A 115,343-nucleotide genomic window follows, 5' to 3' on the forward strand; every position below is an offset into this window, starting at 1 on the left:
CCGCTATTTTCATCTGTGTTCTATGTGTTTTTACTTCATTTCCACAAATTTATAGACCAATCAATTCGTGGTGCACCACCAGCGCAATACCAATGCCAATCGCCAATACCGCAATGGAAAAGTAGCGCATGCGTTGGCGTGTTGGTGCTGGCAACACAATACCAAAGCTTGGAAATAGCGGGCAGACACGCGCCACGCTATCGCCGCTAATGCGTTTTTTCAGCATATTGAGCTGTAGCAGCGACCCATCACGAATACCGCCAAAGAGACAAGTTCGCGTCGACACATACTCTTTATCTTGGTAGTGATAGGAAAATTTAGTGGAAAGGCTATAGATCACTTCCTGTTCATTGCCTCGCACTGCCGCGACATCGCAATACAATACATTTGCCTTAATTTTTGGCCAAAAGACGCTACTTAAATCAAACAACAAGTAGCCCAAAGCGATAACGCCGACAACGATGCAAAGCACAACGGTTGCTTCAATCATCTTCATCTCCTTGTAATACAGCTGCGATTCATTCAATCGCGTAGCAAGACGCATCATTGCAACTTGCCTGATTCGGTGTGCTCAATGTATCCCAGTCATTTTTTCCAACGTCAGCGGCAAGTAAGGGTTTTGGTGCCTTTTTGCAAAATCTTAGACCCAGTTATTTGCCCACGGCTGGTTGAACAACCATCGATAAATCTTATAGATAGGCTTGTTTATACGTGAATTGGCTGAAAAACCCATCAAACCTGCGCGAGTTCTCGATGGGTTTTGCGAATGCTATGCAATGGCGCACATAGCTTGCAGGCTTCTCAGAGTCAGTTCCCGATTTGTTGCGCAATCGGTTACGCCTTTCGCTATCATTTGCATGAGTTCAAAAAAAGCAAACAAAACAATCAAATTCAAACACTTACACTTTACGTATCAAGCAGTTAGGCGTATTTTAAAGTGATACCGATTGCATTTCGTAAGAAAACCAACGAGATGCGACAGCAGGAAGTTGAACCGATTCGCCTTAAACCATTCAAAGGACATGCTGGTGACAAACCACAGCCCACACTCATTGATGACGAACCTTGCCAAATCGTGCTGGCAATGGATGCTCCTTCTCCTATGTTTTGCCACATCGAGCCAAGTTTTGGCCGGTGAACCAAGCTATATGGGAACCACGCTTTATCAAAACCAAACGGTTTTAAATGTGTATTTATCCGAACCGGAAAGCACAAGAAGCGTCAACGATCAATTTAGTGTCTATCAAAACGACAAGCCGATCAGCGGGCGCTGGGAAGCGGTCGATGACACCAATCTGAACTTCGTCTTTACCAATGTATCGCTCGACCAAAAATATGAGCTGTATTATCTCAAAGACGATAAAGACAATGAGCAAAAACAAACCGTTGCCGTGGGTAAAGAAGAGCCAAGTGTGCGCACGCTCGGTATGGGGCCTTGGGCGCCCATCAGTGGCGATAATGCCATTGGCATTGAAACCATGAATGCCGATGCTGTGGTGGTGGAATATCTTGAAGTTCAGCAGCCTGCCGCACTACTTAGTCGTATGTATGCTGGCAGCAATGCCGATATGTGGGATCTGCGCTCAAACAAACGCTATTTCAAAAGTGTATATACCCAGCGTTATGCCGTGGGCGGTGAAGTCAATCAATATGCCCGTCATCGCTTGGCGATCCCAGAGCAGCTAAAAAATGGCTGGTATCTTGCGGTGATCACCGTGGCCGGCCAGTTTGGTGGTGGTCAAAGCCAAGCCATCGCCCATGTACTGCGCAGCGATTTAGCCATTCATCTGCGCTCTGGTATGGCGACATCTGAGCAACACGGCTGGGTTTATTCGCATCAAACCAAGGCGATGATCAAAGGCGGCACACTGTCGGTTTGGGATCGCAAAGGGAAACGCTTTGATAGCCCAATCAATGATGACGGCTTCTTTGAGTTCAACAACGACTTAAAATATGACGAAATCGTGATGGTGACGGATAAATCCGGTAACCAGACACTACTTGCCATGCGCGAAGTGCCGCTTGATCTCAGCGATCAAAAAGTGCACGGCCGTATCTACCGCGACTTAGAAGCTTTTGCGTTTTCAAACCGCAATTTGCTGATGCCTGGCGATAACCTGCCACTGCACGCCCTACTACGCGATGCTGATGGTAAGCGCGCCAAAGATCAGCGCTTAACGCTTGAAGTAAAAGGCCCGACGGGTGATAAGTATCTGACCACCACCCTCACGCCAGACAGTAATGGTCTGTACTATCACAACATTCAATTTAACCGCGATGCCAAATTGGGCCAGTGGACCGCATCGCTTTATGCCGATATTAATCATGCGCCTCTAACAACCTACAACTTCCAGATTCAAGAATTTGAACCTGAGCGTATGGATATGACATTGACGCCAACTGCGATGCAACTGGAGCAAATGCAAACGCAGAAAGTGGCATTGTCAGGTCGTTATCTGTTTGGCGCGCCAGCCAACGGCAACACAGTCAAATCATCTGTGGGCTTTAATGAAAACCTCATGCCATTTCAAAAACATCCACAGCTTGGCGAAAACAGCCAAGGTGGATTGAACTGGTATGTGGGCCATCAAAGTTCATTGGAAGAGCGCTACCAACGTCTTGATGACATCACCTTAGACAAAGAAGGACAAGGTAGCCTCAGCATTCGCTATGCGGGGAAAAAAGCGCATACCAGCGTGATTAATGCCAGCCTTGATACCAGCCTTTTAGAAGCCGGCGGCGCCAGCATCAACCGCAGTATCACTTACCAGCTATGGCCGCACGCGACCATGCCAGCGATTCAGCCGCAGCAAAAGAGCGTGTCTGAAGGCAGCATGCCAGCTTTTGCGCTTGCCAATATCAATCCAGAGGGTCAGTTTGTTGCCGGTAAAGTGCGCGTCACCTTCCTTGAAGATATTTCCGGCTACTACTGGACCTACAGTGATGAAAGTGGCTGGGAAGTGTTCCGCCAAGAAGGCTATCGTCCACTCGATGTGAAAACCATGTCGCTTGGTGCCAATGCAGACACCCTCTATCACGCGCCAGTACAATGGGGTGATTATCTGCTGCGAGTCGAAGATCTCGACAGCGGCGCAGTGACTGAGTATCGCTTCTATGCTGGTTGGCATGCTTCGGATTCTCAAATCCCGCTCAAACCACTGAATCTTGATCTCAAACTTGAAAAACCAAGTTATCAAGGCGCGCAAAAGACCAATGTGGAAATCAACGTTCCCTTTGATGGCCTACTTTTGGTCACCATCGAAGCGGATCGCGTATTGATGCAAAAGCAGATGCCAGTGAAAGCAGGCAAAAATACCATTCCGCTTTCAGTCAAAGATTGGCAGCGCCACGATCTCTATGTCACGGCAATGCTATTGGGGCAATCAAGCACCGCGCAGCCGCGCCGCGCCTTTGGCATCACGCCGCTGATTCTTGACCGTCAAGATCGCAAGCTGGATGTCACCATCAATGCACCGGCGCGCGCCAAACCAAACCGCGCTTTACCACTAACCATTGACGTGGCTGGCCTTGATCGCAACGAAAAAGCTTGGGTGGTCCTCTCTATGGTGGATCGCGGTATTCAAAATATGAGCCGCTATCAAATCCCGAACCCATACAGCTTCCTCTTTAATCAGCGCCAATATGGATTTGATCTACGCGATTACTATGGCCGCCAATATGAGGCCACACCAGATCCATTTGCGCAGCCACGCAGCGGTGGTGATGCCATGCTCGCGAGCATGCGCAATGAACGCGATCGCGCTGAGCGAAAAACCATTGTACTCATGGCCGCGCCAGTTGAAGTCAAAAATGGCAAAGCCGTTGTTGAGATGCAACTACCCGATTTTAATGGCGAAGCAGAAGTGGTTGCCATGGTCTGGAGCGATAAGAAAGTCGGTGTGGCTGATCTCTCATTGCCGATTGCAGACACAGTGGTTGCTGAGCTGCAAATTCCAAAATTGGTGGTTCCAGGCGATCAAAGCCATGTCACCATTAATTTGCACAACACCTTAGACCAAGCCTTGCCAGTCAAAGTCATGCTCAATGCCGATGGCAGCTTGCACTTTGGTGAGAACAAACGTGAACAAAGCTTTGAGTTGACCTTAGATGCCAAGGGTAGCTGGTCTTCCACTGTGCCGCTCAGTGCCAACTTTAGCGATAGTACGGCAACGCTTTCCCTAAGCGTGGATAACTTAGAAAAAGTCGATGACACGCTCTCGCAAGTGGATATTCGTCGCAGCTGGTCACTGCCAGTGCGCCCACTGAGCATCAATACGGTCTATCGCCAATCGCAAACCATTGATCCGCAGCAAAGCTATACACCAAAGCTCAACACGCCAGTTCTTGCAGGCACCAAACAGCAACTGGTGCTTTCAGCTGCGCCCTATATTGATGGTCAGCAAGCATTGAGTTCACTGCTACGTTATCCATATGGCTGCGCTGAACAAACGACCAGCCGCGCATTCCCGTGGCTGCTCACGGCGAATTCAGCTGAAGTGAAGCAATCGGTACTACTCACCGACCTTGCAAAGCAACAAACAGACTATCTCAAGGGTAAATCGACCCAAAACCAGCAAGATTTAATTCGTCAGTCAGTCAACCGCCTGAAGGATTTCCAGCTTGGCAATGGTGGTTTTTCACTGTGGGAGAATGATTCTGAGTCACCTTGGCTCACAGCTTATATCACAGATTTTCTGATCCAAGCGGATGCACAGTATCCAAATATGGTGTCAGAAGAGATGCTCAAACGTGCGAAAAATCGCTTGCTTCGCTATACCCAAGGTGAAGGTCGATTTGAGAACAAAAATGAGCGCCTGACCACGCAAATCTACGCCGCCTACCTGCTAAAAAGTAGTGCTGCAGAGCTCAACCGTATTCGTAAAGGCCAAAACTTGATGCCAAACAAACTGGCGCAGGCACAGATGGCGGCAGCCTATTACTATGCGGGTGATAGCAGTAGTGGCGATCTATTGGTCAGCATGCTGGGTTACAGTAAGCGTAATTATCAGCAAGGTTACTACTATGACTACGGTTCAGATTTGCGCGATCTTGCTGGCGCCATCGATATTCTGGCAAATTTGCAACAGTCCGGCACGGCTACGGATATGAGCCAATATATCAACGATCTTATGGTCAAGCTCAATCGCGAGCGCAATCAACGCAACTGGCTTAGCACCCAAGAAAACCGAGTGATTGTACAAGCGGCTATCGCTAGTGAGCGCCTGCGCCAGCAACCTATCAGCTTTGAAATCAATGGCAAAACCGTTGAGAGCAAAGGGCTTTATATCACCGACTTTGACCAAAACACGCAAGTTAAAGCCAAGGACAAATCTGTCTTTGCCAGCGCCATGGTCTCTGGCTATCCGGTCGAGATCCGCAACGAGTCTACGGTGAAGTACGCTAAAGCGGCGCGTGACATCTACTATCTCGATGGGCGCAAATGGAACGGTGAATCTGTGGCCATTGGCGAACGCTTGGTTGTTGTGGTGCAACTCGATCTAAAGGAGACCCTGCGCGATCCTATGATTATCGATCGCATTCCAGCAGGCTTTATTGCCCTAAACCCTGCGCTGCAACAAGGTGTGCGTCTAGACACCATTCGCCATGGCGATGAATTGATTGCCAAAGATAGTTGGACGGGCGCATATCAAGCTTATATGGATGATCGCTATGTGGTCTCTGGCGAATCGCTTCGCTACAAAACCAAGGTGAGCTATATGATTCAGGCGCAAGTGCCTGGCACATTCCAGTTCTCCCCTATTTTTGTCGAAGCCATGTACGATCCAGATCTTCGCATCAGTGTGCCATCACGTGTGCCAAGCATTGAAGTGCGACAAGACAGCGTGAAATCCAACTGATTTCAAGCCATCATTCGATTGCCTCAGCAATAAAAAAACCGCCTTCGGGCGGTTTTTCTTTGGCATCTATGGCATCATAGATAAATATTAGTAACACAATGAATTAACGAGGTTTTCTTTTGAAAATCAGACGAAATAAACAGCAATCCCATCACCCAAAAGTGCGATTGCCATGGCCGATTCAGTGGCTAGGCATGCTTGTCGATCTATGCTGGGGTGCTTTTGGCTTGCTGATCTGCTGCTTTTTTATCGCTGATTTTCTGTTTCCACACCCCAACTTGGTGAACGGCCAGTTTGTTCCACTTGAACGCTATTCCACACTGGTTCGCAGTCATGATGGTGTACCTTTACGCCATTTTGCAGACAGTAAAGGCGTGTTTCGCTATGCCATTACCGCCGAGCAGGTTTCGCCCTTTTATCTCAAAGCGCTTTTTGCCTATGAAGATCGCTATTTTTATCAGCATCCTGGCATCAACCCGCTCTCCGTTGGCCGTGCACTCGGACAGTGGCTCACGCATGGCAAAGTGATCTCTGGCGGCTCAACAATCAGCATGCAGGTGGCGCGTATTTTAACCCCCCACGAGCGCACCATTTTGGGCAAAGCAACGCAAATGTTTCGCACCATTCAGCTTGAGCGGGCACTGAGTAAAGATGAGATCTTAAGTTTATATCTCACCTACGCGCCCATGGGCGGTAATATTGAGGGGGTTGAAGCCGCGAGTCGACGTTACTTTAATAAACCTGCATTGGCACTCAATGATGCCGAAGCAAGTCTGCTGGCCGTCCTACCACAGCGCCCCACCAGCTATCGTCCTGATCGTTTTTACCAGCGCGCCATTGAAGCGCGTAATAAAGTTATTGAAAGATTGCAAAGCCAAGGGGAGATCAGCGCTGAGAACGCACAAAGCCTGCTCCATGAAAAACTCAGCTTAAATCGTGGCGAGTCGCCCTTTTTAGCGCCCTTGCTCGCACGTGATTTACATGTGATTTACCCTGATCGCGCGCTGATTGACACCACCATAGATAGTGCCATTCAGCTCCGTGTCGAAGCGCTGGTGAAGAACCAAGCGAACCTTTGGGAGCCCCGCGCCTCAGCAGCCGTACTGGTCGTACATAATCCAAGCCATGAGATTCGTGGCTGGGTGGGCAGTGCCGATCTATTTAATGCCCAGCGCTTTGGTTATATCGACATGACCCAAGCCCTGCGTTCTCCCGGCTCGACCCTCAAGCCCTTTATCTATGCCATCGCCATTGATAAGGCCTTGATTCACAGTGCGAGTCTCCTTAGTGACAGCCACCAAAAATTTGACCAATACGCACCGGCCAACTTTGATAGTCATTTTTATGGCAATGTCACCGCGATGACTGCGCTGCAAGCATCATTAAATATTCCCGTGGTTGTCGTACTTCAAGCCCTTGGCGCAGAGCAATTTGAACATCTGATCCGCGCCACGGGGGCTTTGCTGGTGCACAAAGAAACCAATCTCTCCATCGCGCTCGGCGGTACGGGGACCAATTTACACTCGCTGGTTCAGCTCTATAGCGCTTTTGCTAACAAGGGCGTGGTTTATCCACTCAAAGTACAACCCGACACACTAGCGCAAACACATCGCGGGGTTCCCCTTTTTAGTGAAGGTGCCAGTTGGATTGTTTGGGATGCGCTCAATCATGTCCGCCGCCCAACAGGCATTAATACCACCCGCCCTATTGGCTGGAAAACAGGTACTAGCTATGGCTATCGCGATGCATGGGCCATTGGCGTCAGTGGTGATTGGACCGTAGGCGTCTGGGTCGGACGGCCCGATGGCGCGCCGCATCAAAATGCCTATGGTATTACCTACGCCGCGCCACTGATGTTTCGCATTTTTGATGCCCTGCCAAAGGATCAGCATCCGATTCATCGCCCAGATACCGTGGTTGATAAGCTCATATGCTGGCCACAGGGACGTGCCGTTGCGCAGACCAAGCCTGACGCCTGTGAGCAAAAATTTGAAGCCAAAACACTCAATGGCTGGACGCCGCCAACCTTGCCTAGTCAGCTGGCACGTTTTCAGCCCAACCAACCAACAGCAGATGATATTCAGCGCCAGCAGCGCATCGATTTAAAGATCACCAGTTTAAAAGCTGGCAGTCACCTATTTCGACAACCCGGGATTTTAGTCCCACTGAAATCCAGCTGCCTTAATCCTTGTCCGCGCAAACTCAATTGGTATCTTGATGGCCAACTACTATCTCAACCACGACTGGATTTAGATAAGATTCGCAACAATTCGGCTGTGGTTTCCGTCAGTGATGAATTTGGCAATAGTGACAGCGTCACTATTTATCTACACTAAAACGGCGTCAAAGGATACGCGAGCGCTAATATATCAGCTATATCAGCGCAGTCACGGCTGATACGATACAGCTCTTGCACCCATAAAAATGCCGCACCAACGATAGCGTTAAGTGCGGCATTTTTGTGGGTAATTGATGGCAACATATTCAGAGCTAACAATCCGTCACAAGACGTCAATACATTGCATAGTCGCGTTTAGTTTTAAACTTATGACGCCCAAAATTGCTGATAAAAGAAATGACCGATGGCTGATGCGGCAGACAAACTACATAGCACTAATGACAACCAGCGCATTTGCTGCTTATCGATTCGATGGATCACTTTATTGGCAATCAAATAACCGATGATCGCCGCAGGAATAAGCGGCAGCGCCAGCCCCACATGATAAAGAGTCATATGACCAATCATCGTCAGTGCAATCAAGGTCATAAAACCACTGACAATAAAAAACGCTGCCATATTGGCACGAATATGGTTCGCAGCTTGGTGCTGCAATAAAAGCGCCATTGGTGGCCCACCAATACTCGAGCTGGTACCCATAAAACCTGAAAGAAAACCCACAATCAGCAAGCGTGTGGGCGTGGGCTCAAGCCGATGTGGCAACAAACTGACAATCACCGCAATTAAAACCACCAAACCTAACCAAAGCGACAACCAATGCGCACTCACCACCAATAAAAGCGCGGCACCAGCGGCCGTACCCGGAATACGTCCAAGCAGCGCCAATCCAACGCCATGAAAGGAGATACTGGTACGATAACGATAGGCATTTAAAAGCGCGATCACCAAACCGACCAAAGCAATGGGGCCTGGAATATAGGCCGGCAATATAAGAAAAAGGGCGGGTGCAATCACAATGGCGAAACCAAAACCTATGGTGGTTTGAACAAATGCGCCTGCAGCAACCATCAAGAAGGCAAAGACCATTGCCATGATTGTGTTGATTCCATAAAACACTGAGAAGCAAATATGCTACGCGATTTTTTACTGAACTGCACATTTTGTTGATTGGATCGCACAGTTGTTTTTAACCTGCATGATTTTCATGGCACACTAAGTCACTTGTTGTCTCGCTAGGTTCTCAGAACATTTTATTTCAATGACTTAGCGCATTCAGTAGGTTGACACTTGATGCGCCCTACTGACCAATATTGAGGTTGCTATGACACACGCTTCTAAAATTGCCAACGTATTAACTATTGCCGGCTCCGACAGTGGTGGCGGCGCAGGAATTCAAGCGGATATTAAAGCGATTAGTGCCACGGGAAGTTATGCATGCTCGGTAATAACTGCCCTCACGGCGCAAAATACCCAAGGCGTGCAGGCGATATTTACCCCGCCAGCGGAATTTGTTGCCGCTCAGCTCGATGCGGTTTTCTCTGATATTCATATCGACGCCGTTAAAATTGGCATGCTCAGTGATGCCGCAGTCATCGAAGTTGTGGCACAAAAACTGCGTGAGTATCAACCCAAGATTGTGGTACTCGACCCTGTGATGGTCGCCACCAGCGGCGATCTGCTACTACAAACCTCCGCCATTGATGCACTCAAAAAAGAATTGCTACCACTGGCGACCGTGATCACCCCCAACCTACCTGAAGCTGCAACCTTGCTCGGCTGCGCGGTACCCCAAAATATCGCTGAAATGGAAGCGATGGTTGAAGCGCTTCGCGCACTGAATACTCATGCGGTGCTTTTAAAAGGGGGTCATCTACAAGAGGATGAAAGTCTCGATCTGCTCATTGAGGGCGATCATACACAGGCCTATTCACAAAAACGCATTGCCACCAAAAACACCCATGGTACAGGCTGCACACTATCGGCAGCCTTAGCGAGTTTTCTCGCCCAAGGCGATCGCTTAGATAGCGCCGTCGATAATGCCAAAGCCTATATCAGCAAAGCCATTGAACATGCAGACATGCTCAAGGTCGGGCATGGTCATGGCCCTGTGCACCATTTTTTCGAGCAAGACGCCTAGCATCAAAGCATCGACAATCATTGCGCGCCCAATGATTGTCGATGATTTACTTTTTCGCGCGCACGAAATTGATGGTCATCAAACCATCAATTGCGTCATCTGCAGTGTCACATTCAGCCATTAAAATATGGACCAATCGCTGTATGAAAACACCATCGAAAAGGAAACATGCATGGATAGCATGATCAAAACCTCGCATCACCAACTGACATTACGTGCATTGGAGCGCAGCGATCTGCGCTTTATTCACCAAATGAACAACAACCGCAGTGTGATGGCCTATTGGTTTGAAGAACCCTATGAGTCCTTTGATGAGTTAGAAGAGCTTTATCAAAAACATATTCACGATAATGCTGAGCGCCGCTTTGTCGCAGAAGACAATCATACAGTGATTGGACTGGTGGAATTAATTGAGATTGATTACATCCACCGCAACGCTGAATTTCAAATTATTATTTCGCCAGCCTATCAAGGCAAAGGTTATGCCCGCGCCTTAATTCGAAAAGCCTTGGATTACTCTTTTTCCATTCTCAACTTACACAAGGTTTATTTAACAGTGGCGGTCAATAACGATAAGGCGATTCACCTTTATCAAAGCTGCGGTTTTATCGAAGAGGGCCATTTAGTCGAGCAATTTTTTACCAATGGTCGTTATTTAGATGCCAAGCGCATGTATATTTTGCAGCATGACTATCTCACCTCGAACGATCAAGCCAAGGACTAAACTTAAAAAAAACGCCAAGACTTGCGCTTGGCGTTTTTGATTCGCTGACACCAAGTGCAGTCAACCACTGGCTGCAGCTGACATCAGTTGTCGACAGTTTGCAAAATCGGTTAACAGGCACTGCTTAGCCACAAGCGCTTCTTTTTGGCTTTTTTTGAGCTGCTTGATGCGATATTCAAGCTGCATCGCCAATCGCTTATCACCAATGGGTTGATGCCAAGCGAGCATCAATGGCCCCTGTCCCTTTAATGCTTTTGCGCCAATTTTACCCTGTTGATGCTCAGCAAAACGGCGCGCCACATTCGTGGTCACGCCGCAATAGAGACGCTGTCTCACATCTCGAATTAAATACACAGACCAAATTGCATCACTCACATTGACGTCACTCACATCAACTTTCTCGTCAGCAACGCTTGCGTGGAGTAAGGTCTGCGCGACTAAACTCATTGCGTAGCCAATAGCTGAGCGAGCTGCGCTTTAACTTGCGCAAGCTCGGCTTCAAGCATCTCAACGCGCGCCTCTAAGTCAGATGATACAAGGTCACCAGCAGCAACAGGTAACGCGCCGCCCTCTTCATCTGCAATACACTGCTGATAGCGACTTTCGCGTTTTCCCGCTTCACGGGCTAATTTCACGACGTAAGGCGAAGGCTCATGGGCAATCAGCGATTCCAAACTTTGCTCCACAGCCTGCACATCCGCAAATTGGCACAAGCGATTGCTACGGGTACGCAGCTCACCCGGCGTTTGTGGCCCGCGCAAAAAGAGAAGACACATGATCGCGCGCTGCTGCTCACTAAACTGACGGGCACCAAATTCGGTATTACAAAAGCGATGCTTATATTTTGCAACGCGGCTACCAAAACCTAAATCTTCAGTCACCTCACGTTTATCAATCAAGCTGACCAAAGCATCTTGCACATCAGCTTCAGAGACCGACATCACAGGCTCACGGTTACTTTTTTGATTACAGGCATTGGTGAGGGCATTCAGGGTTAGTGGATATTGATCTGGGGTGGTGATTTCTTTTTCTAAAAGGCAGCCAATCACACGGGCTTCAAGGGGAGTCAAACGATCACTCATCATCATATCTCGATTTATGGTTTGGCTTGAGACTAGCAGGGGATTTTCATCGAGACAACGAGGTCGATCACAGCGCTTAGCTCCGTGCGGTCAATTTAATCAATTAAGATGGTAATTTTTCGATACAGTTGGGAAATGGTTGCGATCCAACGCTCAGGTTTGCGAATCGGATTCAATTTTTCAATCTTAATGCTGTCTATTTCCCCTGATTTTCGTTCATGATCACTTGACTCAAAGTTGCGAACATTATGAAATTTAGCGCTACGGTTTTCGCACTGTTTTTGCACACCAAATTTGGTGTATTGATTTGATGGCTGAGGTTTTTTAACCATGTTAGGAAAAAAGAATAAACAAGCTGCCACGGGAGGCGTTTCATTAATCTCCAAAGGTTGCCAAATTACCGGTGATTTGGAATTGCAATGCGATCTACAGGTTGATGGTTACATTGAAGGCACCATCAAAACTGAGCGCACTATCATGATCAGCCCATCAGGCCGCATCAATGGCAATATCCAAGCCAGCCATGTCATCGTAAACGGTTTGGTAGAAGGCACTTGTACAGCCAATAATGTCGATATTCTTGAAAACGGCAAACTCAAAGGTGTGGTCTATAGCCAAGCGCTCACCATCACCAAAGGCGGGATGCTGGTCGGTGAAAACCGTGAAAATCGCCCAGAAGGCGTCACCCCGCTACCGAAAAAACCATCACTTGAAGTCGCTGATACTAAAAATACGACTGAGAAAAAGACGGCAACGGCAAACTAAAGGCGTCAGGGGCACCTTTAAATCCTGCCAGAAGCGCTTGTATTGCGTCTTAGTTGCATTTATCAAGATAAAAAGCCGCAAATTGCGGCTTTTTTCATCTAAACTGGCCATACCAGTGAGTGGCTAGACCATTTACTCGATTATTTTCTATTACAATGCGCTCAGTTAATTTGAGCCTTTGAAAATCATATGTTTTTAGATAGTTATTTCACCGACCATGGCGATGCCGTGAGCATCAGCAAACAACAAGCCAGTGACTTTGCTAAATTTGTGGCCCATGACTTCAACCCTATTCATGATCCAGATGCCAAACGTTTTTGTGTCCCTGGCGATCTGCTTTTTGCCATCATCACAAGCAAAATTGGCCTGCGCAAATCCATGAACATCGCCTTTTCAGGCATGGTGACTGAAGAAAAACCACTGCGCTTTGCGCGTTCTGAAGCAGAGCACCTCGTGGTCACAGATGATGCTGAAAAAACGTATCTAAAACTAAGTTATGACGCTGAAAAGAATTGCGATCTTTCCGTAATTGAACCTTTGGTCACCAGCTATGTACAGTTCTCAGGCAAAAACTTTCCACACATTCTTGTGCCATTGATGGAAAAACAAGGTGTGATGCTCAATGTGCAGCGCCCATTGGTGATGTATGAAAGCATGGCACTGAGCCTTGATACTCTAGAACTGAACGCCCCTGTGGTTACCTTAGCTGACAGTAAAATTGAAGTGAACGGCAAACGCGGTAGTTCCACCCTTTATTTTGATATTGTCGATCAGGGCAAAGTGGTTGGTAGCGGTAAAAAGCATATGTTGCTCAGCGGCTTGATCCCATACGAACAACAAGGCATTGATGATTTAGTTGCAGCCTATGAGCTTCGCAAGCAACAGCTAGGATTAAAAACCGCCTAACCCAAAACTTGGTCAATAGTTTTATGGTTAATAAAAACCATTAATCCTGAAAAAAAATGACCTAAGAACCATTAAAAAACGCGCCTTAAGGCGCGTTTTTTAATGGTTCTTTTTGCTCATTTATTTCACTGGCAAATCCAGCTCAAGCAACTCGTTATTATCAAAATTCAACCGAATTTTGACCATGTCGCCTGGATTGAGCGCTTGGTTAGAGCCCATCAGTGCAATCACCAAAGTTTCGGGTGCCAAAGTGACACTACTATTGGCTTTAATCAGTAAGCCTTTATTGAGCAGACGCTTGCGCTTTTTACCATTGCGCTCAATAAATTGATAAATGTTTGATTTCGTTGCAACCGGTGAGTTCACCATCACCAAGGTAATATCGCTACTACCTTGATTGTGAATCACCATATAGGCTGCACCATTGCTTTGATCTGCTGATTTTTGTGCCACGTAACCATCAGTGACGGTGACCGCAGCCATGGAAAATGGAGAAAAGAGGAGAACCAACAGCCAGCATAAACGTTTTATGAGAGGATTCATCGCTACATCCTTGCGTATGTCGAAGAGCTAAACGAAGACTATGCATGGCGAATCATCGCATCACGCATAATCACCGATCACACAACAACTTATATTCATTGTTGGCATCAAGATAAAAGAGCGCCTGCATTAAGGCAACTCAGATTCAAGGAGCTTAGTGCTCGCTCACAGATTCCATTGATTTTACGGTACGTTACAGCCATGAAAATTCGCAGTTTTGTACATTTGCTGAGATTGTACTTGCCAAAATGAGCTTTTGTGCTTAGTTCAGTCTCAAAGGCTACACTCGATTGAGATCACTTTTTCCCGAAATTCAAAACGCATTTGCATAAATAACCCGCGCCCCTTTCTCCCCCTTTGTCTCGATTTTGATATACTCGCTCGCATTGCCTTCTTCGGTGGAGTCTTTCATTGCACCAACCGCTTACCCTAACCATTGCCCATTGCAATGACACCCATTCCCATTTTGACCAGCAAATTCTGCCGATCACCCTTAAAAACGAAACGGATGCACCGCACTTTTATTGTGCCAGTGGCGGTTTTGCGCGGCTCAAAAGTGGCTTTGCTAGCCATCGTGCGCGCGCAGAACAACGCGGTCAGGCCTTTGTCGGCATTCACGCTGGCGACTGCTTTCAAGGCACGCTCTATTTTGCACGCTTCAAAGGCGCAGCCAACGCTGCGCTGTTAAGCCAGCTTGATCTCGACATGATGACCCTTGGTAATCACGAGTTAGATTTGGGCAATGCGCCCGTGGCCGATTTTCTCGATCACATTAATTTTCCCATGCTCGCGGGGAATATGTGGACGCCGCCACAAGCCAATGCACTCAGTGAAAAAGCCAATTGGCTTGGCTATAACCTTGCGCAAAAACGTGCCAATTACTTGGTGAAAACCTTTCAAGGTGAGCCGGTGGCTTTTATCGGTTTGGTGCTTGAACAGATGCCGCTTATCGCCAACCCAGATGCCAGCAGCCAGTTTTTCTCAGAAATCGACACACTGCGCGCCACCATCGACCACTGCCATGCAAACAATATCAATAAAATTATTGTGATCAGTCACCTTGGTTTTGAGCGCGACTGCCAAATTGCCGCTGAAGTTCCGGGCATTGCTGCCATCATCGGTGGCCATAGCCACACTGTACTTGGCGATTTTCGCCATTTGGGATATGGCAATCATGGCGATTATCCAACGCGGATTGGCAATTGTGCGGTCGTGCAAGCCGGTTGTAACAGCCTATTTTTAGGTGCGCTGAACCTAGAGCTTGATAGCGACGGAACCCTACTAGATGCCAGCGGCCATACAGAACTTCTCATCGGCTCATCGCTTTATCATGATCAAGCCGGTGAGCAACCTGTCGGAGCGCAGCAAACTGCGCATTGGCATCAAGCGCTCAAGGGGCAATTGGGCCTTGGCTATTACAAGCAAGATACAGAAATGAACGCTGCCATTGCCGTTTTTCGCGCGCAAATTGAGGATAGTGAACAAGCGCCTATTACCTTAGTTCGTCGTCATTTGCGCCATACGCGCATTCCCGATGAGAAAGGAGGTAGCCAAGTGGCGCCTTGGGTTTGCGAAGCCATGCTTTGGCAGGCGCAGCAGCACCTGCCTGAGGTGCAGTTTGCCATTCATAATGCCGGCGGCGTGCGCGCCGACCTTAACCAAGGATCACTCAGCGCTGCCACTATCTCTGGCTCAGTGCTCCCCTTTGCAATTCCACTCACTGTTTACTGGGTCAAAGGCAAATCAGTTCAACAAGCGCTGGAAGGTGCCATCAATAATGCGCTCAATTTAGGTATCGAAGGGACGGGTACCGGCAGTTTCCCCTATACCGCCAAGCTAAAATATCACTTTGATGGCAAAGCGCCGCAGGGCGAGCGCATTACTCAGCTGGCCTATTTTGATGGTGCGCAGTGGCTGCCTATTGATATGGATGCGCATTACTGCGCAGTGTCTTCTGGCTATACCGCAGCAGGCAAAGAGGGATACGACGCCCTCACCCAGCAACTACAACCGGCGATCGCACTCGATGAAACGCTGGCTGAAGCGTTTGAGCACTATCTGGGGCAATTTGAAACCTTGGGCAAGCACCCAGAGCAGCTAATTGAATGCGTTCATCTTCATCCACATCAATAGCTCTGCCAGCGACGCACCCGCATAAAGCGGGCAAGCAAGGGCTAGATAAACAAAAAGAGCGCCTTGGCGCTCTTTTTCTCATTCTGAAATTCTTCAAGAATCGCTTTATTTCAAAGCAATCCTATCGACACAAACTTAGCGTTTGTTTCTTAAATAGCGCTTACGACGCTCGGCTTTACGCTCTGCTTTTTCCTGTGCTTTACGCTCCGTATCGATGGCGACCGCTTCAATTTCATCGGCAATCATCTCTGGCTTTTCAAGGGTAATCAAACCCAAGGTGCCATCACGCAACTCATTGAGCAAGATTTCAGAAGCTTTGTGCAAATTAATTCGCCCGCCCGCTTGCAAGCAGCCTCGGCTACGACCGATGGCTTCCATCAGCTCAATCTCAGTCTCTGGCAGCGGCTGTTCAAGCTTATAACGCGCTTCAAGCAGTGATGCATAATTGGCTGCCAAATATTCTACGGTGTAAAAAGCCACTTCATCATAATCCATGGCGGTATCTTTTACCGCGCCTGTGGCAGCAAGACGAAAACCACTGTGCGGGTTTTCAACTTTTGGCCATAGGATCCCTGGGGTATCTGAAAGCACAATCCCGTTCTGCAGGTTAATTCGCTGCTGCTGACGAGTCACCGCGGGCTGATTGCCTGTTTTTGCTACCACGCGACCTGCCAGTGCATTGATCAATGTCGATTTACCCACATTGGGAATGCCCATGATCATGGTGCGAATATTCTTGCCCATATCTTCACGATGCGGCGCAAGCTTGCGGCAAAGGTCCATCACCTTTTTCACTTCGGTTAATTCAGCCGTAGTGATCGCAATCGCCTTCACACCCTCTTCAAGCTCAAGGTGTTCAATCCAGCGCTGGGTCATTTCAGGATCAGCCAAGTCACGTTTGTTAAGCACCTTGATACAAGGTTTATCTTTACGAAGCTGACCAATCAATGGATTGTTACTGCTATAGGGAATACGCGCATCAAGCACTTCAATAATCACATCGATCTTGGGGATCACCTCCTCAATCTCTTTGCGTGCTTTGTGCATATGGCCTGGGAACCATTGAATTGAATTATTAATCATCTGAAATTGAAACCTTCATCACTATCACGGGTGCCATCTATGGACCGTCACTTCACAGCGAGCGTTCACAAGACAACACGCGTGTTTCCCTACTGAGGGGAAGTTTAGGCTGAAAAACACCGAATTATCGCAAAGCATGATATCGCCTGCATTTTGCCGCGAATCTTACCATTGAATGAAATGGATCGCGAAACTCAATCCATCATAAGCTGGCACCGCTTTTTCATAACTTTAGCTTGATTGACGTTAACTGACATTACAGCCGTTACAGTCAATCATCCCTTCATGTCTCAACAGGCAAAACGATGAAAAAAGCATCTTGGATGATCGCGCTGCTGATCCTGCTCTGTAGCGTTTTTTGGCTTCACGCCGACTGGCAAATCCTCAAGCAAACACATTGGCATCCAATTCGCAGTGGCCTGCTACAACTGACTGGCATTCTCTCCATCACCCTTTTCTCGCTCACCATGATTCTAGCCATGCGATTTCGTTGGGTGGATGCCATCACCACAGGGTTGGATAAATCCTATCGCCTGCACAAATGGAGTGCCATCTTCGCACTGGTGTTTGCGCTAGTGCATTGGCTTTTGGCCTTGGTTCCGAAAATGCTCGTTCAGCGCGGTTTGCTTGAACGTCCCATCAAATCAATGGCAAGCCAGCCCGCTGAAAATATTGATAGCATCATGCAATGGCTACATCAGATGCGTCCCATGGCTGAACAAATGGGTGATATTGGCATCAAATTAATGATCCTATTGATGATTGCCGCACTGCTCAAACGCCTGCCCTATCACTGGTTTCAGTGGAGCCACAAATTGATGGCCCTGCTCTATTTGGCGTTTGTTGTTCACACCGTGATTTTACTGAAACCCAGCTATTGGGATCAGCCGATTACTTGGCTCACGCTTTTATTCGTGATAGTTGGCAGCCTATGCGCTGTGGCCAGTTTACTTGGTAAAGTGGGCAACGCGCAGCGTTATCAAGGACGCATTCGTCACATATCACATCGACATGGGGTCACGGCGCTCACCGTCCATCTGCCTCGCTGGCCCGGTCATCAAAGCGGGCAGTTTGCATTTATTCGATTGGCAGGTGAGAAGGCGCATCCTTTTACCATTACATCAAGCGCAGCGCCAAGCACGACTGGGGCACTTAATGCGCATCAATTACGTTTTTCCATTAAAGCCTTGGGCGATTTTACAGGGTCGCTGCCTACCATGATCCAATCTCATGATTTAGTTGAAAATGATCAGGTCGAGATAGAAGGCCCCTATGGGCAATTTGACTTCGATACACATACAAACAGCCAAAGCGAACAGATCTGGATCGCGGGCGGGATTGGCATTGCAGGCTTTCTTGCCAAGCTTGAGGAGCGCGCAAAACTAAACAGCGTGCAACCACAGGTGACGCTCTATTTTTGCACTCAAGATGCATCACGCACACAAATCAACCAACTTGCACATCAAGCACGCATTGCCAATGTTGATTTTCATCTGATTGATAACCGCAAACAGCCGCTGCTCACCATCAGCACGCTTGAAGATAATCATCCGCAGTTTGCGCAAGCCAGCATTTGGTTTTGCGGCCCTGCAAACTTTGCAAAAGCGCTAGCCCAACAGTTGAAAGCCAAGCAATTTGCCATGCAACGCTTTCATCGCGAATATTTTGAGTTTCGCTAATCCGTAGCCTCGCCTCGCCCTTTCATTGAATAAAAAGCACCGCCTTTTGGGCGGTGCATTTTAACGTCATGCTTTGCAATCCATACGCTTTAACGGCGCTTTAATTTACGTGCAATCAGCTCAACGCAAGGCGTTGCTTGCGTACTCAAGGCATTGAGCGCCATGGTCAAGGCGGCGTCCACAATCAGTTCAAATTGCTGCGCCAGCGATTGCACTTTAACCGGTAGAAAATCGAGCAAGCGGTTATCACCAAAGGTTGCCAACTGCACGCGATGAAAATACTCAGGATAAGGTGCAAGCGCATCCAATACCCCTTCAAATAGCGGATAAGCGGTGCAGATAAGCGCATCAGGAAAACAAGACTCATCTGCCATTGCCTTAATTTCTGGTGCACTTGTCAATGATGTACTGCTTGGCGATTCACTGATTAAGGATGTGCTGATAGCGGATGCATTGGCTAACAAGGCTTGCGCTAATCGCTCGCCCTCTTCGCGGGAAAAGCTATCACCATAATAGATCTGCATTTCGATGGATGTGTCTTGCAGCGCCGCGCGGATCCCCTGCTCGCGATCTTTGGATACACTTAAATCCTTTGCCGCACCAATCACTGCCATACGCGCGCATGATTGCAACGATAGCGCGCGGGTTAAGCGCTTCGCGCCTTCAAAGTCTTCACTGATCACCGAGCAAAATTGCTCGTCGTCCATCATTCGGTCCAAGGCGATAACCGGAATCCCCTTCGCCTGAATCGCAGGGTAAAAACTATCGTGATGCGGCAAGCAGCTAGCGACAAAAAGCGCATCAATGCGTCGCGTGACCAAATTATCCGCCACTTGTTTTTCAGTTTCTGGCTCATCATCACTACAGGAAATAATCAGCTGATAACCGGCGCGGCGTGCATCGCGCTCTAACAATTTGGCCAATTTGGCATAACTGCTGTTTTCTAGATCGGGAATAATCAAACCAAAGCTTTGGCTTGAACCTGCGCGCAATGAAGAGGCGGCATGATTGGGACGATAGTTATGTGCGGCCACCACCGCCATCACCTTCGCCTGCGTTTTAACACTGATACGGTACTGCTCAGCCTTGCCATTAATGACATAGCTTGCCGTGGTTTTTGATACGCCAGCGAGGCGCGCGATCTCATCGAGCTTCATGCAATCTCTTCCAAAGTGTGCGCTTGATCATATTTATCAAGAAACGATCAGTCGGTTTGATTGAAATTTTTGCTGAATTGATTCAGCCTGTCAACTGAAAGGATTCAGCAGCATTTCAGCGCCGATTGAATCGGCCAAAATCTCGTCAGCTCGATCAACTTTCGATCATTCGAGAATGCTGCTGAAATTTTTTAAGTGATTGCTGAATCGTTCCAGCAACGCATTGAGCAAAACGCACCATAATAAAGATGTCGTTCTGACCGCAGAGCGCCCCAACCTTCTGAGGACGAAACCATGTTGTCACTCACCGCACAAGACATTCAGTTGCAACAAGTCGCTGAAGATAAACAAAGTGCCATTGATGCACTCGCGGCTCGTTTAACTGAGCGCGGCTTTGTCGAGTCTGGCTATGTTGCCGGTATGCAAGCACGCGAGCTGCAAAACTCAACGTATCTTGGCAATGGCATCGCCATTCCACACGGCACCACGGATACCCGTGATTTAGTCAAAACCACAGGTGTCACCATCGCCCATTATCCGCAAGGCGTCGATTGGGGCGATGGAAACCGCGCCTATCTTGCCATTGGCATTGCCGCAAAATCTGACGAGCATCTTGGCATTCTCAAGCAATTGACCCATGTGCTTTCAGCTGAAGGGATTGATGAGCAGCTAAAAAAAGCGACGACGGCTGATGAGCTCATCGCTATTTTAAATGGCGACAGCCAAGCCACTCTGATTTTTGATGCTGAGATGATCGTCACCGATTTCCCAGCAGCCGATCTCACGCAAATGAGCGCAGTTAATGCGGGCTTCATGAAAAATCGCAGCGCCATTGATGCGCAAGGCGTCGCTGCACTCATCGCCGCACAATCGCACCATCTTGGCCATGGTGTTTGGTTACAAGCCAGCAAAGAAGCCAAACAAACGGCAATTGCGCTGGTGCACACAGCGCATACCAGCGTCTATCAAAACAATCCAGTTAGTCTGTTAATCAGCATTGCCGCAAAGGACAGCGCGCATTTAGCTGTACTCAACCGCTTAATTGAGCTCACCGAAAATCAGCAGCTCGGCATACTGGTCAATAGCGACGCAAATGCTATTTTCACGGCGCTGACCGAAGAGATGAAATCAGGCCTTAGCCAAGTGTTCACCATTCACAACCACCATGGTTTGCATGCACGCCCAGGCGCTGTGCTGGTGGCAACGGCGAAAAAATACCAATCCGATATTTGGGTCAGTAATTTAGATGGCGATGGCAAAGCGGTAAAAGCAAAAAGCTTGATGAAAGTGATTGCCCTTGGGGTCAAACATGGCCATCGCCTTGAATTCACTGCAGATGGTCCAGATGCTGCTGAAGCACTGGCGGGCATTGAAGCGGCCATTGACGCTGGTCTAGGTGAGGGTTAAGCGATGTCCAATCACTGCAAAGTCGTGACCATTACCCTCAATCCTGCACTTGATCTCACCGGTCAATTAGCCACCTTTCATTTAGGTGCGGTTAACAAGGTACAAACGGCCAATCTTCGCCCCGCTGGAAAAGGGGTGAATGTGGCCATGGTGCTTGCGGAGCTTGGCGCGAAAGTCACAGCGACTGGCTTGGTTGGTGATGAAAACCATCCGGCATTTCAGCAGCTTTTTGCTGATTACGGCATTGAAGATGCATTTGTCACCATCACTGGTGCCTGTCGCATTAATGTCAAAGTGGCTGAACAAAGTGGCCGCGTCAGCGATATTAACTTTCCTGGCGTCAGCGTCTCTGCAGCAGATATTGCTGCCTTTGAAGCCAAACTCTTTGCACTGGCGAAAACGCATCAAGTATTCGTGATGGCGGGCAGCTTACCGCCGGGTCTATCTACCGAGGTGATGGCTGGCTGGATCACCCGTTTACAAGCGCAAGGTAAACAGGTCATCTTCGACAGCAGCAATGAGGCGCTCAAAGCTGGCCTTGACGCCCATCCATTCTTGGTCAAACCCAATGAAATTGAGCTCGGTGAGTTTTTACATCAAACCTTAGATAACCCAGCACAGGTGCAGCAAGCGGCGCAAATGCTCAATAACCAAGGGATTGAAAATGCCGTGGTATCCATGGGCGCTGATGGTGTGATTTGGCAATCACGTGAAGCATGCCTTTATGCCAAACCGCCGAAAATGAATGTGGTTAGCACTGTCGGTGCTGGCGATACCTTGGTTGCAGGACTGACTTGGGGTCACCTACAACAATGGCCTCAGGCACAAACACTCAAATTTGCCACCACCCTTTCAGCCTTGGCGGTAAGCCAAGTGGGCGTAGGGATTGGCAGCGAAGAACAACGCGACGCGATTTTTAACCAAGTCAGCGTCCAATGCATTGAATAATTGAGGATAACGATAATGAAAATTGCAATTGTAACCGCCTGTCCAAGCGGTGTTGCCAGCAGCATCCTCGCCGCAGGTTTGCTTGAAAAAGCAGCTGCCAAATTAAATTTTAGCGCTGCCATTGAATGCCACTCCACAGTGAAAGCGGTGGAAACCCTTTCCGCTGAAACCATTGCCAATGTCGATTGCATCGTCATTGCTGCAAACACGCCCGTTTCACTGGCTCGCTTTGCAGGAAAAAAAGTGTACCAAGGGAGCATCAATGAGGTATTGACTGACGCGCAAGGCTTTTTGACCAAAGCGAGCGAACAAGCATCGCTGCTTGATGCGGATGCGATAAGCGAAGAAGCCCAAAGCAATGCACCAATCGCAAACCAAGGCGCAGTACAAAAATCCATTGTCGCAATCACCGCATGTCCAACAGGTGTAGCGCATACCTTTATGGCTGCCGAAGCCCTTGAGGAAACCGCCAAAGCCAATAGCTATCAGATTAAAGTAGAAACGCGCGGCTCAGTGGGCGCCAAAAACCAGCTGACTGCAGAAGAAATTGCGGCAGCGGATGTGGTCATTATTGCCGCCGATATCGAAGTGGATCTTTCCCGCTTTGATGGCAAGGCGCTCTTTAAAACCAGCACCAGTCTGGCGCTGAAAAAAACCGAGCAAACGCTGCAAGACGCCTTTGCCAAGGCCACCGTGTATCAGCACAGTGGTCCAGCGCAAGCCAATGACAGCAAACAGGAAAAAGCGGGCGTCTACAAACACCTAATGACAGGTGTATCTCACATGCTGCCTTTGGTGGTAGCAGGCGGTCTATGTATCGCGCTCTCCTTTGTCTTTGGCATTAATGCCGCTGACGTAAAAGGCTCACTTGCAGCTGCGCTCATGGGCATTGGTAAATCTGCCTTTACCTTAATGATTCCAGTCCTTGCAGGTTATATTGCTTATTCCATCGCAGACCGTCCCGGGCTTGCACCAGGCTTGATCGGTGGTTTTCTTGCCGCGACCATTGGCGCAGGTTTCTTTGGTGGTATCGCCGCCGGTTTTATTGCAGGTTACAGCGCCAAACTGCTTGCAGATAAGATCAAACTGCCGCAAACCATGGAATCGCTCAAACCAATTTTGATCATTCCATTTATCGCCAGCCTCTTTACTGGCCTTGTGATGATCTACATCGTTGGCGAGCCAGTGGCTCAGCTCATGCATTGGTTGACAGAAGCGCTGAAAAATATGGGCGATGGCAACGCCATTTTGCTTGGCCTTATTTTGGGCGCGATGATGTGTTTCGACTTGGGTGGTCCGGTGAACAAAGCCGCTTACGCCTTTAGTGTGGGGCTGTTGGAAACCCAAACCTACACGCCGATGGCAGCAACCATGGCGGCAGGTATGGTGCCAGCACTGGGTATGGGCTTGGCCACATTCCTTGCCAAAAGTAAATTCACCGCACCAGAGCGTGAAGCGGGTAAAGCGTCCTTTGCGCTGGGTCTGTGCTTTATTTCTGAAGGTGCCATTCCCTTTGCCGCGCGTGACCCAATGCGTGTGATCCCTGCATGTATCGCAGGCGGCGCATTAACCGGCGCACTCTCCATGCTCTTTGGTGCGCAGCTACTTGCACCGCATGGTGGCCTATTTGTACTGCTGATCCCAAATGCCATCAGTCCAGTGCTGCCATACCTCTTTGCCATTACCGCGGGTACCTTGGTCACGGGTGTCCTGTACGCCATGCTCAAAAAAGTAGAGCCAACAAAAGCTTAAACGTCTCTACTCAGTCAATCGACACAGTAAAAAATGATTAAAATTAAAGCGCCTTTACAGGCGCTTTTTTTATTTTTGCGTAAATTTGCATAAACCCTTTGTCTTTTGTCGCAAATCGCAGTACATAGTCTTTGAACATAAGGTCTGTAGTGCTGTGAAATTTATCTCTTCTCTTTTCAATTTGCTGATTCTCGTTGCAAGTGCTTGGCTCACCGCTGGGCATGCGGCGCAGTATTCGCTCAACCAGCTTTTGGTTGAGACGGCCAGCCAGCCTGCAGGATTCCCCTATCTTGATGAATCGTCTCGCTCAGCGCAGACAAATGCATCAGCCAATGAAACGCCCCCATCCATCGAGTTTGAGCCACAGCCACTTGAACTTTGGTCCGTGGATGCCGCCGCTATCTTTTTGCTGCTCTGCCTTGGCGCGTTTCGGCATTTGGTCAGGGGGGAAGGTCAGCAACCAACCCATTTAAGCCTTCGTAATTTCCAGTTCCGTTTTATCCATAGTCGCAGGTGATTTAAGCCCTCGGTTTGATTGTTTTTTACCCCCGCTTGCTATGGAGTTTTCATGTTTACACAATTTCACGATGTGTTGGCCGCGATTTGGCACCAAGATTTTCACACACTACAAACATCCGGCTACGCTGTGATGATTTATACCTTAATCGCTACCTTGATCACCCTTGAAAGCGGCTTTTTACCCGCAGCACCGCTCCCTTGCGATAGCGTGGTTATTCTCAGTGGCACCTTGGCTGCTGAAGGCATTTTAAGCCCTTATATCACTTTTCCGCTGCTAATGGCGGCCGCCTCCATTGGTAGCATTCTTGCCTTTATGCAAGGCCGCTGGCTCAACAAATTACCCTTGGTGCAACGCTGGCTAAGCAAGGTGCCTGAGAAAAATATTCAAATGGTCGATACGCTGCTTGGCAAACATGGCTTGGTGGCGCTATTTTGCGCACGCTTTGCCCCTGGCGTTCGCTCTGTGTTGCCAATGATGATGGGCATTCGCAATCCGCATGCACAAAAATTCCATCGTTTTTCAGCGCTCAGCGCCGTTCTATGGGTCACATTGCTAGCAGGCAGTGGCTTTATGTTGCCATCGCTACCAGAGCGCGTCAGCCACTGGGTAACCATGGCATTGATGGCGGCACCACTTATCACCTTAAGTGTGGTGATCCTGTCTGCGCTGGCATGGCGTTTACGCCGTTTGTTCCAAAGCAAAACGCGCCCGGTTTAACACCTGCCATCGATTTATCAATTTCCATTTATCAAGACTCAAAAAGCGCTAACCACAGCGCTTTTTTCTTTTCCCAAACCACTTTTTGATGAAAAAAGATTGTCTTTTTTCACTATTCACAGTACATAGTTCTCAGTTCAAATACCGAGTGTGACCGTGAAGCATTTCATTTCGCAAAAACTGCTAATGACCATTGCGCTACTAGCGATGTGTTTTGCTATTCACCTATGGTTGCTTCAACAGCAAACGCAGCATCATGCTCAGATGTTAATCGCGCAGCCACAAGGCTATTCAGCGCAACAACCTGCGCTGGTTGCACGTTTAAGTCCGCTGCGAACTGAACCCTCAGAAATTCACGCTCAACCGAACCTCTTTTCGCTGTCGTGGTCGCTACTTTGGCAAAGTTTGCTACTGTTAGGCATCTGCGCCTTTGCACGACAATTACCTATTCAGCCACTTTCGCTACGCTCCCACGTCACTTGGTTTTACCAGTGGCAAAAGCAACGCCGAAAAAGTTGGCTTCACCTGCAATATCGCTTTGCGCATAGCCGTTAAAGCCCTCTCTATCCGCCGCCTTTTTTATTTCATTTTCTCGTTTGTACGATGGAGAACGCATGTTCGAACAAATTCAAGATGTCTTGATCGCCATTTGGCACCAAGACTTTGACGCCCTTGGCCCAAATAGTGCCCTTTTGATCTACCTACTCGTTGCGGTATTGATCCATCTCGAAAGCGGTTTTCTTCCTGCCGCGCCTCTGCCATGCGACAGCGTGGTTGTACTGACTGGCACCCTATCGGCTGTGGGTATTCTCAATCCTTGGATTGCATTCCCCATGCTTGTGTTTGCCGCAGCGACAGGCAGCTGGCTGGCTTTCTTACAAGGTCGATGGCTGAACAAGCTACCCCTCGTTCAGCGATGGCTGCATAAGGTACCTGAACGTAATATCAAGATGGTGGACTCACTTCTTTGTCGTCATGGCTTGGTGGCGCTCTTTTGTGCGCGTTTTGCGCCGGGCGTTCGCTCTGTATTGCCAATGATGATGGGCATTCGTGTCCAGCATGCACCACGTTTTCACCACTTCTCATGGCTCAGCGCGACCCTATGGGTCTTTTTGCTCGCAGGCGTTGGCTTTATGCTGCCATCACTGCCTGAGAACATTAGCCGTTTTGTCACCATGGCGCTCATGGCGGCACCTGTCATTACGCTGTGCACCTTTATTTTGACTGCGGTGATCTGGCGTTTAAGAAAACTATGGCGACCAGCACAACCGACCAAGCCAGTTTGATCACCTAAAACGCAGAAATATTGAATGGAAAAGCGCCCTTATGGCGCTTTTTTTATGCTGATTTGAATCAAAGCATAGCTTTTGATGAATAGCGCTTCATTCATTAGAATATCTAATCTATTTAGAGTGATTTTCTCACTTTTCAGTCTCATCGAAATACCTATAATGCGCTCCAACAAAACACGACCCCAAGCCTGTCAGTGAAGGCCAAGGTTGTTATCATTGACTGTAATTTTGAGGGAATCACCATGACAAACATCATCAGCAAAATCGTTGCAATCTACACTCCAGCATTCGCAACCATGAGCAACAACATCAATAAATAAAGCTCACGCACCTTCGCTTGCTGCGTCATAAAGAAAAGGCTTTGCATTTCGCAAAGCCTTTTTTGTTTTTGTAATAGCATCCACAGTTTCATGCTTGTGTCATTTAGCATCAGTACCCACCACCTGAAACAGTGAAGTTCAACCGTATTTTTTACTAGTTCATATGGCGGTTTCTCTCTACAATCCGCTTCTTTTTTAAAGCAGATGAGTGGTCGCTTGAAACTTGGAAAACGCCTTGGCCAGATTGAGCAATGGGTTCAATCGCATGTGGATCATATTTGGGATTGTTGCTGCGATCATGGCCACCTTGGTGCAGCCATTCTTAAACGCTATCCGCAGAGTAGCGTTCATTTTGTTGATATCGTGCCTTCGCTGATGAGCCAAGTTGAAAGTAAACTCAAGCGTTTCCATCCAAACGGCCGCTGGCAAACCCATTGCTTGGATGTGGCGCAGCTTCCGCTTAATCAATATGCTGGGCGACATTTGGTGATTATTGCTGGGGTTGGTGGCGATCTGATGGCGCATTTCGTCAGCACCATTGTTCAAGAAAATCCACATCTCACCCTTGATTTCTTACTCTGCCCTGTACACCATCAGTACGCGCTCAGGCAGCAATTAATCGCGCTTGAGCTCAACTTACTGGATGAAGTCTTGGTGGAAGAGAATCAACGATTCTATGAGATCTTGCACCTCACCACGGCGCGCCATCAAGGGCAGGCGCTTAGCATCACGGGTGAACGTTTGTGGCACGCAGACAACGCCGAAGCAATGCAACGAGCAAAGCGCTATTTACAAAAAACGCTGGCGCATTATCAGCGAATTGCCAAGGGTAATCAGCCTGACGCGCTGCAAATGCTGGCGGCTTATCAAGCGATTCAAATTTAAAATATTCACCCTGAAACAATTTATCTTTAGCGCATTCAGTTGTCGTGCTTTTGCCTTCATCAATAAAAAGCAAACTTGCGTTCGACATTCCCCCATAATAAAAAAGCGCTCAACGAGCGCTTTTTGAATCAATGCGATATATCGTGATGCGCTGCCATGCAGCTGGCACTCCAAGCAAAACTTTCATGCAGCGGCATCGGACGTGCAAAGTAATAGCCTTGGCAAATATCAATCCCGCAACTGGCCACAAAGGCTTTTTCTTGCTCTGTTTCAATCCCTTCTGCCACCATGGCGCAGCCTGTGACTTCACTGATTTTTGCCAGCCACTGATAGAGATTTTGACCGCGCGCTTGGTCAACATTTAAAAGCAGCGAGCGATCCAACTTCACTTTATCAAAGCTAAATTTCAGCAGATGTGAAAATGAAGCATAGCCGGCACCAAAATCATCAATAGCTACTTTCACACCCAGCGCTTGCAGCGCTTCAATATTGGCTGAAATTTGCTGCTGATCTTTTAAAATCGCCTCTTCGGTGATCTCGATTTCAAGCGCCGTCGCAGGGATCCGATAGTGACCTAATCGCTCAGCGATATAGGGCACTATCTCTGCTGATGAAATCGTCTCAGCCGAGATATTTACGCCAATGCGACACCCCTGGACCAGTGGCATTTTTTGCATATCTGCCAATACCAAATCCAGCACCAGTTGGTCCAGCTGGTACATGGCGCCAAGCTCCATAAAATCCTGAATAAAGGTCGATGGCTTGATATTCCCCTGCTCATCGCGATATCGCACTAAAGATTCAAAGGCCAAATGACTGGCATCATTAAGATGCACCTGCGGCTGATAGTACATTACAAACTCGCCGCGACTGAGCATGCGACTGACGCGACGACTCACGTCATGCTTGCTGATATAACGCCCCATGGCCTGATTCACATCGCCAATAAAAGATTTAAGCGTGCTACGCTCGACTTCATGCTTGCGAAAAATTGCGCGGCTGTTAATTCGGCTTGCGCAGGCAAAATGACGGTAAAAAGGCCGATAGATTAAAATCCCCACGCCCACGACCACAAACTGCAGACACACCCCAGCCCAGCTATTTTGCGTTGCCAGATATCCGCTCATAAAGGGCGGGGTCATCCAATCGACAATGGTACCCGCAGGCGGTACCCACCCCATACTCATGGTGAAATAAACCAGTACAAAACTGACCAAGGGCACCAAAATAAAGGGCACAATCAGCGTTGGGTTGAAAATAACAGGCAAACCAAAAAGCAGTAACTCATTGATATTAAACATCACCAATGGAATAGCCGAAAGCGCCAAGATGGTATGGCGGCGATCACGCGAAAAGAACAGCACACAGAGCAGCAAACTCAGCGCATTACCAGAGCCACCAATGGACATAAAGGCATCATAAAAACCCTGGCTTAAAATATTCAGCGGGGCATCCCCTGCTAGCCATGCCGCAAGGTTGTGCTGGGTATCCAAATAAAGTTGCTGCTTTTCACCAAATAGAAAATTGTGCCCATTAATGCCAATGGCGCCCAGCAATCCCAAAACAAACTGATAGGCCATGCCCCCAGCAAAGGTCAGTGGATTCAGCGAGATTTTTTGGTGCAGCGCATCACCTTCTGCCATCACAAAGCCGGTTAACTTCGTGCACAGCATGGTGAGCACGAGAAAGGCAAATAGGTGCGCCACTTGCTGATAAAGCTGACGCACAAAATCTGGACGCAGCGGATCAAGCGGGAAAAGTCGCCCCGATGAACAGCAAATTGCCGCGATCACTGCTGAAACCAATGCAACCAAGGGGTTATTAGGTAATCGCCACTGCGGCGCAACCAAATCGTTGGACAGTGAAACCGCTAAAAACATCACCAACGCATAGGGCACCACCACCAGCGGACTGGTGTGGTTTTTAATTGCAAAGTAATAGGTGGTGATAATGCAAAGGGCAATGGGATAGATGCCAATCAATAGATTAGAAAAGTGAAAGAAGTTTTCTGACCAATCCTTCAAATGCGCATAGTTAAGCGCATGCCCTGCGAAAATGGACAACGCATTACTGATCGTCAGTGGCAGTAACAGTAGAAAAACAACGGAGATGTCACGAACGTATGTTTCGTAACCATTTCGAAGAGAAGGCAGCTTCCGCATTAATGATAGGCAATCGATAAACTGAGAAAAAGTGCGGCGATTATATGCACCCTTTTCAGCCCGTCAATCGAAATGTGATTACCATCAAAATATTTTGCATTTCATCGTGTTAGATAAATAGAATTAATTGAATCCGCCTCGCATAACGTTTGTCATCTATCCTAAACATTCATTCTAATGTGAAGACACCGCCGCCTCATAACGCATGCAAAACAAGTGCGCATCAACGATGCGCCCGCAAATAAAGCAAGATATACTGGCCAAGTCACCATTGATATAAGGCTAATTATGAGCGATTCAGCTTCAATCACAGTACCACGCGATCCCAATGCCCGCTTTGATGCATTTTTCAAAGCCATTGTTGAAAGCAAGAAAATCTGGCTTTTGATTGATGAGCACGGCAGTGTGTTACTCAATACCGATGATGAAGAGTGCGTGCCGGTTTGGCCTTCTGAAGCACATGCCCTGCAATGGGCCACAGAAGAGTGGGAAGGCTTTCAAGCTGAACCAATTTCGCTTGCCAAGTGGAAAAGCCGCTGGACCATGGGCCTTGAAGAAGACGAACTATCCATTGTGGTTTATCCCGATACTGAAGGTGAGGGTTTGGTGCTCTACCCTGATGAATTTGAGCAAGAGCTACTCAAGCGCGAACGTCGCTAATCCGCATGTTGTAGCGCATTTTTCTCACGTTTAACGTAACTGTTACAGACATCGCAGCGCAGAAAAACACAATCCTGTGCAATGACACAGATTGACCAACCATCTTTTCAAAGCGCCCAGTTCATTAAACTGGGCGCTTTTTTATCGCCTTCAATCCATTATCGAGTACTTTTCACAAACCAGCCAAACGGAACAACGCATTGCTTTTCATGCATCATGATAAGCAATGCGTTGAGTTGCGAATGCACACGATTACTTGGTAACAATATAAAAATTACAATGAAAGTTGCGTACTTGATAGTGGAATGCATGGGGATTTAGCCAAATTTTCGCGCTAAATTATGTAGCACATAAGCGACGGTAAATCGGCTTGCAGCCAAAGTGTCTGCCATAGATATTCATCATTGAATGATATTTAGATAACTGGCCGTACCCTCCATACATTGTTTGTTGCGCAATAACCGGTTGAATGAACCTATCACTGATAAGGGAATGCGATGACGGAATCACAAGAGAAATGGCTTAAAAACTGGAAAAACAAACAAAAGAAAGGTTCGATCTATTACGTAGTCAGCCAAACTGTCTTATTAGCTTGGGTACTTTTTTTGGGGCGGTTGATTGGTATTGCGCTGCTGACCAATCAGAGTCAGTGGCATGAGTTTTATTCGACCCTACCATTTTTTATGACCACTATTTTATTGTTTGGCGGCGTTCTCAACAGTCTTGCGTGGCGCATTGGAGAATGGCGCTATCGACATTTAACCAAGCCACAACAAAACAGCTCTCAGCATATTTAGAGAGCAAATGTCGCTAACCAGCTGTTATCCAAGATGTTATCAAATATAGTTTCACTGAACCTTAGTTTTTGTCGTGCCGTGGCAGACACTAAAAAGAACTGAAGCTATGCCATTAAATTGGTCAGCTTTCTCAACTAGTTAGTAATGCATACTGAATCACTTTCAGTTGGTGCATACACAGCAAGAGTCGTGACAATATGAAAATGATATTTGTAGACGCAGAGAACATTGGTCTGAAAGCACTAGAAAAAGTGAAGGCGAGTGTCATTGATAAAGTATTTGTTTTCTCTAAGCTGGAGCCAGTTCAACGTGTATGTGAAAAATCACTTTTTTTGTACCTATCTGATTACCCTTCAGGTGCCAATCAAGCGGACTTTTATATCATTGCTTATCTATCTAAGGTCTTGCTTGCATTAGATAAAAAACAATTCTCTACGGTTAATTTCGAACTTTATAGCAATGATGAAAATCTAATTGCTGCATTTCAATTTCAGTGCGATCAACTTGGTGCAAATGTCAAAAGCATACGAACCAAAGACGATACCGTCGTACAAATGCCAAGCGTACAAAAAAAGATCTCGCCTGAGGAAAAAGTATTTTCAGCATTAAAATCACCACGCTCATTAGACCCAAGTTTACAAAAACAATTAGGCCTCTCTAAACCTGATTTTTCTAAAGCCATTCAATCGCTGACTCAGTCTAAAAAAATTCAGCGTTCGCCAGAGTGCAAACGTAAATGGATTCGTTGTTAATCCTACCAATGCCCACCTTTCAACGAATACGTTTTTATTTATTCATCATTGTTACGCCATAAACAACACACTAAACCCTCGCACTTCATGACTCATACAACATCAATCATCCGTTTATTCTCAATAGCGCAAACGGATGACAGGGGCCTTCACTTCATCACCGCCACATGTGTAAAGAAAATCTGTCAGCAAAGTGAATACAATTTGTCTATATTTGATGGGAAATGTGACTTGCCGCACACTCGAAAAGGCGTAAACTGAATCGAATCAAACAAATAAGCATAAAGAGGCTTACTATGAGTACTCCTGAAATCACAGGTAAAACACTCTTCTCAAAAGGTTGGAAATGGTTTGTCGGCGTAGGCGTGCTTACCTTTATCTTGGGGCTTGGCGCGGTTTATCTGCCTATTTTGGCTGGCGTAACGATTACCACTTTGGTCGGCGGTATTTTCCTATTTAGTGGTTTGGTTCAGGCTTACCATAGCTTCAAAATTTCTGGCTGGAAGCCCAAATTGTGGTACGCATTAAGCGCCCTACTTTATATCATTGGTGGTGCTTTTATTCTTTTTGAACCACTCAAAGGCTTGGTCACGCTCACCACACTCATGGTGTTGGTGATGATTTTTAACGGCGTGACTCGTATCATTTTTGGCCTTTCAAATCGTAGTACCAATGGTAGCCAATGGCTTGCACTCAGCGGCTTAATTTCGGTGGGGATTGGTGTTTACTTCTTTACCCAACTCGGCGTACCAGAGTTCTCATTGTCACTGCTGGGTATTTTTGTCGGTGTCTCTATGGTGATTGAAGGCATTAGCTTTATCTTCCTTGGCCTACAAATGAAAAAAGCCGCGAACTGATACACAGCTTTTCAAGATAAGACAGCTCAATCCTTTTGAGCAAACCAAAACCTAGAACGCCCAATGCACTGCATTGGGCGTTTTTTCATTCACCATGCATTGCAAACATGCATAATGCAATAACCCCGTGATTCCACATTTTTTAGGTAGGTTTCACGCTTTAAAATGATATTCGGATTGAATGAGGACTACAGATAAATATAAAGGCATCATCAACTCCATACTCCAACATGGAATCATAAAGACATCATGAGAATATCCTTATGCGCCAATTCGTAAATTTACCTCATAACAAACAGATACAGCTTCAAGAGATGTTTCCTAACATACTCGACTTATTTTATGCAGATCAGATCGAATCATTTGAATTACTGTCTATTTCTGTTTTTGATCGATGGCTTACGCGGGAGGAAACCATTCAAAATATTGACCATGTGACTATTGAGAACGAAAAGAAATATACGCAAATGCTCCACACATTCTCTATGTCCCTATACAAATCAACCGAATGCTATTTAATCAAACTAATTGGTAGACACAAAAAAAGAGCAACCTTCAGAAAATTTGTATCAGATGCAAGCGCAAGCCAATTACTCATGAGTACACATCATATGATCTCTGATCGCTTCCGATTTTATGTGGCGCTACCTGAATATCAGGCAATTTATGTTGAAGGGGCTGACTTTACGCATCATCTTTTTTTCCTAGATAGGAATAAATTATCAGGGTTAATCCGCCTTGTGAAAGATAGCGGATTGCATATTTTATAAATGCTCTATGTGCACACTATTATCAACTATCTGCGGTATCAACCTATCCGCTATAGCAATTCTGATTACTCTGTAAGCTCCGTCAACGACACAGACTGCGAGGTTTCCACGCGAGTTTTACCCTGCTCTGTTTCGTGCCATCGCTGACGCTGCTGCTGCTCATATAGATAGGCATAGGTGCCATATCGCTTATAGGCCCATTGCAGTTCAGTCCATTGGCATGCCTGCTGATCATCACATTGAGTGCGCTGTGATAAGCGTGTGGTGAGTTTATGTTGCCAACCTTGCGGCGTAAAAGAGAGTAAATGATGCTGCACCAAAAGATCCTGCGCGCGCTTTTTCTCTGTACTCACCCACCAATATCTTGGGCTGTTTTCAGTGAACAACGACTGACTGGATTGATTGGGCAGTAACTGTAGTTGGCGAACGTCGCGCTCGAAAATCACCTCGCGATACCAGCTATCTATTAATTTTTCTGACTCTTGGCTGAGATTTTGTGCCTGCCATCCACTTTTCTTTGTGGTTTCTTGCACCTTTCCTTCAACGCCATTCATCCATAGCAATTGACTTTGATAATGCTCACCTTGTCTCAGCTCCAGCCAGAGCAATATTTGATGGTTGGAGATCGGAATACACTGGCGAATTTCCATCGCAATTTGAAAGGGTTGAAAAAGCTGATTCAACGGCTGTAAATCAGCTTGGCACATGGCGCGTATCTGCGTGGCTGAGTTTGGGGCAGCCTTCGCGCTCAGATGAATCAATAACAGCTGCACACCACATGCCCAGCACAGCGCGACCAGCGCGCTTTTTTTAGGGCGCATCACTTAAGCCAGTTCAGGATTAGCAGGCTGTGCTGACATCGCTTTTACTGTAACCGGCTTTACTTTACGCACGCTTTGCGGCTTTTCTGCGATATGAAAAAGCGTTTTCACTTGGTAGCCGAGCATTTCTGAATAAGGTGAGATAAACCCCGCACGCGATGTCAGCTGCTGCGCTATCACAGGACTCATCACGCGATGGTACATACTGCGTTTCATTTGGTATTTGCGATTGCGCTGTTTAAGTAAAAATCGCTGCCATAAGGTCATTTGATGCTCGGTATAACTGGCAATGATCAGACGACCGCCAGGTTTTAAAACGCGAAATGCTTCAGCGATGGCGCGCTCTGGCGTGGCAATAATATGAATTAAATTGACCATCAGTACACTGTCCATACTGGCATCTTCATAGGGCAGTGCTAAGCAATCGACTTTTTCGACTGTCACTTTGCCATCTTGCTCAAAACGCTGGCGCGAGACCGCAACCATGTCTTCAGAAATATCTGTGGCATACACTTCACAGGTCGCGGGGAGCACCACTTGAGTGTAGGTGCCTTGTCCGCAGCCCACCTCCAGTAAACAGCCCAGTTTGGTCAGCGCGGCTAGGCGCATTTTTATCCGCTCAATATCGGCTTCACTGACCACGTCACTGTATTGTTGTGCTTGATCTTGCTGGGTTGGGGTCGCATAGGCTCGGCTGCGATGAAACATGAATCCTTCCTTGGTTAGCGCATTGCCTCGAATGCTTATCGCGACCCTATCAGAAAGCTGACAAATTTGTAGTCAGTGAAAAAAATCACTGGGCGCAGCTCCAAAAAACAAACGCAACCTTTAGCTGGTTGCGATAATTCCATGGGGAGCATTCACTGCAGCCGCACAAAAATAGCGAGAAAAAACCGCAACTGGTGCGGTTTTATTTCTCAATTGAATTGCGCTGCGTTCGACTCAATCAATTAGTGGCTCATTCCCGCTTTAAAACGCATCGTGGTAATGCAGGTACGGCTATCCATTTGTGTTGGCAACGTTTCCATCGCCATCATGTTGTTGTAATGGAACATCACCTCGTAGTTTGGTCCCTGTGGCAACCATAAATCCACAAAGCCATCTTTACCTGTGGTGACCATTTCATTTTTCACCACTTTACCCGTGTTTTTGTCCGTCACCATCACATGCATTGGTTGTTCGACGAGCTCACCTTGGCAGCCTGTTGGCACATGAAAGGTGCAATTATGCGTTTTGTTGATATAAGGGGCGATGGACAATAGAAACTCGCCATTGAGTGCAATCTTAGCGCGTTCATTATTGGGCAAGCGCGCTTCAATATGATCAGGCAAAACCTTCACCGTCGCCTTACCTGTATGATGCCACACCTTAGACGCCTCTAGCGCTTGTTGTGGGGTGAGCGCGCTGAAGGTTTTCGCATCCATCATAGGTACATCTGCGCTGCTATAACGGCTATAACCAAAACCAACCAGCACAAGCGCTGTCAAGAAAAAGGACACCAATAGCGCCTTGGTGCGTTTATTCTTCATTGTTTTCATCATCATCTTCCTTTTGTTGTATGAATTTTTGCTATGACATTGATTATTCATGGTGTGTTTCACACTCAGTTCTGTCGCTTTATTCCACGCTGGGGCGACAGCCAAGCCATTGCCCCATCTTGATTGATATTGAATTATTAAAATTAATGCAGGTGAAAACGCTGTTTTTGCCAGACTTGGTACACCGCAGGCAAAAGCACTAAGGTCAGTAAGGCTGCTGACAGTGCGCCACCTAACATCGGTGCGGCGATTCGCTGCATCACCTCAGCCCCAGTGCCCGAGCCAAGCATGATTGGGATCAGACCAATCACCACGGTGAGCACCGTCATCATCACCGGACGGATCCGCTGCCCTGCACCGATTTCAATGGCGTGTTGCAGATCAGAAAGCGCCAAACGACGTCCTTCACTTTGCGCTTGGTCGCGCTGCTGTTGCCATGCGCTATTGAGATACACCAGCATGATGATGCCGGTTTCTACCGCGACCCCAGCTAAAGCGATAAAACCCACTCCCACGGCAATAGAGAGGTTATAGCCAAGCCAGTAAAGCAGCCATAAACCACCCACCAGCGCCAGTGGCAAGGTAGCGAGAATGACCACCACTTCGCTTAAACGGCCAAAGCTGAGATAGAGCAACACGAAAATAATCGCCACCGTGACTGGGATCACCACCGTCAGTTTGTCCATCGCTCGTTGCATATACTCATATTGGCCAGACCAATTCAGTGAGTAGCCCGCAGGAAGCGTAAGGTGTTCAGCCACATAGGCTTGTGCATCTTCAACATAACTGCCGAGATCGCGCCCTTCGATATCGATATAGACCCAACCATTGGGGCGCGCATTTTCGGTTTTAATCATCGGTGGCCCCGCTTGATAATGCACATTTGCCACTTCTGATAATGCCACCACAGCGCCAGAGCCCGTCACGATAGGCAGATTTTGCAGCGCTACAATGGAGTCACGATAACGCTGCGGGTAACGAATGGCGATCGGATAACGCTCAAGGCCTTCCACGGTTTCGGCGACCGACATCCCGCCTACCGCAGTGCGCATCACCGCTTGAATATCCGCAACCGACAGGCCGTATTGCGCAGCTTTGACGCGGTCAATATCCACTGTGATATAGCGACCACCGGCAACACGCTCAGCATAAACTGACGTGGTTCCCTGAACCTGAGGCAGCAGACGTTCAAGCTCTGCGCCGATGCTTTCAATGGTGGCTAAATTCGGGCCGGCGATTTTAATGCCAACTGGGGTTTTGATACCAGTAGAAAGCATATCGATGCGCGTTTTAATCGGCATCACCCAAGCATTACTGACGCCTGGCACTTTGACGATGCGATCAAGTTCTTGCCGAACTTTCTCTGGCGTCATCCCATCGCGCCATTCACTGCGCGGCTTAAATTGAATAAAGGTTTCAATCATGGTGAGCGGCGCAGGATCCGTCGCAGTTTCAGCGCGCCCCACCTTGCCCCATACCGTTTTCACCTCAGGCAGGGTTTTAATCAGCTTGTTGGTTTGCTGTAAAAGCTCCCGCGCTTTACCAATGGAGATACCCGGGTAGGTCGATGGCATATACATGAGATCGCCCTCATCCAGCGGCGGAATAAACTCACTGCCCATCTTGCTCCATGGGTAATAAGCCGAGCCCAGCACTAAAAGCGCAATGAGCATCACCGTTTTAGGCGCGCCCATACTCATCGCCAAAAATGGACGATAAGCGGCAGTAAGTACGCGGGTAATGGGGTTTTTCGACTCAGCAACAATATGACCGCGAATGAAATACCCCATGAGCACAGGCACCAGCGTGACCGCAAGTCCGGCAGCTGCCGCCATGGCGTAGGATTTAGTGAATGCAAGCGGCGCAAACATCTTGCCCTCTTGGCCTTGCAGCGCAAACACGGGCACAAAACTCAAGGTAATAATCAGCAGTGAGAAAAAGAGCGGCGAGCCCACTTCCTGCGCAGCTTTGCTAATGACCTGCCAACGATTTTTATCAGTTAGCGGCGTTCGCTCTGCATGCTTGTGCACGTTTTCAATCATCACGATAGCGCCATCCACCATGGCCCCAATGGCGATACCAATACCGCCCAAGGACATGATGTTGGCGTTGATCCCTTGCCAGCGCATCAACAAGAAAGCCACTAAAATGCCCAGCGGCAAGCTAAAGAGGATCACCAGTGAAGAGCGCAAATGGAACAAAAACAGCGCGCAAACCAAAACCACCACAATAAACTCTTTAACGAGCGTGTGATTGAGGTTCTCCACCGCAGCATCAATCAAGTTAGTGCGGTCATAGGTGATCACCACTTCAACACCTTGCGGCAAACTTTTTTCTAAGGTCGCAAGTCGCGCTTTCACCGCTGCAATCACCTGCTGCGCGTTTTCACCCGAGCGCATCACAATGACGCCCGCCACGGCTTCGCCTTCGCCATTTAGCTCTGAGACCCCGCGGCGCATTTGCGGACCTTGAACAATACTCGCCACATCACCAAGCATCAGCGGCGTGCCTTGCTCGGTCACGCGTAGTGGTAATTTCGCAAGCTGCTGCTCGCCGCGCAGATAGCCTTTGCTTTGCACCATCATCTCGGCTTCGCCCTGCTCAATCACCGACGCGCCAGTTTCTTCATTGCCCTTGGCGATGGCATTTTTCACTTGCGCCAAGGTCAGTCCATAGGCGCGCAGTTTATTTGGGTCAATCTCTACCTGATATTGCTTGACCATGCCGCCCACGGTTGCCACTTCAGAGACCCCTGGGACAGCTTGCAGCTCATATTTCAAAAACCAGTCTTGAAGGGTGCGAAGCTCACTGAGATCGTGCTGGCCACTGCGGTCCACCAGCGCATAACTGAGCACCCAGCCCACCCCAGTGGCATCTGGCCCCAGTGTGGGCTTGGCCTGCGCGGGAAGTTTAGGCGCCACTTGGCTCAAATACTCCAACACACGGCTACGCGCCCAATAAAGGTCTGTACTGTCATCAAACAGAACATAGACGTAGGAGTCGCCAAAAAAGGAGTAGCCGCGCACTGAGGTTGCGCCCGGTACAGCCAACATCGCCGTGGTGAGTGGATAGGTCACCTGATCTTCCACCACCTGCGGCGCTTGTCCGGGATAGCTGGTTTTGATGATCACCTGTACATCAGAAAGATCAGGAATGGCATCCACGGGCGTGCTTTTCACCGCATAAATCCCAGCAAACGCCAGCATCATCGATGTGAGAAGAACAAGGAGTCGGTTTTTCAGCGACCAACGAATAACAGCGGCAATCATGGTGTCACCTCATGCGCTGAATGATTCATCTCGCCATGATCCATTTGAGAATGATCCATCTGTGAATTATTCATTTGCGAGTGTTCCATTTGGCTGTGGTCCATCTCGCCTTGTTCCATCTGAGCATGATCCATCTGTGCATGGTTCATTTGTGAACGGCCCATTTGGCTGTGGTCCATCTCGTCTTGTTCCGTCTGAGCATGCCCCATCTGCGCATGGTCCATTTGTGAGTGATCCATATTGTCATGGTTCATACCGTCTGAAGACATTGTGGTTTGTTTCTCAGCGCCTTGATACTGCCAATCAAATTCAGCAATCCAATAATCATCGCCCTGTTTTTCAATGGCAAAACGAATGGGCATCCCCACTTTCAGCACGCTGGTATCCACGCCATCTGCCACAGTAAAAGGCATCACCATAGCAGGCCATTGCCATGCACTCACAGGGCCATGACTTAAGATCCATTGCTGCGGTGAGTCTGTTGCAGCAGAGACGCTGCCAGTGACCCATTGGCGATCAGGCGCGCCTTCAATGCGGCTAAAATCGGCACTTTTACTGGACTCAGAATCAAGCAAAAATTGCGCAGAGGTCACCACTTGCTGACCCAAGGTCAGCCCTTGCTTCACGCCGACCCAATCTTGGCTCTCCCCTGCTTTTTCGATGCGCACGCTGCGATACTTTCCATCGCCCAGCGCCAAAACCACGCGGCTCATATGACCATCTTCAATCACCGCCTGTCTTGGAACGCGCAGCATATTGGCTTCACCAGCGGGCTTAATTTCAAGCGCAGCATACATATTGGGTAGCAATGTTTGGTCTGGATTTTCAAATACCAAACGCAGGGTTTGCGCGCGGGTTTTTCCATCGACCACGGGATAGCGATAATCCACACGACCTTGCCAGCGCTGTCCGGGCAGCGCAGGAACACGCATGGTCACTGGATCGCCGGTTTGAATCAGGTAACCTTGCTGTTCAAACACTTCTGCTTGCACCCAAACGGTATTGAGGCTGCCAGCTCGCAGTAGCATCTGCTGCGGCGCAACATAAGCCCCTTCGACAATCGCAAGATCGCCAATCACGCCATCGGCGGGCGCACGAACCCACAAGCTGCGCGAAACCTGCCGCTCTTTTTTAAGTTGCGCGATACTTTCTACATCCACGCCCAAGGCAATCAGTCGATTGTAAGCCGCTTGAATCATATGACGGCGACCATCAGACAATGCATCCAAATACTCTTGCTGCGCCTTGACCCATTGTGGTGAATACAAAGCAAAAAGCGGCGCACCTTTTTTCACCCGCTCACCTACACGATTGACTTTCAATGCGTCAACCCAACCACTGACACGCAAGTTCACTTGCCATTGCAGCTCAGGGTTAAACTCAATGACGCCAAGACTATTGATGGATTGCTCAAGCGGCCCTTGCGACACAGCGACGGTTCTCACCCCAAGGTTTTGTACCACGCTCGGGTCAATTCGCACTGTGCCAGCGGGATCAGCACTTGCGCCAGATTCTTCATAAACTGGCACTAAATCCATGCCCATAGGCGATTTACCCGGACCATCTCGGCGATAACTAGCATCCATGGGCGCGACCCAATAAAGCGGCTGTTTGTCCGTATCACTTTGCGCGCCATTGGCATGCATGCCGCCATGGCCACTCATACTCTGAATTTGCCAACCCAATAGCACACCCACACTCAGCGTACCTGCGATGATCAATGCCAATTTATTTTTAGAGAAACTATTTTTATTCTGCGTGGGCTTCATCACGAGCCTCCTGTGCATGACGCGGCGCAAGGCTTGCGCGATCAAGATCAAAGCCTAAGAGATAGGCCAATTGGTTTTGTTGCAGCGCTAAATCTGCGGTGAGGCGCAGCGCGGCTTGCTGCTGCTGATTGAAGGCCAACTCAGCTTGGATGAGTTCCATCAGCGTGTTGCGATCGGCTTCATAACCGCGCGCAATGGCGCGGCGCTGGGCTTGGCTGTCACGCAGTAACTGCTGATGAAATTGCTTGAGACGAAGCTGCAGATATTGACGCTGACTGAGCGCACTTTGCAGCTGCGCTTGGACTTGACGACCAATAAGATCGCGCTGTGCCTTGGCCGCCGCCAGCTTGGCTTTGGCCGATACCACACCTTGATCCTGTCTCGTTTGGTCAAAAAGTGGCATATCCATGGTCAGCGCCACACTCATCAAATCGGGTGCGCGCTCACCAGACATGGTTTTGGCTTGCCGATTGGCATACATCAGCTCTACGGCAAATTGTGGATCCAAGGCTGTTTGCGCCATGGCCACTTGATTTTGCGCCAGTGCAATTTGCTCCGCACTTTGCCCTAACATGGGGTGCTGCTGCCATAGTGGCATTAAGGTCGCGAGCTGTTCATCCACGGATTCAGGTAAATCAACCAACCGCAATGTTAGCTGCTGCCAATCGGGGTAGCTCAATGTCATATCAGCGGAATCCTGCGCTGCAAGATGCGGTACAAATTGGCTCAGCTGCGCCCAGATCTGCGCTTTCATTTGCGCATTACTCAGTTGCAACTGTTTGGTTTGACTCAAAGCTAATTCGCTGGCGGCAAGCGCTTCGGCCTCTGCTCGGCCCAGTTCGTAATTGCGTTTGGCATCACGTACACGCTGGCTTAAAAGCTGCTTTTGCCTTTGCAAAAGCTGATCAAGCTTGCTGCGATACACCCACTCGACCCAAAGCTGTCCCAATTGCTGTTGCAGCATCAAACGGCGAAGTGATAGTTGTTGCACGGTTTGCAGCTGAGCAATATCGCTGCGCTGCTTTGCAATCTCTGCGCTATCGCCTCGGTTAAAGGGCTGCATAATCCCCACAGAAAGATTGGTCATCATATCTTGGTCTAGGGCAAAGCTGTCGGTCGGCAAGCCGCCAACCCCGACTTTCACTTTCGGATTAAGCCAACCCGTTTGACTCAATGCATCCGCTTGCTGCGCTTGGCCCAAATGGCTCAAACGCTGCTGCTCGGGATCTTGTTGCTGCGCCTTTGCCAGTAGAGATGCAAAAGAGAGCGTTTGCGTGGTTGAAATCTGTTGTGACTGTGCCATTGCAGCCGGACTGTACGCCATCCATAGGATGAACAAGCCAAGCCCCATACAAAGCTGAGTCAGTGTTTGAAATGACAAACAGACGCCAGTTCTTGGACCTGTTTTAAAGCCATTTACGTGCAATACATGCAAGACATTCCGTTGCATAAGTTGCCTCATCTAAATTTAAATTGAATACAGCTCGCGCGATGAAACCCGCGAGCAGTAACAGCATTTCAAATGCTTAAATTTAAAAATAGCTAGGCTATTGGAGGGCGGAAATGTGGTTCTTGAAAATGATAAGGGGCTGGATTAGTTTCAATTACAGGCAGGGTTTGGCTATGGCGCGTTAATGGCTGCCAAGTTGCAGCTAGCAATAGCGACATGGCGCTACAACCAGGTTTCATGCAGCAGCTGGCACCACCATCATGTTGGTGACAATGCATATTGCTGCTGTCATCAAGCATCGACTCACAATCACTCATTTCAACGCAGCTGCTATCGGCACTGTGGGCCATCTTTTCCATAACGACATTTGATGCGTGGCCATGGTGCATTGCGGAAGATGCGTGCGTTTTCTCTTCAACACTATTTTGCGCACTGACCTGATTGGTAGGAAACAGCATTGATTGCGCGCGAACAGGCGCTGCCAGCAAAACCATTACGGTAAAGCAAAGCAGTAAAAAATAGGCTGCAGGTTGCCAAACCTGCTGTCGGCGCGAATGAGAATACATCGTGGTGATTCTAAAGCTTTCCCCTAGGGTAAGGTCAAGATGTGAAATGATTGTTGGTGTTTTGAAACTTATGATTTAACCGCTAATGCGAGCAACGCATAGAAGAATTCATGTGAAGACAGCATTGGTGTAACTGCCGTATCAAACCTGCGTATCAAACCATTCAGCGCGCGATACAAGGTGGCATGCTCTGCTATAAAACGGCAGTCAATCATTACAGCTATAATCTTTTCTGCTATAAGCTCATTTACCACGAAAGATCAAATTTACATCGTTATTACACGCCCAATTGCGAGATGCATCTCTTATTTTCCAATGAAATTAGATTTACGCACAAAGCTATGCGTACACTTTGCGCTCATTTTTAATTTGAACACGAAATATGAGAGATAATTTGATCGCCGCTGCACCGTGGCAACATTACTCGGATATTTTACAAAAAGATCCGCAATCAATCAGTTTTCGACAACCCAAAAAAGAGGATGGTCTCGCGATCCATCAACTCATCGCTCACTCACCACCACTCGATACCAACTCCACATATTGTAACTTCCTGCAGGCCGATCATTTTCGCCACACCTGCATTGTGTGTGAACAAAATTGCGAAATTGCAGGATTTATTTCCGCTTATCGTAAGCCGGAAGATCCCACCACCCTCTTTGTATGGCAAGTGGTGGTTGGCGAAACAGTACGTGGACTTGGCATCGGCTATCGCATGCTGACTGAGCTGCTTGCGCGTGATGCATTGGCTGATATTCAAGCCATTGAAACAACCATCACCGACGATAACGACGCCTCATGGGCACTGTTTCGCAAACTTGAAAAAGCGCATCAACTAGGCCACGTCAGCATCTTTCTCGACAAAGAGAACCACTTTCAAGCGCAGCACGAGACTGAATTTTTGTTTCGTGTACCCCTCGCTAAATAATGGATATTCATATGACTATTTTTAAAGCCAAGGAATCAAACGTTCAAACCTATGCCAACAGTTTTCCAACGCGATTTACCAAGGCGCAAGGCTGCTGGCTATTTGATGATCAAGGCAAACGCTACATCGATTTTCTTGCCGGTGCCGGTGCACTGAACTATGGCCATAACCACCCAGAGCTAAAAAAAGCACTCATCGATTACATTACAGCTGATGGTGTGACCCATGGTCTTGATATGCATACCGATGCCAAAGCCAATTTCATTGCCCGTTTTGATGAAATTATCCTGCGCCCACGCCATCTTGATTACCGTTTTCAATTTACTGGCCCAACGGGGACCAACGCAGTAGAAGCTGCGCTGAAACTCGCGCGTAAAGTCACGGGCCGCGCCAACATTGTTGCCTTTACCAATGGCTTTCATGGCGTTTCCTACGGCGCGCTCGCAGCCACAGGTAACCAGCACCATCGCGGCGGCGCTGGGGTACCCCTTTCAGGCGTCAGCCGCATTCCTTACCAAGGCTATGCCGGCATTGATGGGCTGAGCCTATTTGAAACGCAGCTTTCTGATCGCTCAAGTGGCCTTGATAAACCGGCGGCGGTCATTGTGGAGTGCGTGCAAGGTGAAGGCGGCCTCAATGTTGCAACGCCAGAATGGCTAAAGCGTCTTGAGCAGATCTGTCGCCAGCACAACATTCTGCTGATTGTGGATGATATTCAAGCAGGCTGTGGCCGAACCGGTACCTTCTTTAGTTTCGAGCCTTCAGGGATTAAACCCGATCTCGTGGTGCTGTCAAAGTCCATTGGTGGCTATGGCTTGCCTATGTCAATTGTGCTTTTAAAACCTGAGTTAGACCAATGGGCGCCTGGTGAGCATAACGGCACCTTCCGTGGCAATAACCATGCCTTTGTCACTGCGGCCAAAGCCTTGGATCTCTTCTGGCAAACCAATGAGCTCAGCCAGCACATTGACGCTCGTGCCAAGCAGCTCAATCAGCATCTACAAAAACAACTCAAATTACATCCAGAGCTCTTTGTCAACCTGAAAGGTCGCGGCTTAATGCAGGGCATTGCCTGTCAAAATGGCGATATCGCCTCAGCCATTAGCCAAGCTTGCTTTGAGCGCGGCATGATCATTGAAACCGCAGGCCCAGAAGGACAAGTGGTGAAGTTTTTCTGTCCGCTGACCATTAGCGAGGCTGAGATGGAGCAAGGAATTCATCATTTCATTGAAGCAGCAGCTAAAGTGGCAAAAGCGCAAAATAGCCATTCACGTAAAGCATCTTAAGTTTCAAGGATTGAAGTTAAGGACAGGAGTAAAAGATGATCGTTCGTACATTAAAAGAGTGTCAGCAGAGTCCGCGCCGCGTGGTGAGTGAAAACTGGGAAAGTGTTCGCATGCTACTGCGCGACGATAAGATGGGATTTTCCTTTCATATCACCACCATCTATGCGGGCACTGAAACCCATATCCATTACAAAAACCATTTAGAGTCCGTTTATTGCATGTCGGGCTATGGCGAAATTGAAGTAGTGGGTGGTAAAACTTACCCTATCGAGCCAGGGACACTTTATATTCTCGATCAAAATGATGAGCACTATTTACGTGCCTATCAAGACGCGCCAATGGAGATGGCTTGTGTGTTCAATCCCCCGATCACTGGCCAAGAGGTGCATGATGAGCATGGGGTGTATGCGCTTGTTGATTAATATGCGCACCTCACGCTCCGTAATTTGATGGTGAATTGATAACTCACCAAGCCAATCAAGGCAGATAAAGACAAAAATGGAGAGATAGTCCCCTATCTCTCCATTTTAGATTTCATCGAACATTAAGATCGTGATGTATCCACCCATATTTCATCGCGCCTCACTTTCTAAGACTGCTACTCACTGAGTAAGGTTTGATAGGTCACAAATGCCGTTTGGGTATCGCCATAGTAAATCACCCCATCCGCTTGCGCGGCTACACGGAGCCAGCTTTTCTCAGATGCTGGCGCCGGTAGTTGAACGGACCAATGTTTTCCATCTTGACTGCTTGGCTGCATATCGGTGGGTTGGGTTTGCGCATCAAGTGTATCGACCAGTGCGAGTTTGATTCCGTCCAGCGGAAACACTGATGTGAGTGATAGTACGAGTCCATCTTCTGTGAGCTTTTCGGCGCGAAATTTAATTTTAAACTCGCCATTTTCCATATCACAAAGGCCACTGGTATAACGGCAATTGGACTTGCTCAGCAGTTTATAGCTTTGCCCCTCTTTTGCTGCGTGTGGCTTTTCACTCAAAGCAATATCCGTCGCCAAATAGGCAATAACAGAAAGAATCGGTGCGACCAGCAGCGCAATGATGACGTGTTTATTTTTAAGCATGAAACTTCCTTGCCGCAATGCCGTTTCACCAACCTAGCGAAAACTCGGTGTTATGTCGTCAATATTTCATCATCGATGACAACACTTCAATCAATGATAGCCACCATAACAACCCGAAAGCGTTTATGGTGGCTTCTTTTACTCATTCAATTCTAGTGCTCAGTCAATTTTAGTGCTCAACCGCGCCACCAGCACCGGCAGGAATACGCACATCTTCCACCAAGTCTTTTACTGATTGCGGTGTTTCTGCCGTCACTCTTGATACTGCAAATGCCACACTAAAATTCACCAAGGCACCAATAGCACCAAATGCATTGGGCTCAATGCCAAAGAACCAGTTCTCACCCCAGCTTTCTAGATATCGCCAATCAGCAAAGAACAAAATCCCTTTGTGCTGAAACACATAGAATAAAGTGATCCCGATACCTGCAATCATGCCTGCAATTGCACCCTCTTTATTGATGCTTTTACTAAAGATACCCATCATTAATGCAGGGAAAATCGAAGAGCCAGCCAAGCCAAAGGCCAGAGCCACCGTGCCAGCGGCAAAGCCTGGCGGATTCAGCCCTAAATACCCCGCCACGGCAATGGCCACAGCCATGGATATTCGACTGGCAAAGAGCTCTTTTTTCTCAGAAATATTGGGATTGATCACCCCTTTGATTAAATCATGAGAGATTGCAGAAGAGATCGCCAGCAACAAACCTGCCGCTGTTGAAAGTGCCGCAGCCAGACCTCCCGCAGCAACCAATGCAATGACCCAATTGGGCAGTTTTGCAATCTCAGGATTTGCCAGCACCATAATGTCGCGATCAACCTTCAGCTCATTGGTCGCAGGATTGGATGTGTATTCAATATATCCATCGCTGTTTTTATCCTCAAAGCCGAGCAAGCCTGTTTTTTCCCAGTTTTTAAACCATTCAGGTCGTTCATCATAAGCAAGGTGCTGACTCGGCGCGGGATTCACTGTATCCATTAAATTAAGACGCGCCATGGCAGACACTGCGGGGGCGGTTGTGTATAGAATCGCGATAAATAGCAATGCCCAACCTGCTGACGTGCGCGCATCTCGCACCTTTGGCACCGTAAAGAAACGAATGATGACATGGGGTAAACCCGCAGTACCAATCATCAGCGACAAGGTGTAGACAAACATATTGAGGGTGTCGCCACGCACTTGCGTGGTGTATTCGCTAAAACCAAGCTCAGTCACCACTTGATCAAGCCTGTCGAGCAGATACACATCGGTGCCTGCAAGCGTACTCCCGAGCCCTATTTGCGGCAGGGGGTGACCCGTTAACTGCAAAGAGATAAAGATGGCAGGGATGGTATAGGCAAAAATAAGCACGCAATATTGCGCAATCTGCGTATAGGTGATCCCTTTCATGCCGCCCATCACGGCGTACATAAAGACGATACACATGCCAATAAGCAGGCCTGTGGCATAGTCGACCTCAAGAAAGCGGCCAAAGGCGACGCCCACCCCTTTCATTTGACCGATCACATAAGTGACCGAGGCGATAATTAAGCAAATAACCGCCACAATACGCGCCGTGTTTGAATAGAAGCGCTCGCCAACAAACTCAGGCACGGTAAATTTGCCAAATTTGCGCAAATAAGGCGCCAACAAAAGAGCCAATAATACATAGCCCCCCGTCCACCCCATCAGAAAGACCGAGCCGCCGTAACCCATAAACGCGATTAAACCAGCCATTGAAATAAACGAAGCCGCTGACATCCAATCTGCCGCAGTTGCCATCCCATTGGCAATGGGGTTGACACCACCGCCCGCCACGTAAAACTCTTTGGTTGAGCAAGCACGAGTCCAGATTGCAATACCGATATAGAGCAGAAAGGTGGCACCGACAATCAGGTAAGTCGTCGTTTTCAAATCCATGATTTCTGCTCCTTACTCGTCTACATCAAATTCTCTGTCGATTTGTCGCATCTTCCACGCGTAGAAGAAAATGATCCCAAGGAAGGTATAAATTGAGCCTTGCTGTGCAAACCAAAAACCCAATTTGTATCCACCTATTTGTATTTGATTGAGTACATCTACAAATAAAATGCCGCAACCAAAAGAGACGATAAACCAAAGGATCATTAAGCCGATCATCAGTCTTACGTTCTTACGCCAATAAGCGTGGGCTCGTTCCTGACTTTCAAACGCCATTGCTATCTCCTTTATATTTGTATTGATAGAATGCTTCCAAATTCAAAATAGCAGCGTTGAGAAAAGTTCTCCTTTTCACTTTCAGCGATAAAATTTCAAGTTAAATTGCAATACAAATAGCCAACTGCAGCGTGCACTGGGGCAAAGGACTCGATCATCCTTCCCGCAAATAGGACTAAGATTGATTTTTTGTAGCACAAGAATTGCAACTGAGATCACGATATATCAATTTTTAACAACGTGTCACTGTGCTTTTGCTAAGTGAACGCAACGCCGCACCATGTCAATAGAAAAGCATGGATAAACTATGCGCGCATAAAATATGGGTGAATCAATGGGTGACTCACCTGCAGATGAGTCTCTGTATTCAGAATAAAAAATACAGAGACAGAAAAAATAGAGAACGAATCAAGAGAAAAAAATTTGTACTGGATTATTAAATCATCACGATTTGAATTAGAACCGTCATTGATGAAATACAAAATGATTGAAAAAACACGCCTATTGAACCTAATAAACGCGTATTTGTCATAAAACGCTTCAGGCAAAAGCGCCCTATCTTATAGAGTCATCGCAAACGCCAGAATATCAATGCGCTGATGCTTACTGTAATCAGCGAATCTCGTCCTGCCCATCTTCATGATGGCCAATGGCACCCACTTCCAAAAATGGAGCCACATTCAGCTGCTCTGCATTCATCATTGAGGAGATACGCTGCACGGAAGAGAGCAGCAAATTTTGCTCCCAAGGCTCCAAAGCTTGAAAACGCTCAATAAAATGATGTTGAAGCGGTAACGGCGCATCAGAAAGTAGACGACGCCCCTCATCAGTCAAATAGGCATGCACTTTTCGCTTATCAAGCAAACTACGCTGTCGTTCAACCAATCCGCGGCTTTCAAGGCGATCAATAATCGTGGTCGCCGTTGCCTGACTCATATTGGTATTTTTCGACAGCTGACGAATCGTTACTTCACCAGAGTCACGGATCGCACGCATAATCAGCAGTTGAGGACCTGTCAGTCCCAACTCTTTATTGAGCTGTCGAGAGTGTAAATCAATGGCGCGAATAATTTGGCGAATCGCAACCAGTACTTCTTCATGAATATCCATAAGCCCCCCGTAGCAAACTGGAAAAAACTACATGAATCAGCTGTGAACATAAAGCTAAAATGATGAAAATATGACAAAAGGCAGCCATTGGCTGCCTTTTTCTACACACTGTGTGTTTATTGTGCTGCTTTCTTTGCAACGACAATCCATGTATCAAATAATGCACGATTGGCTTTAATCCATGCATCAGCATGGGCCTCAACATCCGCGGGTTTGTTTTGCCCTTCATACATCATGCGATTTTGCGTGTTCACCGCATTGATCGGCAGTGCCATCACTTCAAATAGTTTGGCCGCAGCTGGGTTGTCTTGTGCAAATTGCTTATTGGCAACAATGCGCATGGCATTCATCTCAAAGCCATAGTTCTTGCCATTGGTAAGCTTGGTATCCACATCGCCTCGCGCGCCCGGTAGCGATGAAAATGGCACTTCTAACCACGTCACATCTTTACCCGGAACTAGCACACCACTGAGCCAGTAAGGCGTCCATGTATAGTAGAGAATCGGCTCACCTTGCTTATAACGCGCAATGCTGTCTGCAATGATTGCAGCATAGTTGCCTCGATTGTGAGTGACACTGTCACGAAGTTCATAGGCATCGAGATGATGTTCAATCACCAACTCACACCCCCAACCTGGGTTACAACCTGTTAAGTCCGCTTTGCCATCATTATTGGCATCAAACAATGCTGCAATTTTAGGATCTTTCAACTGCTCAATATTGGTAATTTTGTATTTATCAGCGGTTTTTTTGTCGATCAAATAACCCTGCGCAGCACCAGTGATATAGTTGCCCTTCATATAGAATTTGGCATCACCACCAGCCTTGTTGTATTTGTCGATATGAAGCGGCATCCACGCCACCGCAAGGTAAGTAGCATCGCCAGAAGCCACTGAAGCATACCCAACGTTATAATCCACCTCTTTGATGGGCTGAACTTCATAGCCAAGCTCTGCCAAGGCTTTATTGACGATTAAGGTTTGAAATGTTTCTTCAGCAACGGCGCCCTGTACACCTTGTACTTGGATCCCTTGACCGGGGAGTGTACCGGCTTGCGCCCAAAATGGAGCAGCCACAAGACATGCAGCCGCGAGATTGCGTTTCCATGAAACAATCATGCGTCTTCCTCTTTTGTTGAAATTGATTGAGCTGAAATAAGTTGATTTGAAGTGCGGTTTAATCCGCGATAACACAGGCCAATTGGGCCGCGCTGATACCAACGCATCGTGCGATCGCGTCCATCTTCGCCCAAGCGTTGGGTAATGCGATCGAGCAAAATCGCCATAATAACGATGCCAAGTCCGCCTACTGCAGCCATGCCGACATCCATTTGTCCCATGCTGCGATATACGGTGAGCCCCAAACCGCCGACACCAATCATCGAGGCAATCACCACCATCGACAGTGACAACATTAAGGTTTGGTTCATACCCGCCATAATGGTTGGCATGGCTAAGGGTAATTCGATGCGTGTGAGCATTTGCCAGCGACTTGCGCCAAAGGCATGCCCCGCTTCAATGAGCTCTTCGGGGACTTGCTGGATCCCCAAAATAGTCAATCGAATCATCGGCGGCAGGGCGAAAATAATTGTCACAATGACCCCTGATACATTACCGATACTAAACAGCATCACCACTGGAACCAGATAGACAAAGGCGGGCGTAGTTTGCATCGCATCCAATATGGGTTTGACCAACTGCGATGCGCGATTTGATTTCGATAAGCCGATGCCCAAAGGCAATCCAAGCAGCACACAGAAAAAGAGTGAGGTGAGCACCAATGACAGGGTCACCATGGCTTCTTGCCACAAGCCAAGCATGCCAATGGCAAGCATCGATACCATGGAAATTAACCCGAGGCGCTTGCCAACCAGCTGCCAGACAAAAAGAAAAATCAGCAGCAACATCAAAGGTGCTGGCATTTGCGTCAGCGCATATTCAAAGTGACTCAAAATAAAATCGATGGGTTGGCGTATCGCCTGAAATACAGGACGTCCTTGCTCTACCAGCGTTTCAAGCCCGCTGTTGACCCAGCTATCTAAAGGAAGCTGTGATTGTTCAAATGGATTGAGCCAGTCAAAGGGCTGTTCACTGACGTTGGATGGTGTCACATGCGACACCCAACTATCGGCTTGTCCTGTCACTGCGTCTGCTGACCATGGATCAGCGCTGGCACCCGCGTCCCCTGCACTCGCCCAGGGATCAGCGTCAATTTGCCCGCTCTCCGAGATTTGTGCATCCACTGTACTTTCTGCATTAACCGTACTTTCTGCATTAACTGTATTTTCGGAGGTCGCCATAGTTTGCGCCCAAGGATCGAGCGGCGCATTATCTTGCGTTATATCAGTCATGATTTAAGCCCTATCCAATGTTTGCAGTAAGCGGGTTTTGCTAATTACGCCATGATAAAAACCATCTTTATCAACAACGGGTAAGGGATATGGCACTTTAGCCACATCACCAATGACGTCACCAATCGGCTGCTCTGGCAAAACACTATGGCTATTTTTTAGTACGGCGGCATCGATGGGCAGATTCTGGCTATGGGCTTGATGCAAGGCTTCCACCGACATCATGCCGATAAACTGGTTTTGCGGTGTGAGCAGCACGCCATATTCGCGGTCATGATCCAATAGCTGCTGAAGGGCTGCTGCTGGGCCATCTTGCAGGCCTTTTTTGAAAATGGCGGATGGTCGTTTGCGCGCCAAATCGCCTGCACTAAATACCGAAGCAACATTAACACCGCGAAAGAAAGAGCTGACATAGTCATTGGCTGGTTGATGCAAAATCTCATCGGGCGTGCCCACTTGCACCACCACCCCATCTTGCATGATGGCAATGCGATCGCCGATACGCATCGCCTCATCAAGATCATGGGAAATAAAGACAATGGTGCGCTGATCGCTACTTTGCAGGCGTAACAGCTCATCTTGCATCTCGGTACGAATCAAGGGATCCAGCGCTGAAAAAGCTTCATCCATCAGCAAAATATCAGGATCATTGGCCAAGGCGCGCGCCAAACCGACACGCTGTTTCATACCGCCAGAAAGTGCGTCTGGATAAGCATCCGCATAGGGCTCTAAACCAACGCGCGCTAAAGCCGCCATGGCGCTTTGCTTGCGCGCATCCGCCGTGATACCTGCCAGCTCCAAACCAAAGGCGGTGTTTTCAACCACAGTCATATGTGGCATCAAGGCGAAATTTTGAAACACCATACTCATGTGCTGACGACGAACATCGCGCAATGCTTGCTCAGAGATATGTGCAATATCCTGACCACGAAATGTCACTTCGCCTTGGGTGGGTTCAATCAAACGGTTCAGTAAGCGAACTAAGGTCGATTTACCTGAGCCAGACAGGCCCATGATGACGAAGACTTCGCCCTGTTGAATAGAAAGAGAAACATCTTGGACGCCAATCGTCGCCCCAGTCTCTTCAAAGATTTCCGTTTTACTCATCCCTTGTTTAAGCAATGAGAGCGCCGCCTGTGGCGCGTCGCCAAACACCTTATATAGGTTTTTGACCTCCAACATCGTTGTCATAATTGCATCCTTTTTACACCCGCGTAGTTATCAATCCAATCAAAATCACGCGCGCAATTGGTATGCACTCTAAACATTCATGTTTTAAAGATCAAATCGCTGAATCGATCTTTCAGCATAAAATCAAGCTCTAATACCAGTAACAAACTGGCCTCATGCTATTTTTAATTATTCTTTAGTTAGAATTCGAAACATCAAAATTGTCGTAATCACTACGGCCAAAGCAAACTTGGACCAAGGCAGACATACGCACAAAAAATGCAGATTACTCGCTTTGAAAAACGCACCCATAAAAAAACGCACTCCGAAGAGTGCGTTTTCATCACAGAGATGACGAGTATTCATCCATCAAAAGATGTGGCTTGCATATGAGCGCTAAATTTTAGCCAAAATTTTATCCAGCGCATTGGCAAAGGCTTGGCGATCACCTTGGCTAAAAGGCGCAGGACCACCAGTTTGAACGCCACTGGCGCGCATGGTGTCCATAAAATCTCGCATATTTAATCGCTGGCGAATATTGTGCTCGGTATAAAGCTCACCGCGCGGGTTCAGTGCTTGCGCGCCCTTTTCTAGCACTTCGGCAGCCAATGGAATATCCGCAGTGATCACTAAATCAGCCGCTTCACAACGCTGAACGATTTCATTATCCGCGATATCGAATCCAGCTTCGACACGCAAGGTTCGAATATAGGGTGATGGTGGCACCGATAAACTCTGATTCGCCACCAGCGTCAGCATCACCTGTTTGCGCTCAGCAGCGCGATATAAAATGGTTTTAATAACGCCTGGGCAGGCATCTGCATCAACCCAAATTTGCATGGCACATCACTTCTAACAACAGCTTTCAATGGCCGCATCATAACATGCAGCCCATTGAAGCCCTACGCGATTTTCTGCTCAGCGCGCTTGATTAAACATTGCACCATCCAAATCAGCAGCAATGACAACATCACTGCCACGGCAATGGAGCTAAAGCGATACAAAATTGAGAAGGTGGCATCTTTTTGTTCTGGTACCATGCCTGTGGTTAAAGGTACGGACAATGCTGACATGGCTGAAAATGCAATGGCTGCCTTAATCGGCCCCTTGGTCAACAACCAGCAAAATGGCCCCGTGGCGAGCACAAAGGCCAGCCACATCAGCAAACCATCACTAAACCAAGCACCAAGCAATAACTGAATGACAAGGCCAGCAAAGCAGCCAAGCAATGTGCCCAACATACGCACCCGCGCAACAGTGACCGCACCTACAAAGGTCATGGGCTTAATGATGATCAGAACCGTCGCCAGCGCTGCCAATGAATCATAGAGATCAAACAGCTGAAATAACACAAAGGTCACCATGGCCACACTCCAGCCCAGCACCACCTGAGTAATCCGCCGTTTATCGCTCACCTGCTGCACTGCATTTGCAGCTAGCGCTCCGCCGTTTGATACCGGTTCAGGAAAAAGATAGTAAGCCAACGCGCAGATCCCAATATTTGCCGTTGCGATGATCCAAAGATTGATATTGAACTCTTCCATATCAAAAAATGAAAAGCTGGCAAAATTGAGCACGATGGAGCCGACCAACACACCCACATAGCCCTTTAACTCTGTTCGCGGTGAGGAAAGCAAAATACATTGGTACAGCAGGAAAATCGCGACCGCAATGGCCTGTAGCAGCCAATGAAATTGAAACACTTGGATCAGCAATGTGGCCTCAATGGTGGTGCAAAATACCGCCCACCACATCTGTTTTAGCAGCGGCCAGCGAAATTGCGGCACCTGACTTAACACAAACAGAGGCAACATCACGGCAAAAAAACCGTAGGACCAACCAAAGAGCATACTCAGCGCCATCCCCAGCGTGCAGCCAAACCAAATACGCATCACTTGCATCGTTGCCATCCCCCAAACCATGAACTCATATCATTGACCGCGTTAGTAGATATAGTGGAACCAGCTCGCAAGCCCAATCTGAATGCGTGCAAGCCAAGACCACAGCCCACCATTGTCTGGATAGAGCACCACGGTCGCACGCGAGCCAACAAATAACGGTGCTGGCAACATCTGTTTTTGACTTAAATTCACACGAATACGCTGCGCATCACGCACCCAGCGGTTGTTACTTTCAACTTTGGTCAGCGCCCCGTTGGCCGTTTGCTGCGCCACCGCGACCCCAAAATCTTGGCTGGCGATATCGTAGGAGAACACCTCTCCCGGTAGGGCATCAAAAGTGACATAGGCGTGATAGCGGCCATTGACTTGCGCCACCGATTTCTCACGAAAATCAGCCGCTACCCACAAGCTATGTTCAGGCACAAAACTGAGCATCGCCACATTGGCCTTCGCCATGGTACCCACATCCACTTGCAAGTTGGTCACCACGCCGCGACTTGGTGCCCGCACTTGAGTGTGGATAAGGTCAAGCTCTGCCTGCGCCAAACTGTTTTTGGCTAGTTGTACTGCCGTGCTTTGTCCTACACCCGCACCAAGCTGCGCTTCAATGCTGCGTAAATTTTGGCGCGCAGAACTTAAAGCAGCGAGCGTCACTTGATTTTGGGCACGTGCTTGATCAAAAGCTGATTGCGAAATCACATGTTGATGCGAGAGCTTTTGTAAACGCAAATATTCGCGATGGGCATTGGTATAGCTTGCCTGCGCTTGCGCAATGTTGGCTTTTGCCACCTCTTTTTGCGCATAGAGGGTCTGCTCTTTTTCAAGCGCAGCATCAAGCTGAAGCTGCGCGCGCGTTTTCGCCAAACGATACTTTTGCGGATCAATCTCAAAGAGCACATCACCTGCGCGTACTTTTTGGTTATTACGCACCCAGACATGAACCACAGGCCCTGAAACTTGCGGCGCCACCTGCACCACATAGCCCTGCACACGTCCTTCCGTGGTCATGGGAACGGCGCGATCAGCAATCACCACATAGGCAAATACAGCAATAAATAGGACAATTAATAAACGCATCCAGTGGCGAAATTTGTGCTCAGCAGACTGCATACAACCTCACATGCAATGAAAGATGCGCGATTATAGAAAATGTGATCTGGATCAACTAGAATCTAAAAGAGCCCACATATGACCTAAAAATAGAACAATGAAAGCCAGCCTTGATGATCTCCATCTGTTTTACCAAACCGTGCTGCATGGCGGTATTGGCGCCGCCGCACAAAAAAATGGACTGCAACGCTCCAAGGTCAGCCGACGCTTGCAGGCGTTAGAGCAACAGCTGGCTTGCCAACTCTTGATTCGCACCACCCGCCACATTGAACTCACCCATGAAGGCCAGCAGCTGTTTGATTTAATCGAAGGACCGCTTGAGCACTTGGTGCGTGGTTTATCGCTAATTCAATCATCACAGCAAGAAAATACTGGCCGCGTGCGACTCGCCATTCCATCCGCATTAATGACCTCAGCAGCGCTCAATAGCATTATCACCGAGTACACCACACGCTTTCCGCAGATTCAGCTAGAGATAGAGAATCATCAAGAAAGTGTGGATTTAAAGCGCCAAGCCTTTGATATGCAACTACTCCCTAGCGCTGCCAAAATTAGCGATGACAGTTATGTGCAATTTAGCCTGCTGCCCTATCGCTGCTACTTTGTGGCATCGCCAGACTATCTTGCGCAGCATGCGCCCATCGAACAGATCGATGATTTAACAACCCATCGCGTTTTTACCAACCGCTATAACGCACATTTAATTGAACCCATTCTTCCCATCGCCTTGAAATCTGACGATTTACACTTACTCACCAACCTAGCCAAAGTGGGCTCTGGTATTTCCTTTGTGCCGCAGATTTATAGCCGGCCTGCGCTCAGTCAAGGTGAGCTAGTCCAAGTTCTTTCACACTATCAACATGAGCGCCAGTACCTCACTTTGATCTACCCTTCAACGCGATTCTTACCCCAGCGCGTCAAGGTGCTTATTTCAATGTTTCGTGACAAATTCAAAGACAATTAAATACTTATTAAAATCCATGAGAAAAGATGTTCATTTCTGTTTACTGATTGTTTTTGGATTTTTATTTTGCAAAAGGGCTGCTGTTCGATATTCATGCTAATGTGGGACACCTATCTTTTTTGAAACCTCCATCGATGAGCTTAATCGGTATTTTTGTTGCACTGGGTTTTGTGCTTTTCGCCAATATTATTGAAGGCGGCCACCCGAGTGCCCTACTTAACGGCCCTGCATTTTTAATCGTATTGGGCGGGACCATTGGCGCCGTTTTGGTGCAATTTCCTTTTCGCACCTTTGGTGACTTACTTCGTCGTCTAAAGTGGCTTCTAAAACCACCAAGCTATGACCTTTTTAGTACCGCCAGCGATCTCGAAAACCTAGCGACCATTAGCCGTCGTGAAGGCTTGCTTGCACTAGAGACTGAGCTTGAAAAGTATGAAGAGCCCTTTTTAAAACGCTCACTTCAAATGCTCATCGATGGCATGGAGCGAGAAGCGCTCCTAGATATTTTGGATAGCCAAGTCGAAAACCAAAAACAGCGTACCGAACAGATCGCCAAAATCTATGAAGCCATGGGTGGCTACTGCCCAACCATGGGGATTTTAGGTGCGGTACTTGGCCTTATTCACGCCATGGGCTTGTTGGATAAACCTGAAGAGCTGGGTCATGGCATCGCGGTGGCCTTCGTGGCAACCATTTATGGTGTGGCCTTTGCGAATATCGTCTTCCTACCCTTTGGTAACCGCTACAAAGCCTTTGCAGAAGAGCAAGCGAACTATTATCGCATGATTAGTGAAGGCGTTTTTTGTATCGCCAGCGGCAGCTCACAATTAGAGCTACAACGCCGTCTTGGTAACTATGTTGCGCATCCTAAATTTACCGGTGAAGGTGAAGCATGAGAAGCCGACACCGTAATCAGGGCGGGGAAGCGCCTGAAAACCATGAACGCTGGCTGGTGTCCTATGCCGACTATATGACGCTTCTGTTTGCGCTGTTTGTGGTGCTTTATGCCTTTGCCATGAGTGAAAAAGGCAGTACCCAAAGCATGGTGAATAATCTAATTGCCTCTTTGCAGCAAAGTGGTCTGATTGCGGGAACGCCGGGCAATCCCATCTTTAGTCAAGGCACTGGGATCAGTGGCACTCAGGGCAACCCCAGCCCCATGCCTGAAAAAATCAACCTGCGCCCGATTCAGCAGCCCTTGCCAACCGCTTCACAAAATCATCTTGCTCAAGATAGTAAAGATGCCAATTCAGCACTGGTCAAATCACTCACCACACTGCGCTCCATTTTAAAAAATGAAATCAAAAATCATGAAGTTGAAGTGGAACAGCTCGGTCAGCAATTACGAATTCGCGTAACCGCGCCCATTCTCTTTGCTGCGGACTCTGAGTATTTACAACCAAAATTTGACCCGCTGGTTGCCAGTATTGGCCGCGCCTTAAGCCAAGTGCCGGGGCAAATCACCATTACAGGCCATACCAACCAACAGCCGCCCAACCATGAGCTCTATCGTAACAATTTTGAGTTATCTGCTTTGCGCGCTGTGTCTGTGGCCAATATTTTAATGGAACAACATGGCATTCCACCCAAGCGAATCACGGTTCAAGGGGTTGGTGATACCCAGCCGATTGCGCCTAAAAATGATCCCGCCAACCGCCGTGTTGAGATCACCATAATGCAGGGCAAAGCCAGTCAAGAAGACGAAATGCTCAACGACAAAGGCCAGCTCGTCAAAGTTGCAGCGCCAACAATGGCTAGCAAAGCTAAGCCCGAGCCCAAAGCGCAATCCGCAGCGCCAACTAATCTCGTGAATCAACCGCCGCAACCAACCATGCTCAGCGAAGATGGCGTGATGCCACCACCACCGCCGATTCTCAAAGATGGCCAGCCGCTGGATAATTAAAAGCCTGTCATGGGTGAAACCAATCACAGCACTACAAAATCATGATTGAAAGACGTCCTTGGACGTCTTTTTTCATTTGCGATACATACGTGCTCTATTCGAAATTTCACGATTTACTATATAGTACGCTATACTGTTATTTTATATGGCGGAGATATCATGACAAACGAACAAAAAGTACAACTCATCTTGCACTTTCTTAATATGAAGAAAACAAGGGCCACATATAAAGCACTCGCAGAAGTCTTATCAATACCTGCAGTTGCAGTCAGTCAATATCTCGGTCAACCACGCCCATTTGCATCATGGGTTGTAAGTAGCGATCCAAAGAAAAATCACATGCCATCTGGATATGAATCGAACTGTATTGCCCCAGAACTGATTCACTCAGAAGTACTACTCGATGGCGAAGCGCTTTTAGCTTTAATTTCTGATGAAATTTAATCTAAAAAGTAGTCCCACAGCCCCGAACAGTCTGCTGCTTTTTAATGGTGAGTATATATGCAACTATTTGATATTATTTCTCTTTCTTTCAAAGAGCTTAAAAATACAAATTGTAAAATTCATTTGGCTGTATGGAATGGGGAAAAAGATCCACTTGATGAATTTTTGAGCGGAAAATTTGAAGAATGGCAACGCTGGCAATCTAAGCGCAACTTTGAAAGAAAATTTATTGTGTCATTGATTCAACTGCCGGGACATGACAGATGGTTGTTTGCTGGATGTTATCGACCTCTAAGTTGTGAGTATATAGATAATGAGCAATGTCACTATTATTCAACTCAAGAGATCAGTGAAACCAAGTGCTTATCTGGTAGATTGATAGTTCAATTTACACGATCAGGTAGGCAATCATATCTTTTAGCAGAGAATTGGTCTGAAAAAATATCAGTTCTAGAATTACTGCCTAAAAGAATGGCCGTTAAGGAGTTCTCTGGTTACCAAGATTGCTTAATTAGTAAAGAAATCCTCGATCTTATCGTTTCACAAGAAATTGATTCGTGGAAGTCCGCGTTATCCTCTGTTTCTGGAATTTATCTCATTACCGACAGATTGAGCGGTAAGCTTTATGTTGGTAGTGCAACAGGTGATAAGGGGATTTGGCAAAGATGGTGTGATTATTCCTTAAGTGGACATGGTGGAAACAAAGAGTTGATAGCGTTACTAAGTGAAAAAGGTTATGAGTACGCAAACAACTTTCAATATTCTGTCTTAGAAATTGCCGATTATCATACTGATAAAGTCTCAATTATTGCGCGAGAACAATATTGGAAAACAGTATTGTGTAGTAAAGAGCATGGCTACAACAGAAACTAGGGCACTAGATAAACGAGCTAAAAGCAGTGTAATCAATCCGCGCTCTATCTCTTAATCTGCTGGCTTCACATCCACAAGGATGTACCCCAAAGCCTTCATGCAGCTACCGCCCTTTTGCAAGATCTGCAGGGCTTCGTGAAAATCATGCTCACTAACTGGATTTGCGACGCGAAACGCGGCCTCTTGCAGTCGGCATTGCTGCGCGGCTGTCTCGATTTCTGCCGCTGACACAGGCTCTCCAGCTGTGGTGACCCATACCTTGGGTTGATAGTTTTCTGGCATGGTCGATGTTGACTCAACCTGCGGCTTATCCGCCACCGTTTGTGCGCACCCCATCAGCATCATCGATAGGGTGGCCAACATCACTCGCAATAATCCTTTGAAGGGTAAGCTTTGCTTCTTTGTTTTCATAAAAACTCTTACATAATGCGTTGCTTTGTGCATTATTGATTTTAATGCCGTGTGCTTGGTTCGTAAGCTTTAATCAAATCGCAGTCCACACGCTGCCATCTGCCTTGAAATAGGTTTCATTAACCAAACGCCCCTTCTGCATCTCTTGCAGGTGACGTAGTTGGCCACTTCGATAGTAGCTTTTAGCAAGTGCGGTACGTCCTTGGTCGTCATACCAATAGTGATGCCTCAACTCACCGCTTTGATAGAAAGATTGGCTCTCACCTACTCGGCGGCCATGGTCAAAATAATCGATCTCATTGAGCTGACCATCATCATAAAAGAGCTGCCAGCAGCCATGCTCTAGACCCTGCGCATCATAGCTACCTTCCAGCATCACTTGGCCATTGCCATGGTAGTGCTGCCAAAACCCGACTTTCAGGCCATTGTCACACTCACCTTGCGCATACAAACTATCACGATGATAAAGTTTGGCAGCGCCACTATAGCGCTGCATCGCTTTTAGAGTACCGGTGTATACCACCTCAAACTTGCCTTTGATGGTCCATTTGAGTTTGACGGGTTTCACTCAGTTTCCACCATAGCTAGGGCATTCATCTTGGCTTGCATCTCGGCGTCATAGGCACGGCCTTTGGCAAAAAACTGGCGATCATAATCATTAATCTCGCGCAATACGCGACATGGATTACCCACAGCGACCACATTGGCGGGAATATCTTTAGTCACCACACTACCAGCACCAATCACGCTATTCTCGCCAATGGTGATGCCCGGCAAAACGATGCTATGGCCGCCAATCCACACATTGTTACCAATATGAATGGGTAAATTGAACTGAGTAATTTGTTGACGCAATGAAGGCTCAATGGGATGGCCAGCAGTGGCCAGTGTGACATTGGGACCAATCATCACATGGTCGCCAATATAGACATGGGTGTCATCCACCAGCGTTAAATTGAAATTGGCATACACACAATGACCCAAATGGGTATGTTTGCCCCAATTGGCACGTAGCGGCGGCTCGATATAACAATCCTTGCCAACGCTGGCAAAAATTCGCTCCATCAGTTGCTGACGAAACTCCACTTGCGAGGGACGCGTTTGGTTAAAATCATAAAGCAGTTCTAGGCAGTTTTGTTGCTCTTGAATCAAGGCGGCATCACCGCAGTCATACACATTTTGGCTGTGTCGTTTGTCTACTTTTTTCGCTTCGTCAGACATACTTCATTCCGTTGATTTACTTAAAAAATCAATCTAACACAGTGAAAATTTTGAATCTGTAATTGCCATCATAATTCGCTGCCATCTTTGCTTCTCATCTTTTTGTTCTCATTCAGCCTTTCAACCATGCCCCGATGGCTGGGAACATTATGCGGCTTTAAGCAAATTATGCCCTGAAAGCAAAAAGACCCACACCAGTACTGTCCACCAGTGAATCAGTACTGGCACCCAAAAACTGCGGCTTTTGAAATAGCCATAGGCGCAGCAAAGGCCAAGGCAAAATACAATGGTTAAAAAGGCGAAATTGTAGAAAAAGGGCTGGGCCGTTGGGTTCCAAAGCCATGCATTCAGCGGGTGCCACAACACAAAGAGTGCGCTACTCAGCAGCGCCATCCCCACTTGTTTGCCGGCGGAGCGCTCAAGCACTGGCGTTAACAGCAGATAGCGGAAAAATCCCTCTTCCAGCACGCAAGGAAAAACAAACAGCGTGAGGATCAACCACCAATGCGCGCGAGGTGAAATGGGCTGCCATTGAAAAAGCTGACTGACATAACCAATGGCCAATGCCAGTAACGCGTATAGCAGCGCCATAGGCAACCAAAGGCGAGCCTGATTGAGCGGTGAGGTGGTCAACGCTTGTCGCCACCACGGGTTAGAAAATAGAGAACGATGATATGAAAAATGATTGCGGAAATATTGAAGCATCACGAGCATCCTTGCCGTTGTTGTCTTTTGTTATCTTAAGTCCGATTTCATGAACGATTGATTTACCCTTGTTGTCGCCACCAATGCAGCAAGTGAAGTAAGGCAAAGCCGCCATGTCCATAGAAATAAAGCTCAATTGCGCCCACTGCGGTTTTATGAATACTTAATAAAAGCGCAGAGTCAAACCCCATTTGCGCGACCACAAACCAAAGCGCGCCCGTTGCCACTGCCAATAGCAGCGCTAACAACCCCAAACCTTCAACTGTTGCCGCAAGGCCACCAGGTACAGGCTCAGGCAGGCGCATAGCTTTCAACTGCTTGAGGTCGGCAATAATTTGCTGCCAATGACCACCTAGCCATGGGTAAAGATCCTGAGAACCACGGCGCAGATACACTTTTGCGAAAAAAAGTAGCGCAAAAAGCGTTAAGGTTAAACCGGCTACCATATGATACCAGCCCGTCGCGGTAATTTGCGACCAAGGTGTATCAGCATGAATATGGATAAAAAAAGAAGACAGCAATTGGCCAAGTACCAGTAGCAAAATCAGATGGTGAAAATGGACTTCCCCACGTGGCAGGCGCTCAAACAGTACTTTTAATCCAGATTTTAATTGATTCAACATGATTCATATTCCTGTTTTTTGCTCAGCATAAAGGATAGATAAGCCCTCGCCTATCCGCGGCGTATTGAGGCTTGATCACAACTGTCTCACAAAATTGCCAATCTTGAATCAGCGATACAATCCAGTCTTATTATCAAAAAAAATTTGAAAGTCATTCATCATCCACGCAGGTTATCGATTCAAGCTATCCTGATAGGATGCTTGCCAATGTCAAAGCGCGACCTTTCTGGTTACCTTGGCGCTTGACGATTTATTGATGATTTCAGAGGAAATGGGTATGACGCATCCAATCATTCGCGACCTTAACGTTCGTTACACCACCAAAAAATTTGATGCCGACAAGCACATTAGCCATGAAGATATGGCCGTGATTGAAGAAGCGCTGCGTTTATCTGCGTCATCCATCAATTCACAACCATGGAAATTTATTATTTTGGCTTCCGACGATGCCAAACAAAAATTCCATGACACCTTTGCCAATAAGCATCAGTTCAATCAGCCGCATGCCAAAGCGGCCTCACACACAGTGCTAATGGCCTATGACCCATATTTCAGCAAAGACAAATTCGCCAAACGCGTCGATGCTGAAGTGAGCTCAGGTCACCTACCCGCAGAGATGTATGACACCTTTATGGGTGCCTATGCGTTTGCGCAGGCGAATACCGACGAAACGGGCTTTAACGGTAACTGGACCAAGGCACAGGTTTATATTGCGCTTGGCAATTTACTGCACACACTGGCGCGTTTGGGTATTGATTCAACACCGATGGAAGGGATCGACAGTGAGCTCATTGGCGAAACCTTTAAAGATCAACTCGATGGTCATATCTGCCAAGTTGCAGTGGCCATTGGTTATCACAAAGACGGTGAAGACTATAACCATGGCCGTCCAAAGGCGCGTCTACCGCTTGAAGCAGTGGTCACGACCCTATAAAAGGGACCTCTATAAAGGCGCTCTTGATAAAGGGACTTTCTATAAAGGAAGTTTCACGCCGCACGAAGCAGCGGTCGAAAAGCAATAAAAAAGCCACGCAATTGCGTGGCTTTTTTGCATCAAGGGATCAAGCATCATTGATCGCGCAGATTATGCGGCTTGTTTGAGCTGCTCGAGCACTTGCTCCATAGACGGCAAGACGATGTGACCCAAAGCGCGAACCTCATCACTTGGCTCGACTAAATCAGGAATTTGGAAAGTTTGCATTCCCGCAGCCATTGCTGCGCGTGTGCCATTGTTGGAGTCTTCAAATGCGATGCACTGCGTTGGATCAACACCCAAACGCTCTGCGGCGAGCAGATAAATCTCAGGATGTGGCTTACCATGTTTGACCTCATCTCCCGTTGAGATGGAATCAAAATAAGGCGTTAAACCAGCCAGTTCCAGCTTCACCTCAGCCACATCGCGACTTGTTGAGGTCGCAACCGCCATTGGAACACCCTGCGCTTTGAGCCAGTCAAGCAAGGCGAGTACACCGGTTTTCACTGGAATAGCTTCATGCAGCACCACGGCATTATATGCAGGACGCCAGGTGTCATGAATACGCTGGTAATCATCACCGTAAAATTCAGTGAAAATGCGTTGAATATCCACGGCATTGCAGCCAATCATAGAACGATAAACAACGTCATCAAAAGGTAGTTCTAACTGTTCGCAAGCTGCTTTAAAGACGCGCATACAAACGCGCTCAGTATCGAGCAGCAAGCCATCCATATCAAAAATTGCAGCTTGAAAATGCATGAAGCTCTCCCGTAAAAAACGGTGCATTGTCCCATATCTAGGTAGGCGGCGCTAGTTAACTCATGAGATTGGCATGCCTGTCATGTACGAATTTCGCCACAAAATCGATGAGCGCGCGAAGCCGTTTCGGCTGATATCGCTGACGATGGAAAATCGCCGAAAATGGCACAGCTGGGATCAGCCAATCAGGCATCACAGGTACCAATTCACCGCTTTCAATCAGCTCAGGACAATAGATGGATGGCACACGAATAATCCCTAAGCCCGCCTTTGCTGAAGCAACAATGCTGCGGCCATTTTTACAATAAAATGGCCCACTGACCACCAGCTCTTGGCTCTGGGAGGCATCCTGTTTATGCTGAAAACGCCAGCGCGTCACGCTACCAGTGAGGCAGCGATGCTGACGCAGATCTTTGGGCGATTGCGGCGCGCCATATTGCGCCAAATAATGGGGACTAGCCAGCGTGACCATTTCAATCATGGATAAAGGTTTGGCAATAAAACCCGCATCATCGAGATCGCCCATGCGAAAAGCGATATCAAATTGATCGGCAATTAAATCAATTCGCGGGCTGGAAAAATCGAGCTCAATTTGCACCTTGGGATGCTGAATTAAAAAGGCACTGATCGCATCAGTAATGATCCCCTCGCCAATAGGGCCACCAACACAGTTCACGCGAATTTGTCCACTCATTTGACTGCTATCATCCACCGCAGCCAGCACCCCCTGCTCCAATTGCTTGAGCGCTAATTTACAGGCATCAAACAGCTGCTCACCGGCTGGCGTCAAGCGCATGGTTCGGGTGGTTCGCACCATTAAACTCACCCCTAATTGCTGCTCGAGGGATTGCATTTGCCGTGAAATATGGGAGCGCGACACCGCAAGCACCTCAGCGGCTTTGGTGAAATTACCAAGCTCAGCCACACGCACAAAAGCACGAATATCAGTCAAAGAAATCTGGTCTATCATTCGGTCAGTTCAGCCATTTTATTGTTGCCAATGAACAACAGTATTTTGACTCAATTGCTATATATCAACAAACGCTCTTTCGCCTAAGATGCTTACCCAATGCAAAAGATGCTTATCAAGTGTGAAAGCGTTCAGATATCAACTTATTGCCTCGGCAATTTAGATAGGAATTATCAAATGAAACCATTAGTTGTGATCACAGGTGCAAGCTCAGGTATCGGTGCTGCCATTGCAAAACGTTTTAGCGATGAAGGCCATGCGCTTTTGTTGCTTGCACGTCGTGTTGACCGCCTTGAGGCTCTGAACCTACCCAACACCATTTGCGCGCAAGTGGATATCACAGATAAAGCGTCTCTTGAGCAAGCCATTGCCCAAGCAGAAAGCCAATTTGGTCCTGTGGATTGTTTAGTCAATAACGCAGGTGCCATGCTACTGGGTCAGATTGACACCCAAGATGCGAGCGAATGGAAACGTATGTTTGATGTCAACGTACTTGGCCTACTCAACGGCATGCAAGCCGTGCTTGCACCAATGAAAGCACGCCAAACTGGTACCATCGTCAACATTAGTTCTATTGCAGGTCGTAAAACCTTCCCGGATCACGCGGCCTACTGCGGCACTAAATTTGCGGTACATGCCATTAGTGAAAACGTGCGTGAAGAAGTTGCCGATAGCAATGTGCGCGTGACCACCATTGCCCCTGGTGTGGTTGAAACTGAGCTTTTGTCTCACACCAGCTCAGATGAAATCAAAACCGGTTATGAAGGTTGGAAAACCAGCATCGGCGGCGCGCTCGTTGCTGATGATATCGCCCGTTGTGTGCTATTTGCTTATCAACAGCCACAAGGCATGTGCGTCCGTGAGATTATGGTTGCACCAACACGTCAGCAGCCATAATTGCATCATTTCACACTGTAAATTAGTGCGATTTAAATCTGAATCACATAAAAAAGCCCTGAAATTTCAGGGCTTTTTGCTTTCATATCGCAGATAACAAAATGCATTAAAGCGGGCATTTTTGGTAATTGGAAATCACGCAAATATTTGCGGTATCAATTAATGTGGCAATTCTGGATAGCGTTATCTGTCGATTAAATCGCTTGATAGCTGCAGTCAATTTTTGCCGCGAACGCTCACTCATCTCACTGAAATCTGGGTGCTGTTTTAAGATCACCGCCCACATAAAAGCATGCTCTAAGGACACAAATTGCTCAGCGTCTGATGCATGCTTGGGATCTTGCGTAAAATAGAGCAGCATCATCTCCTCTTGTGCATGGGGATTATGCGCCTTCGCTTGCTGTCGTAATCTCTCAACTGCGGCTCGTTTTTGCTCACTCGTCTTCGCGTTTTCTAAATCAAATAACACCACCAAGGTTTGCGCTTCGGGTAATCCTAAATCCGCAGCTTGATGAAATAATGAAAGCGCCTTTGCGCGGTCCACTTCGACACTGGTGCCACTGAAATAAAAACGCCCGAGCATCAACAGCGCGTCTGGATCCTGAGACTGCGCCGCGCGGGTTGCCCAATTAAAAGCGATTTGCGGCTCATGATGCTCAAAATAGTGCAGCGCTAAATCATATTGCGCTGGCGCATAGTCTTGATCAGCTGAAAGGTGAAGATATTTCAGCCCCGCTTGCTCATTCACGGCTTGTGTCAGCCCCAAATAATGATCAAGCCCCAATAGATAGTTACCGCGTGGATCCTGTATTTGTTGCAGCTTCGCAATCCAATGCATAGCTTGCGCATGGTTTTTCTCAAGCCCATGCACCCCATAAAGATAAAAACGCGCTAAATCATATTGCGCATCCACTAAATTGAGCGCCGCCGCTTGTTTCAGCCAATAGATGGTTTTCTCTGAGTCCATGGGTAACCCCATTTGCGGACGAAAATAGCTATACAGGGTCGCCAGTTCATACATCGCGGGCGTGTGCTGCTGCGCAGCGGCAAGTTCTAACCAATATTGGGCACTGGTTAAATCAGGTGGTGCAATTTCATCGTCTAAATAAAACAGTCCCGCATAATATTGTGCATGGGCATAACCTTGCTGAGCCGATGCCATGATCCAATCAAATGCATCAAGGTAGGTGTTCTCAGGAAACGCCTCGATAATTGAAAGATATCCCATTTCAAATTGCGCTTTGGCATCACCCTGCTGAGCCTTTTCTGCAATCGCTTGAACCTGCGTATAGTTGGCCTGTTGCAGTGACACTTCGAGTTCATTGAGCGCTTTCGCTGTGTGCAGACTTTGCGTGCTTTGACACCCCGCAAGCATCCACAGCGCAAACATCATCAACGCCAATTTGATATCTTTCATTCAATATCCCTACATCTGCTTTAAATCGATTGAATCGCCAGCTATTTGAACATGTTTTGCGCTCAATTACTGCTTTATTTTCAATCACTTTGTTGCCGCGCATTTAAAATAACGTCACTCTCACCTCAAACAAGCCTCTAAATCTACAGCAAGGAATCAACATCAATCAGGTGCATGATGAATCAAAGCAGCGCACAAAGCGCCAAAGTCCGCTTGCCATCGCATTCATGCTCGATTGATTGATCCGTCCACTCCCTCACAAAAATAGGTTAGACTCAAGGCTGCACCTCGATTGAAAGCAAGGATGAAACACATGGAATTGGAAGCGTTTTTAGCCACACTGATGCAGCAACCCGAAGTGATTGAGTTTGAGCAAACCATGGCAGTGATCGATCACAGCTATGATTTTATCCCCACCGCTTTTCGCAATGGCGAGACCAATAACCAAGCGGGTGAAAACAATGGCTCATGTAAGATATTTGCCTTTGCATCACTCAATAAACTGACGCCAGCACAAACGCTTGCATGTTTTGGCCGCTTCTATCGTCAAGATGTACTTGAGCATCCTGAGAATACCGACCATCAAAACATTCGAAATTTCATCAAATATGGTTGGCAAGGCATCGAGTTTCACAATCCAGCCTTACATAAGCGGATCTAGCACTTCATCGCACTGCCAACGATCAAACCGCCATAGCGCGCATCAAATAAAAAAGAGTCGGCATGCCGACTCTTTTTTATTTATACAGTGATTAGCTAAAGACGAATACCGCGTTAATTTGTCAGCTTGCGCCGCATCAGTAACGCACTGTCACCATAGCTTTGACACACAGGCTCGCTCAGCGCAGAAAAGCCATTTTTTTGCCAAAATGACTTCGAATTTTGAATCGAAACAAGGCGAATTTCTTGATACCCCGTAGACTCAGCCACATCCACCAATTTTTCAATCAATTGTGGGCCAATCCCTTGTCCAGCAGCAGTGCTATCAATAGCTAAATCATGCAAAAACAAAATCTCGCCATGACTATCTTCAGGCAATCGCTGCGATAACTTAGGCGGCGTTTCACGATTCCAAGCATGCGCCAGCAGATAGCCTTTAATTTGCTGATCTTTTTTGTATACAAAGCAGCATTCAGGCGATTTTTGCCACTTATCTTGCAAAATCGCAACGGGCTCAGGCTCAATCGACTGATAAGCCTGCACCTGTATTTGATAAATCTCAGGCCATTGATGCGCTAAAATGCGTTGAACTGACATATATAAACCTGTGTTTCACAATAAATGTTTGCATCACGATGTAAATTTGCTGATTAGCGAAATAACACGCGATAAAGCGGCGTTTTCTCAAGCCCTTTAATCAGCAGGAGCGTGAAGGTCACGGTTCCGAAAAAGACCACCGCATCCTTTAGCGGTGCTGCTTGCAATGTGTTTAGCTGCAAAAATCCCGTCAGGTCTAGCATTAAAATCATGATGGGTAAATGCGCCACATAGATGGGCAGTACATATTGCGCCCAGTGAAATACCCAAGGACGATCGCCCAGTTGTGGTGTGGCCAACAAAAACAAGAACAAGCCCGTGCCCCACAGCACAGTTCCAAGCAAGTAATCATTGCTATTAAATGGCTGTTTGAAATCCATAAGGAAATAGGCTTCGCCTAAGTGCATCGCCATACCAATCAATGCCATTGCCAAGGCTGCGCCACGTGACAACCGAAACTCTTTTTCTCGAATCAAAAAGCCAAGGGCAAACATCAAGGTTGAGAAGAATGGCCCATTCCGGGTAAAGCAAAATGCCCAGATATTGGTAAGATTGTAATAACTTCCTGCTGCCACACCGTAGAGATATAAAACGACGGCAATGGGTAATAACCAGCGTGCTTTGTGAAAATGTAAAAGTAGCGCAGTGATCAGTGCTGCCAGCATCAACGCCGGTAAAAACCACAGATGCACCAAGCCACCTTCTAGCAGCGTATTAATTGGGCGACTCAGTAAATACTGCCAATAACCCAGCCGCTCTGCGAGATAGCCATTCTCTAGCAGCGTGCCAAAATCAAATGGCATCAACAAACAAATTACGCTCCAAACGGCGAAGATTCGAAGCAGCGGCGCGCAATAATTTTTTAGCGTCACCATAGGTGCAGCCACCAGCTTTGGCTGAATCAAAAATCCGGCGATCAAAAAGAATAGCGGCACCGCAAAACGCGTGCATTGATTAAAGAGATAGCCAAGCCATGGGGTTTCACCAACTTGCAAATAGGTCATAAACAGTTGGCAGTGCATGGCCACAACAGCAAAAATTGCGATTAAACGGCCAAGCTCTAAACTGGCGATTTTTTTAGTAGGTGTTGGCGTGTTCATTACTCGTTCATCAATCAAAGAAAACACACCATATTTATCAGTTCAGCCTGTTTAAGCAATCAATTCTGATGCTATACCCGCCTGAAATATCAAGAATTCATGTAATTCTAGATGTGCATCAAGTTTCCAAAATAAATCAACGCCCTTGCCAACCTTCAATCACTGAATTGAAAATATTGGTCCTGCGAAATACAGCGCAATACCATGCATGCACTCGCTTTCGCTTTGCGCGCACCATTGTTTCGCTCAGTTATAGCTGGGTTTCATTACGCTCCATTATATGGAACAATATACGGCAAATAGTTCAAGGAGCGATCTGTATGAATGCCATCACCAAGGCCAGCCTGATTTTCTGTCTGACAGCTTTACTGACCGCATGTGCCAACGGACCACTGGTTCGCGCCACCAAATTTACCCAATATGAAGATTTTAAACCCGGCCCTGAAGGCGGCGTCGATTTAGTATGGGCGCGCGCGGGTTTGCGCAGTCATGAGCGACTTCGCAACAAAATTGCCCAATATGACAGTGTAATCATCACACCCGTGATTGTGGTGCTTGATGAAAATTCAGATATCGATGATCAAGATGTCAAAGAGATTAGCCAGTATTTGGTCAGCCACCTTCAGCAGCACATTTCGCGGCATAAAGCCATTGTGGGTCAACCAACGGGTAAAAGCCTGCGCCTATATATTGCGATCAGTAATGTGGAAACGCCGAATCCAGTGCTTGCCGTGACCAGCAGCGTGCTGCCAGTGGGGCTTGGCATTTCTGCAATCGCCAAAGTCACCACGGGTGAACACACCAATGTCGGCTCGGCGACCATTGAATTGATGGTCAGTGACGCACAAACGGGCAAACCCCTCTTTGCCGCTATCGATCGTCAGGCGGGGAATAAAGACTTTTCCACGATGATTGACTCATTAGATGATGCCAAAGATGCGATTCACTGGTGGGTTCAGCGCTTAGGTGTTACCCTCAACACCCATTCAAAACGCAGCTAATTGGCCATGCTCAGCAAAGAAAATCTGATCAAACTCGCGCGTAAACAAATGCCCTTTGGTAAATATGCAGGCCGCGCTTTAATTGACCTTCCCGAAGAGTATCTGCTTTGGTTTGATAAAAAAGGCTTTCCTGAGGGCGAGCTTGGCCAGCTATTGCAACTGTGCCTTGCCTTAAAAATTGAAGGGTTAGACAGTGTGGTGAAGCCTTTAAAGCGTATGTAACCCGCTACTGTCCTCAATTTTTCCACGATACTCAGTGTTTTCTTTCGAACTAGCCGAACCGTTAGGTTGGCCTTTTTTGCCCCGAAACGTATTGTGAGCCAAAGTTCCAACATAGATTTTCGGTTAATTTTTACATACAAAAAGTAAAGATTATCAAAAAGCAAGACCTGACCCCGTCATTTTTCAATCTCCGCGGACTGATGCGTAAAAATGAAGTCTGGCTTGATTTTGGTTGGGATCGTTCTTTTTCTCCAAGAGTCAAAGACTTTATCAAGAACACCAGAATAGACACTAAACGAATTGCGGAATGGGTTGAAGCATTTTACTTTAATGATCAAGTAGATGGCTTTTCTGTTAATTATGACCTTGAAGAAGGATGGGGAACTGTTCTGATTTGTAACGAAGAGATGATTATGAGTGGTGATTACTACGTCTCGGGTTCTGATGTATATAACGATACTGATAGCAAGATAGATGAATATCAAACTGACGCATTCTTTGGAATATTTGGCACTTTACGAGAAGTCGTTGCGGCAATTAAATAATAAAGTTATTTGAATTATAGATAATTAAGTCAAAGCAAACTCATGATGTTACTATCAGAGTTTGCTTGCACTAGGTTTTTCTGTAGCGTCAATAAAGATGATATGTTCAGTGCTTAGACCAGAGTTGCGCAGTTTTTGAACATAAGACTTTAGTTCGGCAAAGGAGCTACTAGGGTTCCCAGAATCTAGTATTACATAAATTCCTTTGTCTGTTTTCTCGCTTTCTTTGTATTTTTCTAGTTGAAGAATCAGTCCTTTTAGTACTGATGGATTTTGAGATAACTTGAGTTCAACACAGATTTTTGACTCGTTACCCTGTGAGAATTTAAAGTCCATAATGCCACTGCCAGCACTAGCTTCTGGCGATATATCAACATTGTAAAGCTCTGACACTCTGCCTAAAACGGCCTCAAAAACCCTTTGGAAGTGTTTCTCTGGATTAGTAGATAGGCTTTTCCAGAGTCCTTTCTTCTCAACCTGATGCTTGAATGATTTGACTTCATTTATCAACCAACTGTTCAGCTCATCTTCATCCATTTTCAATTGAAAATATGACTTTTTACCATCCCTTAGAAAGCTAAAGTTATCATCTATCAATTTCAAATGACTGTGAATTCCTATGTAGTGCTTTGCTTCTATGCGTTTGATGAGTTGAGAGCTTAGATCAAAGAGGTGATTAAACATCAGCCATGCTTTGAAAACTTCATGGTCTGTTTCTCCAATAAATTCAAAATCTGATATGTCAATTTCTCTCTCTCCATCTTCGTCGTAAGTACAGAAGTTACTTAAGATGCTTGATTCTGCATATGCGCTACGACTTTGATTATGGAATTTTTTTAGCTTATCTACGACAAATTCATTTAGAGTCGGTTCGGGGAATTCTTTTACTTCCACGTATCCGTATGGTGAGCAGGAGCTTGCAACGTTGTAGTTATGGTTATGATTACGAGCTTTGCTCGTGGCACGATCGTATTCAAGAAAAACTGCTTTAGCTTCTGTCGAATTGGGACTGATGAAAGGTGATGTATATTTAAAAATGTGATTACGCTCTTCAACAATCCATTTTTCAATATATTCTCGTAGAGTTCCTAGTTCATCTGTCATCTGTCATCTGTCATTTTTAAGCCGACCTTTCGCTAAAAGTACTTTATTATACCTTATTTTCAACAGGTTAACATGCGAGTCTTTCGAGGCTGATAGCTGAATGTTATGTGCGGGGTTGTCTGGTTGGTATATGCATGTGGCTACAGAGCACATGTCCATCATGTTTTAAACAGATATTACGTAAACAAAAAATAAATTTGTTTATGCTTAGTGCCAGAGAGTTAAAATAACTATAATGCCGCGCAGCGCTATTACTAATACCCCTTTGCTGATCAAAAAAGAATAGATTAGCTATTAATCATATCAATCATCATAGAGTCAAAGTTCTTAGGCAGCTTAGATTTATAAAACTGATAAGTGAGTCTATTTCTTCTAGCACCAAGGGCTTGATAGTGCTTCTCAAGCCAGAAGTATACCTCTTTGCTTCTGTTCTCAGTGAAACGGTAGTCACATCCAAAAGCGTCATTGATGAACATTTCATCTCCAATCATATCGCACTCTAGCTTCTGTCCTTGTCGTACAAAAACAAGAAGTATAATTGCTCGCCAAATAGCTCTTGGGCAGTTCCAGTTAGTCATTATCTTGCCTCTACTCATAAAGGGTAGATTCGATAACTCTAAGCCAGTTTGATCAGCCAAAACCGCATAGAAATCTGATAACGAAGATGATTGCTTATACCATTTGCAGATCTGCTCTATTGTCAGCTCATTGTCTTTTGCAGCTAGACGATTCAAACGCTTCTGTTCTTTATTTTCAGCGTCCTGATCTGCTTGAAATTGTAGCTTTCTTTTCCACTTATCTATGCCGATCCAGTTAACAGAATGATGTTCACCCCAGTAATCAAGATCCACCACGAGAGTGGGGGATACCGCTTCTGATTCAAAGTCATCTAAAGGAACTAAAATTTCCACTGGAATATTCTTAGCAACATAACCACGAATTAGGACATACTGGTCAGTTGATTCGATAACACCATCGATTGACTTTATTGCTATTTTCTCTCTGCGCTTAGCTGTTGATTCTCCACAGTTACCGATAGCACCAACAAAATCATACAGCCGACTCTCTCTGAAAAGCTCATTTAATATATCTATAGCTCCATCAGCTGTTATCCAGCTTTCATAAATTGAGCTAGTATCTGGGTCACTGTCTTCCGTTTGACGCGATAGAGACGTTTCTGGAGTCATTTTCAACCACACTCGTGGGGCATCGTGTAGAACGAAGTCTCGTAACTCATTCCAACTAAGGTGCACATCCATTCCAGAGACATCTATTTCGAGTGCTGGAATACCTAGGTTCAAGTATTGCTCTACGTGTGCTGAGTCTTTCTTGTTCGTATAAAAGATCTCGATAGCGAAAGGTCTACTGCCTTTGGTGCTGTGTTCATTAACGAAGCAGTCGGCAATGATCTGACCACCAGCTAATGGTTTTTCGAGTTCTACGTTTTCTAGTGATATTTGATAGCTGAATTGCTTGTAGATGGGGTTACTGTATGCAGTAGTGATTGAGCAAGAAATACTCTGAGAAATGATTAGTTTTGCTAGCTGATGTTGGATGCTTTCAAGAGAGCAGTTTTGGTCTGAGTTATGAGCAAAATGATGAGCCTTATGATCACCCATTCTGGCGACCAATTGAGAACCACAAGAAACACAAATACAACCACAGTTTGAGCCTCTCTCCGTGTCTCTATTAATCTGATTGATGTTAACCAGCTTGTTGTCTCTAAGTGCCCATGCCGTCTTTATTGCCATTAGCCATGCCGCAGTGATTAAAAATCATAGATCAGACGATACCAGACAATGCAAAAATAGGCATGAAAAACTCATTGAATCAGACATATATGATGAGACACGGCATCAAAGAAATGTGGTTAGCTGTTTAGCCAATCATGTTTTTATTGATTACAAACGTCGGCAAATCAGCAATTGCAACACCTTGATCGAATAGTCCTAATCGTTCTTGCTGGTGGACTTGCAGTTCTTGTACAGTGTAACCGCTTGCACGGAGCATTCTATGGTACTCACCGTCACCAAGAACGGCTAGCATCAAGCTAGGAATCCATGTAAATCCGAATTCTGTATCTGTTGCCTTGCGGTGTTTCTCAAGCTGGTCTTTATCCATGTATCAAACCCCGTTGATATATAAAAGCCCCAAGCACGTTTTTGAGCTTTTTATATCAGTATGTCTGTACCCGCATCACCAGTCATTCCCATCTCACATCCCGCTCACGGCGCTCTATACTCAAAAGGTTTGCCGATCATTGCGAGGTTCTGATATGTCAACACCCTACACGCCCCCTAAAATTTGGACGCCTAGCGAGCATGGCGGCCAATGGGCCAGCATTAATCAACCGCAGGCTGGCGCAAGGTTTGAGCGCGAGCTGCCTATTGGTGATCATGCATTGCAGCTTTATTCCATGGGAACGCCCAACGGGCAGAAAGTCACAATCATGCTCGAAGAGCTGCTAGCGCTTGGCAAAGCTGCTGAATATGATGCGCACCTGATTCAGATTGGCGAAGCCGACCAATTCTCCTCTGGCTTTGTTGCGGCAAATCCCAACAGTAAAATTCCAGTACTGGTGAACTATGGTGAGGAGCACCCGATCAATGTCTTTGAATCAGGTCATATTTTGCTTTATCTCGCTGAGAAATTTGATGCCTTGCTGCCTGCAAGCCCCCATGAAAAAGCGCAGGTGCGTAACTGGCTATTTTGGCTGCAAGGTGCAGCGCCCTATTTAGGTGGCGGCTTTGGTCATTTTTATCAGTATGCGCCTGAAAAGCTCGCCTACCCTATTGATCGCTTTACCATGGAGATCAAGCGTCAGCTGGATTTGCTCGATAAGCAACTTGAGCACAACGCCTATATTGCGGGCCATGAATATAGTATTGCCGATATCGCTATTTGGCCTTGGTATGGAAATTTGGTGCTTGGCCATATTTATGATGCGGCTGAATTTTTACAGGTCGATAGCTATTCGCACTTGCAAGTATGGGCCACTAAAATTGCCAAGCGCGCTGCTGTGACGCGCGGTCGCATCGTCAATCGCACATGGGGGGAATTGTGGGAGCAGCTGCCCGAACGGCATCAAGCGTCAGATATCGATGCAGTGCTTGCCCTGAAACCAACCAACTTTGCCTAAGCGTTATTTCATCCATTGCGGATTACTGAGCGTCCCATATCAAAGGCGATTAACGCTAGATATAGGCTGAAAGTCTAGGCGCAAGAAAACATAAAAAAACGCGGCATGATGCCGCGTTTTTTATGAAGCCATGAAGCGTTAATGCACTGAGCACATTGCGCTGTTAAGCGCCTGTTCTCTTAAGCACTCTGAGAGTCGTGTCGATAAACACGCACTTTACCCGCACGATTACCGTCAAGCAGGGTGACTTCAAAACGCCAACCTTCCCAATCAAAGCAATCACCCAATTGTGGCAAACCCGCTTGCGTCCAGATCAACATACCGTTCAGGGTGTGATAGCCCCCTTCATGTTCATCGGGTAGCTGTTTCAGGCTCAAGGTCTCTTTGACCACGGCCATAGGGATCAAACCATCCATGATCCATTGCGATTCACCATCGGCAAGCAACCATAAATCATCTTGGTCATCACAATAAAGCTCACCAACAACGGCTTCAAAGAGGTCGGCATCAGTGACGATACCTTGTACATCACCATACTCATCCACCACACAGATCATTTCTGCTTGGTGCTGACGCAGGTGATTGAGCACTTGCCCTGCGGTGTTGTTTTCAGCCACATACATTGGCGGCTCAAGGCTTTTCAGCAAATCTTTATAACCTTGACCATCTTTATCCGCCATCAAGTGCAACAAACGCTTAGCGGAGGTGATCCCAAGGATCTCTTGCATGCCACCGCGACACACAGGAAAGCGATGGTAGTCACTGCGCATCATGCGCTTAATATTTTCTTCGATGGGCAAATTCACATCGAGAAATTCAATTTCATGGCGCGGGGTCATAATCGACGCCATTTTGCGATCATCAAACTGCATCACGTTACGCAGCATATGGTGCTCGCTTTGGTCAATCACCCCAGCAAGCGATGCTTCATGCAGCTGCGCATGAATATCATCTTCAGTGATATTGGCACTGTCACTTTTGCTGCGGCCAAGTAATCGCAAAATCCCGTTGGTTGAAAATGAAAGCAACCAAACAAAAGGACGCGAAATCGTTGCCAGCAGCGTGATCGGGCCGGACATCATCAATGCGATGGGCTCAGCATGAAATTGTGCCAAACGTTTTGGCACCAGCTCACCGACGACAATGGAGCTATAGGTAATCACCACCACAATAATCAAAGTCGAAAGCATTGATGCGAGGGATACCGTCATCCCCATGGTGATAAGCCATTTTGCAAAGGGCTCTGCAAGCGCTGCTTCACCAAGAATACCGTTGAGGATACCAATCACCGTGATACCAATTTGCACGGTGGAAAGAAACTGCGTTGGGTTTTCTCCCAACTTGAGGGCGCGCATTGCGGCGCGGTTGCCTTCATCGGCTAATTTTTGAAGGCGGCTTGGCTTGGCGGTCACCAAGGCAATTTCGGACATGGCAAAAACGCCATTAAAAAGAATCAATAAAACTAATATGCCGATATCCACGGCGTGTGCTCCTCTGTTATAAACACAGCGCCAAGCTATCAGTCATCCCTGCATGCGCCTATTTCATTTTTTTATCAAAACGATAAAAACCACACAAAAATTCAGTGGTTTTTATCAATTTATTTACAGTTTCTTAGCAGCATTCACAACCAAGTCGCACCTAGCTCAGCCATTGCCACCAAATAAATAGAACAAGAAAACCAAATAGATAGATAAGACCTGCCCAGCTTAAGTATCGATTCCATTGCGGCTGAGATAATAGCTGCTGCGCGGCGCTTCGTTGCACCAAAATAAAATTCAGCAGCGCAAAAATGGGCGTGGTCATAAATGCCAAAAGCATTGCGAAATGTAACATCGCCATCAAATTCGTTAAAAAGAAGAACAGGATCAGCAATGCGGCAGCAGAAACCAATCCCATCCAAATTTGGTGCAATCCTCGGCTGTTTTCGCTGCGTTTTGCTTTCGTCATCAACTGCGTGCCCTGTGCCAAGGCTCGCGAATAGCCATCAATCACAGTTAATGTGGTGCCAAGCATACAAAGAAATGCAACCCCCGCAATCAGCCAGCGTGACCATTCACCTATGGTTGCGGTATACATGCTCACCAACTGCTTGGAATAACCAATCCCTGTTGATTCCAGCGCTTGACCCGTACCATGAAAAATCAGCGCGCCCAATGCCAAAAATACCACCGCAAGTAGCGCCGTCATGATATAGCCGACATTAAAATCCATCAGCGCGCTTTTACAGGTCACAGGTTGCTGCTTTTTCTGGCTTTGTAACCACAAAGAGGTCAAGCAAGAAATCTCAATGGGCGCTGGCATCCAACCCATCATCACCACAATAAAACCCAGCGCGGCGAACTGCCAAGGTGACGGCGCAACAAAATCATCGACTTTCACTGATGGCGATGCAGCGGCAATGAGCACCGCAGCCAAGGTCGCGATCACCAGCACAGCCATAATCAATTTGGATACAGAATCTAGCGCACGATAGTGGCCTGCAATAAGTAAGGCCAAACAGCCAACAAGCACCCACGCTGACAAATGCGTTAATGCAATAGACACAGGCAAAAAATAACTCAGCAGACTTGCAGTAAACACCAGCACTGCCGCGGTATTGACCACAGCTGAGATAAGATTAAGCGCATTAAAAAGATACAGGTAGCTACGCCCCATCTCGGCGTAGCCCTCTTGTAGACTTTTCCCTGTTGCCGATGTGTATTGCACCCCAGCGCGGAAAAATGGATATTTCAGCAGATTGACAAGCAATACCAGACCAACCAGTTGCCAGCCATAGATTGCGCCTGCTTTGGTTGAGGCGACCAGATGTGAGCCCCCAATGGCGGCCGTTGCCATTAAGATGCCTGGCCCCAATGATTTGAAAAATCGGCGAATAGCGCCCCGTGGCTCAGCCAAGGTTAAACTTGCAGTATTCATTGCTCCCTCCATGGTTAATGAATTGTTAATCATTCACCTTAGCAGGGGCGATTTTGAATGCAACCGAAGTGTTTATTCTTGAGGCCGAAGACGAATAAAGCGTGCAAAACGCGGCAGCCCACCATCGGTATGGCCGTTATATCTGTAAGTAACAGTGCTGCCAATCGGCGGCGGCGACTGACGCTCATCCACAGAAAAACCGCTGCCAATTTTAAACACTTGGCCACTTGGCATCTGTACAATCAATGCGCCCAGCATTCCTTTAAATTTCCCTTTGCCTTGGGTGTAGCCAATGACAGTGGCCTCACTGTCAGCAAATGGCTTACGTTTTTGCAGCATGGCGCTGCGGCCATTGATATATAAGCTGTTGATATGATGAAGCATGATCCCTTCACCACCCTGAGCTATGGTCGCTTGGTAGAAAGCTTCGAGCTCCGCATCATCTTGAATCAGCTTTTGATGTGCAGGGGCAAGATAGGTCGCGCTACTGCCATCAATCACCTGTCGCAGCAGGGCTTGACGCATGGCAAAGTTGCTGGGCTCCATGGGTAAATCAAACACCATATAGCGAACCTGTCCCCACTCAGCGTCATTGGGCTCTTGGTCCAGTACCGTTTGCGTAAGGCGCTGAAATTGCCCGCGCCCCATCCACAACTCGCCATCCAAAGGCATCTCGGGAAATCCCAGTACAAACCAAGCAGGGGGATTTAATGTTTTCCCTGAGCGGGTGATCAGTGACTGGCCATTCCAAAATGCGCGTATGCCGTCATATTTCTCACTGGCATAGTACTGATTGGCTTCGATACTGGCTCGATAGTCACTGGCTAGCATCAATTGTGGCGGCTGCGCAACCACATAGCATGACATTGCAGCCGTCATTGCGCTGATCGGTATCCAAAATACTGGTTTCATCCCTGACTCCCTTGCTTCGATTCATTCAAAGGCTAGCTGTTTTTTCTTGCCAGAAGATGAACAGGGGCAAGGATGTGAGAATCTTTCACTTTTGATGAGAAACACAGTGCAACAAGGCACTCTGCCATGTGTTTTATAAATTTGTTTTGTATCTTTTCGACAGATCTGTTTCGTGACCACTGGATATCAAAGGCCGAGTTTACCTGCACTGAATGTGCGGTTAAGCAAATCAAGGAGACAATATGCAGCATTTTTTCCCAAAATTCTGGCAAATCATCATCGCGCTCAGTCTATTCACCGCCAGCATGGCTGAGGCGCGAGTGACCTATCCCAAGTTTTCTTATGCCTACTACAACACGCAAAATCAGCGCATTGGTGATACCAATAATGTGGTGGCGCATGCCATTGAACAGGGAGATTTGGTTCCGCTTCGATCTTCCCCCCAATTAACCAGCGCCTTTGAGCAAGTGTTTGCGAGCTATAAAAAAACGGACCCATTTAACTATCAGCGCTTTGTGCAAGACCCTCGACTGGTTCGCGCCATTCAGCAACTTATTGGTGAGTATGCCTGCGCCGAATATCGCTTTCGCAATAACTTGCCGCAAGCACAAGGTTGCAATGGGTTTGTCACTAATAAAGATACAAAAGAGCACCAACCTTTTGTTTCTGGCCAATATCAAACAAATGACCTCGCAGTCACCGCCCTTCCCAAAGCGTCAAGTGGCTTGATTTATCAAATCACGCTCCCAAGTAGCAATAAGGCATCGCTTTCACTTGCTTGGGGTGCGATTCATGAAATGGGCACTTTTTTTGGCCGCAGCGTGCATCGGCATCAGATTATTTTAACTGTGTATATTCAAGCATTTAATCAAAAAGAGGATGGCGGTATTGGTTCAAGAATTACCCCAACCGCGCAAGTCATTTGGGTCATACTCCCTAAGGCCAGCGAGATTGGCAACCAAAAATCTCAACAACAAGCGGCACAATTTGCCATAAAAAATGCACAAATGCTGGTAGCAAATCGGTAGAAAAATCAATCTATTTGCTATGAAAATAAACATTTTTTTGAAAAACATAACAGGAACGCAACTCTTTGCATCCTGTTATGTTTTGGTTCAGAAAACGCGATTAACATAACCGCTGTAATTTGCCCTTTTCGTCTGATTTTTTCAGGCTCGCTTGCAGTACACACTCATTGGAAAAGGCGCTATTTCATTGGCTGCCTTTAATTTTGTTCATGTATAATGTGAGCTTTAGCTCATCAATCAGATCTGCACACGCAGCAATATTGCCGCGACATGGAGTAACAATGCGCACAACTTTTAAACTAGCGTCTTTGATCACAGCCGCTATTTGGCTCAGTGGCTGTGACAGTCACGACCAAAGCCAGCAACAGCAACCTCGACCACCCGCAGCCGTCACCTATATGACTGTCGCGAACCACTCTCAAGCAATTCAGATGGAATTACCCGGCCGTACGCGCGCATTTGTTGAAGCGGAAGTTCGTCCTCAGGTCAGCGGTATTATTCTTGAGCGTAGCTTCACCGAAGGTGGCATGGTGAAAGAAGGTCAATCACTGTACCAAATTGATGATGCAACCTATAAAGCTGCACTGATCGCAGCGCAGGCAGATCTCAAACGCGCACAGGCTAATTTGACCTCAACGCGTGCCACTGCAAAACGTTATAAAGAGCTGCTTAACAAGCGCGGCATCAGCCAACAAGATTACGATTTGGCGCAAGCGGCATATCTTGAAGCGCAAGCAAGCGTTGCAGCTGCAAAAGCATCTATTAACAATGCTGAAATCAATTTGACCTATACCAAGGTTGAAGCGCCAATTTCAGGTGTGATTGGTAAATCCAATGTGACCTCTGGTGCACTGGTTACTGCAAACCAAGGCCAGCCTTTGGCACAAATCTCTCAGCTCGATCCAATTAACATCGACATCGTGCAATCAAGTAACCAATTGCTTAACGTGAAAAAACGTATTGCATCGGGTCAACTTGAGCAGCCACAAACAACCGCTGTGACCTTGATTCTTGATGATGGCACTGTGTATGCACACGAAGGCAAACTTCAATTCGCTGAAGTGACTGTGAATGAAAACACAGGCTCAGTTACCATGCGTGCTGAATTCCCGAACCCTGAAGGTCTTCTGCTACCTGGTATGTTCGTTCGCGCGGTACTGACCGTTGGCACCGACCCAGACGCCATTGTGGTACCACAAAAAACCGTGACCCGTAATCCAAAGGGCCAAGGGATTGTGATGGTAATCAATGCGAACAACATTGTTGAGCCACGCATCGTTGAAACCGGCGAGTCTATCGGTAATCAGTGGCTTATTCTCAGCGGCCTTAAAGCAGGCGATCGCGTGATTGTTGATGGCCTACAAAAAGTTCGTCCAGGTGCACCAGTGACGCCAACGTCAGTGAATGACGCACCTGCAGAAACAAGCCAGAAAGCTGCGCAGTAATTAGGAGAAATTCATGGCTCGTTTTTTTATTGATCGCCCCATTTTTGCTTGGGTTCTAGCGATCATCGTGATGCTGGCGGGGGGATTATCCATCCTCAACTTGCCAGTATCACAGTACCCAACGATTGCGCCGCCGACGGTTGTGATCTCTGCGACCTATCCAGGCGCATCAGCAAAAACCGTGGAAGACTCTGTAACGCAGGTAATTGAACAGCGTATGACAGGTCTTGACCACCTACGCTATATCAGCTCACAAAGTGACAGTTTTGGTAATGCGACCATTACCCTAACCTTCAATGCTGAAGCTGATATCGATATTGCGCAGGTACAGGTACAAAACAAACTCCAACTTGCGATGCCATTGCTACCGCAAGTTGTGCAGGCTCAGGGGATTAGCGTCAACAAAGCCGGTACTGGCTTTTTGATGGTCCTTGGCTTTGTGTCTGAAGATGGCTCCATGGATAAGGCTGATATCGCCGACTATGTGGTTTCCAACATTCAAGACCCAATTAGCCGTGTCACCGGTGTGGGTGATATTCAGATGTTTGGTGCCCAATATGCGATGCGTATTTGGCTAGACCCATATAAGTTGACCCAGTATAGCCTCACCACCAATGACATTGTGCTGGCTATCCGTGAACAAAACGCACAGGTTTCTGCCGGTCAGCTCGGTGGCACACCATCGGTGAAAGGGCAAGAGCTCAACGCAACGGTTTCATCGCAATCATTGCTACAAACACCACAAGAGTTTAAGGACATTGTTCTTAAATCAGATGCTTCAGGTGGTAAAGTCCACCTAGGCGATGTGGCTGAAGTGGAAATGGGCGCTGAAAGCTACATGATCACCTCATACTATAACGGTAAACCTGCTTCTGGTTTGGCGATTCAGCTCGCTGCCGGTGCGAACGCACTAGACACCAAAGATGCTGTATTGAAACGTATGGGTGAGCTAGAGCAGTTCTTCCCACAAGGGCTAAAAATGGTGGTGCCGTTTGATACCACACCATTCGTCAGCAGCTCAATTGAAGGCGTGGTTCATACCCTGCTTGAAGCCGTTGTACTGGTCTTTGTGATCATGTACCTGTTCTTGCAGAACTTCCGCGCAACCTTGATTCCAATGATCGCGGTTCCTGTGGTGCTTCTTGGTACCTTTGGCGTACTGGCTGCCGCTGGATTTTCGATCAACACCTTAACCATGTTTGCCATGGTGCTGGCCATCGGGCTTCTGGTGGATGATGCCATCGTGGTGGTGGAAAACGTTGAACGTGTGATGTCTGAAGAGGGCTGCAGCCCTGTTGAAGCCACGCGTAAATCAATGGATCAGATCACCAGTGCGTTGGTGGGTATCGGTCTGACATTGTCTGCGGTATTCGTACCAATGGCCTTTATGTCTGGTTCAACCGGTGTGATTTATCGTCAGTTCTCGATCACCATTGTGTCTGCAATGGGGCTGTCAGTACTGGTTGCGATTATTTTGACCCCAGCACTTTGTGCCACCATGCTCAAGCCGGTGTCAAAGGGTCACGCTTACACAGATAAAGGTTTCTTTGGCGTATTTAACCGCTGGTTTGATCGCAGTACCAATCGCTATGAGCGCAGTGTCGGCTTTATTATCAAGCGCACCACTCGCTTCTTTATGATCTTCTTGGCTTTGGTGGTTGCAACTGCATGGATTTTCATTCGCATGCCAACCGCATTCTTGCCAAACGAAGACCAAGGCGTCATGTTTGCGCAGGCTATTTTGCCAGCCAACGCAACCCAAGAGCGTACTGAGGCTGTAACACGCAAAATCAATGATTACCTTCTCAATCAAGAAGGCAAATATGTTGAGTCTGTGTTTACCGTATCTGGCTTTAGTTTCGCTGGTATGGGCCAAAACATGGGTATGGCGTTTGTGAACATGAAACCATGGGATGAACGTACTGAGCCTGGCGCTGATGTGCAGTCTGTTGCGCAGCGTGCCATGGGTGCCTTTAGCCAAATTAAAGAAGCCATGGTCTTTGCCTTCGTGCCACCAGCGGTACTTGAATTGGGCACGGCCGATGGTTTTGACCTCTATCTACAAGATAAGAATGGTCAAGGTCATGATGCATTGATTAATGCACGTAACCAAATGCTCGGTATGGCTGCGCAAAATCCAAAACTTGTGGGTGTGCGCCCGAATGGTCAGGAAGATGCGCCGATTTACCAGCTTCATATCGACCATGCCAAACTGCGCGCGCTAAGCCTAAACATCAATGATGTGAACGCGGTGCTTGCGACTGCATGGGGTGGCGCTTACGTGAACGACTTTATCGACCGTGGTCGTATCAAAAAAGTATTCGTTCAAGGTGAAGACCAATACCGTATGCAGCCAAAAGATCTGGATACTTGGTACGTGCGTAACAGCAAAGGCGAAATGGTTCCATTCTCTGCATTTGCCACAGGCTCATGGGAATTTGGCTCACCACGTCTAGAACGCTTTAACGGCCTACCCGCTGTGAACATTCAAGGTTCCACCGTGCCTGGCTACAGCACAGGTGCAGCGATGAACGATATGGAAGCCATTGCAGCCAAACTGCCTGAGGGCTTTGGTATCGAATGGAATGGCCTATCCTATGAAGAGCGCCTGTCTGGCAACCAAGCACCTGCGCTTTATGCGCTGTCAGTGCTAGTCGTCTTCCTCGTGCTTGCGGCCTTGTATGAAAGCTGGTCTGTACCATTTGCGGTTATTTTGGTCATTCCGCTGGGTATTATCGGTGCATTGGTTGCAACTGACTTACGCGGTCTTTCCAATGACGTGTATTTCCAAGTGGGCTTGTTGACCACTGTGGGTCTTGCAACGAAGAACGCCATCTTGATTGTGGAATTTGCTAAAGAGTTCTACGAGAAAGGCGCATCATTAAAAGAAGCAACGCTGCACGCCGTTCGTGTGCGTCTGCGTCCAATCTTGATGACCTCACTGGCCTTTGGTCTTGGTGTTGTGCCTTTGGCAATCAGTACTGGTGTCGGTTCAGGCGCACAAAATGCGATCGGTACAGGCGTACTCGGTGGCATGGTGGGTTCAACCTTCCTTGGTATTTTCTTTGTACCGCTATTCTTTGTGGTGGTTGAGCGTATCTTTAGTAAACGAGAGCGCCAAATCGCACGCGAAGAGCGACTCGCGGATAAAGCGGCCAAATAGATCTGACTGCTTAAATACTCACTTAAAAGCGCTGCCTTGGCAGCGCTTTTTTATTGGGAGCTTGCCCTCAACTCTGCATCATCGCCGATTATCCACACCTGATTAGTCATAATATATGGATAAAATTCATGGAGTTATGTTAATGCATTCATTTCAATTCGAAACTAAAACACTGTGCGCAGCCGCACTTCTCTTTGCCGGTGCTGTTCACGCGGCGCCCATCAGTGAGTCACTTCGCTCAGAGCTTATCGCTGTAGAGCCCTCTGAGATCATACGTGTGCAGTGCGCACAATCCGTATTAGAGATTTATCCCGTTGGTTTTGAACATATTAATCATGTGGCAATTCTCAACCAAGATCACTGGATTGAAGAGATCAATCAAGGCAGTTGGTTTATTGATGACGTGCAATGTGCAGCAGGCGATTTTGCCCTCACCCTCAGTCATCAGCAATATGGGGCGACGGCGCAAAGCCAAATGACCCTGACAGTTTCGAAACCAGATACGGCCGAGGCAACAACAAAGCAAAGCTATCAAACCAAGATTGTCATTAACCCTGAGGATTATTTTTTTGGTGGTAGCGGCGAGTGATCACGCTGCTTTTATCGATACTCTGCCAAATCAAGACTCAGCCAACGCATCAATTAGCAGAACGATAATCATACAAAGCGAATCAACCGACCCTAGAGAGAAGTGAACAGACACTATGGCGACAACATAAAAGCGTCGACATAAAAATGAGATATAAAAAAACGGCGCACTAGGCGCCGTTTTGATTGGCAATATGAAATTAGTTCGCAGCAGCCACCGCTTTGGCATCAGCGCGATCCATCATCGCAATATATTGCTCAACCGCTTTATTAAATTCTGGCCGTTCTTTTTCACTTACCGCGCTAGACATCGGGATATTTGCTGTCAGTGGGTTCACAGGGCGACCATTAATATGCAGCTCATAGTGAATATGCGGTCCAGTCACGCGACCCGTAGCGCCCGCAAGGCCAATCACCTGACCACGTACAACGCGCTGTCCTTTCACCACTTTGATGCGTGATAAGTGTAGGTAGCGCGTCATATATTTACCACCGTGCTGAATCACTACATATTTACCTGCATATGGGTGGTTACGGACCATCTTCACCACGCCATCCCCTGTTGACAACACAGGCGTCCCGGTCGCTGCTGCAAAATCGACGCCATTATGCGGTGCGATGCGGCCTGTGACTGGGTGCTTACGCTTTGGATTAAAGCGAGAGCTGATACGATAAGTTCGGTTCTGCGCATAAGGATAGCGTGAGAATGCACGTGTTAAACTGCGACCTTCGCTGTCATAGTAAGAACCATCGCTGTGCAAGAAGGCGTTAATTTCAGCGCCACGCATCTTGATGCGGAATGCCAAAATTTCAGTGTTCCCACTTGGCTTGCCATCAATAAACTGCTCGCTTCGAATCATGGAGAAGGTATCGCCAGCACGTAGATCGCGCGCAAAGTCTAGTTTCTCTTTAAGCAGGTCGTTAATTTTGACGATCTCAGCCGAAGTCACACCCTGCTTTTTCGCAGATATAGCGAAGTTGTTGTAAATCGGACCGTAAAAGGTTTTCGGAATCCACTGACCTTTGTGGTTGATCTCTTCAAATTCAAAGTGCGCAGGCCCCACTCGGCGGAAAACCACCTGACGGGCTGGATTCAAATAGAGCTCAAGCTTGTCGAGCTGGCGAGTCTCAGGATTCAACCAAAAACTGAGTTTGCTCCCTGCATGCAGGGTATCCAGCGCAAGAATGTTGAGGTCACTCTCCATGACCTGCATCAGGGTTTGCTGACTGATCCAAAGCTTGTCGAAAATCACACTTGGATTATCGAGGTCAGCCACCACATACTCATAATCAGGCTTATCTTCAGGAACCCCTTGCTGCGCTGGCTCCTCTTTTTGCTCAGCAACCACAGGTGGCTGGTAGCTGATGGAATATCGTTCACCGACATTGTGCGTTTTGGCACCCGTGATCGCATAGAGGATCACCGCAAGAATCAACACAATGGGTAGCCACAACCATTTTTGTCGCAAAATGCGAACGAATAAAGAGGCGTTAGTTTGGTTCATTAGAAATAAATTACCTAAAAATCATCAACCTACAGTCAGGGTGATAGAATACTTCACATTCGGCGCGATTTTAACAAAGCCTTTTACAAGCGTCTGCAATCATGATGAAAAATATGACTCGACGCACCAAACAAATGGCGTGTAGACCGCTAAAACAGCGCATTTTAACAAATTCACATCAAAAATTAAGATTTTCATAAAAGGTCCGTCAATTTGTTGCCCAGTCATAGACATAAAAAAAAGGGATTGGTTTCACCCATTCCCTTTAGTGTATGCAATATGTCTAAAATCTCAGGCTCAGCTGTCAGCATAAAAAGACAAATATCGCTTTTGCGACAACCTGTGTTTACATCTGTTTAAACAAAGGCTGTGCACTTCGACTCACGGGCAGGACGCGATCATAACCTTCCAGCTTAACCACTAGGCGACCGGTGATCTCTTTTTTGACACACTCAATGGCGCGAACGCGCGCAATGGTTGCACGATGAATTTGCCAAAATTCATTGGGGTCAAGCTGCTCGACCAGCTCTTTGAGGGGGGTGCGGATCAGAAAACTTTCGTTACCGGTATAGACCATGACATATTTGTCTTCGGCCTGAAAATAGGTCACATCGTTAACAGAAATGAGATGAATTTCATCGCCTTTACTGGCGCGAATCCATGACAAATACTGGCGACTCTCGCCCATTTTCGCACTCAGCGTTTTCAACAAAGCTTCAGTGCGATCATCGCTTTGCTCTTGGCGTTCAAAACGCTGCTGAATTCGCTCACAAGCCACTTGCAATCTCGCTTCAGAAAATGGCTTGAGAAGATAATCCACAGCGTGATATTCAAAGGCGTTCACAGCGTATTCATCATAGGCAGTGACAAATACGATATGGGTTTTTAAACCCAAGCGTCGAATATGTCTTGCCACCTCGACACCCGATTGCCTTGGCATACGAATATCTAAAAAGATAATATCCGGCTCAGTTTGTTCACACAGGCACAGCGCTTCCTCGCCATCTTCTGCCAAACCAACCACGTCTAAATCTGGCCAGATTTCAGCCAATGTTTTTCGTAAATGATGGCGAAGCAACACTTCATCATCAGCAATTATTGCACGCATGGGATCACTATCCTTGAGGTCACACCGCCAGTTGGATTTTCAAAAATATCGAGTTTCGCCTGTAAGCCGTACAAACTTTTGAGCCGCTGGCGAATATTTCCCACACTCACACCATGACCTGGATTGTGATAATCGAATCCCTGTCCATTATCCGCAATCTCCACCATCAGGGTGTCCAGTGTTTGTTTCAGGGTAATGGTAAGCATACCGCCGACGCTAGCACGCTCAATACCATGGGTCACCGCATTTTCAACCAAAGGTTGCAGCAAATGTGGCGGCAATGATTGCTGTAAGTTCACGCAATCACCGCAATCAATGCGATAGGACAAACGCTCACCAAGACGAATCATTTGAATGCCTAAATAGGCTTCAAGTAGATGTAACTCATCTTCCAGTGATACTTGTTCCTGTCGTGTTTTCTTCAAACTAGCGCGCAGCATGTCGGTTAGTTTTTCAAGTAAGCGATTCGCACGCTGTGGATCATGCTCAATCAAAACTTGTAGCGTCGCCAAAGTATTAAAGAGGAAATGCGGCTCAATTTGGCTTTGCAGCAGCTGTAGCTGACTCACTGCCAGCAGTTTTTCTTGCTCACTCTCCTTGGCTTTACTTTTACTCAGCTCAGTTTGAGTAATTAATGCGCGCTCTCGTGACCAAAAGAAATGACAAGCAAAAAAGCTAAAAAACATTGCCACCGCGAGCGTCGGCAAAAAATCAGGAACGCCAATAAATGTGGTTTTACCAACCTGCCAAACCCAAGCATTAATCGAGCCTAATACGAGGCCACCAAGAATGGCAAATAGATAGCGCTTACTAATTGGAATATGTGGCCAACGGTCAACAATGACGTTGGCGATCAGTCCGCAGCCATAGCCATAGCCACAAGCAACGACGAAATGAACGAAAAATGAACCACCAGCAAAACTGTATGCAAAAAAAGCGATCAGTAAACCCAAACCGGTATTAATAATAATATCCGCATACCATTGCTGTAAAAACCTTGCCACATTGCCACCTACGATCCATTCCTTGCCCCAGAATGATACTTCGCAACGACAACTTGCTCTTCACAAGCATTCAAGAATGCGAGAAATGCAAAGCTTTGATCTATCGCGTTTCCGCTTGTTGCAGCCAAAACATGTTCATGGGAAATGCATCCATCTGCACCAGCAGCCCTTGGGCATGGTCATCGATGACTCATCATAAAAATTAGGATTTCAAATCATCATGCTTGACTTTTTTTGAACGTCGCAACGACGCGACTTGGGATCGTTTTTTCATAAGTTATCCACCGTTTCTGTGGGTAACTTCAGCTGTGGACAACTTGTTTCATGAAACACTGGCAAGCTTGATTGTACTGCGATTACAGCCAACTACGGGCAAAATGAAACGCATGCGTGGTTTTACTTTGACTTGAGTAATTGCTCAAATTTACGAACATCCCACCCCACCATCACGCGATCACCAACTTTCAACGCAGGCACTGAACGAATACCTAGCGCATCAAGTTCTTTGCGTCCGCGCTGCATTTTGACGTTACATTCACGATATTGAAGTCCCTTTTCCATCAAATAACGTTTCGCATCTTTGCAATGCGGGCATTTATCGGACACGTATAAGACGATTCTACGCATTTATCTCTCCGTCACAGTTTTCAGACAACAAGCAAAATTGAAGCCGCTATTATCAGCATATTGACTCACCATGCAACGAGGTTTCTATGCGCGGTCTTCAATTGATTGGCCTCTCCGTTCTTTTTCTACTTACAGGCTGCACCACAAGTCAGGTCGATTACGATCCAGACTTAGATTATCGCCAATACCTTCGTTATGCATTTACCGAAAGACGCGACGACATCACCATTACCCTAGATGATGCGCGCATTGAACAGGCACTGAAATCAGCACTCGCTACCAAAGGGTTAGTTCTAGACCCCGATCATCCACAAATGATGGTGTTTTATGGCATTCAAACGCAGACAGAGTTCAATGCTTCTGGCCCCAGCTTTGGCTTTGGTTTTGGATCCGGCGGTCTCGGCGTTGGCGTCAGCACACCGCAACAATATGAAGAAGATATTCGCGATTACGTTTCCATTCGCTTTGTGGATGCCAAAACCAAGCAAGTGATCTGGCAAGCGGTGGACAAAAATGCCCTGCCGAGCAGCAATGATCCCGAGCAGCGCATCAATGCAATCACTCAATCCGTACTCAAACTTGTCGAACAATATCCGCCAACTTATTAGCGCAGATAAAAAAAGCCCTCCAGGCAGTGGAGGGCAAAGGTACGTTATGGGGAAACGTATTTAAGTCTACTCTTGTAGCAGCGGTGAAATGGTCTCACACCGCACTACGCCCCATGTTAGGAAACTGCTAACACTTGGTTAATCTCTGTTTTGATATTGTCAGATTGTGTACCAAAAATTGCCTGAAGGTTATCGCCAATCACCACCACATCCATGGCACCAAGGGCTTTGATCTTATCAATATCCACTTTTGCCATATCTTTTACCGACACACGCAGCCGTGTAATACATGCATCGACCGACTTGATATTGGCTTTGTGGCCCAGCGCAATCACAATATCACCGGCCAATTGATCAATGGCTTTGTTGATAGTGACTCGAGTTTCATCGTTGTCACGCCCCGGTGTTTTCAAATCCAACTTCACGATGAGGAAACGGAACAAACCGTAGTACAGCAGCGCCCAAATTGGACCAATAATGGCAAACATCCATGCGTTGCTTGAAAGCGGATAGTAAAGGAAGAATTGAATGGCGCCATGAGCAAAATCAGTGCTGTGTTTAATCTCAAGCATGGCGGTGATCGCAAAGGCAATCCCAGTCAAAATAATATGAATCACATATAAAATAGGCGCGACAAATAGGAAGGTAAACTCAATCGGTTCAGTAATACCTGTTAGCCACGAAGTCAGTGCTGCAGAGGCCATTAAGCCGCCAACTAGCTTTTTACGTTTAGTGTCAGCACAGTGATAAATAGCCAATGCGGCAGCAGGCAATGCCCACATGGAGTACATAAAGCCACCTGAAAGGTATCCTGCGGTTTTGTCACCAGCAAAGAATCGTGTCAACTCGCCTGTAATGGTTTTCCCTGTGTCTGGGTCAACATAGCTACCCACTTCAAAGAAAAACGGTGCATTCCAAATATGGTGCAAACCCACAGGAAGCAATGAGCGTTCACCCGCACCATAAATACCCCAAGCAAGCACTGGGTTTTGATAAGCGGCCCAATGTGAGAAATGATCAAGCATTGCACCTACAGGTGGCCATGCAAATGCCATCAAAGCGCCAATTAAAATCGCACTTAACCCCGTCATAATCGGAACAAAGCGTTTACCACCAAAAAAGCCGAGATATTCAGGCAAGCGAATATTGTGGTAACGGTTGTAAAGCCCTGCGGCAACCATCCCCATGATAATCCCGCCAAATACCCCAGTTTGTAATGTCTCTACACCGAGTAATGTGGCATCGGTTTGCATACCGCGTAGATCAATCACAATACCCATGGCGCCATTCATAATAATTAAGCCAACAATACCGGCCAACGCCGCTGCGCCATCATTGTCTTTGGCTAAACCTACGGCTACACCCACAGCAAACATTAGCTGCATATTGCCAAACACCCCATTCCCTGCAGCAAGCATGACACGGTTAATCGCCTCAGGAATAATATCAAAACCTGCATTTCCCAAGCCCAGCATTAAACCTGCTACTGGTAATACTGCAACAGGCAACATTAACGAGCGGCCAACACGCTGCAACTGGCCAAATATCTGACCAAATATTGCGCGCGCAACACTTTTTTGTGATTGGGACATAGCCCCTCCTTATTCTCTTTTTAACCTTGGCAGTCATTCAATGGATGGCTGAATCACTACACCTTTGTTTCACCTAGCAATCACTACTGTATGTCGTTATCACAAGCTGAAGGTTGCAAAGAGAAAGGGCTTTGTAACCGAACACTTACAAAGTCATAAGAATCGATTGAAATTGTGTGCGCTGGTTAATGGAGCCTAGAGCACAGTTTTTGACACAATAGCGCCAGAATCAGTTCTAAGGAGTCTTGAGTGACGAGTACACGCACAATTTTAGTTGTCGACGATAATGATGAGCTTAGAGAAGCCTTACATGACTATTTAACCAAGGCGGGCTTTATTGTGCTTTGCGCGCAAGATGGCAAAGCCATGTGGCAGCAGCTTGATCAACATGGCGTTGACCTCATCATCTTGGATATTATGATGCCCGGCGATGATGGATTTACCCTGTGCAGAGAGCTTCGCCGAACGTCTAACATGCCAATTATTATGCTCACAGCCGTGAGTGATGAGATTGATCGTGTCGCGGGTCTTGAGATGGGTGCCGATGATTACATCACTAAGTCCTTTAGCCCACGTGAGCTGCTCGCTCGTATCAAAACCATTTTGCGTCGTAGCCAACAACAAAGCAGCCATCATATGGCGCGGCGTATTCACTTTGCAGGCTGGACGCTCAATACGGTTACTCGTCAATTAACCCATCCCCAGAAATCAAGCAAACAACTTTCAGGCGCTGATCTTTCGTTGCTTGGGCTATTTCTCGCGCAACCCGAGGGGCTTTTATCTCGTGATGATATTGCCCAAGCGATCTGGGGGCGAGATGCCGAACCACTAGAGCGTGGCATTGATGTACAAATCAGCCGTTTACGTCATCATCTCGAAGACAAAGACCGCCAGCTGATTCTCACCGTGCGAAATAAAGGCTATATGCTCACAGCCGCCGTTCATTGCGATTAATTCGCCGCGCCTAGTTTACCCATGGCTAAGACAGCTTTTGACCAAAAGGAACCACAGGTGACCCCACAAAACTGGCTCAAAGGCCCGAAAACCCTTGCCACACGCACAAGTTTATTACTCATGGGTGTAATTATCTTGGCCCAGCTACTGGCGGCCACCATTTGGTATCAGCACAGTAGCCAGCGCGAGCAAGAAGGGCTCGTCACCACCGTGCGCAGCCTAGCACTAAGCGCGGCATCAACCATTTCATTTTTCTCGGCGCTGCCCCCTGAATACCGCCATTTGGTTTTAAATCAACTGCGCAGCATGGGTGGCACTCGTTTTTTTGTCTCGCTCAATGATCATGAAATACCGGTACAACCACTGCCCAATAGCGAACGTAAAACCTTGGTTTTAGATGAGGTGGCCAATGTTTTGAAAGAAGAGCTTGGTGATACATCACAGATTCAATTGGAATTTACCCAGCGCGATCAACTCAAAGTCTTTAACAAAGAGATCAGCATCGATGCCTTGCCCTTAATGTGGGCGCATTACAGCCTTTCCTATGGCGAAATCAACCCACCAATCTTAGTGATGCAGATTGAAGTCGCCCCCCAGCAATGGTTTTATCTTGCGGCAGTCTTGCCAGCGCCCTATGTCCAGTTAGAAACGCCATTGATCAGCCACAAAGAGATTCTATCTTTGCTGCTGTCGGGATTACTGTTGATGAGTGTGACTTGGTGGCTGGTACGAAAAGAGCTACAACCACTGAAAAATTTAGCAAAAGCGGCCACTTTAATGTCGAGCAGGTTAAAAGTGCCAGAGGTAAAAGAGCAAGGCAGTGCAGAGTTAATTGCCGCCATTCGCGCCTTTAATAAAATGAATCGCCGGATTAATGCGCATATGCATGAGCGCGATATGCTATTTGGCGCTATTTCTCACGATCTCAAAACCCCCATCGCTTGTTTAAAACTGCGCATTGAAATGTTGGACGATGAACAAGAGCGCATCAAATTACAGCGTATCGTCTCTGATTTAGAGCTGATGGTAAAAGGTGCGTTGCAATGCATTGTCGAAACGGATATTCATGAAGAGATTGAAGCTATTGATTTAAATCAGCTACTGACCCATTGTCAGCTCGCCTTTGAGCAAAAGGTGCAGATCAACGGCCAAATTCAAACGCCTTTTATTGGCAAACCTTTGGCGATCAAGCGCGCGATCAGTAACCTCATTCATAATGCCGTAAAATATGGCGAGCGCGCCTATATATCGCTACACGAGACAGAAGATCGGATTATTTTAACGGTCACCGATGATGGCCCACCGATCAACTGCGAACGTTTGAATCAATGGTTTGCCCCCTATTATCGCGATCAGTCCACCATGCATCACGAAGGCCATGGGCTAGGGCTCACCATCTCTAAAAGTATTGCCAAAGCGCATGGCGGTGACCTGCTTTTAAGTCAATCAAGTTCAGGCGGCCTTGCTGCAACACTCTATTTTGTCAGGGATTAATTTTGATGTTCAAATCCAAGCTGATAGCCCTTGCTGCTATATCGTTTTTAATACCCTTTTCAAGCGTGGCTAAAGCTCAATCTGCCGAGCTCCTGCATTGGTGGACAGCACCTGGCGAACAAGGTGCTTTACATGTCATCAGCCAAGCGCTGGCATCTTCAAATCCGACCATCGATCTGATATCAGTTAGTGGCGGCGGTGGTGACAACGCCATGACAGTACTGCAAGCCAAAGCACTGGCAGGCACCATGCCCTTTATCGCACAAATTGAAGGCGCGCATATCGATGCGTGGGATGCCATTGGTCTTATTCAAAATTTAGACACGATAGCGAAGCGCGAAAATTGGGATCAATCGCTTTACCCGCTCGCAAAGCAGATCAACCAAAATGATCAAGGTGAATATGTTGCACTACCACTAACACTACATCGTATGAACTGGCTTTGGGTCAATGAGCCACTGCGTAAACAACTCAATATTGCGCCGCCTAAAAACTGGCCAGAGTTACTCGCCGCTATGCAGACCGCAAAATCAGCAGGGATCACCCCTCTTTCTCTCGGCAGTGATGAGTGGCAAGTTGCGCTTCTTTTTGAAAACTTAACCCTCTCCCTACATGGAAAGGATTTTTATCAACAAGCATTAGTACAGCTTGATCCAACTGCATTGAACTCAGATAAAATGCGGCAAACCCTGCATGCATTTCGTCAATTGAGCCAATTAGTTGGTCGACATATACCGCACCAACCATGGAATGAAGCCACCTCTCAGTTAGCCAAAGGCGAGGCACTGTTTCAGATAGGAGGCGATTGGATTTTAGGGGAGCTTTTAGCAGCAGATGTCGCCATACCTGATACCATTAATTGCTATGCCATGCCGGGAACTGAGCAGCATTTTGTCTATAACATGGATAGTTTTATTTTCTTTAAAATCAATACAATCGATAAAAAATCGCAGGCACAAATCATTGAGCAATTGAGTAGCCGCACACTACAAAAGCAGTTCAACCTAAAAAAAGGCGCCATTCCAGTGCGCCAAGATATAGATCTCAGCGATTTTACCTCCTGCCAAAAACGTGCGGCAGCAGCCTTTACCAAGGCCAGCGAATCTGGTCTTGCCATTCCCAGTATGACAGATTCCATGGCGCTGCCACCGGTGGCTCAGCGTGCTATGACCAATGAACTGTTCCGCTTTTTCATGCAATCTAATATCAGTGAGCAAGTTTTAATTGAACGCCTGATTAGTATTGCGCAAGCGGAAATTTAACCTTTCACACTCATTAAGCATTACATAATTTTGTTACTCCTTTTCCACCCCGCCACTTAATGGACCTACTTGCGCGTGGCGATCGGCTAGCATATATTGGCGAAAAAATAGGGGTGAAATCGATATGGCTTTAGCACTTTTAGGAAATATTATTTGGCTATTTTTTGGCGGCTGGATGGTCGGCTTGGGCTATTTGCTCGGCGCCATTGTGCTCTTTCCGCTGTTACCATTTTTACTGCCTTTTATCAGTTATGCCTTTTGGCCTTTTGGTCGACGCCCTGTGAGTAAAAAAGCGATTCGTGTTTATCAAGAGCTCACCTTTCAACCAATCTTCGAAGATCGCTTTGAAAAAGCATCAGCAACAGTGAAATTTTTAGCCAATGTGGTTTGGGGATTCACCTTTGGTTGGGTTTTAGCGCTCATTCATTTGATCTGCGCGCTCATGAATTTAATGGCCTGCCTTGCGATTGTGACCATTCCACTGACGCTGCCTAATGTCTTCGCGCATATCAAACTGATGCCTGTTGCACTTTGTCCCTTTGGTACTCGCTTGGTTGATAGCCAACTTGCAGATGAAATTGAAGTGACCTACGCTCGCTCTTTTCTCTAGCTCGCTCGTGATACCCGCAATAATGCCGAAATAATCTCGGCATTTTTATGCGCCTGTTACTGCCTATTTCTCATCTCTATTCTTCTGCCAATTTGCGCATATTTTCTTCATGGTTTGATTCAAACTTAATCTATGCATAATAATCATGAATAGGATGACATCATTTCATTTTCGTCATAGTTATTTTCGCACTACAATCATCACCAACAGTTCATGCTGCCTCAGTTGGAGTTTCCATGTTTAACGCATTAGTTTTAAATCAAGAAGAAAAACGCACCATCGCCGCCTTGACTCAATTGGATGAGTCACAATTACCTGCAGGTGATGTGCTCATCGATGTTGATTACTCCTCTTTAAATTACAAAGATGGTCTTGCTATCACAGGCAAGGGCAAAATTATTCGTGAATTTCCAATGGTGCCTGGCATTGATTTGGCCGGTACTGTGCTTCAATCAGAAGACGCACGCTATCAAGCGGGTGATCAAGTGGTTCTCACTGGCTGGGGTGTGGGTGAAAACCATTGGGGCGGCATGGCCGAGCGCGCTCGCCTAAAAGCCGACTGGCTGGTACCTCTACCGCAAGGCATCGATAGCAAAAAAGCAATGATGGTGGGTACTGCAGGTTTTACCGCCATGCTATGTGTACAAGCACTACTTGATGGCGGTGTAAAACCTGAAGATGGTGAAGTGGTTGTCACTGGCGCCAGTGGCGGTGTGGGCTCCGTCGCCGTCACCTTACTTGCTGCACTTGGCTATCAAGTGGCCGCTGTCACAGGGCGTGTTGAGGTCAATGGACCACTTCTTCAGCAACTTGGCGCAAAACGCATTATAGATCGCAGTGAATTTGAAGAACCTGCCCGCCCGTTAGAGAAACAGATCTGGGCGGGCGCAGTAGATACCGTAGGTAGCAAAGTTCTCGCAAAACTGCTTGCGCAAATGGACTATAACAGCACAGTTGCAGCCTGTGGCCTTGCTGGTGGCTTTGATCTGCCAACCACAGTGATGCCATTTATTTTGCGCAATGTGCGCTTGCAAGGTGTGGATTCTGTGTCTTGCCCACGTGAAAAACGTATGGCTGCATGGGAAAAACTCGTATCTCTGCTACCAGAAAGCTACTTTACACAAGCGTGCCAAGAGATCAGTCTTGAGCAAGCACCAGAATATGCTGAAGCGATCACCAATGGCCAAGTCACTGGCCGCGTTGTGATCAAATTGAAATAAATTCTGAAAAGAGCTAAGCCATCTCACTTGGCTCTTTTTGAATACGTAGGAAGTAGGACAAAGCCGAGCATTGCTCGGCTTTTTTTATGGGTAAACATTGAAACGCGATGTGTTATGCAAGACGGTTAATGATATCGGTAATATCTTCAGTTAATACATCGTCATTGACTGCTGAGCGTTTACCTGAGCTGGATTCTTCCTCAGTAGCTGGCGTAGCCTCTTGCTCTGTTGGCGTGGGTGGCACTTCTTTTTCAATCCATAAACCAACTGCTTTCAAACCATCGCACAGCTCACCTAAGCATTGTTCCCAGTGAGAAATGGTTGGCTCTTCCGCAAGATCGCAAATACGTGACAGCATCACGCCGCGGCTCACACTAATCATCTCTTCAGCTGCCGACAACGGTGACCATGTCGCATTTTGTCCGTGATACCACTTCACCGCTTTTAGACTGAGCAGATCGACACCCCAGTAGGATTGCTGTAACTCAAGCTCAGGCAAAATACGCTGTGGATCCGAGGCTAAAAACGAATCGTAATAAGTGGTTCGCTGATGATGCGTTTCAATAAATTGCTGCACCATTTTGGGTAACAGCGCTTTTTTAACGGCAGAAAAACCCGTACGAAGCGCATTCATACCTTGACGGCGAACCATACCGTAGTGCTGTCGAACTTCATTGAGATAAAGTGCAGGAATACCATTTAAAACAACAGTACGCGCTGGTCCATGGGTCATCATTTGTGAGCATGACAGTGCAAAAGGTGCACCCGTACCATGGGCCAACACAGCATAATTTTCTAGTGATAATGCCTTCACCAACGCCATCATATCTGCGTTCCAATCGCTGATATATTTATACTCTGCAGGCGTTGAAGAACCGTAGCCGGGACGTGCAATTGCAATGATTTTAAAACCATACTGCACAGCAGCTGCTTCTAAATCAGGACAAATCTGAACCCCACCCAATAAATCATGGAAAAAGACCACTGGATAAGCATCCATTTCGCCATATTGCTCGATTTCGATCGTGCGTCCCTCTGTGACTTTAATTTGTCTAGACATAGTGACTCCTTACACGATTGCCATCCGTAACCGATGCGAACGATACATCAATACACATTTAAATTTATAAAATTGTTAAAATGTAACTCTCTATCCTAACTCTATCCCGAATCCGACCGAGACAACATCAAAAGCGTATCAAACTGACTAATTGCTCATACTTTTGAGCATTAGTGCACAAATATTTTGAACTAGGCACAATTTCCTTGGCTAAAAATTCTTATAAACCAAGCTCATCGAGTAGATCATTAGGTACATGTGCTGCCGTTGTGTTAGCCGCTTTTTCTTTATAGGTCGCAATTAATGCATCTGGATCAATTTCTTCTACCACATCGGCTTCTTTGATTTTGAAGAACTCAGTCTTATCCATCGCTAATTCAAGATAAAAAATATTGTTGTTGCGCGTCATAAAACTCACGCGACGCATTTGAGGCTCATTAAGGTTCGTATCCAGAGAAACCATTACCTTTTGGCTGATGGCGAGCATCTTTGGTTGGCTTTGATTAATATTGGTTTGCAATTCACGGCTGATAATGCCGGTAAAATGCCCCAACATTTGGTTCATCAACTCACCCAGAACATTGGCCACATCATCGGAGGTATGCAGGGTTGCAATCTCCTCTTCAGGAATCCCCATTTGACGCATAAAGCCCTGATATAATTCAAGCGCTGCAGCTGCGCTAAAGTTAATCACCACCAGCCCTGAAAACGCACCATCAAACAAGACGAAGCAACCGATATCAGGCTTTAATCCGGTTTTTTGAATCCGTTGAACCATCCCCGAGTAACGCACGTCATTTTTTGAGGCTGCTGAGAGTACCCCGACAACGGAATCACACAAAGTGTGCAAAATATCATCTGTTGTGACTAATTCTTGATTACGCATATGATCTCCTTTTGATTCTATTTTTGATCATAAATTACAGAGACACTTTTCTACCACGGCAAAGGCGTCATGTCTGTTATTTGCGCCATTTTTATTGAATAAAAGACAAAAACAAAAAAGCCCGCATACTGCGGGCAAAAATATCGTCCACCATGTCAAAATCAAATCAACTCGCACATTTCATTGGTTCAGACACTACATGTCCCTGATCAAGGTATTGGATCACGTCGCAACGCTGCTGCATTGCTATACAATTGGTGGCGACCAAGAGTGTGGCGCCAATCTCACGGCTCATCGATACGAGTAGCTGGGCAATGATACTCGCTTCGCTATCGTTCAAATCTGCCGTAGGCTCATCCGCAACCACCACCAAAGGTTTGGCGATCATTGCGCGAGCCACTGCAATGCGCTGCTGCTCATAAAGGGAAATATCTGCAGGCATCTTGTGACAGAGTCCTTGCAAATCCAATTTAGCAACCATCGCATCCACTAAAGTTTGACGCTCACTGGCTTCCATGCCTTTCAAAATAAGGGGGTATTCAAGGTTTTCATAGATGTTCATGACGGGAATGAGATTGCAACGCTCAAAGACAAAGCTGATGTACTCACGACGCGCAAGCACCGCTTCTCCAGGCACGACAGACATTTTTTGTCCATTAATAAAAAGCTTGCCACGATACTCATAATCGACAAGGCCACAGATATTGAGCAGTGTACTTTTGCCTGCCCCTGAGCCGCCTGAGATGGCTGTCATTTGCCCGGCTGGTACCGACAATGAAATCGTTTGTAGCGCAGGTATGCGCTTGCCATTGACTGGGTAAGTTTTAAAAATTTTCTCAAAGCGAATCATCTGCTTCTCCTCCATGAGTATTTTGACCTTCTACATCACTCGGACGACCGGTCGTAGCAGCGTTTAGCAATTGAGTGCTAATTTACAAATTTTACCTTACGAAAAAACATCAATGCGATAAATGGAAAATGAATCAGATAAATGGCCCATATTGCCGCTATAGCGCTTTGATAAAATACATAATTAGAGACTGATCCCGCTATTTTGAAAACTGATTCAACGCGTGAAGTCTAGGTTTGGATTTCAATCGCAGCAGCGTACAAAGCACCCATAAAAAAGGCTGCCCTCAAGGCAGCCTTTTTTCATTTGAATCACAGATTAGATGTGCTCAAGGATCTTCAAGCAGCTCTCTTTAGCATCGCCAAATAGCATCTGCGTGTTCTCTTTGAAGAACAATGGGTTTTGTACACCCGCATAACCTGCGTTCATTGAACGCTTAAATACGATAACGTTACGTGCATTCCACACTTCCAATACAGGCATACCTGCGATTGGGCTATGTGGATCTTCCATCGCTGATGGGTTCACAGTATCGTTCGCACCAATTACCAACACAGTATCAGTCTGAGATAGATCGTCGTTGATCTCATCCATTTCCAATACGATGTCATAAGGTACTTTTGCTTCTGCAAGCAATACGTTCATGTGGCCAGGCAAACGACCTGCAACTGGGTGAATACCAAAGCGAACTTCAACACCAAGAGCACGTAGCTTTTCAGTGATTTCGTAAACAGGGTACTGGGCTTGTGCAACCGCCATACCATATCCAGGGGTGATCACCACTGAGCTAGAGTCTTTCAGCATTTCAGCTACTTCTTCCGCGCTGATTTCACGGTGCTCACCGTAATCTTCGTCAGAAGATGAGCTGCTGCCATCGGTACCAAAGCCACCAGCGATAACGCTGATAAATGAGCGGTTCATTGCCTTACACATGATGTAAGACAGAATTGCACCTGAAGAGCCCACCAATGCACCAGTCACGATCAATAGATCGTTTGATAGCATGAAACCTGCTGCTGCTGCTGCCCAACCTGAGTAGGAGTTCAGCATAGAAACAACCACTGGCATATCCGCACCACCAATGGATGCCACCAAATGATAGCCAAATACAAAGGCAATCAGGGTCATCACAATCAGTGGCCACAAAGCGCCATCAGCTTTCACAAAGTAAACCATCAATGCAAAAGAGGTAACCAACGCTAGCAAGTTCAACTTATGCTTGTGTGGTACGTTCAGTGGCGACGATGAAACCAAACCACGAAGCTTTGCAAACGCAACGATAGAGCCAGTGAAAGTAACCGCACCGATAAACACGCCCAAGAACACTTCAACCATGTGGATGACATGTTCAGCATGCGGTTGATCATGAAGCACTTCACAAACTTGGATTTGTGCGCGAGTCAATTCAGCTACATCAGCAAGCGTTTTGACGTTATCACAGGTCCACTGTGGCAAGAAGCTGTTGTAACCAACGAATACCGCCGCCAAACCAACGAAACTGTGAAGAATAGCAACGAGTTCTGGCATTTCGGTCATTTCTACACGTTTCGCGTAGAAAATACCGATCGCGGCACCGATCACCATGGCCAAAATAATCCAAGTCAAACCTGAAGTTTCTGGGCCAAAAATGGTCGCCACAAGAGCGATAGTCATACCGGTAATACCGTACCAGTTACCAGCACGAGCGGTATCTTGCTTGGACAAACCCGCCAAGCTCATAATGAAAAATAGCGCAGCAACAATATAAGCTGCTTGTACTAATTCTGCAGACATTTGTGCGACTCCTACTTGTCTTTACGGAACATTTCAAGCATGCGTTTGGTTACCGTAAAGCCACCAAAGATGTTGATGCTAGCAATCAGAACCGCAATAAATGCCAATACTGAAACCGCAGTGTTGCCTTGCCCAATCTGTAGCAATGCACCCACAACGATAATCCCTGAAATGGCGTTGGTTACTGACATCAAAGGCGTATGAAGCGCATGTGATACGTTCCAAACCACGTAGTAGCCGACCACACAAGCCAGTACAAAAACAGTGAAGTGCGCTAGGAATGCTGGTGGCGCAACGCAAGCAATGCCCGCAAATGCTGCAACACCGACAGCCATACCAATCACTTTATTGATTGGCGACGCTGGTTTCTCTTCCGCTTTAACAACAGGCGCTGCTGCCGCTTTTGGCGCAGCTTGTGCAGAAACTTGAATTGCTGGCGCAGGCCAAGTCAATTCACCTTCTTTCACCACAGTCACACCGCGAAGCACAACGTCTTCAAAATCGATGTTGATGTTGCCATCTTTCTCTTTGCAAAGCAGCTTCAGCAAGTTCACGAGGTTTGTCGCGTATAGCTGAGAAGATTGAGTAGGAAGACGACCCACCATATCGGTATAACCAACAACTTTGACGCCATTGGCTGTGGTAATCACTTGATCCGCTACGGTGTACTCACAGTTACCGCCATTGGCAGCTGCAAGGTCAACGATCACGCTACCCGCCTTCATGCTATCCACCATTTCTTTGGTGATAAGCTTCGGTGCAGGGCGACCTGGGATCAATGCTGTAGTGATGATGATATCAACATCTTTTGCTTGCGCTGCATAAAGCTCCGCCGCTTTTTTGTTGAAGTCATCAGACATCTCTTTGGCGTAACCATCACCTGAGCCACTTTGTTCCTCAAAATCAACTTCAAGGAATTCTGCACCCATAGATTGCACTTGCTCTTTAACTTCTGGACGAACGTCAAAAGCACGGACAATCGCGCCAAGGCTACCAGCAGCGCCGATTGCAGCAAGACCTGCAACACCGGCACCAGCAACCAATACTTTCGCTGGTGGCACTTTACCTGCAGCGGTGATTTGACCGGTGAAGAAGCGACCAAACTCATGTGCAGCTTCAACAACCGCACGATAACCCGCGATATTCGCCATTGAGCTCAATGCATCAAGCGCTTGCGCACGAGAGATACGCGGAACCGCATCCATCGCCATGACGTTGATCTTCTTAGCGGTTAGCTTGTCAAGAAGCTCTTTGTTTTGTGCAGGCCAGATAAAGCTAACAAGGCTTGCGCCTTCTTTGATTTTGCCAATCTCTTCATCTGTTGGTGCATTCACCTTCAAAATCAGATCTGATTGCCAAATCTCATCAACACTTGCGACTGTCGCGCCAGCCTCTTGATACGCAGCATCATCAAAGCTCGCTAGAATACCAGCGTTGCTTTCAACAGCTACGGTGAAACCTAGTTTCAATAACTGCTCAACCGACTTGGGCGTAGCAGCGACTCGCGTTTCACCTGCGAGTAACTCTTTTGGCACACCAATTTGCATATATAGTCCCTGTAATTGGCATCATAAAGTAAATCGTTTGTAACGAACCTACCTCGCAATATCAAGGTTTTGTCGTAAAAAACCGAAACACATGACGAGATACTGCTCAGTTACCAGAATTGTCACCGATATTTTGAAAAAAAAGAACAAAAACCACGCTGAGCAGAGGTCAGACCAAGGTTGCAGTGCTCTTTGTCCGATCTCCGAACTTTTCGATGATTTTTGCAACATAAAGCTGCGACTTAATCGGTATTTTTTCGGCCGTCTATACTTCTTAGGCGGCCGTTCACTTTACCTTTTTTTGCATGAGAATTTATCTCATTAGCGATGTAACGTGACGATTGTCATACAAAAAAAGGAAAATTCACTGGTTAAAAATTCGGCCTGAATTCTGATCGATATAGAGCTTTGCCTTTTTAATCATGAGCTCGTTAGCAGATTCAGCGGTTGGTAATAGATCTGAGCGAATAAAATGGTGAGTTTGACAAGGCTCAGCGGCAGCATCACAAATTCTGCCTGAAATACGAAATTGACCTTGTTCTGCTTTTGCTTCCGAAAAAATATACAACTCACGATATTGAATGGGTTCAACCTGCGCCCTTGGTTTAACCGACTTTCGGCAACCAAATAATGATGAGAAAAATCCCATAAATCCCCCGTAAATAAAATCCATACTAACCGAGCCATAAAAGAATGCAATTTCGCTGTGCTGTATTTTTTATGCCGTCATAATGTGCTGACGCTCAAAGAAAAATCGTAATTAACGCGTGATTACTCATTTGTGTTTTATTCAACTCGCAGCCAACTGTTATTTTTCTATTCGACCTTCACAATACTTGTAGACTTGATGCCCCATTTGCCCTTTGTTTATGAACTAGGCTCAACGCTGTGTTTCGATTTTTTACACATTTCTTACTTTCACTACGCTATTTTGTACTGCTGTTACTCTTAGCGGGCTGTCAAAACACCCCAAGCAATTCATCAGATTTAGCCGTTGAAATTAACCCTGAACTTAAACAACTCAACGCGATGATTCGTGGCATTGACCAAGGCTATTATGGGCAAATTGATAGTGTCTTGGTGGTCAATCGCCAGCGTGTGGTGGTTGAACATTATTTTGGTCAACAGCAGCGACACAACCTCCACCCTATTGCGGGCATTACCCATAGCGTTACAGCATTACTGCTGGGAATTGCCATTGAGCAGGGGCATATTAATAGCGTCAATGACCCCATTTCACTTTATCTTCCTGAGTATCAACACTTGCTCGTAGACGGGCGAGAGCGCATCACCATTCATGATCTGCTGATCATGGGCGCGGGGTTAGATTGGTATGAAATTAGCCCGCATCCCACCACCAAAATCAATGATCACCAACTGCAGCGTGACAGTGACGATTGCATTGCCTACGTGCTCAGTCAGCCCTTTAATCAAGCCACACGTGGCCAATTTAAATACAGTACAGGCTTTATTACTGTACTCGGGGTGATCATTGAAAATGCCACTGGTGAGTCATTGCCAGACTATGCCAATCGCGTTCTCTTTGCGCCCATGGGCATCTATCACGTCGGTTGGGGCTATCTGCCCGATGGTAAAATCAATGCCGCGACAGGGCTTGGACTGCGCCCTATGGATATCGCAAAGCTGGGTGAGCTAATGCAGCAAAAAGGCCTATGGAACGACCAAAGCTTGGTTTCGCCCTACTGGATTGAGCAAACCTTGTCTTCACATATCGTCTCGCCTTGGGGATCTGATTTTGGCTATGGCTGGTGGAGCTTGGTCATGCCCTACCAAGAGAGTTATTTACGCATTGAGCAAGCTGCTGGTGCCTTTGGCCAGCGTCTGTATCTATTGCCCGATCTCGAAACTGTTATTGTCTTTACTGGCTCCAATTCACAAGAGCAGGGTGAAAGCCTCACCCATGCCATCACGACTTATGTGATCCCGCAGTTCTATCATCATAGCAATGAGCCACTTGCAATTTTTTAGCCATAGACATACCGCTCATCGCTAATAAAAAAGGCGCATAAGCGCCTTTTTTATTTCAAAGTTCGATTCTATGACCGTATCAGTACCTTCGTTCAATACCACTACACTTCTGCGACCACGTAGCAATTACGGCCTTGGTGTTTGGCTTGATAAAGCACCTTATCGACTATTTGGTAGATGTGATTGGCTTTTTCAAGCCCAGTGGGCAACCAAGAGACTGAGCCAAAACTTGCCGTCACAATGGGCGCTGTAGGCGAGCGTTTATGCTCAATGGCAAGCGTACGAATTTGCCGTTGTAATCGCTCACACTCTTGCTGTGAGCGCTCATCGTCGCAGTTACTGAGTACCACCACAAACTCTTCGCCGCCGTAACGCGCCACCAACTCACCCGAACGGTGATAGAGGCTTTGCAGCGCCTGCGCCACATGCACCAAACATTGGTCACCTTTCAAATGGCCATAGTGGTCGTTAAAGATCTTAAAGTGGTCGATATCGAGCATCATCACAGTAAGCGGTAAGCCATTACGGCCGTGCCACGCAATTTGTGAGGTTAAAAATTCATCTAAATAGCGACGATTGGCAATGCCAGTTAGGCCATCTTCATTGACCTTTTTCTCGAGCTGCTGATTAGCCGCTTCCAGCTGAACTGAAGCATCAATCAAGCGATGACGCATCTTGGCAATGCGCTGCATTGCGTGAATTTTAGCGCCCAATACAATCTTATTGACGGGTTTCACCAAATAATCGTCCCCACCATTTTCAATGGCTTTCGCGATCATCTCGGGCTCATCGTGCGAACTTAAAAAGACAATGGGAATCCACTCTTGGAAACGTTCACGGATCTCACGTGCGACTTCATAACCATCCATGTTTGGCATGGAAATATCTAGAATCACTAAATCGGGATCAAAATGTTGGTATTGCGCCAGCGCCTCTTCACCCGACTGAACCGCAAGCACCTGATGCTGAAGATTTTTCAGCCGCATCTCAAGATTCACACGCTCTAAATGCACATCATCTACTAAGAGTATTTTCATCGCATCCATTTCAATTCACCCGCCGCCTATTTGTTTAAAAAGTAGCACAGGCGGAATAATCCCTCTAATTTCATTATGAAATCTGTTATTTAGCTGGCGACATAAGCAAGCTACAATAGAGAAACTTTTAACCCTGTGTTGATGGGCCGCATCAACGCAAGCCATATGATAAGAATGTTATGAGCGATAAGATTGAAACTGAAACCGTGAAACTGGAAGAGCTAGCGAAAGAGCTTCGCCAAGTGATCGACTTTGAAGGCCTACACCCAGAACTGATTCCTGTCGTTGCTTCAATTCACGAAGCTAATGCAGAAGACACAAAACTACTGTGGGAATCGCTACCACAAAGCGCTCAATTGATTCTCGACAACTTTGACCAATTCCACGCACTCATCGCTTTCGCGCAAGGCGTGTCTAGCATTGAAGTGATTCAAGAACTGCAAAAGGTTGACTTCCCAGAAGATATGGACGAGCAAGCACGCAGTGATTACCGCGATGATATTCTCAGCCGTTCACTTCATGCATCTGCAAAAGATCTGTGCAAACAGCTGAAAAAAGCACGTTTAAAACCAGAAATGAAGCGTGAATTCCGCAAAATCTTTGCTTAATTCGATGCTTTACAGCCAGTCAAATAACGCAGCAAAGTCTGCGTTTTTTTGTATTTAGATTTTCATGACTCAAGATCTGAACATTCAAGCACATTGTTATTCATCACGCTTTGGCGCGAATAAATTGAGTGACAATCTTCGCCAGCAAATTTGAAGCATAAAAAAAGCCGAGCAAACGCTCGGCTTTTTCAAATCATCACAATGAATTAGTTTTCAAAGCGTGGTTTACCACGATGGCCTTGGCCACCTTGACCGCCTTCGCCACGGTTACGCTCGAAACGACGTTGTGGACGACGACCATCATGGTTGCTACCACGATCGCGATCACCACGGAAACCGCCGCGCTCACCACCGCGATCGCCACGGAAGCCACCGCGCTCGCCACGATCATCGTTACGACGAGGGCGGAATTCGCGCATTGGTGCATCTTCAACCACTTGTGCATTCACATCTTGTTGACGGATACGTAGTTTACGTAGCTGGCTTGCCACTTCTTTTGGCATCTCTTTAGGAAGCTGAACAAAAGTGTGTGCAGGCGCTAGTTTAATGGCACCGATGCAATGTTTGTCGAGGCCAAGCTCATTGGCAATCGCACCAACGATGTCTTTAACTTGAACACCTTGCTCACGACCCACTTGCAACTTGTAAGTTTCCCAGTCGATGTTTGCTTGACGACGCTCGCCACGATCACGACGGTCACCGCGTTCGCCACGCTCACCGCGATCATCACGACGACGACGACCTTTATCACGCTCAAGCGCTGCGATCATTGGATCTGGGCCGCTGTAGAATAGTGGACGTTGACCTTGCTGACCTTTCAATAGAATCGCAGCTAGTGTCACTGCGTCTACTTCAACGCTTTCTTGAAGTTTGGCAACAAGACCTAGATAAGCTTCTAGACGCTCGTCATCTTTCTTCTCGATCAATTCAGCTGCAAGACGGTTCAAACGCGCTTCAGCAACTTGGTCGCGAAGTGGCAATTGAATTTCTTGCATGTTGGTGCGAGTCACGCGCTCGATGGTGCGAAGCATGCGGATTTGGTTGGTGCGAACCAACAAAATCGCTTTACCTTGGCGACCAGCACGGCCAGTACGGCCGATACGGTGGATGTATGACTCAACATCAAATGGAATGTCGTAGTTAAATACGTGTGTGATACGTGGCACATCAAGACCACGCGCAACAACGTCAGTCGCAACAAGAATATCAATCACACCGCGTTTGATGTGATCAACCGTGCGCTCACGTAGAGACTGAGGAATATCACCGTGTAGTGCTGCAGCTTTAAAGCCACGTGCACATAGCCAATCTGCTAGACGCTCAGTATCTTGGCGGGTACGAACGAATACGATAGACGCATCAGTTTCTTCAGTTTCAAGTAGACGAATCATCGCTTCGTCTTTCTCAACACCTTTTACAACCCAGAATTGTTGTTCAACTTTCGCAACGGTGCGGTTTTCACCAGCAACGTCGATGCGTGCAGGTTCACGCAAGAAGCGATCAACAATCTCTTTTACCATTGGTGGCATGGTTGCTGAGAATAGAACACGCTGCGCTGTTTCAGGCGCTTGTTCCATGATCCAAGTTACGTCATCAACGAAGCCCATTTTTAGCATTTCGTCTGCTTCATCAAGAATGAAGGTATGCACTTCATCAAGATGTAGACGATCACGCGTCAATAGGTCTTTCACACGGCCAGGGGTACCCACGATAATGTGCGCACCGTTACGAAGTGCACGCATTTGATCAACGATAGAAGCACCACCGTAGATCTCAAGCACTTTCAGGCCTTGAATGTTTTGACCTAGGGTCTTCATTTCAGCTGCAACCTGAATTGCAAGCTCACGAGTTGGTGCCATCACGATGGCTTGAGGCTTGTTCTGGCGAAGATCAAGTTTGTTCAAAAGCGGTAGAGAGAAAGCCGCAGTTTTACCGGTACCGGTTTGCGCTTTGCCCAGCGCATCAACGCCAGTTAATAATTGTGGAATCGCCGCTGCCTGAATAGGCGTTGGCGCAGTAAAGCCCATGCTGTCTAGTGCGGTCAGAAGCGGAGTAGCCAATTCTAGTTGGCTAAATTGTGTCACTGATTCTTGCATCGAGTTCCCAATTTGTTAGTCATTATTTACAGGGCCTTCTCGCGGTTCACTCGCGCTCAACAGATGCAAAGACACACATCACCACAGCTCAGGCCAAATTAGCGGGGCATTCTGCGCCATTTCTAGATAAAAATCTAGAAAAAGTTGAGAAAGTTCACATTTTTTTATTTGATTTCTTGAGTTGTTAAAATTGCGGCACGTTGTTTGATCGCACTTTTGTGTATTCTTTATTCAAAATTGTGACAATCTCGTAAGTGTGCGGGGCAACAATCCCTTTGGCTCACTTGGTTTTATCAGGTGAAATCCGTATAGTGTGACCGATTTTTCGTCGCAATCGGATTCTACATGTTTCAAGACAACCCCCTACTGGCTCAACTAAAACAACAAATCGTTGAAAATATTCCTAAAAAGGAAGGAACCATCAAAGCAACTGAGCGTGGTTTCGGCTTTTTAGAGCTCGACGATAAGAAAAACAGCAGCATCTTTATTCCACCACCGATGATGAAAAAAGTGATTCATGGTGACAAAGTCAGCGCGCTGATTCGTACCGATAAAGACAAAGAGTCTGCTGAGCCAGAGAGTCTGATTGAAGCGGCACTGACCCGTTTCGTAGGTCGCGTGAAATTGATCAAAGGTCGCCTCAATGTGGTACCTGATCATCCACAAATTAACAATCTCCTTCGTGCCAATTGCAAAAAAGGGCTGGATCCAGAAACCCTAAAAGAAGGTGATTGGGTCGTTGCACGTCTGACTCAGCACGCACTCACCAATGACAAAGGCTTTTTGTGCCGTATTGAAGAGAAGATTGCCTCTGACGGCGATAAAATCGTGCCTTGGTGGGTTACTCTTGCCAAACACGAACTGCCAAACCAAGAGCCACAAATTGAGCGCGATTGGCAACTGCTTAATGCCGACGAAGCACGTGAAGATTTAACAGCACTGCCATTTATTACCATTGATGGTGAGTCCACCAAAGATATGGACGATGCGCTGCACACTGTAGCGAACGAAGACGGTAGCTTTACCCTCACCGTTGCCATTGCTGATCCAACCGCTTATGTCGCACCTGATGATGAGGTTGACGCGCTGGCTAAAGAGCGCAGCTTTACCATCTACTTGCCTGGCCGCAATATTCCAATGCTACCGCGTGAGCTAAGCGATGAGCTTTGTTCACTGGTTGAAGGCGAAAAACGTCCAAGCCTTTGCTGTCGCATGACCATCACCGCTGATGGCACCATCCTTGATGACGCGACTTTCTTTAGCGCATGGATCTGCTCACAAGGCCGTTTAAGCTACGACAATGTGTCAGATTATCTTGAACAAAAAGAAGGTGCTTGGCAGCCAAATGAAGTGATTGCAGCGCAAATTGCAGCACTAAAAGACTGCGCCATGGCGCGTGCTAACTGGCGCCAACAACATGCCGTAACCTTCCCAGATCGCCCAGATTATCGCTTTGAGCTAGATGACGACAGCGCTGTGGTTGCGATTCATATCGAGCACCGCCGCATCGCCAACCGTATGGTTGAAGAGTCAATGATCAGCGCCAACATCTGTGCTGGTCGCATGCTTGCCAAACACTTTGGCGCCGGTGTGTTTAATACGCACGCAGGTTTTGCGCCAGAGAAAATGGACGAAATCATGAGTGTGATGGCAGAAGCGGAAGCCCCATTTGAGCGCGAGCAGCTCACCACTGTGGAAGGCTTTAGCGCCCTACGCCGCTGGATGAACGAGCAGCCCACCACCTATTGGGATAACCGCCTACGTAAATTGCAGTCTTACAGCGAAATTGGCCACGAGCCGTTGCCACATTACGCTATGGGTTTACCACTTTACGCGACTTGGACCTCTCCAATTCGTAAATATGGCGACATGATCAACCATCGCATGCTCAAAGGCGCAATTTCTGGCCAAGCGCCAGTGCAAATGGCGCAAGAAGGTGTGGGTGAAAGTCTGATGCTACATCGCCGTGCCCATAAAATGGCTGAGCGTGATTGTTCTGATTGGCTTTATATTGAACTGCTGACCCCTGATTTGGGCACAGATAAAACCTACCGCGCAGAAGTATTTGATATCAGCCGCGGCGGTATGCGCGTACGCTTACTTGAAAACGGCGCGGCTGCCTTTATCCCTGCACCGCTGATTCTCGCGAACAAAGAGCGTCTTGAGTGTAACGGCGACAAAGGCACCATCTGTATTGATGGCGTGGTTGAGTTCAAACTCGGTGATGAAATTGAAGTGTCACTGGCAGAGCTCAAGCCTGCGACCCGCAGCATCATCATGAAGCCAACCAAGTTGTTTGAAGATCTGCCAGCGCAAACTGAAGGCGCAGCAGATACGAAAGCAACAGTGATTGACTCTGAAACAACGAATACAGAAGCAAAAAGCGCGGAATAAATTCACCGCTTTTCTCAAAGCTACTGTCCATAGTCTGAATTAAAACAAAGCGCCTAGTGCTAAACACTGGGCGCTTTTTCTTTGCCCAAACCTGGCAATGATTAACCCACCCAATAGAACAACTCACTTATTTTTCAGTGAGAACTCCCATAAGCCATCAGACTGCCAGACGAATAAAGCGAGCAGGCTCACTGAGATTTAAACTCAACACAAATTATTTCAGTCCGAAATGCGCGATAAGCAACGACATGCATGAAGATTTATGAGGGTGTTCGCGCTAGATTGTAAAATCTCTAAGCTAGTTAAAACAAAACAGCATCCCATATACTTTTACATTTTGAGGTAGTTAATGAGAAAAATATTTTCTTATGTACTCTCGTCATTTTTGTTAGTGCTATCCTTCAACGCCAATGCATATTTCAAATTGCGAGGTGATGCTTGGAATTTCTTCAATGAAGGAGAGAAAATTGTTTATATCAATGGTTTGATGGATGGATTGTATTTTCTAAATGATAAAACGAAAAATAACTTTATCGTCGAGGGTGTAAGCTACAAGGTCTATATCCAGAAGCTAAATCAATTCTATCTAGCACCAGAGAATAAAGCGCTACCAATTATTCTAGGCGTTGAGTATATTACCGCCGAACTTAGAGGCGCATCCCAAGAGTCTCTAGATGCAAAAATAAATGAAATGAGGAAAGTTTTTCCAATTAAATCGTAGTTGGAATCAAATATGGAGAATAAAATGAAAGACCCAGATATTGAAATTCGCAAATGGAAATTAGAGCGAGAAAAGGGATGTCTTCTATTTGTACTTCAATTTTCTATCCCAGCGCTCATTGGTATAATCTTAGCAAAAGCTATAGAACCACTACTGTCACCAGATAAAACATGGGGTTGGCTACAAACTAACGATTTACTTTTAAGTTTATTCGGCGGGTCAGTCTTCGTTTTCCCAGTGAGTTATGCGATTTGGTGGTGGCGCGAAAGAAAATATAAACGTCATATGGCAAGCATTGAACGACGTACTTAGGTCTCATCAATCATATAAATGGCCAAAATGACTATCAATATACCTCTCTTTGCTCGTTTTGGCCTACTAAGGAACATCACCTAATAATGTACTCCTCTCAAATTTAAGCAATATCAACCATTTGTCACAAGTGCTTTTTGTGGCAATGATTTCAATTCATTTAAAGAAACGTAGCTCGCACATTTAGATTTTGATAATTTCATTCTAACTCTACTAAATGTTAAGGATAACTTAATGAATCAAATTTATCGTATATCTTTACTACTCATTTTTTCTTTCCTTCCAATTAGCTATGCTTCTGCAGAATGGTTTGTTCAGCGAGGCGGAGTGAATGGTGAATATTTTTCTATGCATCATCCACACTCGAGGATAGCGCAAGCACTACTCGTTCAAATCACATCACCAAACTGCAAAAAATTTATGTTAGGTGTCGGCCAGTCAATGGCTGTCGAACAAGACTTTACTAATTCGATTAATTGTAGTGCTAAAATAGATGGTTCAACCATTTACAATGGCACATGTATAGTTGTTGGTATCGCTAACGATGATATGGTTACAATTGTAACCTCTCCAAAAAAGAACGAACTGATTTCTGTTTCAAACAATAAAATCGTTAACGGTGTAAAATTAGTTACTTTTTCATTTAATGACGCTGATTTTAACTACGATGCAAAATCATTTAAAAAAGAGTTAAACGATCTCTCCCAAACCTGTTCAACCTCAAAGTAACTGAATATCCTATTTCTAATTGCAACTCTATTATTCAGTTGAAGCATATTAATAAAAAAGCCACCAGAGGTGGCTTTTTCAATTTGGACTCGATGTGAATGATCAACACACCATCAGTCGACGCGGGTGATCCCCCAAGGGAGCTCACGACGGCGGCGCTTTTT

General features: G+C 46.9%; 107 protein-coding genes (1 of these 107 running past the window's edge). 52 read left to right on the plus strand and 55 right to left on the minus strand.

The annotated features are described in order from the left end of the window. Positions 1 to 49: 49 nt before the first annotated feature. Complete coding sequence (locus L9P36_RS15235) at positions 50 to 490, minus strand: hypothetical protein (RefSeq protein WP_237468436.1); 441 nt, start codon at positions 488 to 490, stop codon at positions 50 to 52. Between the two features lie 538 nt (positions 491 to 1,028). Between L9P36_RS15235 and L9P36_RS15240 the strand changes: the two genes are divergently transcribed. Next, positions 1,029 to 5,858: an alpha-2-macroglobulin family protein gene (locus tag L9P36_RS15240; protein WP_237468438.1), complete on the plus strand. Its 4,830-nt coding sequence runs from the start codon at positions 1,029 to 1,031 to the stop codon at positions 5,856 to 5,858. 119 nt (positions 5,859 to 5,977) lie between these two features. Further along, positions 5,978 to 8,194, plus strand: coding sequence for a penicillin-binding protein 1C (pbpC, locus tag L9P36_RS15245; protein ID WP_237468439.1), 2,217 nt, complete (start codon positions 5,978 to 5,980; stop codon positions 8,192 to 8,194). A 209-nt stretch (positions 8,195 to 8,403) separates the two neighbouring features. Here pbpC and L9P36_RS15250 read toward each other — a convergent pair whose 3' ends face one another. Beyond that, positions 8,404 to 9,129, minus strand: a complete 726-nt coding sequence (locus L9P36_RS15250; RefSeq protein ID WP_237468441.1) for a sulfite exporter TauE/SafE family protein — start codon at positions 9,127 to 9,129, stop codon at positions 8,404 to 8,406. A 229-nt stretch (positions 9,130 to 9,358) separates the two neighbouring features. On the opposite strand from L9P36_RS15250, the gene thiD reads away from it, so the two are divergent. Both thiD and speG read left to right on the plus strand, forming a co-directional pair. Beyond that, complete coding sequence (gene thiD, locus L9P36_RS15255; RefSeq protein ID WP_237468442.1) at positions 9,359 to 10,174, plus strand: bifunctional hydroxymethylpyrimidine kinase/phosphomethylpyrimidine kinase; 816 nt, start codon at positions 9,359 to 9,361, stop codon at positions 10,172 to 10,174. Positions 10,175 to 10,355: 181 nt separating this feature from the next. Next, positions 10,356 to 10,898, plus strand: a complete 543-nt coding sequence (gene speG, locus L9P36_RS15260) for a spermidine N1-acetyltransferase (RefSeq protein ID WP_237468677.1) — start codon at positions 10,356 to 10,358, stop codon at positions 10,896 to 10,898. Positions 10,899 to 10,958: 60 nt separating this feature from the next. Here the strand turns inward: speG and L9P36_RS15265 are convergent, their stop codons facing one another. Both L9P36_RS15265 and L9P36_RS15270 read right to left on the minus strand, forming a co-directional pair. Beyond that, a complete protein-coding gene (locus L9P36_RS15265) occupies positions 10,959 to 11,345 on the minus strand; it encodes a GIY-YIG nuclease family protein (RefSeq protein ID WP_237468443.1) in 387 nt (128 codons plus the stop codon). After that, complete coding sequence (locus L9P36_RS15270; protein ID WP_237468445.1) at positions 11,342 to 11,980, minus strand: YceH family protein; 639 nt, start codon at positions 11,978 to 11,980, stop codon at positions 11,342 to 11,344. The genes L9P36_RS15265 and L9P36_RS15270 overlap by 4 nt, the downstream gene beginning before the upstream one ends. Before the next feature lie 330 nt (positions 11,981 to 12,310). Here L9P36_RS15270 and L9P36_RS15275 point away from each other — a divergent pair, with 330 nt between their 5' ends. Both L9P36_RS15275 and L9P36_RS15280 read left to right on the plus strand, forming a co-directional pair. Then, positions 12,311 to 12,745: a bactofilin family protein gene (locus L9P36_RS15275; protein ID WP_237468447.1), complete on the plus strand. Its 435-nt coding sequence runs from the start codon at positions 12,311 to 12,313 to the stop codon at positions 12,743 to 12,745. Between the two features lie 189 nt (positions 12,746 to 12,934). Beyond that, positions 12,935 to 13,651 carry a DUF3581 family protein gene (locus L9P36_RS15280; protein ID WP_237468448.1) on the plus strand — a complete coding sequence of 239 codons (717 nt, stop codon included), beginning with the start codon at positions 12,935 to 12,937 and terminating at the stop codon, positions 13,649 to 13,651. A 120-nt stretch (positions 13,652 to 13,771) separates the two neighbouring features. On the opposite strand, the gene L9P36_RS15285 is transcribed toward L9P36_RS15280, so the two are convergent. Then, a complete protein-coding gene (locus L9P36_RS15285; RefSeq protein WP_237468449.1) occupies positions 13,772 to 14,194 on the minus strand; it encodes a copper chaperone PCu(A)C in 423 nt (140 codons plus the stop codon). A 411-nt stretch (positions 14,195 to 14,605) separates the two neighbouring features. On the opposite strand from L9P36_RS15285, the gene L9P36_RS15290 reads away from it, so the two are divergent. Then, complete coding sequence (locus L9P36_RS15290; protein WP_237468451.1) at positions 14,606 to 16,327, plus strand: bifunctional metallophosphatase/5'-nucleotidase; 1,722 nt, start codon at positions 14,606 to 14,608, stop codon at positions 16,325 to 16,327. A 135-nt stretch (positions 16,328 to 16,462) separates the two neighbouring features. Here L9P36_RS15290 and ylqF read toward each other — a convergent pair whose 3' ends face one another. Further along, on the minus strand, positions 16,463 to 17,410 hold the full coding sequence (ylqF, locus tag L9P36_RS15295; RefSeq protein ID WP_237468452.1) for a ribosome biogenesis GTPase YlqF: 948 nt from the start codon (positions 17,408 to 17,410) through the stop codon (positions 16,463 to 16,465). A 305-nt stretch (positions 17,411 to 17,715) separates the two neighbouring features. On the opposite strand from ylqF, the gene L9P36_RS15300 reads away from it, so the two are divergent. Continuing rightward, on the plus strand, positions 17,716 to 19,089 hold the full coding sequence (locus L9P36_RS15300; RefSeq protein ID WP_237468454.1) for a ferredoxin reductase family protein: 1,374 nt from the start codon (positions 17,716 to 17,718) through the stop codon (positions 19,087 to 19,089). Positions 19,090 to 19,178: 89 nt separating this feature from the next. On the opposite strand, the gene L9P36_RS15305 is transcribed toward L9P36_RS15300, so the two are convergent. After that, positions 19,179 to 20,246 (minus strand): LacI family DNA-binding transcriptional regulator, encoded by a 1,068-nt coding sequence (locus L9P36_RS15305; protein ID WP_237468456.1) that lies wholly within the window; start codon positions 20,244 to 20,246, stop codon positions 19,179 to 19,181. Between the two features lie 294 nt (positions 20,247 to 20,540). Between L9P36_RS15305 and fruB the strand changes: the two genes are divergently transcribed. The 8 genes from fruB (at position 20,541) to L9P36_RS15345 (ending at position 28,087) form a co-directional block, all read left to right on the plus strand. Continuing rightward, complete coding sequence (gene fruB, locus L9P36_RS15310) at positions 20,541 to 21,653, plus strand: fused PTS fructose transporter subunit IIA/HPr protein (protein ID WP_237468458.1); 1,113 nt, start codon at positions 20,541 to 20,543, stop codon at positions 21,651 to 21,653. A 3-nt stretch (positions 21,654 to 21,656) separates the two neighbouring features. Continuing rightward, complete coding sequence (gene pfkB, locus L9P36_RS15315) at positions 21,657 to 22,601, plus strand: 1-phosphofructokinase (protein ID WP_237468459.1); 945 nt, start codon at positions 21,657 to 21,659, stop codon at positions 22,599 to 22,601. 15 nt (positions 22,602 to 22,616) lie between these two features. Then, positions 22,617 to 24,353: a PTS fructose-like transporter subunit IIB gene (locus tag L9P36_RS15320; protein WP_237468460.1), complete on the plus strand. Its 1,737-nt coding sequence runs from the start codon at positions 22,617 to 22,619 to the stop codon at positions 24,351 to 24,353. Between the two features lie 154 nt (positions 24,354 to 24,507). Further along, the gene (locus L9P36_RS15325; protein ID WP_237468462.1) at positions 24,508 to 24,870 is read left to right on the plus strand and encodes a hypothetical protein; all 363 of its coding nucleotides are present in this window, start codon (positions 24,508 to 24,510) and stop codon (positions 24,868 to 24,870) included. Between the two features lie 51 nt (positions 24,871 to 24,921). After that, positions 24,922 to 25,590, plus strand: a complete 669-nt coding sequence (locus tag L9P36_RS15330; protein ID WP_237468464.1) for a DedA family protein — start codon at positions 24,922 to 24,924, stop codon at positions 25,588 to 25,590. A 156-nt stretch (positions 25,591 to 25,746) separates the two neighbouring features. Beyond that, on the plus strand, positions 25,747 to 26,145 hold the full coding sequence (locus L9P36_RS15335) for a hypothetical protein (protein WP_237468465.1): 399 nt from the start codon (positions 25,747 to 25,749) through the stop codon (positions 26,143 to 26,145). A gap of 59 nt (positions 26,146 to 26,204) precedes the next feature. Beyond that, positions 26,205 to 26,876, plus strand: a complete 672-nt coding sequence (locus L9P36_RS15340) for a DedA family protein (RefSeq protein ID WP_237468466.1) — start codon at positions 26,205 to 26,207, stop codon at positions 26,874 to 26,876. Between the two features lie 542 nt (positions 26,877 to 27,418). Next, a complete protein-coding gene (locus L9P36_RS15345) occupies positions 27,419 to 28,087 on the plus strand; it encodes a tRNA (adenine(22)-N(1))-methyltransferase (protein ID WP_237468468.1) in 669 nt (222 codons plus the stop codon). A gap of 128 nt (positions 28,088 to 28,215) precedes the next feature. On the opposite strand, the gene L9P36_RS15350 is transcribed toward L9P36_RS15345, so the two are convergent. Beyond that, positions 28,216 to 30,249 carry an EAL domain-containing protein gene (locus L9P36_RS15350; protein WP_237468469.1) on the minus strand — a complete coding sequence of 678 codons (2,034 nt, stop codon included), beginning with the start codon at positions 30,247 to 30,249 and terminating at the stop codon, positions 28,216 to 28,218. 288 nt (positions 30,250 to 30,537) lie between these two features. On the opposite strand from L9P36_RS15350, the gene L9P36_RS15355 reads away from it, so the two are divergent. From L9P36_RS15355 to L9P36_RS15375, 5 genes are all read left to right on the plus strand, one after another. Then, positions 30,538 to 30,909, plus strand: a complete 372-nt coding sequence (locus tag L9P36_RS15355) for a DUF2750 domain-containing protein (protein WP_237468471.1) — start codon at positions 30,538 to 30,540, stop codon at positions 30,907 to 30,909. Between the two features lie 497 nt (positions 30,910 to 31,406). Continuing rightward, positions 31,407 to 31,706: a hypothetical protein gene (locus tag L9P36_RS15360; protein ID WP_237468472.1), complete on the plus strand. Its 300-nt coding sequence runs from the start codon at positions 31,407 to 31,409 to the stop codon at positions 31,704 to 31,706. A gap of 197 nt (positions 31,707 to 31,903) precedes the next feature. Next, complete coding sequence (locus tag L9P36_RS15365; RefSeq protein WP_237468474.1) at positions 31,904 to 32,458, plus strand: hypothetical protein; 555 nt, start codon at positions 31,904 to 31,906, stop codon at positions 32,456 to 32,458. A gap of 296 nt (positions 32,459 to 32,754) precedes the next feature. Continuing rightward, positions 32,755 to 33,315, plus strand: coding sequence for an HdeD family acid-resistance protein (locus tag L9P36_RS15370; protein WP_237468476.1), 561 nt, complete (start codon positions 32,755 to 32,757; stop codon positions 33,313 to 33,315). Positions 33,316 to 33,578: 263 nt separating this feature from the next. Beyond that, positions 33,579 to 34,085, plus strand: coding sequence for a hypothetical protein (locus L9P36_RS15375; RefSeq protein WP_237468477.1), 507 nt, complete (start codon positions 33,579 to 33,581; stop codon positions 34,083 to 34,085). 65 nt (positions 34,086 to 34,150) lie between these two features. Here the strand turns inward: L9P36_RS15375 and L9P36_RS15380 are convergent, their stop codons facing one another. The 7 genes from L9P36_RS15380 to L9P36_RS15410 form a co-directional block, all read right to left on the minus strand. Beyond that, the gene (locus tag L9P36_RS15380; protein WP_237468479.1) at positions 34,151 to 34,906 is read right to left on the minus strand and encodes a hypothetical protein; all 756 of its coding nucleotides are present in this window, start codon (positions 34,904 to 34,906) and stop codon (positions 34,151 to 34,153) included. Positions 34,907 to 34,909: 3 nt separating this feature from the next. Next, entirely contained in the window at positions 34,910 to 35,614 is a 705-nt protein-coding gene (locus tag L9P36_RS15385; RefSeq protein ID WP_237468481.1) for a class I SAM-dependent methyltransferase, read from the minus strand. A 242-nt stretch (positions 35,615 to 35,856) separates the two neighbouring features. Beyond that, positions 35,857 to 36,444, minus strand: coding sequence for a CueP family metal-binding protein (locus L9P36_RS15390; RefSeq protein WP_237468484.1), 588 nt, complete (start codon positions 36,442 to 36,444; stop codon positions 35,857 to 35,859). Positions 36,445 to 36,587: 143 nt separating this feature from the next. Beyond that, positions 36,588 to 39,713, minus strand: a complete 3,126-nt coding sequence (locus L9P36_RS15395) for an efflux RND transporter permease subunit (protein WP_237468486.1) — start codon at positions 39,711 to 39,713, stop codon at positions 36,588 to 36,590. After that, positions 39,710 to 41,482, minus strand: coding sequence for an efflux RND transporter periplasmic adaptor subunit (locus tag L9P36_RS15400; RefSeq protein ID WP_237468488.1), 1,773 nt, complete (start codon positions 41,480 to 41,482; stop codon positions 39,710 to 39,712). Before L9P36_RS15400 ends, L9P36_RS15395 begins: the two co-directional genes overlap by 4 nt. Then, positions 41,463 to 42,932, minus strand: coding sequence for a TolC family protein (locus L9P36_RS15405; protein ID WP_237468491.1), 1,470 nt, complete (start codon positions 42,930 to 42,932; stop codon positions 41,463 to 41,465). The genes L9P36_RS15400 and L9P36_RS15405 overlap by 20 nt, the downstream gene beginning before the upstream one ends. Before the next feature lie 92 nt (positions 42,933 to 43,024). Next, complete coding sequence (locus tag L9P36_RS15410) at positions 43,025 to 43,498, minus strand: hypothetical protein (protein WP_237468492.1); 474 nt, start codon at positions 43,496 to 43,498, stop codon at positions 43,025 to 43,027. Between the two features lie 382 nt (positions 43,499 to 43,880). On the opposite strand from L9P36_RS15410, the gene ectA reads away from it, so the two are divergent. From ectA to L9P36_RS15425, 3 genes are read left to right on the plus strand one after another with little or no spacing between them, the layout of a single operon-like run. Beyond that, positions 43,881 to 44,426, plus strand: a complete 546-nt coding sequence (ectA, locus tag L9P36_RS15415; protein ID WP_237468494.1) for a diaminobutyrate acetyltransferase — start codon at positions 43,881 to 43,883, stop codon at positions 44,424 to 44,426. A gap of 11 nt (positions 44,427 to 44,437) precedes the next feature. Continuing rightward, on the plus strand, positions 44,438 to 45,712 hold the full coding sequence (gene ectB / locus L9P36_RS15420) for a diaminobutyrate--2-oxoglutarate transaminase (RefSeq protein ID WP_237468496.1): 1,275 nt from the start codon (positions 44,438 to 44,440) through the stop codon (positions 45,710 to 45,712). Positions 45,713 to 45,747: 35 nt separating this feature from the next. Next, the gene (locus tag L9P36_RS15425; protein ID WP_237468498.1) at positions 45,748 to 46,134 is read left to right on the plus strand and encodes an ectoine synthase; all 387 of its coding nucleotides are present in this window, start codon (positions 45,748 to 45,750) and stop codon (positions 46,132 to 46,134) included. 176 nt (positions 46,135 to 46,310) lie between these two features. Here L9P36_RS15425 and L9P36_RS15430 read toward each other — a convergent pair whose 3' ends face one another. The 10 genes from L9P36_RS15430 to L9P36_RS15475 form a co-directional block, all read right to left on the minus strand. Continuing rightward, the gene (locus L9P36_RS15430) at positions 46,311 to 46,793 is read right to left on the minus strand and encodes a hypothetical protein (RefSeq protein WP_237468499.1); all 483 of its coding nucleotides are present in this window, start codon (positions 46,791 to 46,793) and stop codon (positions 46,311 to 46,313) included. A gap of 169 nt (positions 46,794 to 46,962) precedes the next feature. After that, positions 46,963 to 48,690, minus strand: coding sequence for a sodium:solute symporter family protein (locus L9P36_RS15435; RefSeq protein ID WP_237468501.1), 1,728 nt, complete (start codon positions 48,688 to 48,690; stop codon positions 46,963 to 46,965). A 12-nt stretch (positions 48,691 to 48,702) separates the two neighbouring features. Next, positions 48,703 to 48,966, minus strand: a complete 264-nt coding sequence (locus L9P36_RS15440; protein ID WP_237468503.1) for a DUF4212 domain-containing protein — start codon at positions 48,964 to 48,966, stop codon at positions 48,703 to 48,705. 612 nt (positions 48,967 to 49,578) lie between these two features. Continuing rightward, positions 49,579 to 50,076 (minus strand): MarR family winged helix-turn-helix transcriptional regulator, encoded by a 498-nt coding sequence (locus L9P36_RS15445; RefSeq protein ID WP_237468505.1) that lies wholly within the window; start codon positions 50,074 to 50,076, stop codon positions 49,579 to 49,581. Positions 50,077 to 50,192: 116 nt separating this feature from the next. Beyond that, positions 50,193 to 51,194 carry a glycine betaine/L-proline ABC transporter substrate-binding protein ProX gene (gene proX, locus L9P36_RS15450; RefSeq protein WP_237468507.1) on the minus strand — a complete coding sequence of 334 codons (1,002 nt, stop codon included), beginning with the start codon at positions 51,192 to 51,194 and terminating at the stop codon, positions 50,193 to 50,195. Then, the gene (gene proW / locus L9P36_RS15455) at positions 51,191 to 52,426 is read right to left on the minus strand and encodes a glycine betaine/L-proline ABC transporter permease ProW (protein WP_237468509.1); all 1,236 of its coding nucleotides are present in this window, start codon (positions 52,424 to 52,426) and stop codon (positions 51,191 to 51,193) included. Before proW ends, proX begins: the two co-directional genes overlap by 4 nt. 3 nt (positions 52,427 to 52,429) lie before the next feature. Beyond that, the gene (proV, locus tag L9P36_RS15460; RefSeq protein ID WP_237468512.1) at positions 52,430 to 53,617 is read right to left on the minus strand and encodes a glycine betaine/L-proline ABC transporter ATP-binding protein ProV; all 1,188 of its coding nucleotides are present in this window, start codon (positions 53,615 to 53,617) and stop codon (positions 52,430 to 52,432) included. A 375-nt stretch (positions 53,618 to 53,992) separates the two neighbouring features. Further along, entirely contained in the window at positions 53,993 to 54,436 is a 444-nt protein-coding gene (locus L9P36_RS15465) for a YaiI/YqxD family protein (RefSeq protein WP_237468514.1), read from the minus strand. 62 nt (positions 54,437 to 54,498) lie between these two features. Further along, positions 54,499 to 55,497: a DUF2955 domain-containing protein gene (locus tag L9P36_RS15470; RefSeq protein ID WP_435532790.1), complete on the minus strand. Its 999-nt coding sequence runs from the start codon at positions 55,495 to 55,497 to the stop codon at positions 54,499 to 54,501. 42 nt (positions 55,498 to 55,539) lie between these two features. Continuing rightward, complete coding sequence (locus L9P36_RS15475) at positions 55,540 to 56,607, minus strand: HlyD family secretion protein (protein ID WP_237468517.1); 1,068 nt, start codon at positions 56,605 to 56,607, stop codon at positions 55,540 to 55,542. A gap of 97 nt (positions 56,608 to 56,704) precedes the next feature. On the opposite strand from L9P36_RS15475, the gene L9P36_RS15480 reads away from it, so the two are divergent. From L9P36_RS15480 to L9P36_RS15500, 5 genes are all read left to right on the plus strand, one after another. After that, entirely contained in the window at positions 56,705 to 57,571 is an 867-nt protein-coding gene (locus L9P36_RS15480; protein ID WP_237468518.1) for a LysR family transcriptional regulator, read from the plus strand. A gap of 134 nt (positions 57,572 to 57,705) precedes the next feature. After that, on the plus strand, positions 57,706 to 58,467 hold the full coding sequence (locus L9P36_RS15485; RefSeq protein ID WP_237468520.1) for a flagellar motor protein: 762 nt from the start codon (positions 57,706 to 57,708) through the stop codon (positions 58,465 to 58,467). Next, the gene (locus tag L9P36_RS15490; protein ID WP_237468522.1) at positions 58,464 to 59,474 is read left to right on the plus strand and encodes an OmpA family protein; all 1,011 of its coding nucleotides are present in this window, start codon (positions 58,464 to 58,466) and stop codon (positions 59,472 to 59,474) included. The genes L9P36_RS15485 and L9P36_RS15490 overlap by 4 nt, the downstream gene beginning before the upstream one ends. A gap of 159 nt (positions 59,475 to 59,633) precedes the next feature. After that, complete coding sequence (locus tag L9P36_RS15495; RefSeq protein ID WP_237468524.1) at positions 59,634 to 59,918, plus strand: hypothetical protein; 285 nt, start codon at positions 59,634 to 59,636, stop codon at positions 59,916 to 59,918. A gap of 57 nt (positions 59,919 to 59,975) precedes the next feature. Further along, on the plus strand, positions 59,976 to 60,791 hold the full coding sequence (locus L9P36_RS15500) for a GIY-YIG nuclease family protein (RefSeq protein ID WP_237468526.1): 816 nt from the start codon (positions 59,976 to 59,978) through the stop codon (positions 60,789 to 60,791). Between the two features lie 51 nt (positions 60,792 to 60,842). On the opposite strand, the gene L9P36_RS15505 is transcribed toward L9P36_RS15500, so the two are convergent. From L9P36_RS15505 to L9P36_RS15525, 5 genes are all read right to left on the minus strand, one after another. Beyond that, entirely contained in the window at positions 60,843 to 61,202 is a 360-nt protein-coding gene (locus L9P36_RS15505; RefSeq protein WP_237468528.1) for a hypothetical protein, read from the minus strand. 73 nt (positions 61,203 to 61,275) lie between these two features. Continuing rightward, a complete protein-coding gene (locus L9P36_RS15510; RefSeq protein WP_237468530.1) occupies positions 61,276 to 61,770 on the minus strand; it encodes a toxin-antitoxin system YwqK family antitoxin in 495 nt (164 codons plus the stop codon). Next, on the minus strand, positions 61,767 to 62,423 hold the full coding sequence (locus L9P36_RS15515; RefSeq protein ID WP_237468532.1) for a sugar O-acetyltransferase: 657 nt from the start codon (positions 62,421 to 62,423) through the stop codon (positions 61,767 to 61,769). The genes L9P36_RS15510 and L9P36_RS15515 overlap by 4 nt, the downstream gene beginning before the upstream one ends. Before the next feature lie 147 nt (positions 62,424 to 62,570). Continuing rightward, positions 62,571 to 63,128, minus strand: a complete 558-nt coding sequence (locus L9P36_RS15520) for a CPBP family glutamic-type intramembrane protease (protein ID WP_237468533.1) — start codon at positions 63,126 to 63,128, stop codon at positions 62,571 to 62,573. Positions 63,129 to 63,190: 62 nt separating this feature from the next. Then, positions 63,191 to 63,751, minus strand: a complete 561-nt coding sequence (locus L9P36_RS15525) for a cytochrome b/b6 domain-containing protein (protein ID WP_237468535.1) — start codon at positions 63,749 to 63,751, stop codon at positions 63,191 to 63,193. A 277-nt stretch (positions 63,752 to 64,028) separates the two neighbouring features. On the opposite strand from L9P36_RS15525, the gene L9P36_RS15530 reads away from it, so the two are divergent. Next, on the plus strand, positions 64,029 to 64,685 hold the full coding sequence (locus L9P36_RS15530; protein WP_237468537.1) for an NAD(P)H-dependent oxidoreductase: 657 nt from the start codon (positions 64,029 to 64,031) through the stop codon (positions 64,683 to 64,685). Positions 64,686 to 64,835: 150 nt separating this feature from the next. Here L9P36_RS15530 and L9P36_RS15535 read toward each other — a convergent pair whose 3' ends face one another. Continuing rightward, positions 64,836 to 65,486, minus strand: a complete 651-nt coding sequence (locus L9P36_RS15535) for an HAD family hydrolase (RefSeq protein WP_237468539.1) — start codon at positions 65,484 to 65,486, stop codon at positions 64,836 to 64,838. A 55-nt stretch (positions 65,487 to 65,541) separates the two neighbouring features. After that, positions 65,542 to 66,456 carry a LysR family transcriptional regulator gene (locus L9P36_RS15540; RefSeq protein WP_237468541.1) on the minus strand — a complete coding sequence of 305 codons (915 nt, stop codon included), beginning with the start codon at positions 66,454 to 66,456 and terminating at the stop codon, positions 65,542 to 65,544. Between the two features lie 177 nt (positions 66,457 to 66,633). Here L9P36_RS15540 and L9P36_RS15545 point away from each other — a divergent pair, with 177 nt between their 5' ends. Further along, a complete protein-coding gene (locus L9P36_RS15545; protein ID WP_237468543.1) occupies positions 66,634 to 67,353 on the plus strand; it encodes an SDR family oxidoreductase in 720 nt (239 codons plus the stop codon). A gap of 106 nt (positions 67,354 to 67,459) precedes the next feature. Here the strand turns inward: L9P36_RS15545 and L9P36_RS15550 are convergent, their stop codons facing one another. Then, complete coding sequence (locus L9P36_RS15550) at positions 67,460 to 68,770, minus strand: tetratricopeptide repeat protein (RefSeq protein ID WP_237468544.1); 1,311 nt, start codon at positions 68,768 to 68,770, stop codon at positions 67,460 to 67,462. 313 nt (positions 68,771 to 69,083) lie between these two features. On the opposite strand from L9P36_RS15550, the gene L9P36_RS15555 reads away from it, so the two are divergent. Next, complete coding sequence (locus tag L9P36_RS15555) at positions 69,084 to 69,431, plus strand: HopJ type III effector protein (RefSeq protein WP_237468545.1); 348 nt, start codon at positions 69,084 to 69,086, stop codon at positions 69,429 to 69,431. A 113-nt stretch (positions 69,432 to 69,544) separates the two neighbouring features. Here L9P36_RS15555 and L9P36_RS15560 read toward each other — a convergent pair whose 3' ends face one another. Together L9P36_RS15560 and L9P36_RS15565 are read right to left on the minus strand one after the other, a co-directional pair. Then, positions 69,545 to 70,027, minus strand: a complete 483-nt coding sequence (locus L9P36_RS15560) for a GNAT family N-acetyltransferase (RefSeq protein ID WP_237468546.1) — start codon at positions 70,025 to 70,027, stop codon at positions 69,545 to 69,547. Between the two features lie 53 nt (positions 70,028 to 70,080). Beyond that, entirely contained in the window at positions 70,081 to 71,127 is a 1,047-nt protein-coding gene (locus L9P36_RS15565) for an acyltransferase (RefSeq protein ID WP_237468547.1), read from the minus strand. 320 nt (positions 71,128 to 71,447) lie between these two features. On the opposite strand from L9P36_RS15565, the gene L9P36_RS15570 reads away from it, so the two are divergent. From L9P36_RS15570 to L9P36_RS15580, 3 genes are all read left to right on the plus strand, one after another. Next, a complete protein-coding gene (locus L9P36_RS15570) occupies positions 71,448 to 72,128 on the plus strand; it encodes a DUF3313 domain-containing protein (protein ID WP_237468548.1) in 681 nt (226 codons plus the stop codon). A 6-nt stretch (positions 72,129 to 72,134) separates the two neighbouring features. Continuing rightward, positions 72,135 to 72,350, plus strand: coding sequence for a DUF3820 family protein (locus L9P36_RS15575; protein WP_237468549.1), 216 nt, complete (start codon positions 72,135 to 72,137; stop codon positions 72,348 to 72,350). A gap of 200 nt (positions 72,351 to 72,550) precedes the next feature. Continuing rightward, positions 72,551 to 72,895, plus strand: coding sequence for a hypothetical protein (locus L9P36_RS15580; RefSeq protein WP_237468550.1), 345 nt, complete (start codon positions 72,551 to 72,553; stop codon positions 72,893 to 72,895). A gap of 54 nt (positions 72,896 to 72,949) precedes the next feature. Here the strand turns inward: L9P36_RS15580 and L9P36_RS15585 are convergent, their stop codons facing one another. The 3 genes from L9P36_RS15585 to L9P36_RS15595 form a co-directional block, all read right to left on the minus strand. Beyond that, entirely contained in the window at positions 72,950 to 73,999 is a 1,050-nt protein-coding gene (locus tag L9P36_RS15585) for a DUF8371 domain-containing protein (protein ID WP_237468551.1), read from the minus strand. 287 nt (positions 74,000 to 74,286) lie between these two features. After that, the gene (locus L9P36_RS15590; protein WP_237468552.1) at positions 74,287 to 75,750 is read right to left on the minus strand and encodes a competence protein CoiA family protein; all 1,464 of its coding nucleotides are present in this window, start codon (positions 75,748 to 75,750) and stop codon (positions 74,287 to 74,289) included. Positions 75,751 to 75,877: 127 nt separating this feature from the next. After that, positions 75,878 to 76,120 (minus strand): hypothetical protein, encoded by a 243-nt coding sequence (locus L9P36_RS15595; RefSeq protein ID WP_237468553.1) that lies wholly within the window; start codon positions 76,118 to 76,120, stop codon positions 75,878 to 75,880. A 154-nt stretch (positions 76,121 to 76,274) separates the two neighbouring features. Between L9P36_RS15595 and yghU the strand changes: the two genes are divergently transcribed. Further along, entirely contained in the window at positions 76,275 to 77,138 is an 864-nt protein-coding gene (gene yghU / locus L9P36_RS15600; protein ID WP_237468554.1) for a glutathione-dependent disulfide-bond oxidoreductase, read from the plus strand. A gap of 179 nt (positions 77,139 to 77,317) precedes the next feature. Here yghU and L9P36_RS15605 read toward each other — a convergent pair whose 3' ends face one another. The 3 genes from L9P36_RS15605 to L9P36_RS15615 form a co-directional block, all read right to left on the minus strand. Continuing rightward, positions 77,318 to 78,619 (minus strand): hemolysin family protein, encoded by a 1,302-nt coding sequence (locus L9P36_RS15605; RefSeq protein WP_290368713.1) that lies wholly within the window; start codon positions 78,617 to 78,619, stop codon positions 77,318 to 77,320. Positions 78,620 to 78,779: 160 nt separating this feature from the next. Further along, positions 78,780 to 80,069, minus strand: coding sequence for an NRAMP family divalent metal transporter (locus L9P36_RS15610; RefSeq protein ID WP_435532791.1), 1,290 nt, complete (start codon positions 80,067 to 80,069; stop codon positions 78,780 to 78,782). 60 nt (positions 80,070 to 80,129) lie between these two features. Next, positions 80,130 to 80,969 (minus strand): DNA ligase, encoded by an 840-nt coding sequence (locus L9P36_RS15615; protein WP_237468557.1) that lies wholly within the window; start codon positions 80,967 to 80,969, stop codon positions 80,130 to 80,132. Positions 80,970 to 81,211: 242 nt separating this feature from the next. Between L9P36_RS15615 and L9P36_RS15620 the strand changes: the two genes are divergently transcribed. The 4 genes from L9P36_RS15620 (at position 81,212) to L9P36_RS15635 (ending at position 87,194) form a co-directional block, all read left to right on the plus strand. Then, entirely contained in the window at positions 81,212 to 81,997 is a 786-nt protein-coding gene (locus L9P36_RS15620) for a hypothetical protein (RefSeq protein ID WP_237468558.1), read from the plus strand. A gap of 281 nt (positions 81,998 to 82,278) precedes the next feature. Continuing rightward, positions 82,279 to 83,442: an efflux RND transporter periplasmic adaptor subunit gene (locus L9P36_RS15625; RefSeq protein WP_237468559.1), complete on the plus strand. Its 1,164-nt coding sequence runs from the start codon at positions 82,279 to 82,281 to the stop codon at positions 83,440 to 83,442. A gap of 13 nt (positions 83,443 to 83,455) precedes the next feature. Beyond that, positions 83,456 to 86,605, plus strand: coding sequence for an efflux RND transporter permease subunit (locus tag L9P36_RS15630; protein ID WP_237468560.1), 3,150 nt, complete (start codon positions 83,456 to 83,458; stop codon positions 86,603 to 86,605). A 142-nt stretch (positions 86,606 to 86,747) separates the two neighbouring features. Continuing rightward, the gene (locus L9P36_RS15635) at positions 86,748 to 87,194 is read left to right on the plus strand and encodes a hypothetical protein (RefSeq protein WP_237468561.1); all 447 of its coding nucleotides are present in this window, start codon (positions 86,748 to 86,750) and stop codon (positions 87,192 to 87,194) included. A 199-nt stretch (positions 87,195 to 87,393) separates the two neighbouring features. Here the strand turns inward: L9P36_RS15635 and L9P36_RS15640 are convergent, their stop codons facing one another. The 4 genes from L9P36_RS15640 to L9P36_RS15655 all read right to left on the minus strand — a co-directional run bounded on the left by L9P36_RS15640 (position 87,394) and on the right by L9P36_RS15655 (position 91,437). After that, positions 87,394 to 88,698 (minus strand): peptidoglycan DD-metalloendopeptidase family protein, encoded by a 1,305-nt coding sequence (locus L9P36_RS15640; protein WP_237468562.1) that lies wholly within the window; start codon positions 88,696 to 88,698, stop codon positions 87,394 to 87,396. A 346-nt stretch (positions 88,699 to 89,044) separates the two neighbouring features. Then, positions 89,045 to 89,806 carry a LytR/AlgR family response regulator transcription factor gene (locus L9P36_RS15645; RefSeq protein WP_237468563.1) on the minus strand — a complete coding sequence of 254 codons (762 nt, stop codon included), beginning with the start codon at positions 89,804 to 89,806 and terminating at the stop codon, positions 89,045 to 89,047. Continuing rightward, positions 89,794 to 90,810 carry a sensor histidine kinase gene (locus tag L9P36_RS15650; protein WP_237468564.1) on the minus strand — a complete coding sequence of 339 codons (1,017 nt, stop codon included), beginning with the start codon at positions 90,808 to 90,810 and terminating at the stop codon, positions 89,794 to 89,796. Before L9P36_RS15650 ends, L9P36_RS15645 begins: the two co-directional genes overlap by 13 nt. Positions 90,811 to 91,206: 396 nt before the next feature. Continuing rightward, complete coding sequence (locus L9P36_RS15655; protein WP_237468565.1) at positions 91,207 to 91,437, minus strand: glutaredoxin family protein; 231 nt, start codon at positions 91,435 to 91,437, stop codon at positions 91,207 to 91,209. An 86-nt stretch (positions 91,438 to 91,523) separates the two neighbouring features. Between L9P36_RS15655 and L9P36_RS15660 the strand changes: the two genes are divergently transcribed. Continuing rightward, complete coding sequence (locus tag L9P36_RS15660) at positions 91,524 to 92,045, plus strand: DUF4136 domain-containing protein (RefSeq protein ID WP_237468566.1); 522 nt, start codon at positions 91,524 to 91,526, stop codon at positions 92,043 to 92,045. A gap of 116 nt (positions 92,046 to 92,161) precedes the next feature. Here the strand turns inward: L9P36_RS15660 and ptsG are convergent, their stop codons facing one another. Continuing rightward, the gene (gene ptsG, locus L9P36_RS15665; protein WP_435532786.1) at positions 92,162 to 93,637 is read right to left on the minus strand and encodes a glucose-specific PTS transporter subunit IIBC; all 1,476 of its coding nucleotides are present in this window, start codon (positions 93,635 to 93,637) and stop codon (positions 92,162 to 92,164) included. A gap of 249 nt (positions 93,638 to 93,886) precedes the next feature. Between ptsG and L9P36_RS15670 the strand changes: the two genes are divergently transcribed. The 5 genes from L9P36_RS15670 (at position 93,887) to acuI (ending at position 99,177) form a co-directional block, all read left to right on the plus strand. Beyond that, positions 93,887 to 94,591, plus strand: coding sequence for a response regulator transcription factor (locus L9P36_RS15670; protein WP_237468567.1), 705 nt, complete (start codon positions 93,887 to 93,889; stop codon positions 94,589 to 94,591). A gap of 120 nt (positions 94,592 to 94,711) precedes the next feature. After that, a complete protein-coding gene (locus L9P36_RS15675) occupies positions 94,712 to 96,085 on the plus strand; it encodes an ATP-binding protein (protein WP_237468679.1) in 1,374 nt (457 codons plus the stop codon). A 5-nt stretch (positions 96,086 to 96,090) separates the two neighbouring features. Continuing rightward, a complete protein-coding gene (locus L9P36_RS15680; protein WP_237468568.1) occupies positions 96,091 to 97,347 on the plus strand; it encodes an ABC transporter substrate-binding protein in 1,257 nt (418 codons plus the stop codon). Positions 97,348 to 97,471: 124 nt separating this feature from the next. After that, on the plus strand, positions 97,472 to 97,957 hold the full coding sequence (locus tag L9P36_RS15685) for a YccF domain-containing protein (RefSeq protein ID WP_237468569.1): 486 nt from the start codon (positions 97,472 to 97,474) through the stop codon (positions 97,955 to 97,957). 236 nt (positions 97,958 to 98,193) lie between these two features. Continuing rightward, positions 98,194 to 99,177: an acrylyl-CoA reductase (NADPH) gene (gene acuI, locus L9P36_RS15690; RefSeq protein WP_237468570.1), complete on the plus strand. Its 984-nt coding sequence runs from the start codon at positions 98,194 to 98,196 to the stop codon at positions 99,175 to 99,177. A 112-nt stretch (positions 99,178 to 99,289) separates the two neighbouring features. Here acuI and L9P36_RS15695 read toward each other — a convergent pair whose 3' ends face one another. From L9P36_RS15695 to L9P36_RS15720, 6 genes are all read right to left on the minus strand, one after another. After that, on the minus strand, positions 99,290 to 100,237 hold the full coding sequence (locus tag L9P36_RS15695) for an alpha/beta fold hydrolase (protein WP_237468571.1): 948 nt from the start codon (positions 100,235 to 100,237) through the stop codon (positions 99,290 to 99,292). A 220-nt stretch (positions 100,238 to 100,457) separates the two neighbouring features. Further along, positions 100,458 to 101,123 (minus strand): DUF3334 family protein, encoded by a 666-nt coding sequence (locus L9P36_RS15700; protein ID WP_237468572.1) that lies wholly within the window; start codon positions 101,121 to 101,123, stop codon positions 100,458 to 100,460. Between the two features lie 166 nt (positions 101,124 to 101,289). Beyond that, the gene (locus tag L9P36_RS15705; RefSeq protein ID WP_237468573.1) at positions 101,290 to 101,973 is read right to left on the minus strand and encodes an ABC transporter ATP-binding protein; all 684 of its coding nucleotides are present in this window, start codon (positions 101,971 to 101,973) and stop codon (positions 101,290 to 101,292) included. Between the two features lie 318 nt (positions 101,974 to 102,291). Continuing rightward, positions 102,292 to 103,746 carry a Re/Si-specific NAD(P)(+) transhydrogenase subunit beta gene (gene pntB / locus L9P36_RS15710; RefSeq protein WP_237468574.1) on the minus strand — a complete coding sequence of 485 codons (1,455 nt, stop codon included), beginning with the start codon at positions 103,744 to 103,746 and terminating at the stop codon, positions 102,292 to 102,294. 11 nt (positions 103,747 to 103,757) lie between these two features. Next, complete coding sequence (gene pntA / locus L9P36_RS15715; RefSeq protein WP_237468575.1) at positions 103,758 to 105,293, minus strand: Re/Si-specific NAD(P)(+) transhydrogenase subunit alpha; 1,536 nt, start codon at positions 105,291 to 105,293, stop codon at positions 103,758 to 103,760. Between the two features lie 364 nt (positions 105,294 to 105,657). After that, a complete protein-coding gene (locus L9P36_RS15720) occupies positions 105,658 to 105,966 on the minus strand; it encodes an HlyU family transcriptional regulator (RefSeq protein WP_435532787.1) in 309 nt (102 codons plus the stop codon). Positions 105,967 to 106,181: 215 nt separating this feature from the next. On the opposite strand from L9P36_RS15720, the gene L9P36_RS15725 reads away from it, so the two are divergent. Beyond that, positions 106,182 to 107,282: a serine hydrolase domain-containing protein gene (locus L9P36_RS15725; protein WP_237468576.1), complete on the plus strand. Its 1,101-nt coding sequence runs from the start codon at positions 106,182 to 106,184 to the stop codon at positions 107,280 to 107,282. Between the two features lie 101 nt (positions 107,283 to 107,383). On the opposite strand, the gene L9P36_RS15730 is transcribed toward L9P36_RS15725, so the two are convergent. Further along, on the minus strand, positions 107,384 to 108,328 hold the full coding sequence (locus L9P36_RS15730) for a diguanylate cyclase domain-containing protein (RefSeq protein WP_237468577.1): 945 nt from the start codon (positions 108,326 to 108,328) through the stop codon (positions 107,384 to 107,386). A 170-nt stretch (positions 108,329 to 108,498) separates the two neighbouring features. Here L9P36_RS15730 and L9P36_RS15735 point away from each other — a divergent pair, with 170 nt between their 5' ends. Then, positions 108,499 to 108,927 (plus strand): DUF3069 domain-containing protein, encoded by a 429-nt coding sequence (locus L9P36_RS15735; RefSeq protein WP_237468578.1) that lies wholly within the window; start codon positions 108,499 to 108,501, stop codon positions 108,925 to 108,927. A 206-nt stretch (positions 108,928 to 109,133) separates the two neighbouring features. Here the strand turns inward: L9P36_RS15735 and L9P36_RS15740 are convergent, their stop codons facing one another. Continuing rightward, positions 109,134 to 111,023 carry a DEAD/DEAH box helicase gene (locus tag L9P36_RS15740; protein ID WP_237468579.1) on the minus strand — a complete coding sequence of 630 codons (1,890 nt, stop codon included), beginning with the start codon at positions 111,021 to 111,023 and terminating at the stop codon, positions 109,134 to 109,136. Between the two features lie 345 nt (positions 111,024 to 111,368). On the opposite strand from L9P36_RS15740, the gene L9P36_RS15745 reads away from it, so the two are divergent. The 4 genes from L9P36_RS15745 (at position 111,369) to L9P36_RS15760 (ending at position 115,179) form a co-directional block, all read left to right on the plus strand. Next, positions 111,369 to 113,417, plus strand: coding sequence for an exoribonuclease II (locus L9P36_RS15745; RefSeq protein WP_237468580.1), 2,049 nt, complete (start codon positions 111,369 to 111,371; stop codon positions 113,415 to 113,417). A gap of 349 nt (positions 113,418 to 113,766) precedes the next feature. After that, on the plus strand, positions 113,767 to 114,138 hold the full coding sequence (locus L9P36_RS15750; protein ID WP_237468581.1) for a hypothetical protein: 372 nt from the start codon (positions 113,767 to 113,769) through the stop codon (positions 114,136 to 114,138). 24 nt (positions 114,139 to 114,162) lie between these two features. Continuing rightward, positions 114,163 to 114,450 carry a hypothetical protein gene (locus L9P36_RS15755; RefSeq protein ID WP_237468582.1) on the plus strand — a complete coding sequence of 96 codons (288 nt, stop codon included), beginning with the start codon at positions 114,163 to 114,165 and terminating at the stop codon, positions 114,448 to 114,450. 234 nt (positions 114,451 to 114,684) lie between these two features. After that, positions 114,685 to 115,179: a hypothetical protein gene (locus L9P36_RS15760; protein WP_237468583.1), complete on the plus strand. Its 495-nt coding sequence runs from the start codon at positions 114,685 to 114,687 to the stop codon at positions 115,177 to 115,179. Between the two features lie 113 nt (positions 115,180 to 115,292). Here L9P36_RS15760 and L9P36_RS15765 read toward each other — a convergent pair whose 3' ends face one another. Beyond that, on the minus strand, positions 115,293 to 115,343 hold the 3' portion of the coding sequence (locus tag L9P36_RS15765) for a hypothetical protein (RefSeq protein WP_237468584.1). Its footprint extends 144 nt past the window's final position; only the last 51 of its 195 coding nucleotides appear in the window; the start codon falls outside the window, past its right edge — the gene reads right to left on this strand; its stop codon occupies positions 115,293 to 115,295.

It is taken from the genome of Vibrio stylophorae, from assembly GCF_921293875.1.
Lineage (GTDB): Bacteria > Pseudomonadota > Gammaproteobacteria > Enterobacterales > Vibrionaceae > Vibrio_A > Vibrio_A stylophorae.

Coding starts and splice junctions, on each gene's coding strand:
- L9P36_RS15425 (WP_237468498.1), top strand. CDS start 45,748: ATGATCGTTCGTACATTAAAAGAGTGTCAGCAGAGTCCGCGCCGCGTG.
- L9P36_RS15685 (WP_237468569.1), top strand. CDS start 97,472: ATGGCTTTAGCACTTTTAGGAAATATTATTTGGCTATTTTTTGGCGGC.
- speG (WP_237468677.1), top strand. CDS start 10,356: ATGATCAAAACCTCGCATCACCAACTGACATTACGTGCATTGGAGCGC.
- L9P36_RS15445 (WP_237468505.1), bottom strand. CDS start 50,076: ATGGATATTCATGAAGAAGTACTGGTTGCGATTCGCCAAATTATTCGC.
- L9P36_RS15720 (WP_435532787.1), bottom strand. CDS start 105,966: ATGGATTTTATTTACGGGGGATTTATGGGATTTTTCTCATCATTATTT.
- L9P36_RS15410 (WP_237468492.1), bottom strand. CDS start 43,498: ATGTATTCTCATTCGCGCCGACAGCAGGTTTGGCAACCTGCAGCCTAT.
- ptsG (WP_435532786.1), bottom strand. CDS start 93,637: ATGTCCCAATCACAAAAAAGTGTTGCGCGCGCAATATTTGGTCAGATA.
- L9P36_RS15545 (WP_237468543.1), top strand. CDS start 66,634: ATGAAACCATTAGTTGTGATCACAGGTGCAAGCTCAGGTATCGGTGCT.
- L9P36_RS15500 (WP_237468526.1), top strand. CDS start 59,976: ATGCAACTATTTGATATTATTTCTCTTTCTTTCAAAGAGCTTAAAAAT.
- L9P36_RS15250 (WP_237468441.1), bottom strand. CDS start 9,129: ATGGCAATGGTCTTTGCCTTCTTGATGGTTGCTGCAGGCGCATTTGTT.
- L9P36_RS15330 (WP_237468464.1), top strand. CDS start 24,922: ATGTTTACACAATTTCACGATGTGTTGGCCGCGATTTGGCACCAAGAT.
- L9P36_RS15265 (WP_237468443.1), bottom strand. CDS start 11,345: ATGAGTTTAGTCGCGCAGACCTTACTCCACGCAAGCGTTGCTGACGAG.
- fruB (WP_237468458.1), top strand. CDS start 20,541: ATGTTGTCACTCACCGCACAAGACATTCAGTTGCAACAAGTCGCTGAA.
- ylqF (WP_237468452.1), bottom strand. CDS start 17,410: ATGATTAATAATTCAATTCAATGGTTCCCAGGCCATATGCACAAAGCA.
- L9P36_RS15705 (WP_237468573.1), bottom strand. CDS start 101,973: ATGATTCGCTTTGAGAAAATTTTTAAAACTTACCCAGTCAATGGCAAG.
- proW (WP_237468509.1), bottom strand. CDS start 52,426: ATGACTGATATAACGCAAGATAATGCGCCGCTCGATCCTTGGGCGCAA.
- L9P36_RS15380 (WP_237468479.1), bottom strand. CDS start 34,906: ATGCGCCCTAAAAAAAGCGCGCTGGTCGCGCTGTGCTGGGCATGTGGT.
- thiD (WP_237468442.1), top strand. CDS start 9,359: ATGACACACGCTTCTAAAATTGCCAACGTATTAACTATTGCCGGCTCC.
- L9P36_RS15275 (WP_237468447.1), top strand. CDS start 12,311: ATGTTAGGAAAAAAGAATAAACAAGCTGCCACGGGAGGCGTTTCATTA.
- pfkB (WP_237468459.1), top strand. CDS start 21,657: ATGTCCAATCACTGCAAAGTCGTGACCATTACCCTCAATCCTGCACTT.
- L9P36_RS15585 (WP_237468551.1), bottom strand. CDS start 73,999: ATGACAGATGAACTAGGAACTCTACGAGAATATATTGAAAAATGGATT.
- L9P36_RS15660 (WP_237468566.1), top strand. CDS start 91,524: ATGCGCGGTCTTCAATTGATTGGCCTCTCCGTTCTTTTTCTACTTACA.
- L9P36_RS15435 (WP_237468501.1), bottom strand. CDS start 48,690: ATGGATTTGAAAACGACGACTTACCTGATTGTCGGTGCCACCTTTCTG.
- L9P36_RS15530 (WP_237468537.1), top strand. CDS start 64,029: ATGACGCATCCAATCATTCGCGACCTTAACGTTCGTTACACCACCAAA.
- L9P36_RS15735 (WP_237468578.1), top strand. CDS start 108,499: ATGAGCGATAAGATTGAAACTGAAACCGTGAAACTGGAAGAGCTAGCG.
- L9P36_RS15740 (WP_237468579.1), bottom strand. CDS start 111,023: ATGCAAGAATCAGTGACACAATTTAGCCAACTAGAATTGGCTACTCCG.
- proX (WP_237468507.1), bottom strand. CDS start 51,194: ATGATTGTTTCATGGAAACGCAATCTCGCGGCTGCATGTCTTGTGGCT.
- L9P36_RS15390 (WP_237468484.1), bottom strand. CDS start 36,444: ATGAAAACAATGAAGAATAAACGCACCAAGGCGCTATTGGTGTCCTTT.
- L9P36_RS15540 (WP_237468541.1), bottom strand. CDS start 66,456: ATGATAGACCAGATTTCTTTGACTGATATTCGTGCTTTTGTGCGTGTG.
- L9P36_RS15405 (WP_237468491.1), bottom strand. CDS start 42,932: ATGCAACGGAATGTCTTGCATGTATTGCACGTAAATGGCTTTAAAACA.
- L9P36_RS15590 (WP_237468552.1), bottom strand. CDS start 75,750: ATGGCAATAAAGACGGCATGGGCACTTAGAGACAACAAGCTGGTTAAC.
- L9P36_RS15560 (WP_237468546.1), bottom strand. CDS start 70,027: ATGTCAGTTCAACGCATTTTAGCGCATCAATGGCCTGAGATTTATCAA.
- proV (WP_237468512.1), bottom strand. CDS start 53,617: ATGACAACGATGTTGGAGGTCAAAAACCTATATAAGGTGTTTGGCGAC.
- L9P36_RS15625 (WP_237468559.1), top strand. CDS start 82,279: ATGCGCACAACTTTTAAACTAGCGTCTTTGATCACAGCCGCTATTTGG.
- L9P36_RS15535 (WP_237468539.1), bottom strand. CDS start 65,486: ATGCATTTTCAAGCTGCAATTTTTGATATGGATGGCTTGCTGCTCGAT.
- L9P36_RS15355 (WP_237468471.1), top strand. CDS start 30,538: ATGAGCGATTCAGCTTCAATCACAGTACCACGCGATCCCAATGCCCGC.
- L9P36_RS15400 (WP_237468488.1), bottom strand. CDS start 41,482: ATGAAGCCCACGCAGAATAAAAATAGTTTCTCTAAAAATAAATTGGCA.
- L9P36_RS15480 (WP_237468518.1), top strand. CDS start 56,705: ATGAAAGCCAGCCTTGATGATCTCCATCTGTTTTACCAAACCGTGCTG.
- L9P36_RS15495 (WP_237468524.1), top strand. CDS start 59,634: ATGACAAACGAACAAAAAGTACAACTCATCTTGCACTTTCTTAATATG.
- L9P36_RS15615 (WP_237468557.1), bottom strand. CDS start 80,969: ATGAAACCAGTATTTTGGATACCGATCAGCGCAATGACGGCTGCAATG.
- L9P36_RS15565 (WP_237468547.1), bottom strand. CDS start 71,127: ATGAACACGCCAACACCTACTAAAAAAATCGCCAGTTTAGAGCTTGGC.
- L9P36_RS15430 (WP_237468499.1), bottom strand. CDS start 46,793: ATGCTTAAAAATAAACACGTCATCATTGCGCTGCTGGTCGCACCGATT.
- L9P36_RS15395 (WP_237468486.1), bottom strand. CDS start 39,713: ATGATTGCCGCTGTTATTCGTTGGTCGCTGAAAAACCGACTCCTTGTT.
- L9P36_RS15300 (WP_237468454.1), top strand. CDS start 17,716: ATGAAAAAAGCATCTTGGATGATCGCGCTGCTGATCCTGCTCTGTAGC.
- L9P36_RS15640 (WP_237468562.1), bottom strand. CDS start 88,698: ATGAACCAAACTAACGCCTCTTTATTCGTTCGCATTTTGCGACAAAAA.
- L9P36_RS15700 (WP_237468572.1), bottom strand. CDS start 101,123: ATGCGTAATCAAGAATTAGTCACAACAGATGATATTTTGCACACTTTG.
- L9P36_RS15570 (WP_237468548.1), top strand. CDS start 71,448: ATGAATGCCATCACCAAGGCCAGCCTGATTTTCTGTCTGACAGCTTTA.
- L9P36_RS15320 (WP_237468460.1), top strand. CDS start 22,617: ATGAAAATTGCAATTGTAACCGCCTGTCCAAGCGGTGTTGCCAGCAGC.
- L9P36_RS15760 (WP_237468583.1), top strand. CDS start 114,685: ATGAATCAAATTTATCGTATATCTTTACTACTCATTTTTTCTTTCCTT.
- L9P36_RS15385 (WP_237468481.1), bottom strand. CDS start 35,614: ATGTTTCATCGCAGCCGAGCCTATGCGACCCCAACCCAGCAAGATCAA.
- L9P36_RS15695 (WP_237468571.1), bottom strand. CDS start 100,237: ATGTCTAGACAAATTAAAGTCACAGAGGGACGCACGATCGAAATCGAG.
- L9P36_RS15470 (WP_435532790.1), bottom strand. CDS start 55,497: ATGCAAGTGATGCGTATTTGGTTTGGCTGCACGCTGGGGATGGCGCTG.
- L9P36_RS15610 (WP_435532791.1), bottom strand. CDS start 80,069: ATGGAGGGAGCAATGAATACTGCAAGTTTAACCTTGGCTGAGCCACGG.
- L9P36_RS15680 (WP_237468568.1), top strand. CDS start 96,091: ATGTTCAAATCCAAGCTGATAGCCCTTGCTGCTATATCGTTTTTAATA.
- L9P36_RS15305 (WP_237468456.1), bottom strand. CDS start 20,246: ATGAAGCTCGATGAGATCGCGCGCCTCGCTGGCGTATCAAAAACCACG.
- ectB (WP_237468496.1), top strand. CDS start 44,438: ATGACTATTTTTAAAGCCAAGGAATCAAACGTTCAAACCTATGCCAAC.
- L9P36_RS15555 (WP_237468545.1), top strand. CDS start 69,084: ATGGAATTGGAAGCGTTTTTAGCCACACTGATGCAGCAACCCGAAGTG.
- L9P36_RS15580 (WP_237468550.1), top strand. CDS start 72,551: ATGCGTAAAAATGAAGTCTGGCTTGATTTTGGTTGGGATCGTTCTTTT.
- L9P36_RS15285 (WP_237468449.1), bottom strand. CDS start 14,194: ATGAATCCTCTCATAAAACGTTTATGCTGGCTGTTGGTTCTCCTCTTT.
- L9P36_RS15515 (WP_237468532.1), bottom strand. CDS start 62,423: ATGTCTGACGAAGCGAAAAAAGTAGACAAACGACACAGCCAAAATGTG.
- L9P36_RS15745 (WP_237468580.1), top strand. CDS start 111,369: ATGTTTCAAGACAACCCCCTACTGGCTCAACTAAAACAACAAATCGTT.
- L9P36_RS15280 (WP_237468448.1), top strand. CDS start 12,935: ATGTTTTTAGATAGTTATTTCACCGACCATGGCGATGCCGTGAGCATC.
- L9P36_RS15440 (WP_237468503.1), bottom strand. CDS start 48,966: ATGGCGTTTGAAAGTCAGGAACGAGCCCACGCTTATTGGCGTAAGAAC.
- L9P36_RS15490 (WP_237468522.1), top strand. CDS start 58,464: ATGAGAAGCCGACACCGTAATCAGGGCGGGGAAGCGCCTGAAAACCAT.
- L9P36_RS15755 (WP_237468582.1), top strand. CDS start 114,163: ATGAAAGACCCAGATATTGAAATTCGCAAATGGAAATTAGAGCGAGAA.
- L9P36_RS15575 (WP_237468549.1), top strand. CDS start 72,135: ATGCTCAGCAAAGAAAATCTGATCAAACTCGCGCGTAAACAAATGCCC.
- L9P36_RS15340 (WP_237468466.1), top strand. CDS start 26,205: ATGTTCGAACAAATTCAAGATGTCTTGATCGCCATTTGGCACCAAGAC.
- L9P36_RS15370 (WP_237468476.1), top strand. CDS start 32,755: ATGAGTACTCCTGAAATCACAGGTAAAACACTCTTCTCAAAAGGTTGG.
- L9P36_RS15645 (WP_237468563.1), bottom strand. CDS start 89,806: ATGCGTGCAATAATTGCTGATGATGAAGTGTTGCTTCGCCATCATTTA.
- L9P36_RS15350 (WP_237468469.1), bottom strand. CDS start 30,249: ATGCGGAAGCTGCCTTCTCTTCGAAATGGTTACGAAACATACGTTCGT.
- L9P36_RS15235 (WP_237468436.1), bottom strand. CDS start 490: ATGATTGAAGCAACCGTTGTGCTTTGCATCGTTGTCGGCGTTATCGCT.
- L9P36_RS15595 (WP_237468553.1), bottom strand. CDS start 76,120: ATGGATAAAGACCAGCTTGAGAAACACCGCAAGGCAACAGATACAGAA.
- L9P36_RS15630 (WP_237468560.1), top strand. CDS start 83,456: ATGGCTCGTTTTTTTATTGATCGCCCCATTTTTGCTTGGGTTCTAGCG.
- L9P36_RS15520 (WP_237468533.1), bottom strand. CDS start 63,128: ATGCTTCAATATTTCCGCAATCATTTTTCATATCATCGTTCTCTATTT.
- L9P36_RS15360 (WP_237468472.1), top strand. CDS start 31,407: ATGACGGAATCACAAGAGAAATGGCTTAAAAACTGGAAAAACAAACAA.
- L9P36_RS15675 (WP_237468679.1), top strand. CDS start 94,712: ATGGGTGTAATTATCTTGGCCCAGCTACTGGCGGCCACCATTTGGTAT.
- L9P36_RS15750 (WP_237468581.1), top strand. CDS start 113,767: ATGAGAAAAATATTTTCTTATGTACTCTCGTCATTTTTGTTAGTGCTA.
- L9P36_RS15730 (WP_237468577.1), bottom strand. CDS start 108,328: ATGGATGCGATGAAAATACTCTTAGTAGATGATGTGCATTTAGAGCGT.
- L9P36_RS15505 (WP_237468528.1), bottom strand. CDS start 61,202: ATGAAAACAAAGAAGCAAAGCTTACCCTTCAAAGGATTATTGCGAGTG.
- L9P36_RS15620 (WP_237468558.1), top strand. CDS start 81,212: ATGCAGCATTTTTTCCCAAAATTCTGGCAAATCATCATCGCGCTCAGT.
- pntB (WP_237468574.1), bottom strand. CDS start 103,746: ATGTCTGCAGAATTAGTACAAGCAGCTTATATTGTTGCTGCGCTATTT.
- acuI (WP_237468570.1), top strand. CDS start 98,194: ATGTTTAACGCATTAGTTTTAAATCAAGAAGAAAAACGCACCATCGCC.
- L9P36_RS15525 (WP_237468535.1), bottom strand. CDS start 63,751: ATGTTGAATCAATTAAAATCTGGATTAAAAGTACTGTTTGAGCGCCTG.
- L9P36_RS15635 (WP_237468561.1), top strand. CDS start 86,748: ATGCATTCATTTCAATTCGAAACTAAAACACTGTGCGCAGCCGCACTT.
- pntA (WP_237468575.1), bottom strand. CDS start 105,293: ATGCAAATTGGTGTGCCAAAAGAGTTACTCGCAGGTGAAACGCGAGTC.
- L9P36_RS15365 (WP_237468474.1), top strand. CDS start 31,904: ATGAAAATGATATTTGTAGACGCAGAGAACATTGGTCTGAAAGCACTA.
- L9P36_RS15270 (WP_237468445.1), bottom strand. CDS start 11,980: ATGAGTGATCGTTTGACTCCCCTTGAAGCCCGTGTGATTGGCTGCCTT.
- L9P36_RS15550 (WP_237468544.1), bottom strand. CDS start 68,770: ATGAAAGATATCAAATTGGCGTTGATGATGTTTGCGCTGTGGATGCTT.
- L9P36_RS15485 (WP_237468520.1), top strand. CDS start 57,706: ATGAGCTTAATCGGTATTTTTGTTGCACTGGGTTTTGTGCTTTTCGCC.
- L9P36_RS15465 (WP_237468514.1), bottom strand. CDS start 54,436: ATGCAAATTTGGGTTGATGCAGATGCCTGCCCAGGCGTTATTAAAACC.
- L9P36_RS15475 (WP_237468517.1), bottom strand. CDS start 56,607: ATGCAGTCTGCTGAGCACAAATTTCGCCACTGGATGCGTTTATTAATT.
- yghU (WP_237468554.1), top strand. CDS start 76,275: ATGTCAACACCCTACACGCCCCCTAAAATTTGGACGCCTAGCGAGCAT.
- ectA (WP_237468494.1), top strand. CDS start 43,881: ATGAGAGATAATTTGATCGCCGCTGCACCGTGGCAACATTACTCGGAT.
- L9P36_RS15375 (WP_237468477.1), top strand. CDS start 33,579: ATGCGCCAATTCGTAAATTTACCTCATAACAAACAGATACAGCTTCAA.
- L9P36_RS15655 (WP_237468565.1), bottom strand. CDS start 91,437: ATGCGTAGAATCGTCTTATACGTGTCCGATAAATGCCCGCATTGCAAA.